The 115,343-nt window shown below is 70.7% G+C and carries 89 protein-coding genes and 1 pseudogene (2 of these 90 cut by a window edge); 52 read left to right on the top strand and 38 right to left on the bottom strand.

The window, feature by feature from the left end; all coding sequences use genetic code 11:
* From ACYSUO_RS05780 to tgmA, 4 genes are all read right to left on the bottom strand, one after another.
* On the bottom strand, positions 1-857 hold the 5' portion of the coding sequence (locus tag ACYSUO_RS05780) for a phospholipid scramblase-related protein (protein WP_461774898.1). Its footprint begins 19 nt before the window's first position; the window shows 857 of its 876 coding nt (coding positions 1-857); the start codon lies at positions 855-857; its stop codon lies off the left edge, out of view.
* A gap of 41 nt (positions 858-898) precedes the next feature.
* Positions 899-2,347 (bottom strand): carboxylesterase/lipase family protein, encoded by a 1,449-nt coding sequence (locus ACYSUO_RS05775; RefSeq protein WP_461774897.1) that lies wholly within the window; start codon positions 2,345-2,347, stop codon positions 899-901.
* A 100-nt stretch (positions 2,348-2,447) separates the two neighbouring features.
* Positions 2,448-3,470: an ATP-grasp ribosomal peptide maturase gene (gene tgmB, locus ACYSUO_RS05770; RefSeq protein ID WP_461774896.1), complete on the bottom strand. Its 1,023-nt coding sequence runs from the start codon at positions 3,468-3,470 to the stop codon at positions 2,448-2,450.
* 14 nt (positions 3,471-3,484) lie between these two features.
* Positions 3,485-3,676 carry a putative ATP-grasp-modified RiPP gene (gene tgmA / locus ACYSUO_RS05765; protein ID WP_266715696.1) on the bottom strand — a complete coding sequence of 64 codons (192 nt, stop codon included), beginning with the start codon at positions 3,674-3,676 and terminating at the stop codon, positions 3,485-3,487.
* Positions 3,677-3,983: 307 nt separating this feature from the next.
* On the opposite strand from tgmA, the gene ACYSUO_RS05760 reads away from it, so the two are divergent.
* The 3 genes from ACYSUO_RS05760 to ACYSUO_RS05750 all read left to right on the top strand — a co-directional run bounded on the left by ACYSUO_RS05760 (position 3,984) and on the right by ACYSUO_RS05750 (position 5,871).
* On the top strand, positions 3,984-4,823 hold the full coding sequence (locus tag ACYSUO_RS05760; RefSeq protein ID WP_461774895.1) for a hypothetical protein: 840 nt from the start codon (positions 3,984-3,986) through the stop codon (positions 4,821-4,823).
* Positions 4,824-4,888: 65 nt separating this feature from the next.
* Positions 4,889-5,182 (top strand): hypothetical protein, encoded by a 294-nt coding sequence (locus ACYSUO_RS05755; protein ID WP_461774894.1) that lies wholly within the window; start codon positions 4,889-4,891, stop codon positions 5,180-5,182.
* Entirely contained in the window at positions 5,179-5,871 is a 693-nt protein-coding gene (locus ACYSUO_RS05750) for a rhomboid family intramembrane serine protease (RefSeq protein ID WP_461774893.1), read from the top strand. The genes ACYSUO_RS05755 and ACYSUO_RS05750 overlap by 4 nt, the downstream gene beginning before the upstream one ends.
* Before the next feature lie 33 nt (positions 5,872-5,904).
* On the opposite strand, the gene ACYSUO_RS05745 is transcribed toward ACYSUO_RS05750, so the two are convergent.
* Positions 5,905-6,309, bottom strand: a complete 405-nt coding sequence (locus tag ACYSUO_RS05745; protein ID WP_461774892.1) for an arsenate reductase ArsC — start codon at positions 6,307-6,309, stop codon at positions 5,905-5,907.
* 106 nt (positions 6,310-6,415) lie between these two features.
* On the opposite strand from ACYSUO_RS05745, the gene ACYSUO_RS05740 reads away from it, so the two are divergent.
* From ACYSUO_RS05740 to ACYSUO_RS05725, 4 genes are all read left to right on the top strand, one after another.
* Positions 6,416-6,724: an ArsR/SmtB family transcription factor gene (locus tag ACYSUO_RS05740; RefSeq protein ID WP_327662332.1), complete on the top strand. Its 309-nt coding sequence runs from the start codon at positions 6,416-6,418 to the stop codon at positions 6,722-6,724.
* Positions 6,721-7,824, top strand: a complete 1,104-nt coding sequence (gene arsB / locus ACYSUO_RS05735) for an ACR3 family arsenite efflux transporter (RefSeq protein ID WP_461774891.1) — start codon at positions 6,721-6,723, stop codon at positions 7,822-7,824. Before ACYSUO_RS05740 ends, arsB begins: the two co-directional genes overlap by 4 nt.
* A complete protein-coding gene (locus ACYSUO_RS05730) occupies positions 7,821-8,885 on the top strand; it encodes an ArsO family NAD(P)H-dependent flavin-containing monooxygenase (RefSeq protein WP_461774890.1) in 1,065 nt (354 codons plus the stop codon). The genes arsB and ACYSUO_RS05730 overlap by 4 nt, the downstream gene beginning before the upstream one ends.
* Before the next feature lie 72 nt (positions 8,886-8,957).
* Complete coding sequence (locus ACYSUO_RS05725; RefSeq protein ID WP_461774889.1) at positions 8,958-9,782, top strand: sulfite exporter TauE/SafE family protein; 825 nt, start codon at positions 8,958-8,960, stop codon at positions 9,780-9,782.
* Between the two features lie 20 nt (positions 9,783-9,802).
* Here ACYSUO_RS05725 and ACYSUO_RS05720 read toward each other — a convergent pair whose 3' ends face one another.
* Positions 9,803-10,174 (bottom strand): ArsR/SmtB family transcription factor, encoded by a 372-nt coding sequence (locus ACYSUO_RS05720; protein WP_461774888.1) that lies wholly within the window; start codon positions 10,172-10,174, stop codon positions 9,803-9,805.
* Positions 10,175-10,298: 124 nt separating this feature from the next.
* Between ACYSUO_RS05720 and ACYSUO_RS05715 the strand changes: the two genes are divergently transcribed.
* A complete protein-coding gene (locus ACYSUO_RS05715; protein ID WP_461774887.1) occupies positions 10,299-11,804 on the top strand; it encodes an NAD(P)-binding domain-containing protein in 1,506 nt (501 codons plus the stop codon).
* 70 nt (positions 11,805-11,874) lie between these two features.
* Here the strand turns inward: ACYSUO_RS05715 and ACYSUO_RS05710 are convergent, their stop codons facing one another.
* Complete coding sequence (locus ACYSUO_RS05710; RefSeq protein WP_461774886.1) at positions 11,875-12,480, bottom strand: dihydrofolate reductase family protein; 606 nt, start codon at positions 12,478-12,480, stop codon at positions 11,875-11,877.
* A gap of 440 nt (positions 12,481-12,920) precedes the next feature.
* On the opposite strand from ACYSUO_RS05710, the gene ACYSUO_RS05705 reads away from it, so the two are divergent.
* Positions 12,921-13,676 carry an alpha/beta fold hydrolase gene (locus ACYSUO_RS05705; protein ID WP_461774885.1) on the top strand — a complete coding sequence of 252 codons (756 nt, stop codon included), beginning with the start codon at positions 12,921-12,923 and terminating at the stop codon, positions 13,674-13,676.
* A 106-nt stretch (positions 13,677-13,782) separates the two neighbouring features.
* Here the strand turns inward: ACYSUO_RS05705 and ACYSUO_RS05700 are convergent, their stop codons facing one another.
* Positions 13,783-14,256: a hypothetical protein gene (locus tag ACYSUO_RS05700; protein WP_461774884.1), complete on the bottom strand. Its 474-nt coding sequence runs from the start codon at positions 14,254-14,256 to the stop codon at positions 13,783-13,785.
* Positions 14,257-14,356: 100 nt separating this feature from the next.
* Between ACYSUO_RS05700 and ACYSUO_RS05695 the strand changes: the two genes are divergently transcribed.
* Positions 14,357-15,631, top strand: a complete 1,275-nt coding sequence (locus ACYSUO_RS05695; RefSeq protein WP_461774883.1) for an MFS transporter — start codon at positions 14,357-14,359, stop codon at positions 15,629-15,631.
* Positions 15,632-15,651: 20 nt separating this feature from the next.
* On the opposite strand, the gene ACYSUO_RS05690 is transcribed toward ACYSUO_RS05695, so the two are convergent.
* Positions 15,652-16,575 (bottom strand): FkbM family methyltransferase, encoded by a 924-nt coding sequence (locus ACYSUO_RS05690; protein WP_461774882.1) that lies wholly within the window; start codon positions 16,573-16,575, stop codon positions 15,652-15,654.
* Positions 16,576-16,792: 217 nt separating this feature from the next.
* Here ACYSUO_RS05690 and ACYSUO_RS05685 point away from each other — a divergent pair, with 217 nt between their 5' ends.
* Positions 16,793-18,586, top strand: a complete 1,794-nt coding sequence (locus tag ACYSUO_RS05685) for a glycosyltransferase family 2 protein (protein WP_461774881.1) — start codon at positions 16,793-16,795, stop codon at positions 18,584-18,586.
* Here the strand turns inward: ACYSUO_RS05685 and ACYSUO_RS05680 are convergent.
* The 3 genes from ACYSUO_RS05680 to ACYSUO_RS05670 form a co-directional block, all read right to left on the bottom strand.
* Entirely contained in the window at positions 18,558-19,397 is an 840-nt protein-coding gene (locus ACYSUO_RS05680) for a siderophore-interacting protein (RefSeq protein ID WP_461774880.1), read from the bottom strand. The genes ACYSUO_RS05685 and ACYSUO_RS05680 overlap by 29 nt on opposite strands.
* 11 nt (positions 19,398-19,408) lie before the next feature.
* Positions 19,409-20,116, bottom strand: coding sequence for a DUF2470 domain-containing protein (locus ACYSUO_RS05675; protein WP_461774879.1), 708 nt, complete (start codon positions 20,114-20,116; stop codon positions 19,409-19,411).
* 72 nt (positions 20,117-20,188) lie between these two features.
* Positions 20,189-23,026, bottom strand: coding sequence for a glycoside hydrolase family 3 C-terminal domain-containing protein (locus tag ACYSUO_RS05670; protein ID WP_461774878.1), 2,838 nt, complete (start codon positions 23,024-23,026; stop codon positions 20,189-20,191).
* Positions 23,027-23,262: 236 nt separating this feature from the next.
* Here ACYSUO_RS05670 and ACYSUO_RS05665 point away from each other — a divergent pair, with 236 nt between their 5' ends.
* From ACYSUO_RS05665 to ACYSUO_RS05645, 5 genes are read left to right on the top strand one after another with little or no spacing between them, the layout of a single operon-like run.
* Positions 23,263-24,951: an extracellular solute-binding protein gene (locus tag ACYSUO_RS05665; protein WP_461774877.1), complete on the top strand. Its 1,689-nt coding sequence runs from the start codon at positions 23,263-23,265 to the stop codon at positions 24,949-24,951.
* A complete protein-coding gene (locus tag ACYSUO_RS05660) occupies positions 24,951-25,988 on the top strand; it encodes an ABC transporter permease (protein WP_461774876.1) in 1,038 nt (345 codons plus the stop codon). The genes ACYSUO_RS05665 and ACYSUO_RS05660 overlap by 1 nt, the downstream gene beginning before the upstream one ends.
* 13 nt (positions 25,989-26,001) lie before the next feature.
* Entirely contained in the window at positions 26,002-26,955 is a 954-nt protein-coding gene (locus tag ACYSUO_RS05655; protein WP_461774875.1) for a carbohydrate ABC transporter permease, read from the top strand.
* Positions 26,952-28,982, top strand: coding sequence for a beta-galactosidase (locus tag ACYSUO_RS05650; protein WP_461774874.1), 2,031 nt, complete (start codon positions 26,952-26,954; stop codon positions 28,980-28,982). Before ACYSUO_RS05655 ends, ACYSUO_RS05650 begins: the two co-directional genes overlap by 4 nt.
* Positions 28,979-31,237, top strand: a complete 2,259-nt coding sequence (locus ACYSUO_RS05645) for a glycosyl hydrolase family 95 catalytic domain-containing protein (RefSeq protein WP_461774873.1) — start codon at positions 28,979-28,981, stop codon at positions 31,235-31,237. The genes ACYSUO_RS05650 and ACYSUO_RS05645 overlap by 4 nt, the downstream gene beginning before the upstream one ends.
* A gap of 44 nt (positions 31,238-31,281) precedes the next feature.
* Here the strand turns inward: ACYSUO_RS05645 and ACYSUO_RS05640 are convergent, their stop codons facing one another.
* Both ACYSUO_RS05640 and ACYSUO_RS05635 read right to left on the bottom strand, forming a co-directional pair.
* Entirely contained in the window at positions 31,282-32,133 is an 852-nt protein-coding gene (locus tag ACYSUO_RS05640) for an alpha/beta fold hydrolase (RefSeq protein ID WP_461775168.1), read from the bottom strand.
* A 132-nt stretch (positions 32,134-32,265) separates the two neighbouring features.
* Positions 32,266-33,282, bottom strand: a complete 1,017-nt coding sequence (locus ACYSUO_RS05635) for a LacI family DNA-binding transcriptional regulator (protein ID WP_461774872.1) — start codon at positions 33,280-33,282, stop codon at positions 32,266-32,268.
* 179 nt (positions 33,283-33,461) lie between these two features.
* Here ACYSUO_RS05635 and ACYSUO_RS05630 point away from each other — a divergent pair, with 179 nt between their 5' ends.
* The 6 genes from ACYSUO_RS05630 (at position 33,462) to ACYSUO_RS05605 (ending at position 42,282) form a co-directional block, all read left to right on the top strand.
* On the top strand, positions 33,462-35,003 hold the full coding sequence (locus ACYSUO_RS05630) for a carboxylesterase/lipase family protein (RefSeq protein ID WP_461774871.1): 1,542 nt from the start codon (positions 33,462-33,464) through the stop codon (positions 35,001-35,003).
* A gap of 37 nt (positions 35,004-35,040) precedes the next feature.
* Positions 35,041-35,733: a YoaK family protein gene (locus ACYSUO_RS05625; protein ID WP_461774870.1), complete on the top strand. Its 693-nt coding sequence runs from the start codon at positions 35,041-35,043 to the stop codon at positions 35,731-35,733.
* Positions 35,734-36,049: 316 nt separating this feature from the next.
* Complete coding sequence (locus ACYSUO_RS05620; protein WP_266715668.1) at positions 36,050-36,271, top strand: type A2 lantipeptide; 222 nt, start codon at positions 36,050-36,052, stop codon at positions 36,269-36,271.
* A gap of 152 nt (positions 36,272-36,423) precedes the next feature.
* Positions 36,424-37,221: a DUF2118 domain-containing protein gene (locus tag ACYSUO_RS05615; RefSeq protein WP_461774869.1), complete on the top strand. Its 798-nt coding sequence runs from the start codon at positions 36,424-36,426 to the stop codon at positions 37,219-37,221.
* Complete coding sequence (locus ACYSUO_RS05610; protein ID WP_461774868.1) at positions 37,218-39,449, top strand: NHLP family bacteriocin export ABC transporter peptidase/permease/ATPase subunit; 2,232 nt, start codon at positions 37,218-37,220, stop codon at positions 39,447-39,449. Before ACYSUO_RS05615 ends, ACYSUO_RS05610 begins: the two co-directional genes overlap by 4 nt.
* Position 39,450: 1 nt before the next feature.
* Entirely contained in the window at positions 39,451-42,282 is a 2,832-nt protein-coding gene (locus tag ACYSUO_RS05605; RefSeq protein WP_461774867.1) for an NHLP bacteriocin export ABC transporter permease/ATPase subunit, read from the top strand.
* A 19-nt stretch (positions 42,283-42,301) separates the two neighbouring features.
* Here ACYSUO_RS05605 and ACYSUO_RS05600 read toward each other — a convergent pair whose 3' ends face one another.
* The gene (locus ACYSUO_RS05600; protein ID WP_461774866.1) at positions 42,302-42,976 is read right to left on the bottom strand and encodes a GntR family transcriptional regulator; all 675 of its coding nucleotides are present in this window, start codon (positions 42,974-42,976) and stop codon (positions 42,302-42,304) included.
* A 174-nt stretch (positions 42,977-43,150) separates the two neighbouring features.
* Here ACYSUO_RS05600 and ACYSUO_RS05595 point away from each other — a divergent pair, with 174 nt between their 5' ends.
* The 5 genes from ACYSUO_RS05595 to ACYSUO_RS05575 all read left to right on the top strand — a co-directional run bounded on the left by ACYSUO_RS05595 (position 43,151) and on the right by ACYSUO_RS05575 (position 49,477).
* Entirely contained in the window at positions 43,151-44,485 is a 1,335-nt protein-coding gene (locus ACYSUO_RS05595) for an MFS transporter (RefSeq protein ID WP_461774865.1), read from the top strand.
* On the top strand, positions 44,482-45,660 hold the full coding sequence (locus ACYSUO_RS05590) for a maleate cis-trans isomerase family protein (RefSeq protein ID WP_461774864.1): 1,179 nt from the start codon (positions 44,482-44,484) through the stop codon (positions 45,658-45,660). Before ACYSUO_RS05595 ends, ACYSUO_RS05590 begins: the two co-directional genes overlap by 4 nt.
* 19 nt (positions 45,661-45,679) lie before the next feature.
* Entirely contained in the window at positions 45,680-46,585 is a 906-nt protein-coding gene (locus ACYSUO_RS05585; protein ID WP_461774863.1) for a polysaccharide deacetylase family protein, read from the top strand.
* A gap of 128 nt (positions 46,586-46,713) precedes the next feature.
* Entirely contained in the window at positions 46,714-48,012 is a 1,299-nt protein-coding gene (locus ACYSUO_RS05580) for a purine-cytosine permease family protein (protein WP_461774862.1), read from the top strand.
* A 25-nt stretch (positions 48,013-48,037) separates the two neighbouring features.
* Positions 48,038-49,477 (top strand): amidase, encoded by a 1,440-nt coding sequence (locus ACYSUO_RS05575; protein ID WP_461774861.1) that lies wholly within the window; start codon positions 48,038-48,040, stop codon positions 49,475-49,477.
* A gap of 47 nt (positions 49,478-49,524) precedes the next feature.
* Here ACYSUO_RS05575 and ACYSUO_RS05570 read toward each other — a convergent pair whose 3' ends face one another.
* Entirely contained in the window at positions 49,525-50,781 is a 1,257-nt protein-coding gene (locus ACYSUO_RS05570; protein ID WP_461774860.1) for a lipase family protein, read from the bottom strand.
* 321 nt (positions 50,782-51,102) lie between these two features.
* Here ACYSUO_RS05570 and ACYSUO_RS05565 point away from each other — a divergent pair, with 321 nt between their 5' ends.
* From ACYSUO_RS05565 to ACYSUO_RS05555, 3 genes are all read left to right on the top strand, one after another.
* A complete protein-coding gene (locus ACYSUO_RS05565; protein WP_461774859.1) occupies positions 51,103-53,988 on the top strand; it encodes a peroxidase family protein in 2,886 nt (961 codons plus the stop codon).
* The gene (locus ACYSUO_RS05560; RefSeq protein ID WP_461774858.1) at positions 53,981-55,396 is read left to right on the top strand and encodes a hypothetical protein; all 1,416 of its coding nucleotides are present in this window, start codon (positions 53,981-53,983) and stop codon (positions 55,394-55,396) included. Before ACYSUO_RS05565 ends, ACYSUO_RS05560 begins: the two co-directional genes overlap by 8 nt.
* 81 nt (positions 55,397-55,477) lie before the next feature.
* Positions 55,478-56,614 (top strand): serine hydrolase domain-containing protein, encoded by a 1,137-nt coding sequence (locus tag ACYSUO_RS05555; protein ID WP_461774857.1) that lies wholly within the window; start codon positions 55,478-55,480, stop codon positions 56,612-56,614.
* A gap of 12 nt (positions 56,615-56,626) precedes the next feature.
* On the opposite strand, the gene ACYSUO_RS05550 is transcribed toward ACYSUO_RS05555, so the two are convergent.
* The gene (locus ACYSUO_RS05550; protein WP_461774856.1) at positions 56,627-58,816 is read right to left on the bottom strand and encodes an MGH1-like glycoside hydrolase domain-containing protein; all 2,190 of its coding nucleotides are present in this window, start codon (positions 58,814-58,816) and stop codon (positions 56,627-56,629) included.
* Between the two features lie 137 nt (positions 58,817-58,953).
* Here ACYSUO_RS05550 and ACYSUO_RS05545 point away from each other — a divergent pair, with 137 nt between their 5' ends.
* On the top strand, positions 58,954-61,611 hold the full coding sequence (locus tag ACYSUO_RS05545; protein WP_461774855.1) for a glycoside hydrolase family 31 protein: 2,658 nt from the start codon (positions 58,954-58,956) through the stop codon (positions 61,609-61,611).
* Between the two features lie 45 nt (positions 61,612-61,656).
* Here ACYSUO_RS05545 and qcrB read toward each other — a convergent pair whose 3' ends face one another.
* Together qcrB and ACYSUO_RS05535 are read right to left on the bottom strand one after the other, a co-directional pair.
* Positions 61,657-63,315: a cytochrome bc1 complex cytochrome b subunit gene (gene qcrB / locus ACYSUO_RS05540; protein ID WP_461774854.1), complete on the bottom strand. Its 1,659-nt coding sequence runs from the start codon at positions 63,313-63,315 to the stop codon at positions 61,657-61,659.
* 96 nt (positions 63,316-63,411) lie between these two features.
* On the bottom strand, positions 63,412-64,113 hold the full coding sequence (locus tag ACYSUO_RS05535; protein ID WP_461774853.1) for a FadR/GntR family transcriptional regulator: 702 nt from the start codon (positions 64,111-64,113) through the stop codon (positions 63,412-63,414).
* Between the two features lie 149 nt (positions 64,114-64,262).
* Here ACYSUO_RS05535 and ACYSUO_RS05530 point away from each other — a divergent pair, with 149 nt between their 5' ends.
* Positions 64,263-65,492, top strand: a complete 1,230-nt coding sequence (locus ACYSUO_RS05530; RefSeq protein ID WP_461774852.1) for a CynX/NimT family MFS transporter — start codon at positions 64,263-64,265, stop codon at positions 65,490-65,492.
* A gap of 9 nt (positions 65,493-65,501) precedes the next feature.
* On the opposite strand, the gene ACYSUO_RS05525 is transcribed toward ACYSUO_RS05530, so the two are convergent.
* A complete protein-coding gene (locus ACYSUO_RS05525; RefSeq protein ID WP_461774851.1) occupies positions 65,502-66,077 on the bottom strand; it encodes a CGNR zinc finger domain-containing protein in 576 nt (191 codons plus the stop codon).
* An 84-nt stretch (positions 66,078-66,161) separates the two neighbouring features.
* On the opposite strand from ACYSUO_RS05525, the gene ACYSUO_RS05520 reads away from it, so the two are divergent.
* Both ACYSUO_RS05520 and ACYSUO_RS05515 read left to right on the top strand, forming a co-directional pair.
* Positions 66,162-67,349, top strand: a complete 1,188-nt coding sequence (locus ACYSUO_RS05520) for an epoxide hydrolase family protein (RefSeq protein WP_461774850.1) — start codon at positions 66,162-66,164, stop codon at positions 67,347-67,349.
* Between the two features lie 92 nt (positions 67,350-67,441).
* Positions 67,442-68,908: an MFS transporter gene (locus ACYSUO_RS05515; RefSeq protein ID WP_461774849.1), complete on the top strand. Its 1,467-nt coding sequence runs from the start codon at positions 67,442-67,444 to the stop codon at positions 68,906-68,908.
* Positions 68,909-68,920: 12 nt separating this feature from the next.
* Here the strand turns inward: ACYSUO_RS05515 and ACYSUO_RS05510 are convergent, their stop codons facing one another.
* Positions 68,921-69,436 (bottom strand): hypothetical protein, encoded by a 516-nt coding sequence (locus tag ACYSUO_RS05510; protein WP_461774848.1) that lies wholly within the window; start codon positions 69,434-69,436, stop codon positions 68,921-68,923.
* A 188-nt stretch (positions 69,437-69,624) separates the two neighbouring features.
* On the opposite strand from ACYSUO_RS05510, the gene ACYSUO_RS05505 reads away from it, so the two are divergent.
* Complete coding sequence (locus ACYSUO_RS05505; RefSeq protein ID WP_461774847.1) at positions 69,625-71,451, top strand: AMP-dependent synthetase/ligase; 1,827 nt, start codon at positions 69,625-69,627, stop codon at positions 71,449-71,451.
* Between the two features lie 26 nt (positions 71,452-71,477).
* Here ACYSUO_RS05505 and ACYSUO_RS05500 read toward each other — a convergent pair whose 3' ends face one another.
* The gene (locus ACYSUO_RS05500; protein WP_461774846.1) at positions 71,478-73,538 is read right to left on the bottom strand and encodes a pectinesterase family protein; all 2,061 of its coding nucleotides are present in this window, start codon (positions 73,536-73,538) and stop codon (positions 71,478-71,480) included.
* A gap of 344 nt (positions 73,539-73,882) precedes the next feature.
* Between ACYSUO_RS05500 and ACYSUO_RS05495 the strand changes: the two genes are divergently transcribed.
* Positions 73,883-76,045 carry a DEAD/DEAH box helicase gene (locus ACYSUO_RS05495; protein ID WP_461774845.1) on the top strand — a complete coding sequence of 721 codons (2,163 nt, stop codon included), beginning with the start codon at positions 73,883-73,885 and terminating at the stop codon, positions 76,043-76,045.
* 4 nt (positions 76,046-76,049) lie between these two features.
* On the opposite strand, the gene ACYSUO_RS05490 is transcribed toward ACYSUO_RS05495, so the two are convergent.
* The 7 genes from ACYSUO_RS05490 to ACYSUO_RS05460 form a co-directional block, all read right to left on the bottom strand.
* Entirely contained in the window at positions 76,050-77,120 is a 1,071-nt protein-coding gene (locus ACYSUO_RS05490; RefSeq protein WP_461774844.1) for an endo-1,4-beta-xylanase, read from the bottom strand.
* A 69-nt stretch (positions 77,121-77,189) separates the two neighbouring features.
* On the bottom strand, positions 77,190-79,430 hold the full coding sequence (locus ACYSUO_RS05485; RefSeq protein WP_461774843.1) for a glycoside hydrolase family 3 N-terminal domain-containing protein: 2,241 nt from the start codon (positions 79,428-79,430) through the stop codon (positions 77,190-77,192).
* A gap of 64 nt (positions 79,431-79,494) precedes the next feature.
* Positions 79,495-80,340, bottom strand: a complete 846-nt coding sequence (locus tag ACYSUO_RS05480) for a carbohydrate ABC transporter permease (protein ID WP_403720395.1) — start codon at positions 80,338-80,340, stop codon at positions 79,495-79,497.
* On the bottom strand, positions 80,337-81,326 hold the full coding sequence (locus ACYSUO_RS05475) for a carbohydrate ABC transporter permease (protein ID WP_461774842.1): 990 nt from the start codon (positions 81,324-81,326) through the stop codon (positions 80,337-80,339). Before ACYSUO_RS05475 ends, ACYSUO_RS05480 begins: the two co-directional genes overlap by 4 nt.
* A gap of 6 nt (positions 81,327-81,332) precedes the next feature.
* Entirely contained in the window at positions 81,333-82,631 is a 1,299-nt protein-coding gene (locus ACYSUO_RS05470) for an extracellular solute-binding protein (protein ID WP_461774841.1), read from the bottom strand.
* A 128-nt stretch (positions 82,632-82,759) separates the two neighbouring features.
* The gene (locus tag ACYSUO_RS05465) at positions 82,760-83,758 is read right to left on the bottom strand and encodes a LacI family DNA-binding transcriptional regulator (protein WP_461774840.1); all 999 of its coding nucleotides are present in this window, start codon (positions 83,756-83,758) and stop codon (positions 82,760-82,762) included.
* 190 nt (positions 83,759-83,948) lie between these two features.
* Entirely contained in the window at positions 83,949-84,947 is a 999-nt protein-coding gene (locus ACYSUO_RS05460) for an acetylxylan esterase (RefSeq protein WP_461774839.1), read from the bottom strand.
* 213 nt (positions 84,948-85,160) lie between these two features.
* Between ACYSUO_RS05460 and ACYSUO_RS05455 the strand changes: the two genes are divergently transcribed.
* Genes ACYSUO_RS05455 through ACYSUO_RS05440 form a run of 4 tightly spaced genes read left to right on the top strand, consistent with a single transcriptional unit; the run spans position 85,161 to position 89,462 of the window.
* On the top strand, positions 85,161-86,156 hold the full coding sequence (locus ACYSUO_RS05455; protein ID WP_461774838.1) for an ABC transporter permease: 996 nt from the start codon (positions 85,161-85,163) through the stop codon (positions 86,154-86,156).
* On the top strand, positions 86,153-87,067 hold the full coding sequence (locus tag ACYSUO_RS05450; RefSeq protein WP_461774837.1) for a carbohydrate ABC transporter permease: 915 nt from the start codon (positions 86,153-86,155) through the stop codon (positions 87,065-87,067). Before ACYSUO_RS05455 ends, ACYSUO_RS05450 begins: the two co-directional genes overlap by 4 nt.
* A gap of 35 nt (positions 87,068-87,102) precedes the next feature.
* On the top strand, positions 87,103-88,758 hold the full coding sequence (locus ACYSUO_RS05445; protein WP_461774836.1) for an ABC transporter substrate-binding protein: 1,656 nt from the start codon (positions 87,103-87,105) through the stop codon (positions 88,756-88,758).
* Positions 88,759-88,763: 5 nt separating this feature from the next.
* Positions 88,764-89,462: a hypothetical protein gene (locus tag ACYSUO_RS05440; RefSeq protein ID WP_461775167.1), complete on the top strand. Its 699-nt coding sequence runs from the start codon at positions 88,764-88,766 to the stop codon at positions 89,460-89,462.
* On the opposite strand, the gene ACYSUO_RS05435 is transcribed toward ACYSUO_RS05440, so the two are convergent.
* The 4 genes from ACYSUO_RS05435 to ACYSUO_RS05420 form a co-directional block, all read right to left on the bottom strand.
* Positions 89,452-89,583, bottom strand: a complete 132-nt coding sequence (locus ACYSUO_RS05435) for a hypothetical protein (protein WP_461774835.1) — start codon at positions 89,581-89,583, stop codon at positions 89,452-89,454. The genes ACYSUO_RS05440 and ACYSUO_RS05435 overlap by 11 nt on opposite strands.
* Positions 89,584-89,610: 27 nt before the next feature.
* Complete coding sequence (locus ACYSUO_RS05430; RefSeq protein ID WP_461775166.1) at positions 89,611-91,581, bottom strand: alpha-glucuronidase; 1,971 nt, start codon at positions 91,579-91,581, stop codon at positions 89,611-89,613.
* A 47-nt stretch (positions 91,582-91,628) separates the two neighbouring features.
* On the bottom strand, positions 91,629-94,763 hold the full coding sequence (locus ACYSUO_RS05425) for a glycoside hydrolase family 2 TIM barrel-domain containing protein (RefSeq protein WP_461774834.1): 3,135 nt from the start codon (positions 94,761-94,763) through the stop codon (positions 91,629-91,631).
* A gap of 279 nt (positions 94,764-95,042) precedes the next feature.
* Complete coding sequence (locus ACYSUO_RS05420; RefSeq protein WP_461774833.1) at positions 95,043-95,843, bottom strand: SDR family NAD(P)-dependent oxidoreductase; 801 nt, start codon at positions 95,841-95,843, stop codon at positions 95,043-95,045.
* Positions 95,844-96,030: 187 nt separating this feature from the next.
* On the opposite strand from ACYSUO_RS05420, the gene ACYSUO_RS05415 reads away from it, so the two are divergent.
* Positions 96,031-97,086 (top strand): lipoate--protein ligase family protein, encoded by a 1,056-nt coding sequence (locus ACYSUO_RS05415; RefSeq protein WP_461774832.1) that lies wholly within the window; start codon positions 96,031-96,033, stop codon positions 97,084-97,086.
* A 29-nt stretch (positions 97,087-97,115) separates the two neighbouring features.
* On the opposite strand, the gene ACYSUO_RS05410 is transcribed toward ACYSUO_RS05415, so the two are convergent.
* Together ACYSUO_RS05410 and ACYSUO_RS05405 are read right to left on the bottom strand one after the other, a co-directional pair.
* Positions 97,116-97,538: a PPOX class F420-dependent oxidoreductase gene (locus tag ACYSUO_RS05410; protein WP_461774831.1), complete on the bottom strand. Its 423-nt coding sequence runs from the start codon at positions 97,536-97,538 to the stop codon at positions 97,116-97,118.
* Between the two features lie 156 nt (positions 97,539-97,694).
* The gene (locus ACYSUO_RS05405) at positions 97,695-98,570 is read right to left on the bottom strand and encodes a LysR substrate-binding domain-containing protein (protein WP_461774830.1); all 876 of its coding nucleotides are present in this window, start codon (positions 98,568-98,570) and stop codon (positions 97,695-97,697) included.
* Between the two features lie 109 nt (positions 98,571-98,679).
* Here ACYSUO_RS05405 and ACYSUO_RS05400 point away from each other — a divergent pair, with 109 nt between their 5' ends.
* Complete coding sequence (locus ACYSUO_RS05400; RefSeq protein ID WP_461774829.1) at positions 98,680-99,858, top strand: L-talarate/galactarate dehydratase; 1,179 nt, start codon at positions 98,680-98,682, stop codon at positions 99,856-99,858.
* A gap of 206 nt (positions 99,859-100,064) precedes the next feature.
* A complete protein-coding gene (gene kdgD / locus ACYSUO_RS05395) occupies positions 100,065-100,979 on the top strand; it encodes a 5-dehydro-4-deoxyglucarate dehydratase (RefSeq protein WP_461774828.1) in 915 nt (304 codons plus the stop codon).
* Between the two features lie 47 nt (positions 100,980-101,026).
* On the opposite strand, the gene ACYSUO_RS05390 is transcribed toward kdgD, so the two are convergent.
* A complete protein-coding gene (locus tag ACYSUO_RS05390) occupies positions 101,027-101,767 on the bottom strand; it encodes a FadR/GntR family transcriptional regulator (protein WP_461774827.1) in 741 nt (246 codons plus the stop codon).
* Between the two features lie 83 nt (positions 101,768-101,850).
* Positions 101,851-102,618, bottom strand: a complete 768-nt coding sequence (locus ACYSUO_RS05385; RefSeq protein WP_461774826.1) for an SDR family NAD(P)-dependent oxidoreductase — start codon at positions 102,616-102,618, stop codon at positions 101,851-101,853.
* 161 nt (positions 102,619-102,779) lie between these two features.
* Between ACYSUO_RS05385 and ACYSUO_RS05380 the strand changes: the two genes are divergently transcribed.
* From ACYSUO_RS05380 to ACYSUO_RS05355, 6 genes are all read left to right on the top strand, one after another.
* Positions 102,780-104,768 (top strand): beta-galactosidase, encoded by a 1,989-nt coding sequence (locus ACYSUO_RS05380; RefSeq protein ID WP_461774825.1) that lies wholly within the window; start codon positions 102,780-102,782, stop codon positions 104,766-104,768.
* Between the two features lie 12 nt (positions 104,769-104,780).
* Positions 104,781-106,112, top strand: coding sequence for an ABC transporter substrate-binding protein (locus tag ACYSUO_RS05375; RefSeq protein WP_461774824.1), 1,332 nt, complete (start codon positions 104,781-104,783; stop codon positions 106,110-106,112).
* A 10-nt stretch (positions 106,113-106,122) separates the two neighbouring features.
* Complete coding sequence (locus ACYSUO_RS05370; RefSeq protein ID WP_461774823.1) at positions 106,123-107,109, top strand: carbohydrate ABC transporter permease; 987 nt, start codon at positions 106,123-106,125, stop codon at positions 107,107-107,109.
* The gene (locus ACYSUO_RS05365) at positions 107,106-108,005 is read left to right on the top strand and encodes a carbohydrate ABC transporter permease (protein ID WP_461774822.1); all 900 of its coding nucleotides are present in this window, start codon (positions 107,106-107,108) and stop codon (positions 108,003-108,005) included. The genes ACYSUO_RS05370 and ACYSUO_RS05365 overlap by 4 nt, the downstream gene beginning before the upstream one ends.
* A gap of 38 nt (positions 108,006-108,043) precedes the next feature.
* Positions 108,044-109,192 carry a galactonate dehydratase gene (gene dgoD, locus ACYSUO_RS05360; RefSeq protein ID WP_461774821.1) on the top strand — a complete coding sequence of 383 codons (1,149 nt, stop codon included), beginning with the start codon at positions 108,044-108,046 and terminating at the stop codon, positions 109,190-109,192.
* Positions 109,193-109,347: 155 nt separating this feature from the next.
* A complete protein-coding gene (locus ACYSUO_RS05355) occupies positions 109,348-110,823 on the top strand; it encodes an MFS transporter (RefSeq protein ID WP_461774820.1) in 1,476 nt (491 codons plus the stop codon).
* Here ACYSUO_RS05355 and ACYSUO_RS05350 read toward each other — a convergent pair.
* Positions 110,804-111,859, bottom strand: coding sequence for an Lrp/AsnC family transcriptional regulator (locus ACYSUO_RS05350; protein ID WP_461774819.1), 1,056 nt, complete (start codon positions 111,857-111,859; stop codon positions 110,804-110,806). The genes ACYSUO_RS05355 and ACYSUO_RS05350 overlap by 20 nt on opposite strands.
* Before the next feature lie 90 nt (positions 111,860-111,949).
* Here ACYSUO_RS05350 and ACYSUO_RS05345 point away from each other — a divergent pair, with 90 nt between their 5' ends.
* The 3 genes and pseudogenes from ACYSUO_RS05345 to ACYSUO_RS05335 all read left to right on the top strand — a co-directional run.
* Positions 111,950-113,191 (top strand): metal-dependent hydrolase family protein, encoded by a 1,242-nt coding sequence (locus ACYSUO_RS05345; RefSeq protein WP_461774818.1) that lies wholly within the window; start codon positions 111,950-111,952, stop codon positions 113,189-113,191.
* A pseudogene (locus ACYSUO_RS05340) lies at positions 113,188-114,750 on the top strand (AbgT family transporter); the annotation flags it as partial. The gene ACYSUO_RS05345 and the pseudogene ACYSUO_RS05340, both read left to right, overlap by 4 nt.
* Positions 114,751-114,853: 103 nt before the next feature.
* Positions 114,854-115,343, top strand: partial view of a lamin tail domain-containing protein gene (locus tag ACYSUO_RS05335; protein WP_461774817.1) — the 5' portion only. 2 nt of this gene lie beyond the right edge of the window; the window shows 490 of its 492 coding nt (coding positions 1-490); it begins with the start codon at positions 114,854-114,856; the stop codon is cut by the window's right edge — 1 of its three bases falls inside, at position 115,343.

Raw genomic sequence — 115,343 nt, 5'->3', positions numbered from 1 at the left:
TCCTGCTTAAGCGCCGTGTCCACGGTCAACGCCGTCGCAACGACCAGGCTCAACAACGGCTCCGGCAACTGAAAGTGCACCTGCAACACATAGTTGTCCGCGGTCGTGAACATCGTCTTGGCGAGCCCCTCCCACGTCTTCGTGATCCGCGCGACCTCGGTGTCCGCATGGTCGACGATCGCGAAGTTCCAGGCCCGCCAGTTCTCCGCCTTGATCGCACCGATCTGCTGACCGTTCGCCATCATCGCGAAGTTGATCTTCCCGATGGCGTTCTGCTGAACGATCTCGCCGACCGGCGTCCCGTCCGGGCGCTCGACGACGACCCGCGACTTGATGAACTTCGCGGGCCGCGTGAGCACCAGGTGCGGCTGCCCGTACGCGTCCCGGATCTCCAGCCGGTGCGTCATGAACTGGTCGACGCTGGCGACGAAGCGCAGCGCCTTCTTCATGGCGCTCTGGCCGACCTGGACGACGGAACCCAGCTGGTTGCCGTGCTGATCCATGACGCTGTACTCGTTCGTCAGCTCGATCAGCTTGGCCTTCTGGTTCACCACGAGGACCGGCTCGGTGAACAGCGTGCCGCCGCCCTGCCCGGCCCCCGCGACGCCCGCCTGCTGCTGCACCTGATGCTGCACCCCGGCGGCCCGCGCCTGCGCCTGCGCCTGATGCGGCGGCACCTGCTGCTGCGGCACCTGCCCCACGGCCGGGGCCTGCGCCGGAGCCTGAGTCGGGGCGGCCTGCGCCTGACCGGCGTGCGTGTGCCCGGTCCACTGGGTGCCGTCCCACCACCGCAGGGCCTGGGGCGCCCCCTGGGGGTCCGGGTACCAACCTGCAGGAGTGTTCGAATGCGTCGTCACCGGGGCACACTATCGCGCCATACCGGGCCTGGATCCGGCCCTCAGCGGGCCCCCTCCCACAGCTTCCGCTCGGCCGCCCGCGGGTCCGCCTCGACCCGGCAGGCGCCCGCGTCGAACACCATGGTCGCCCGCTCCCCCGCCGAGTCGTACGCCACCCAGCCCGGGTCCCCGGTCGCCGCGAACGCGACCCACGCGCCGTGCATCGCGCGGGCGAGGTCCGCCGGCGCGTCCTTACCGGCGAGCGCCGCGTAGTCCGGGTCGTCGACGCGGTCGAAGACGAAGCCCAACTCCAGGGCGTGGCAGGCGCCGAGCTCGCCGCCGAACTGCGGGGACCGCCAGGCGAACTCGTAGACGTGCGAGCCCGGCACGGACTCGGCGAGGCGCAGCGCGGGGATCCGCCAGAACCAGTCGGTGACGATGGCGTCGAGGAGTTCGCCGGGGCCCGCGTCCGGCCGGCTCGCCCGGTACCCGTCCAGGTCGGCGCCGAAGGCCGCGGCGCCCCGCTTCACCCGCTCCTCGCTGATGCTGTCGAAGCGCCCGGTCGGCACCATGTACAGGCGGTTCTCCTCGCGGTTGCTGCCGACGAGGATGTCCACCCCCGCGTCCGGCCCCGGCAGCGTGCGCTCGTCGGCGATGGGCTCGAAGACCATCCCGTTCAGCGCCGCGTCGCCCCACACCGCCGGGTCGGGCCGCCGCTTGAACTCGTCCGTCAACGCGCCCTGCGCCCCGATCAGTTCCGGCAGCGGCACCGCCGCGAACGCCTCCGCGGTGTGCGGCACACCGAGCCGCTCGGCCAGCCGCTCCCCGATGCGGCGCGCGGTGTCGGGCCGTACGAAGTGGTGGCAGGCCCCGCTCTGCAGGATCGCGCGCCGGAACAGACCGCGGGCGCGCGGCTCGACGAGCAGCCGGCCGATCGCCACCCCGCCCGCCGACTCGCCGAACACGGTCACCCGGTCCGGGTCCCCGCCGAACGCCTCGATGTTGTCGCGCACCCACTCAAGCGCGGCGATCATGTCGAGCAGGCCCCGGTTGTCGGGCGCCCCCGGCAGGTGCAGGAATCCGTCCACGCCGAGGCGGTAGTTGACGCCGACGAAGACGACTCCGTCGCGGGCGAAGGTGTCGCCGCGGTAGCCGGAGGAGTTCGCGGAGCCGTTGGAGAAGGACCCGCCGTGCAGCCACACCATGACGGGGAGGCGGGCGCCGGGGCCCGATTCGGGGGTCCAGACGTTCAGGTTGAGGCAGTCCTGCCCGTCCTTGCTGGTCTCAGGGATCAGCGCGTCGAACGGCGGGGCGTACGGGGCCTTGGGCGCGCTCTGCCCGTACGCGGTGGCGTCGCGCTCCCCGGTCCACGGCTCGGCGGGCTCGGGCGCGGCGAAGCGGCGGGGGCCGAACGGGGCGGCGGCGTACGGCACTCCGAGGAAGGCGGCGATCCCGTCCTCGGTGCGGCCGCGCAGGGTTCCCTGCCTGGTGACTGCGGTGGCGTCGGTCATACGGTGGGGCTCCCTCGGCGACGGGGCGGGCGGTCGATCAGTCGGCCACTCCTCTCGTACCCCGCCGTCCACCGTCCGTAAAGATCACCGGCGAGTCGCGTCAGCCACACTCCGCGCCGCCGAGGGCGCGCTCGTCGCCCTCGTCCTCGCCCGATACGGGCCCGAGGGGCTCGCCCGCCAGCCACTGGGCGACGGCGCGGCCGATGGGCTGCCCCGTCTCGATCTCGATGAAGCCGAACTGGCCGGACTGGTTGCACTCCAGGAACCACCAGATGCCGTCGGCGTCCTCGGCGAAGTCGAATGCCCCGTACGCCAGTTGGGCGCGGGTCAGATAGGCCCGGACCGCGTCCGCGACGCGCCGGGGCACGGGTATCGGGCGCCAAGGGCCCGCGGCAGCGTCGAACCGTACGTCGTCCACGGTCGTCTCCTCGCTGTGCCGCGCGTCCTCGGCGTCCGGCGACCCCGCCGCGCGCGCCGCGAACAGCCTGTCGCCCACACAGGTCAGGCGGATGTCCGCCGCCCTGCGCACCCGGCGCTGCAACAGCGTCGGCCCGTTCGCGACGTCCTGGTAGTCCTCGCCCGGGCGCACGCGCGTGGTCGGCACGGCGAGCCCGACGTCGTCGGGGTGCTTGCCGGAGACCGGCTTCACGATCAGGTCGGGGTAGCGCTCGGCGAACTCACGGGCGGCGCGCGGGAATGTGGTGATCAGCGTGGCGGGCACCGGTAGGCCGCAGGCGCGCGCCAGCCATAACTGCCAGGGCTTGTGGCGGGCCTGCCGGGCGGAGTCGGGGTGGTTCATCCAGCGCGCCTCGGTGCACCGCAGCATCCCGTACAGGGACTGCGAGGCCTCCTCGGTGAGCCAGGGCGACGCGGCTTCGGCGTGGGCGGCGGGCACGCCGGGGCGGCGCACCCAGATGGAGCGGAGGCCGCTCATGCTGACGACCCGGCCCCCGACCGAGAGATGGCCGTGGAACGCGCCGTGCGCGAACTCGCCCGACACCCCGACGCCGCCGGGCAGTTCGGCGGGGTCGAGCCGCAGGACGGGGATTCCATTGGCGTTCAATTCGACGACGGCCATGTCGGCCGTCACATCCTGTTCACTCGTCAGGATCAGCACGGTCATTTCCGCAGGGCCGTTCAGTCGTCGAAATGGGTTTTCGAACCCGCGGTGGAGGTGGTGGCCGCGAACTCTCGCAACACTGCGTAGTCGCGCGCCGCCACTGCGCCGTCGGCCAGCACGTTCAACTGCAGTGTTGCGTCGTACATATACGGCGCTCTGACCTCTGCCTCTCGCGTGGGGCGGGCATAGTTCAGTGCGAACGGTCGCATGAGCTCTCCTAGTTGGGGGTTCGCCAAGTCAAGCGCATGGTGACTCTCCGACGTCACACCTCCAGCCAATTTCTCGGTCTCGTTTTGAGTAAGACGCGTCACACCCTGGAGGAGTTCATTCCGCCACGCTGCGTGATGACACAACGTCAGCCAGGCAATGCCAGGCCATAGCTGGGGCTTTGTGGTTACTCCCCCTATACGGCGCCTTTACAACCCTTTACATCTCTGGGCGCGGACGTACGGCGACAATCCGCCACCCTGCGCGAACGTCCCCTGCACGCGGCGATCATGGGGCAGGGTGACCTTCATGACCCGGCACAAGAAGCGGCACAAAAGACGCTCCGCGCTGACCCTCGCCATCGCCCTGGGCGCCCTGACGCTCGGCGCGACCACGGCGTCCGCCGCGCCCACCTGGACCGAGACCGGCACCGCGCACGTGAACTCGCTGACGGGCAGCCAGGGCCTGGCCTCCCGCGCCGACGGGACGCTCGTGTACCGCGGCCTCGGCTCGGTCCCGCTGTCCCTGCGCGTCGCGGGCTGGACGCACGTGGGCGACCCGGACGTGGCGCGCGGCCTCACCTTCGACGCGTACCAGGGAAACGACAGCGCGACGAAGAAGATGTTCGCGGTGACCACGGCGGCCGGGAAGCGCACCACCTACGAACACGCCCTGGACCCGGGCGAGATGCTCAACAACTCGTTCGCTTCCGTGTCACCCGATGACCAGTGGCTGGTGTCCGGCGAATGGGGCACGCGCGACCGCCTCCAGGTCTTCCCCACGCCGGCCCTCAACCCCTCAGCGCCCCAGCCGGGCACCAACCTCCCCCAGGCCGGCCAGATATCCCTCGACAAGCCGGTCACGAACATCCAGGGCTGCGACTTCACCGACGCGACCCGTCTCCTGTGCTCGTCCGACGCCACGACCAAGGAGGTCCTCGACATCACCCTGGACCGCCCCCTGGACGGCCGACCGGTCACCGGCCACGTGACGTCCGCCTTCGCGATCCCCCAACGCAGCGTCTGCAAGGGCACGTTCGAGTCCGAGGGCATCGACTACGACGCGGCGCGTGGCACCCTGCGCGTCGAAATGGTGCCACCGGCTCCGTGCCTGGTGACGACGGCCGTGATCGCCTACAAGCAGGGGTAGCGGCGCTGCTGCGGGAGGCGGGGGCGCAGGGGCCGGTCACCGGACGACCTGTTTCCGGCAGCGGTGTGGACGCCTGGACGGGCAAGTCCGTGGGCGCCGCGTTCATGCTCGTCTTCGTCTACGCGGGTGTGACCGTGCTGCTGGCCGTCACCGCCGCGCTACTGCTGCGGGCCACGCCGTCCGCCGAACTGCCGGACGGCCGGCCCCCGTTCGCGATCCGGAACAACGGCCAACCGTGCCGTTCACCAACTGGCCCCAGGGGCCCCGCTGGTGGCTACGGTTGCTCTCACGACACCGCACGACCCGCCGACCACGACCTCCCGCGGCCGCGGTCCCACGAGAGAGCAGAGCCGGGATGAACGTGCACGACCTGACCCTGTACGCCTGCGCCGCCGCCGTGGTCGGCCCGGGCCTCAAGGTGCTCGACTCCGCCCTCGCGGCACCGGCCGGGCCGCGGAGCCGGGTGCCGTCCGTCCTGCGCGCCTGGCTCCCGCCGATACCCGTGACCGCGGCCGCCATGGTCGCGGTGATGGCGGCCTTCAACGTCGCGCAGACCATCTGGCCAAGCGTGATCGGCCACCTGGAGAGACGGCCCGACGGTGCGTGGTGGCGCGCCGGCACGGCGCTGCTGATCCAGTCCAGCGGCCGGCTGCAACTCCTGTTCAATCTGGCGGCGCTGATCGCGGTCGCTCCCGTCGCCCAGCGCGTCTTCGGCTCGGTCGGAACCCTCACGCTCTATCTGCTCCCCGGCGTGGCCGCGCAGGCGGTGAGCATGGAGGCCTGGAACCCGCACGGCGGTGGCAACTCGGTCGCCATCTGCGGACTGGTCGGCGCGCTCGCCACCGTCTGCGCCCTGCGCGGCCCGAATCCCGGACTGCGCCGCCTTGCACTGCTCGTACCGGCCGCGGGACTCGTACTCTGCGTGATGGCCAACAACCACGGCGTGGGCCTGCTCGTCGGAGCCGCCCTGGGCGCCGTCATGACGGCCCTCGACCCCGCCGGACGCCGCATCCGCCTGCCCGCCCGCCCCGAGACCGCCGCCTCCTGACACACGGGGCGCCGGTCCCGACGCTCATGCGATCTACTCCGGCGCAATCTCGGCAATCAGGTCCTCGACCATCACCTTGATCTCGTCGCGGATCGGTCGGACGGCCGCGACGCCCTGACCTGCCGGGTCCTCCAGCTGCCAGTCGAGGTAGCGCTTGCCGGGGAAGACCGGGCAGGTGTCGCCGCAGCCCATCGTGATGCAGACGTCCGACTCCTTGACCGCGTCGACGGTCAGGACCTTCGGGGTCTCGGCGGAGATGTCGATGCCGACCTCGGCCATTGCCTCGACGGCCGCCGGGTTCACCGCCTTGCCGGGGTTGGAACCGGCCGAGCGGACCTCGACACGGCCGCCGGCCAGGTGGGTCAGCCAGGCGGCGGCCATCTGGGAACGGCCGGCGTTGTGGACACAGACGAAGAGCACAGAGGGATTGTCGGTCATCAGAAGTCTCTCTTGATCTCGTGAGCGCCGCCGAACGGCGAAGTCAGGGACGACTGACATCAGTACCTGATGGCGTCAGCAGCCACTGATGTGAGAATATCAGTGCATGATGACGTCAGTCGACACTGACCTGATCCGGGTGCTGGCCGACCCGCTCAGGCTCCGGATCGTGACCCTCCTGGCCAAAGAGACGCTGTGCACCACGCACCTGGTGGAGGAGACCGGCGCCCGCCAGACGAACCTCTCCAACCACCTGAGGGTCCTGCGTGAGGCGGGCGTCGTGGACACCGAGCCGTGCGGCCGGTTCACGTACTACAAGCTCCGCCCGGACGTCATCGCCACCCTGGCCGGCCAGTTCGCCGACCTGGCCGAGTCCGCCCGTACCGCCGCCGACAACAAGAGGGCCTGTCCGTGACCCGCACCGATGTCCCCGCCCCCGCGACGACCGAGGACGCCTCGATCGTCGCGAAGCTGTCGACCCTCGACCGCTACCTCGCCGTCTGGATCCTCCTCGCGATGGGCGTCGGGCTTGGCCTGGGCCGCCTGATCCCCGGCCTCGGTGACGCCCTCTCGAAGGTCGAGATCGGCGGCATCTCCCTGCCGATCGCCATCGGCCTGCTCGTGATGATGTATCCGGTGCTCGCGAAGGTCCGCTACGACAAGCTGGACACGGTCACCGGCGACAAGAGGCTCATGGTGTCCTCACTGGTCATCAACTGGCTCGTCGGCCCCGCCGTGATGTTCGCGCTCGCCTGGATCTTCCTGCCGGACCTGCCCGAGTACCGCACCGGCCTGATCATCGTCGGCCTGGCCCGCTGCATCGCCATGGTCATCATCTGGAACGACCTGGCCTGCGGCGACCGCGAGGCCGCCGCCGTCCTGGTCGCCCTCAACTCCGTCTTCCAGGTCATCGCGTTCAGCCTGCTCGGCTGGTTCTACCTCGACCTGCTCCCGCAGTGGCTGGGCCTCGGCGACGGCCAGGGCCTCGACGTACCGGTCTGGCACGTCGCCCTGAACGTGATCGTCTTCCTCGGCATCCCGCTGGTCGCCGGCTTCCTCACCCGCCGCATCGGCGAGAAGAAGCTGGGCCGCGAGAAGTACGAGTCCAACTTCCTTCCGAAGATCGGCCCTTGGGCCCTCTACGGCCTGCTCTTCACGATCGTCATCCTCTTCGCGCTCCAGGGCGACGCCATCACCTCGCAGCCGCTGGACGTCGTCCGGATCGCCCTGCCGCTGCTGGTCTACTTCGCGGTGATGTTCTTCGGGAGCTTCCTGCTGGGCAAGGCCATCGGCCTGTCCTACGAGCGCACGACCACGCTCGCGTTCACGGCGGCGGGAAACAACTTCGAGCTGGCCATCGCGGTCGCCATCGCCACCTTCGGCGTGACCTCCGGGCAGGCGCTGGCCGGGGTCGTCGGGCCGCTGATCGAGGTGCCGGTCCTGATCGGACTCGTGTACGTGGCGCTGGCCTGGCGCAAGAAGTTCGCCCCGTCGGCGATCACGTCCTCCGTATGACCCAGAAGCAGGTCGATGTGGTGGTGATCGGCGGCGGCCAGGCCGGGCTCGCCGCCGGTTACCACCTGCGCCGCCAGAAGCTGGACTTCGTCATCCTCGACGCCCAGCCCACGCCCGGCGGCGCCTGGCAGCACACCTGGGACTCGCTCCACCTCTTCTCCCCGGCGGCGTTCTCCTCGCTGCCGGGGCGGTTGATGCCGCCGCAGCCGGGCCAGGAGTATCCCGACGCCGCCCACGTCGTCGACTATCTCGGCGACTACGAGAAGCGCTACGAGCTGCCGGTGCGGCGCCCGGTCCGCGTGACGGGCGTCCACCGCGACGGCACACACCTGCGGGTCGAGTCCGACAGCGGGAACTGGCGTGCCCGCGCCGTGATCTCCGCGACCGGAACATGGTGGCGACCCTTCCTGCCCGCGCTCCCCAGCCGCACGGACTTCGCGGGCCGCCAGCTGCACACGGTCGACTACCGCAGCCCGGACGACTTCGCCGGACAGCGCGTCGTGGTGGTCGGCGGCGGCAACTCCGGCGCCCAGATCGCCGCCGACCTCGCTGTCCGCGACGACATCGAGCTGACGTGGGTCACCCGGCGCACACCGCGCTATCTGGCCGACGACATCGACGGCCGGGCCCTGTTCGACGCAGCCACCGCCCGGCGCCGTGCCCTCGACGCCGGCCGCACGGATACGGACGGCGTCGCCTCGCTCGGCGACATCGTGGCCGTGCCACCGGTGCGCGAGGCTCGGGACGCGGGCCTGCTCAAGGCGTCACCCATGTTCGTACGGATGGAACGCGACGGCGTGGCCTGGGCCGACGGCACCCGCACCGACGCGGTCATCTGGTGCACCGGCTTCCGCCCCGCCCTCTCCCACCTCGCACCGCTCCAACTCCGGGGCACACGCGGCCACATCGCCATCGAGGGCACGCGCGCGGTCGACGATCCGCGCCTGCACCTGCTCGGCTACGGCGACTGGACAGGACCGGCCTCCGCCACCCTCATCGGGGTGGGACGTCCCGCCCGCGAGGCCGCCCGGGAGATCGCGGCTCTGTGCGCGCGGAAGTGACGTGCCCCGTCACCGTGTTTCGTGTCTTTGTCCAGTGCCGGGCCCCGGCGTGATCGCTGCAGACTGCCGGGCATGACCTCGCCGCCGGCCTCCGATCCACCCGAGCACGCGGGCCGGACGCGCTCCACGCCCCTGGTGTTCGCCACTGGGGCGGCCGTCGGTGTGCTCGGCGGGATGATCGGTCTGGGCGGTGCGGAGTTCCGACTGCCGCTCCTGATCGGCGTGTTCGGGTTCGCGGCGCTCCCGGCGGTCATCCTGAACAAGGCGATGAGCCTGGTTGTGGTCGCCGTCGCGCTGCCGGCCCGTTTGGCCGCGGTGTCCGCAACCGAGGTGGCCTCGCACTGGAGCGTCGCCGCGAATCTGCTGGCCGGAAGCCTCCTGGGAGCCTGGGCGGGAGCCGGCTGGGCGGTGCGGATGCGCAGCTCCACCCTCCACAAGGTGCTGGCGGCGCTGATGGTGCTCATGGCCGCGGCCCTGCTGGCCACCCATCTCGCCACCGTGGTGACGCTCGCGCTGCCGCTGTGGGCGCAGGTGCCCTGCGGCGTGCTGGCCGGCTTCGGGATCGGCGTGGTCGCCGCGATCATGGGTGTGGCCGGTGGCGAGCTGCTGATCCCGACGATCGTGCTGCTCTTCGGGCTGGACATCAAGACGGCGGGGAGCCTGTCCCTGCTGGTGTCGTTGCCGACCATGCTGGTCGCCTTCGCCCGCTACAGCCGGGACGGGAGTTTCGCGGTGCTGGGCGCCAACGTCCGCTTCACCGCCGTCATGGCCGCCGGTTCGATCGCCGGCGCGCTGCTCGGCGGCCTGCTCGTCGGCGTCTTCTCCGACTCGGTGCTCGTCCCCGTACTGGCGCTGCTCCTGCTCGTGTCGTCCGTCAAGCTCGTGCGGCACGACTGAGTGCGCGGTGTGTGTGCCGATCACACGGCGGAGCGCATGGTCAGCAACTGCCCCATGGCCGCCAGCACGGACGGCTCCACCCGGTAGTAGACCCAGGTACCGCGTCGCTCGGAGGTGAGCAGGCCGGCGTCCTTGAGCTTCTTCAGGTGGTGGGAGACGGTCGGCTGCGAGACGCCGACATCCGAGATGTCGCAGACGCACGCCTCCCCGCCCTCGTGCGAGGCCACCGCCGAGAACAGCCGCAGCCGCACCGGGTCACCGAGCGCCTTGAACATGCGGGCCGCGGTCTCCGCCTCCTCGACGGAGAAGGGCCGCTCGGTCAGCGGCGGGCAGCACGGCGCGGTGCCCTGGTCGGCGGGCTCGAGCAGCGGCAACACCTTCGCTTTCGACATACGTCTATGTTGACACACGTCGAAGTAGCCCGGAAGGCCGGTCTCGCGCGAGGTGCGCCGCCGAGCGGCCGGCAAGCGTGACCCGGGAGGCGGCCGCGAGTTCGGCGGCAACCCACTTCGATGAATGTCTATGTTGACGCTTGTCGAAACAGGTGCGATGGTGGCCGCGCAAGCCATCGACAGACGTCGAATTACCGAGGAGCCGACCGTGACCGCGCCGATCAACCACCTGCCTGCCACCGCCGAACTGCCCGTCGTCGTGATCGGAGCCGGCCCCATCGGTCTCGCCGCTGCTGCCCACCTCGTCGAGCAGGGCCTCGAGCCCCTCGTCCTGGAGGCCGGGCCGCAGGCAGGCGCCGCCGTGCGCGAGTGGTCGCACGTGCGCCTCTTCTCCACCTGGGGCGAGGTCGTCGACCCGGCCGCCGAGAAGCTCCTCGCCCCGACCGGCTGGGTCAAGCCGGACGCCGACACCTACCCGTCCGGCGACGACTGGGCGAACGACTACCTCCAGCCGCTCGCCGACGTCCTCGGCGACAAGGTCCGCACCGGCGCCACCGTCACCGGCGTCTCCCGCTCCGGCCGCGACCGCATCGTCGACGCCGACCGCGAGGCCCAGCCCTTCGTCGTCCACATCGCGTACGCCGACGGCCGCGAGGAGCGCGTCTTCGCCCGCGCCGTCATCGACGCCTCCGGCACCTGGGCGACACCTGCCCCGGCGGGCGGCAGCGGCCTGCCGGCCCTCGGCGAGAAGGCGGCCGCCGACCACATCGCCTACCGCGTACCCGACTTCAACGACCCGTCCGTGCGCACCCGTTACGCGGGTAAGCGCACCGCCGTCATCGGCTCGGGCGCCTCCGCCTTCACCGCCCTCGCTCACCTGGCCGACCTCGCCAAGGCCGACGACGGCACGGGCACCAAGGGCGTGTGGATCCTGCGGCGCGGCATCTCCAGCTCGACGTTCGGCGGCGGCGAGGCCGACGAGCTGCCCGCACGCGGCGCCCTCGGCCTGGCCGCGAAGGCCGCGGTCGAGGGAGGCCACGCGGACGCGGTCACCGGCTTCCGCACCGACGCCGTCGAGCGGACGCCGGACGGCCGCCTAATCCTGGTCGCCGAGGACGGCCGCCGCCTCGACCCGGTCGACGAGGTCATCGTCCTGACCGGGTTCCGCCCCGACCTGTCCTTCCTCTCCGAGATCCGCCTGCACCTCGACGAGCGCCTCGAAGCCCCGGTCGAGCTGGCCCCGCTGATCGACCCCAACCAGCACTCCTGCGGCACCGTCTACCCGCACGGACACCGCGAGCTGTCCCACCCGGAGCAGGGCGTCTACCTGGTCGGCATGAAGTCCTACGGCCGCGCGCCGACGTTCCTCGCGATGACCGGTTACGAGCAGGTCCGCTCGATCGTCGCCGCGCTCGCCGGGGACACCGACTCCGCCGACCGCGTCGAACTCACCCTCCCGGAGACGGGCGTCTGCGGCGGCGCGGGCCTCTTCGACGCACCCGAGGCCGAGCAGGGTGCGGGCGGCGGCTGCTGCGCCGCACCGGAACCGCAGCTCGTCCAACTCGGCGCCGCGGCCGCGCCGTCGACGGTCGAGGACCAGGCTTCGGCAGGCGGCTGCTGCGGCTCGTGACCAACCTGTCCGCACACGCGAGCGGAGCCGCCGCCCTCGCCCCCCCTTGCCAGGGCGTGGGGCGGCGAGGTCACGCAGGGACGTGGAGCGGGGGGTGTTCGAGTACGCGGGGCTTGTACTCGACCAGTTGGATGCGGCCGTCGAAGGTGCGGTGCTCGGTCATCTCGAGGGCGACGTCCGGATAGCCGTCGTAGATGCGTTCTTCCCCCGTGGCCCCGGTGATCACCGGGAACATCACGACCCGGAAGCGGTCGACGAGTCCGGCTCGCAGCAGGGACCGGCACAGGCTGAGGCTGCCGATCGTGCTGAGGAGCCCCGTGCCACTCGACTTCATGGCCCGGACCGCCTCGACGGCATCGTCACGGACGAGCGTGGAGTTCGCCCACTCCAGCGGCTCCTTGAGTGAGGAGGAGAACACCACCTTCGACGCTTGCGTGAGCTCGTCGACGGACGCCTCTTCCTCGGGCCTGAACTCGTCCTGGCCACTCGGAACCTCGCCTGCGGCGAAGCCCGACATCAGGCGGTAGGTGTTCGCTCCCATCAGGTAGGTGGCCTCGGGCTGCTTGCCCAGCCACGCGAGATACTCCGGGCCCTCCAGGCCCCAGAAGCCGGGCCATCCCTCGCCCGACGCATGGCCGTCGAGGGAGGTGATGAAGTCGACGAGAAGCTCCGACATGACGGTTCCCTTCCTGAGGTGTCACCAGCTTGGACCGGCCGCGAGCCACAAACTCATCGGCCACGCCGTGCCGTGGAGTGGTCAGCGGTTGGCGATGGTGAGCGCGGCCGGCGGAGTCCGCAGTGGGGGCCGCTTCTGGCGGAACGGGCGGCGCGCCCGGCGATCGTTCTCCGCTCCGGTTCACAACTGCCGCTCGGGGAAAGGATGCTGGAGCCGAGCCACGGGCTACGGCCGGGACGCACGTGCGCGTCGAGGCAGCGGCGAGGGGCGGTGCACATGGCGCAGGACACCGATGAGTGGCCCGACGGCGCGAAGGGATGCGGATTCGTCTCCCCGGAGGAGGCCGGCCCCGGGCCGGGCGCCCTCATCCGCTGCCGCGCGACCGCAGGCGGCGCCACGCGCGCTCCCCATCGCCCACCACCACGGGAGGAACCCGCCCCATGAGTATCCCGCACCGCCTGATCGGTTCCGGCGACCACAAGGTCCTCGTGCTCCACGACTGGTTCGGCACCAGCGCCGGCTGGGGATCCTTCCTGGACTACCTGGACGGCGACACCTTCAGCTACGCCTTCCTCGACTACCGAGGCTACGGCGACCGCAAGGACGTCACCGGCGCGTACACACTCGCCGAGATCGCCGACGACGCCCTCGCCCTGGCCGACGAACTCGGCTGGGAGCAGTTCTCCCTCGTCGGCCACTCCATGGGCGGCAAGGCCGTCCAGCAGGTGCTCGCCCAAGCTCCCCGGCGGGTGCGGAAGCTGGTCGGCCTCGCTCCCGTCCCCGCCGGGGCGTACCCGCTGGACAGCGACGGCGAGGCACTCTTCTACGGCGCGGCGCAGGACCGCGCCAAGCGGCACGCCATCGTGGACCTGGTCACCGGGCAACGGGCGAGCCGGGTGTGGGTCGATCTGATGGTCGACCGCTCCCTCCGGCTCTCGACCCGCGAGGCATTCGGCGGCTACGTCAAGGACTGGGTCACCGCCGACCTGACGGACCAGATCGCCGGCAACCCCGTCCCGGTCAAGGTCATCGTCGGCGAGCACGATCTCGCCCTGACCGCCGACGTGATGCGCGGAACCTGGCTCATCCACTACCCGAACGCCGAGTTGGAGGAAATCGCCAACAGCGGCCACTACCCGATGCACGAGACCCCCGTGCCACTGGCGACCTCGCTCGAGACGTTCCTGCGCACCTGAACCGAACCCGGCGGTCTCAGCCGGTCTGCCCGACGGCCGCGTCACCCCACCCCACTCGACTCGCACGCTCGCCTCACAAACGACCTTGACGGAGAAGTCCCAGTCCTCAGGCGGTCCGAGAGAGGCCGCCGGTCCAGGGACCCTCGAAGTCGGCTGCGGTGAGGGAGCCGATGACCGGGTGAGTGGTGGCCACACTGCCCGAGGGACCGTCGAAGTAGCCGCCGAAGAGTTCCAGACTGCCCAGGACAGCACCGTCGTGGGCGATGGAGCCCGCCTTCGTGTCGGGGTCGCGATAGGCACTGAAGGCGGTGCGGCCGCCGGCGGAGAGGGTGCGCAGAACATGGTCATAGGAGCCGATCGAGCTCTCGAATTCGATGGCGAGGGTCCAGCCGCCGGGCATTTCGCGGCCGAGGACGAGGGCGCCTTCGCCCTGCTGCTCTTGAAGGAAGTCATCGGGTTGTCCCACTCCCCCGGGGCAAGGAACGGGGTCGGCGACGCCCATGAGGCGCAGGGTTTCGACAAGCGGGTGGGCGGCGAGGGTTGCACACCAGCCCTCGCCGAACATCTCGTCCAGGTCCACAGTCGGAGGCCTTTCTGATCGGGTCCGCGGCCACTGTCGAATGTTTCGACTCCGTCAAACCGTGTGTGAGCAGGGTTTTTCCGGGGTTAGCGTCGGGATCATGACAGAGACGATCACGACCTCGGCGCCACCCCGGCACCCCGTCAGGCAACTGCTCGCCGCCTCCGTCGGCAATGCCGTCGAGTGGTACGACTGGTATGCGTACACCTTCCTGGCGACGTACATCGCCGATCAGGTGTTTCCGAAGGGGGCCGACAACTCGCTCGTGCCGTTGCTCTCGACCTTCGCGGTGTTCGCGGTCGGGTTCTTCATGCGGCCGGTGGGTGGGCTGTTGATGGGGGCCGTCGCCGACCGGCGTGGGCGGCGGGCCGCGTTGACGGTGACCATTCTGTTGATGGGTGGCAGCAGTCTGCTGGTCGGTATTACGCCGACGTACGCGTCGGTCGGGGTGCTCGCGCCGATCGTGCTGGTGCTGGCCCGGTTGCTTCAAGGGCTGTCCGTGGGCGGGGAGTTCGCGGCGTCGACGACGTTTCTCGTGGAGTCCGCGGGGCCCGGGCGGCGCGGGCTGTTCTCGTCGTTCCAGTATGTGTCCACGTCCATCGGGCAGTTGATCGCGTCCGGCGTCGCCGCGGTGCTCGTGGCCACGCTCGCCGAGGGGCAGATGGACGGCTGGGGGTGGCGGGTGCCGTTCCTGGCGGGGGCCGTGCTCAGCCTGGTCGGGTTCTGGATCCGGCAGGGGGCGCAGGAGACGCGGAGCGAGGCGCACGAGCGGCCGGGACTGTTCGACGCGCTGCGCCAGTACCCGCGCCAGTCGCTGCTCATCTGCGGCATCACGGCCGGCGGCACGCTCGCGTACTACACGTGGACCTCGTACCTGCCGACGTACGCCGAGCTGAACACGGACATCGACAAGTCGCAGGCGCTGACCGTGGGCACGATCTCGCTGGCGTTCTTCGCACTGTTGCAGCCGGTCGGCGGGATGCTCTCCGACCGTTTCGGCCGCAAGCCGCTGCTGCTGTTCTTCGGGCTCGGGTTCGCGCTGCTGAGCGTGCCGTTGCTGCACTCGCTGACGGGGTCCTTCGCCTCGCTGCTGTTCGCGCAGTGTGCCGGCATGGTGCTGCTCACCGGCTTCACATCGATCTCGGCCGCGGTCAACGCGGAAGTCTTCCCGGCGCGGGTCCGGGCGGCGGGCATCGGCTTCCCGTACTCGCTGACGGTGGCGCTGTTCGGCGGCACGGCGCCGTACATGGGCACGCTGTTCAAGGACCTGGGGCACAGCGGGCTCTTCCCCTGGTACGTCGCCGTGCTGTGCCTCGTGTCCTCGGTCGTGTATCTGCGGCTCCCGGAGAGCGCGCACCGGGAGCTCGACCGCTGAGCTCGATCGATGAGGGTGGCTCAGCCGCCGGGGCCCCGTCCGGCGGCTGATGTGTGTTCCCGCTCCCCCGGCTCCGGCTCGGGCGCCGCGTCCGCGCGCATCATCACGCAGTCGAACTCCTGCACCCGCCCGGTCCTCTTCTCCCGGGTCACCGGGTACATGCCGGTGACCTCGAAGCCACGAGCCTCGTACTCGGCGAGGGCCTTTTCCATGCGCGGGCTGTCCTCGTAGAGCCGCAGGAGCGCGACCTCCGACTGCAGGCCCACGAAGTCACCGACGCGCTCGCCCGCCCCGGCGAAGACCTCCAGGTCGTAGCCCTGCGTGTCCATCTTGAGATAGGGGCGGGGGTCGGTGATGCCGACGAGCGCCTGGTCCATGAGGCCGTCGAGGCGGCAGACCTGGATCTCCTCCGTGCGGCCCTTCGTGAACCGCTTGTACGTGGCGTTTCCGTATTCGCTCGGGGCCAGCAGCGAGTTCATGGTGTTCCACTCGACGTGCATGGGGCGCAGTTCGTCCGAGCGGCCGAGCCCGCAAGGGAAAATATGCCAGTCCGGGTCGCCGTCCGCGCGCTCCCGGAGTTTCTCCAGGAAGCGCGGAACGGGCTCGAAGGATACAATGCGGCCTTTGTATCCGAACTGCCTGAGCCGCTTCCCGTACTGTCCGACGTTGGCACCGACGTCGAATACGCAGTTCACGCCGTAGAGGTCCAGCATCTCGGCGACGTGGCGGCTGCAGAGATGGTCGGACGCCGCCTTCTGGAAGTCCCGTTCCGGCATGCCCGACTTCCTCTGGTCGACGACCAGATGGACGCCGCCACCGAGGTCGGTACCGGTCCACTTTCCATGACGCCGGTGCACAAGGACCGCTGCCCCGGGAGCGAGGTCGATGATCTGGGCCCCGGTCCGAGAGAGGCCGTTCAGCAGTGTCCGGTACAGAGAAGCCATGACAGACACCGTCGCAGACATGGGTCGAAACCCCGGCACCGCCCGGCCCGCGTCACCCGAAACGGCGACCCTCCGCTTTACGTGCGACATCCGGATTTCGGGGTAACCCTGGAAGTGCCACTTCGGTGAAGGATGCACACGCCACCAGGATCCGACGGCCCTGGGTCACGCGCCATCTCCTCGGAACTGGTCCGAGCACACGGATTGATACACGTACATGCCCCACATAAAAGTCACGGTCATCATTCCGACCCACAACACCGGCGAAGACGTCATGGCAGGTCTCACCGCACTGCGGAAACAGTCCATGCCCCGCACGGACTTCGAAGTCCTCTACGTCGACGACGCCTCCACGGACGACACCGTCGCATTCCTGGAAAGGGAACTGGCCGGCGAGGACAATATGCAGGTCGTCCCGATGCCGACCAATTCGGGCTGGCCTGGACGCCCCCGCAACGCGGGCATCGACCGCGCCCGGGGCGAGTACATCCACTTCGTCGACGATGACGACTGGCTCTCCCCGCAGGCGCTGGAGCGGCTCTACGCGCGCGCCAAGGACACCGACGCCGACATCGTGATCGGGCGGATGGCGGGGCACGGACGCGGCGCCCCGCGGGCCCCGTTCGCCAAGCCGCTGGAGCGGGGGTCCGTGCGCGAGAACCCGGTGCTCCTGGGCAGCATGACCGTCCACAAGCTGTTCCGCCGGCAGTTCCTCCGCGATCACGGGCTGCGCTTCGAGGAGGGCCCGGTACGGCTCGAGGACCATCTGTTCACGCTGCGCGCCTATCTGCTGGCCAAGCAGGTCAGCACCGTGCCCGACTACACGACCTACCACTGGGTGCGGCACCGCAACGGCCGGCACAACATCAGTTACACCCCCATCGAGCCCACCCCCTACATCGGCTCGGTGCGGCGCATCATCGCCCTGCTGCACGCCCCGGAGACCCGGGTGTCGGACGAGGAGCTGCGGCACCGGTTCATCGCGAACTGGTACGGCAGCAAGGCGCTGAAGCGGCTGACCGGGAAGGGGTTCCTCGGCCAGGACGAGGAGCGTCGCGCGGCCTGGCGGCAGGAGGTCGTCGACCTCGCCGCCGAGCTGCCGGCGGCCGTCGACCGCCATCTGCCGGAGCGCCTGCGCGTGCTCTCCAGCCTGTGCCGTTCCGGCGACCACGAGGGCATCCACGCGTACACCCGGTTCGCGAGCGGGGTGCGGCACCTGCCGAAGGTCGAGGAGACGGCCTGGCAGGACAAGGTGCTGCACGTCCGCACGCGTACGTCGCTGGTGCGGACCGACCCGGAGACCGGCGAGAGCATCCCGCTCCTGTTCCGCCGCGCGGTGCACGAGACACCGACCGGCGAGAAGCGCGTGCGGTGGATCTGGCAGCCGCCCGCTCCCCTCGACGAGCTGCCCGGGATCGACCCCGCGCTCGACTTCACGCAGCCGCTGAAGAAGGCCAAGGCGCAGGGCCTCGTGCATCACAAGTCAGGTGGCACCCAGCTCGTCGTGACCACCGGGACCTCCACGCTGCGCCCCACCCCGCACGAGGCGGACCCCGAGCTGTGGGAGATGCACTGGACGACGGAGTGCACCATCGATCCCGCCGGCGTCGACGAGATCTCGGGGCCGCTGGCCCCCGGCGCCTGGCAGGTGTGCCTGCGTCTGAACGTGGGCGGCTGGCTCGGCTCACCGCGCCTGTCCGGGCTGAAACTCTCCGTGCCGGGCGCCCCGCGTCCCGCACCGGCCGAACGGCGCCCGAGCGCGCCCCGCCCCCGCCCCCACCCGCTGCACGGCGTCGCGAAGGCGGCCGTGCCCGTGCTGCGCCGGGTGCTCCCCGCCGCCGCGTACCGGGTGCTGCGCGACGGGTACCGGCGCCTCATCGCGGTCGATCGGCGCCCCGCTCCGGTCTCGGCGACCCTGGAGGAGTTGCGGCGCGGCAAGCATGCGGGGGCGCAGACGCTCGGTGTCTCCAGTACCCGCAGAGTCAGTGTTTCCAGTACCCGCAGAACATGATGCGGTCCTTCGGTACCCCCTGAGCCACCCAGTGCCGGCGCAGGCCCGTGGCGAGCCCCGACTCCCCGACCGCCCAGCCGTACAACGGACCCTCGGGCAGCGGCAGTTGACGCGCGCGGGCCAGGGCCGCCGCACCGGGCACCGGCGTCGGGTACGTGGCGTCGCCCCGGTCGACCCACACGACCTCGACACCCGGCGGCGCCGTGAGTTTCTGGCGGTCCTCGGCGGTCGGCACTTCCGCGACCGCCCAGCCCGTGGTGTCGGCGGGCAGCGAGGCGAGCACACCGGCGAGCGCGGGTACGCCCGACTCGTCTGCGGCGAGGGCGACTTGGCCGATCCCCTCGGGCATGTTGAAGCCGGTGCCCTCGTCGACGAGGACGACCGCGTCGCCGGGGCCGCAGGTGCCCGCCCAGGTCGCGGCGGGGCCGGAGGCTGCCTCGTCGTCGTGGCCGTGGAGCACGAAGTCGACGTCCAGTTCCGGGCCTTGGGGACCTTCGGCGCGGTGCGCGCGGACCGTGTAGTTGCGCAGGACGGGCCGGGATTCCTTGGGGCCGCTGAGGAGTTTCAGGTAGCTGACCGTGCTCAGCCGGTCCGGGACCCGGCCGAGCGAGGCCTCCGCGTCGGGCCCCGCCGGGAGGAAGAGGCGGAACCACTGGTCGTAGCCCATCGGCCGGAAGTGCGCGATGTCGCCGCCGCCGAGGGTGACCCGGGCGAAGTGCGGCGAGAGGCGTTCGCTGCGCAGGACGTGCAGGCGCAGGGGCCGCGCCGACTCGGGCTTGACGCGGGTGGCGGTGATGTTGCCGCGCTGCATGGCGCCTCCGTTCAGCGGTGTGCGCGGGCGGCCGCGACGTCGAGGAGTTCCTGGATGCGGTGGCCCACCTCGTGGGGGCCGATCGCGTGGGTGTGGAAGGTGATGCGAACGTCCTCGTACTCATCGGCGGCGCGTTCGAGCCGCAGGACCAGACCCCTGCGGTCGAGGCGTACGGGCCGGATGTCCGCGACATCGGACAGGTCCAACCCGCCGACCATTCCCGCGAGTTGAACGAGCAGGTCCGCGTGGCCCGTGTCCAGGTGCGAGAGCAGTTCCGCCTCGACCCCGGCCAGCGGGTCGGGCGCCGCCGCGGCGAGTTCCGTCACGTCCAGGACGCGCACGGAGTCGTCCTCGGCGAAGGCGGCCCGCGCCGGACGGAACACCAGGGTGTCGGGACCCGCACCCCCGAGGCGCCCACTGAAGGCGAGTCGGGCCCGCACCCGGTCACGTACGACGACGGGGGCCACGTCCGTGAACTCGGCGTACGCGGCGAGGCCCGAGTGCGGCGCCGTGGCGAGCGCCGCGGCCAGCCGGGGGTCCGCGGGGTCGAGCAGGATGAGCCGGGACGCGGCGTCCACGGCGTAGAGCCCCACGCAGTCCAGCCGCAGCCGGGCCTCGGTCGTGGTGGTCAGGGTCAGGGTCAAGGTGTCGGCCGCGGCGAGGATCGTCCGCGCCCGCTCGGCGGGGGTGAGCTCCTGGTGCGCCACTGGGTTGACCATCTCCACTCCAAACTTAGGTAAGGCTCACCTTACTCACGTCTGGGATGTGGTGTCACCCCCGCCCCCGTGCCGTCACACACCGGCCCCCCACTGAACGAAAGTGATGCCCGCCAGGCGGACCCCACCGCCCAGCCGGACCCGCAGATCGCGCACTCCGGCCGCGGCGAAGGGGGCTTCGACGGTGACGTAGTCGTACGGTCCGTCGGTCGCGGGCACCTGGACGCGAGGGCCGTCGGCCACGTTCACGATCCCTTCTCCCGCGACATCGAGGCGCACCGCCGAGACACCATCTGCCCCGAAGTCGCAGTCCCGGTAGAGGAGTTCACCCGTCCCCGTCACGGCGTCGCCGCGTGTCTTCGTGCGGTCGACGATCTCGATGTCGCCGCGCTGCTCGTCGTACGACGCCGCCGCGAGGCCCTCGGTGCGGACGGGGCGCGGAACGGACCCGTCGCCGTCCATACGCAGGGTTTCCGCGAGGCGGATGTCCGCGCTGGAGGCGCCGACGAGCAGTTCGTACGCTCCCTCGGCGACGCTCCAGCGGCCGCGCACGACGTCCCAGTGGCCGAACTCGGCGACCGGAACGCGGAAGGTGACCCGCTCCGACGCCCCCGCGCCGAGGGTGATGCGGCGGTACCCGACGAGTTGGCGGCGCGGGCGCGGCACGATGGCGTCGACCGCGCGCAGATACAGCTGCGGCACCTCGTCGGCCGTGCGCGGGCCCGTGTTCGTGACGGTGAAGGTGACCTCCACCGTCGCATCGTCCGGGCAGGACACGAACAGCGCGTCGTAGGTGAACCGCGCGTAGGACAAGCCGTGTCCGAACGGGTAGAGCGGGGTGCCCTCGAAGTAGAGGTACGTCTGGCGCGAGCCGATGATGTCGTAGTCGAGGAGGCCGGGCAGGTCGGTGTCGGCCGCGTACCAGGTCTGCGGGAGCCGGCCCGCCGGGCTCACGTCACCGGCGAGGACGCGGGCGAGGGCGCGGCCCGCGGCCTGGCCGCCGTGCGCGGTCCACAGCAGCGCGGGCAGTTCGGCATCCGCGTCGGGGACGGCGTACGGGTACGAGGAGACCAGGGCGAGGGCCGTGCGCGGGTTGACGGCGTGGGCCGTGCGCCACAACTCGTACTGGTGCGGCGGGAGTTCGAGAGTCGCGCGGTCCTCGGTCTCGCGGCCGTTGATGTGCGGGTCGTTGCCCGCGAAGACGAGTACCACGTCCGCGTCGGCGGCCGCCCTCGCCACGGCATCGGCGCCGTGCTCCACGACGTCGACCTCGAAAACCGTGCCCTGGTCGGCAACCTTCAGGCCGTCGGCGGCGACCGACACGTACCGACCCGTCCCTGCATGCCTGAGGAGGTGACCGTTCTCATGCGGTTCGAGCGTGTACGCCTCCTGGACGACCCAGCCGCCCGGCCGCTCTGCGGAGGCCCGGACATAGCCGTCGTCGGCGACCGAGAGGTAGCGGCCGTCGGGTGCGCGCAGCGTGTGGACGCCGGATCCCCAGTCGACCAGGGCGAGTTCGGCGGCCTCCTCGGCGGACGGCGAGACGTGGAGCGGCGGCAGGTCGGTCCGGCCGGCGATCAGCGCGGGGTCGAGGGCGACGCCGGAGGCATGGGGCGCCGCCTCGTCCCGTACCTCGGGGACACATACCCACCCCTCGGCGCACCGCAGCCGCACCCGGTCCACGCCCTCCGTGTACGTGACGCGCTCCGCGCCGAAGCGTTCCCGCAGCCCGTCGAGGGGTGTCGAGCGGCGGATGAGGGTGCCGCTGTACCAGTCCGTCTTGCACTCGTCGGCGAACAGGCCGACGACCGCGATCCGGGTGTGCTCGGCGAGCGGCAGCAGGCCATCATTCTTGAGCAGCACGATCGCCTGCTCGGCGGCCTCCTGGGCGAGCGCGCGATGGGCGTCGGTGTCGAAGTCCCAGTCCTGGTCCTGATCCTGGTCGAAGGGGTCGGTGTCCGCGAACTCGCCGAGCCTGGCCCGGACTTCGAGCTGTCTGCGCACGGCCGCGTCGATGTCGGCCTCGGAGATCAGCCCCTGGTCGTACGCACGCCGCAGCCGCCCGACGATCGTCGAGGAGTCGGTGCCGTGGTCGGTGAAGCTGTCGACGCCCGCGCGCAGGGCGGCGGCGACGGCCTCCTCGTGCGTGGCGAAGTAGTGCTCGGAGTCGACGAGGTTGCTGGGCGCGCCCGCGTCGGAGCAGACGAGCAGGTCCTGATCGGTCCAGGTTCTCAACTGCTCGCGCAGGTAGGGCGATACGTGGTTGGGGCGGCCGTTGACGAGGTTGTAGGCGGGCATGACTCCGGCCACCGCGCCCGCCTCGACGGGCCGCTTGAACGCCCGGAGGTCGTACTCGTGCAGCACCCGTGGGCGCACGGAGGCGTTGGAGGTGTCCCGGTCCGTCTCGTTGTTGTGCGCGAGCCAGTGCTTGAGGACGGGGGCCGTGCGCCAGTACTCGGGGTGGTCGCCGCGCAGGCCGCGGGTGTACGCGGTGGCGATCGCGGCGGTGAGGTGGGGATCCTCCGCGTAGCCCTCCTCGTTCCTGCCCCACAGCGGGTTGCGCAGCAGGTTCACCACGGGCGCCCAGACGTTGAGGCCGACCCGGTCGTCGCGCCGGCGCATCGCGCGGGCCTCCGCGGAGACGGCCGTACCGATCCGGTGCAGCAGCTCGTCGTTCCAGGTGGCGCCGAGGCCGACCGCCTGCGGGAAGACGGTGGCCTCCCCCATCCACGCGACGCCGTGCAGCGCCTCCTGCCCGGTGCGGAACGCGGCGAGGTCGAGGCGCGGGACCGCGGGCGCGAACTGGTGCAGGAGTGCGATGCGTTCGTCGAGCGAGAGCCCGGCGAGCAGCTCGTCGACGCGCTTGCCGTCGGGGGCGGCGGAGCCGGAGCGGATTGCAGATCTTTCGGTCACGTGCGCGTCCCTTGGCCGGAGAGGAAGTCGGAGAGAGCGGTCCCGCTTCGAAGCGCTTCGATGCTCCGTACTGCGATGACCAGGTGTCAAGTGCGTTGCACGAAAAGCGCGTTCGGGAAATTGACGCACGCGTCTTGTGACCGTGGGAGCGCTCCCTTAATGTCACGGCAACATCGAAGCGCTTCGACATCTGCGCGACGCATAGTCCCCCGCGTAATCCCCGAAGGGTTGCTCCCATGACGCCGAACTCCCCCTCCACCGGCCCCGGTCGGAGAAGCTTCCTCGCCTCCACGGCGGTCGCCGCCGCGGCCGTGGCCGGCGGCGCGCCCCTGCTCACCGCGTGCGGGAGCGCCGCCGAGACGGGCGAGGGGACGACCTCCGGGAAATCGGCGAAGAAGCTGCTGCCGACGTACGCGGCGCGCAATATCGTCACGCCCGACATCGCGTCGAAGAACGGTTCCTGCGTCGGCTTCACCAGCAAGGTGGAGCTGTCGAAGCTGGAGACGTCCGTGCCGAAGAAGCTCGGCACCGGGGCCAAGGTGAAGATCATGGCCCCGTTCTGGGGGCCGCCACCGAAGGCCGACTGCGAGTACTACACCGCGCTCAACGAAGCCTCCGGTGTGCAGGTCAGCTGGCAGAACCAGGACGGCAACACCTACGGCGAGAAGATCGGCGCCGTGCTCGCGTCCAGTTCGCTGCCCGACGTGCTGATCGTGCCCGGCTGGGAGCTGTCCGGGAAGATACCCGCCGCGCTGGTCGCGAAGATGATGGACCTCGGCCCGTACGTGGCCGGCAGCAAGGTGCGCGACTACCCGAACCTCGCGGCGATCCCGGCGGACGCCTGGCGGCGCGGCATCTTCGGCGGCAAGCTGCGCGGCATCCCGTACCCGTACTCGTACCTCCCGAACATCGCGCCCTTCTACCGCAAGGACCTCTTCGACAAGAAGGGCTGGGAGCCGCCGAAGTCGGCGCAGGAGTTCTTCGACCTCGCCAAGGAGATGACCAGCAAGAAGGCGGGGGTCTACGGCTGCGACGACATGAAGTGGTCGGCCTTCAACTTCTTCGGTTCCCTCGGCGGCAGCGAGAAGGCGCTCGGCTGGAAGCTGGAGGGCGAGAAGCTCGTCAAGCGCCTGGAGACCGACGAATACCTCGAGGCCCTGGAGTGGACCCGCAAGCTGTACGCGGCCGGGGTCGTGCATCCCGAGGCCAAGGCGCAGACCGGTGACAACGGGCTCCGCTTCTCCAGCGGCAAGGTCATGATGTACAACGCCGACATCACCGCCTGGTACGGCAAGAGCGCGGAGATGCAGGGCAGCAAGGCGTTCCCGGACTTCGAGATGGCCGCGATGGACATCTTCGGGCACGACGGCGGCGACCCGAAGCTGTACGCGGGCACCCCGGCCAACGTGTGGGCGTTCGTCCGCAAGAACGCGTCCAAGGAGACCGTGAAGAACGCGCTGGCCGCCGCCAACTACGCCGCCGCGCCCGTCGGCACCAAGGAGCACATGCTCGCCTACTACGGCGAGGAGGGCACCCACTTCACGCTGAAGGACGGCGTCCCGACCAAGACCAAGAAGGGCAACGCGCAGGCGCTCAACACCTGGCAGATGCTGTCGGGCCCGGCCCCCTTCTTCGCCTATCCCGACCTGCCCGAGGTCACCAGGGGGATGGTCGAGTGGCAGCAGCGGATGGGCGAGTTCGTCACCAAGTCGCCGTTCTACGGCATGACGATCGTCGAGCCCTCGCGCTACGCCACCTTGGAGGACAAGTTCGAGCAGCTGGAGGACGACTACGTCCGCGGCAACAAGTCGCTCGGCGACGTCCAGCAGGCGATCAGCGACTGGAAGTCGCGCGGCGGCGACAAGCTGCGCGACTGGTACAAGAAGCTCCTCGACGAGAACGGACAGAACGGCGGCGCCTCCTGATGGCGCTTCAGACCCAGCGCCCGCCCCGGTCCGCCGCCACCGCCGGGTCGGGCAAGGCGGCCGGGGGCCGGGAACGCCGCCGTGCCGGGAGGAAGGCGGGCCGGGGCGACGGCGTCACCTGGCGGATCCGGCTGCGCCGCGACCGGGCGCTCATCCTCATGACCGTGCCCGTCATCGTCCTGCTGCTCGTCTTCAACTACCTGCCGCTGCTCGGCAACGTCGTCGCGTTCCAGGACTACAACCCGTACGTCTCCACCAACGGCGTCACGGCGATCCTGCACTCGCCGATGGTGGGCCTCGAACAGTTCCAGAAGATGGTCGACGACTCCGACTTCTGGAACGCGCTCCAGAACACCCTCGTCCTCTTCGTCATCCAGCTGCTGCTGTTCTTCCCGGTGCCGATCGCGCTCGCGCTGCTCATCAACAGCGTGATCAGGCCCCGGGTGCGGGCCCTGTCGCAGGCGATTCTCTACCTGCCGCACTTCTTCTCGTGGGTGCTCGTCGTCACCGTCTTCCAGCAGATGTTCGGCGGCGCGGGACTGATCGCGCAGCTGCTCCAGGACCACGGCGTCGACGGCTTCGACCTGATGACGGACGCCGGGATCTTCAAGTACCTGCTCACCGCGCAGATGGTCTGGAAGGACGCCGGCTGGGGCATCATCGTCTTCCTCGCGGCGCTCGCCTCCGTCAGCCCCGAGCTGTACGAGGCGGCGGCGATGGACGGCGCGAACCGGTGGCGCCGCATGTGGCACGTCACGCTGCCCGCGCTGCGCCCGGTGATCGCGCTGCTGCTCGTCCTGCGCGTCGGCGACGCGCTGACCGTGGGCTTCGAGCAGATCCTGCTGCAACGCAGGGCGGTGGGCGCGGGCGCCTCCGAAGTGCTCGACACATACGTGTGGAGCACCGGCATCCAGCACGGCGACTTCAGCTATGCGGCGGCGGTCGGCCTGGTGAAGGGCGTGGTCGGGATCTGTCTGGTCCTGGCGGCCAACAAGTTCGCCCATCTCCTCGGCGAACAGGGGGTCTACAAGAAGTGAAGGTGTACGAGACATGAGCGCCACCGCCGAACGTCCGCGCTCCGGCCCGAGCCCGCGTCCGCGCGCACAGTGGCAGCCGCCCGAGCGCCCGGTGTGGGAGGAGCCGCCGACCAAGGTGGGCCTCGGTGCCAAGGGACTGATCCTCGCCGTGTGCTGCCTCGCCGTGCTCGGACCGCTGTGGGTCGTGATCGTCACGAGCCTGTCGCCCCGGCACGTCATCGACTCGGCGGGCGGCCTGGTGCTGTGGCCCGAGGCGATCACCTTCGTCAACTACCAGGAGCTGCTCGGCGGCGGCCAGGTCAGCCGGGCCATGCTGGTCTCGCTCGGGGTGACGGGCGTCGGCACGGTGTTCTCGATGGGGGTGTCGGTCCTCGCCGCGTACGGCCTGTCCCGGCCGGGCTCGTTCGCGCACCGGGCGCTGCTGATGGCGCTGCTGACGACGATGTTCTTCAGCGCCGGGCTCATCCCGACGTATCTGCTGGTGCAGACCCTCGGCCTGACCGACAGCTATCTGGCACTGATCCTGCCGAGCGCGGTGAGCGTGTTCAACATCCTGGTGCTGCGCGGGTTCTTCATGAACATCTCGCCGGAGCTGACGGACAGCGCCCGCATCGACGGGGCCGGCGACCTCAGGATCCTGTGGACGATCGTGCTGCCGCTGTCCCGCGCGGTGATCGCCGTCATCTCGCTGTTCTACGCGGTGGCGTACTGGAGCGCCTGGTTCAACGCGATGATCTACATCGACGACCCGACGAAACTGCCGCTGCAGAACGTGCTGATGCAGCTCGTGCAGAAGAACTCGGCGCTGCCGACGGGCCTGAGCCAGGCGGTCAACGCGGGGGAACTCTCCGCGCTCGGGCTCCAGATGGCGATGATGGTGCTCGCCCTCGCGCCGGTCGCGGTCGCGTCCCCGTTCGTCCAGCGGCACTTCAAGAAGGGCATGCTGATCGGGGCGGTGAAGGGGTGAGGCACGCACAGTCCATCGCAGGGGGCGGACGGCTGCTGTTCGGCGGGGACCACAACCCCGAGCAGTGGCCCGAGGAGGTGTGGGCCGAGGACGTCCGGCTGATGAAGGAGGCCGGGGTCAACTCGGTCACGGTGGGCGTCTTCGCGTGGGCGAGGCTCGAACCCCGGCCGGGCGTACGGGACTTCGGCTGGCTCGACCGGCTGATGGACCTGCTGCACGCGCACGGGATCGGCGTCGTCCTCGCCACCCCGACCGCGTCCCCGCCGCCGTGGCTCGGCCGTCTGTACCCGGGGACGCTGCCGCGCGACGAGCACGGGCAGACCGTGTGGTGGGGCTCGCGCCAGCACTTCGCGCACTCCTCCACCACGTACCGTCGGCACGCCGCCGCCATCACCGAGGACCTCGCCCGGCGCTACGGCCACCACCCGGCCCTGCGTATGTGGCACATCAACAACGAGTACTGCACCTTCGACTACGGCGACGAGTCCGCACGCGCCTTCCGTGACTGGCTGCGCGCGAAGTACGACACCCTAGACGCGCTCAACACGGCCTGGGGCACGGCTTTTTGGGGCCAGCACATCGAGACGTGGGGCGATGTGATCCCGCCGCGCCGCGCCCAGTACCTGCGGGGCCCGACGCAGCTCCTCGACTTCCGCCGCTTCACCTCGGACGCGCTCCTCGCGTGCTACGTCGCCGAGCGCGATCTCGTCCGCCGCCACACGCCCGCCCACATCCCGGTGACGACCAACTTCATGCCGCTGTGGACCGGGCAGGACGCGTGGGAGTGGGCGCGGCACGAGGACGTCGTGTCCGTCGACGTGTACCCGGACCCGCGCGACCCGCTGGCCGGGCAGTACAACGCGATGCTCGCCGACATGACGCGCGGCCAGGCGGGCGGCCGACCCTGGATGGTGATGGAGCAGGCGGCGGGCGCGGTGAACTTCCGCCCGGTCAACTCCCCCAAGCCGCGCGGCCTCAACCGGCTCCTCTCGCTCCAGTCCGTGGCGCGCGGCGCCGACGCCGTCTGCTACTTCCAGTGGCGCCAGTCCCGGCAGGGCGCGGAGAAGTTCCACTCGGCGATGCTCGGCCACGCGGGCGAGTCGGGGCGGTCGTTCGCGGAGGTCAAGCAGATCGGGGCGGACCTCGACCGGCTGGGTCCCGCGGTCGCCGGCACGCGCCTCACGGCCGAGGTCGCCGTGCTGCACGACTGGCACTCCTGGTGGGCGGGCGGCCAGGACGGCAGACCGTCGGCGCACATCACGTACGAGGAGGTCGTGCGGGCCTGGCACCGGGCGCTGTGGGAGGCACACCTCACGGCCGACTTCGCGCACCCCGAACACGAGCTGTCCGCCTACAAGTTGGTGGTCGTCCCGCAGCTGTACCTGCTGACGGACGCGGCGATCGACAACCTCGTGGCATACGTGCACGGGGGCGGGACGCTCGTGTGCGGGTTCTTCACGGGGATCGCCGACGCGGACGACCGGGTGCGGCCCGGCGGCATGGACGGCCGACTGCGCGAGCTGTTCGGCATCCGCACCCTGCACGAGTGGTGGCCGCTGGAGACCGCGGAGACCGTCGACTGCGGCGGGTTCACCGGCACGCTGTGGTCGGAGGAGCTGACGGCGGCGCCCGACGCCGAGGTCACGGCGGCGTACCGAGGCGGCGAGCTCGACGGCCTGCCGGCCGCGCTGCGCCGGGGCCGCGCCCACTACCTGTCCACGCTCCCGCAACCGGAGGCCCTGCGCGCGCTGCTCGCGGACGCCGCCCTCGAAGCGGGCGTACGGCCTCCACTGACCGGCCTCCCCGCAGGGGTGGAGGCCGTACGCCGCGGGGAGTTGCTGTTTGTGCTGAACCACGGGCGGGAGGAGGTGACGGTCGCGCTCGCGGAGGGCGGGCGGGACCTGTTGACCGGGGGGCGGGTCGAGGGGTCGGTGACGCTCGGGCGGTTCGGTGTCGTCGTACTGGAGGCCGAGCCGGGCGCGGCAGCGGTTTCGGTATCGGCAGCGGAGAGCGCGGGTTCCCGGTGATTCCCGAGCACCCGCACGGCACATGGGAGACCGCGCCCGCCGATCGCTGGGAGGAAGCCTACCTCAGCGGCAACGGGGGGCACGGCGCCCTCGCCTTCGGCGATCCGGGCGACGACCGGGTCATCGTCACCCATCACAGCCTGGTCCGCCCGGACGGCGGCCAGCAGCCGGGTCCGCCCGAGCTGGCCGACGAACTCCCGCTGCTTCAGGACCAGTTGCTCGCCGGTGACGTGACGGCGGCCGAGCGGTTCACGGACGGGCGGCCGCTGCGGTGGGTGCGCGCGTTCCATCCGGCGTTCCAGGTGCGCTTCGTGCGCGACGACGGGGCGGGGCGCGGCTACCGGCGCGCGGTCGACTTCGCGACGGGGGTGGCCGAGGCGCGGTGCGGCGGATGGGGTTCGCGGGTGTTCGTGTCGCGGGCGGACGACGTCGTCGTGCAGTACGTGACCGGCGCGGGGCTCGACGGCGAGGTGGCACTCGACCCGCGCCTGAGCGGCGTCCCCGCCGGGCTCCGCATCGGCCGCGGCGTCGCCCTGACCCCGTACGGACCGACCCCATACGGACCGACCCCGCACGGGCCGACCCCGCACGGCGCCCGGCTCACCCTGCGCTGCCGCTACCCGGACAGCGACCTCGGCTTCACCGGGGTGACACTCGCGCTGGTGCGGGGCGGGCGCGCGTCGGTGGGCGGCACGGGCCTGCGCGTCGAGGGCGCGAGCGGGCTGCTGCTCCTGACGCGGGTGCGCAGACACGTCGGGGAGCTGGACGCGGAGAGCGAGGCGGGCGCGCTCGCGGACCTGATCGACCCGAGCGGCTCCACCGACGCGACGTACGACGCCCTCCTCGCCCGGCACGAGGCCCTGCACCGGCCCGCCTATGAACGTGTCACCTTCGACCTCGACGCCCCGCGCCACCAACGCGGTCTGCCGGGCGGCGAGTTGTTGGAGCGCCCGCAGAGCCCGGCCCTCCTTGAGCGGCTGTTCGCGGCCGGCCGCTACCACCTGCTCAGCTCCTCGGGCGCCCTGCCGCCCCGGCTGACCGGGCTGTGGACCGGCGAGTGGGACACGGCGTGGTCGGGCGCGTTCACCACGGACGCGAACCTGAACCTCCAGACGTCGTCGGCGGTCGCCTGCGACCTCCCCGAGACGGTCGACGCTCAAGGTGCGCTCATCCAAGCCCAGTTGGCGCACTGGCGGGACAACGCACGCCTCGTCTTCGGCGCCCGTGGCATCGTCGCGCCCGCGCACACCGACGGCGAGTCGGGACACGCGTACCACTATCAGCGCGCGTACCCGATGCACCTGTGGACGGCGGGCGCCGACTGGCTGCTCACGCCACTTCTCGAACAGGCCGAGGCCACCGGCGAGCGGCCCGCCTGGCTCGCGGCCGCCGTCACTCAACTCGCCCTTTTCTACGAGGACTTCCTCACGCGGACGGGCCCCGACGGGCGGATCGCGATCGTGCCCTCCTACTCCCCGGAGAACCGGCCCGCGAACGCGAGCTGGGGCACCGTCAACGCCACCATGGACATCGCGGCGGCCCGGCACGCGCTGCGCACCGCCGCCGCCTGGCACCCGGGCCCCGACGGCGACCGCTGGACGGCGCTGGCCGACCGGCTCCCCGACTACCGGGTCAACGACGACGGGGCGCTGGCCGAGTGGGCGTGGCCGGGCCTCGACGACAGCTACGACCACCGGCACCTCAGCCACCTGTACCCGGTGTGGCCGCACCACGACATCACCCCGTACGACACCCCGGACCTGGCGAAGGCGGCGGGGCGGGCGCTCGAACTGCGCGGCGCCGAGAACGACTCCGCGCACGGGCATCTGCACCACGCCCTGATCGCGGCCCGGCTGCGCGACGCGCCGCGCGTCGCCGACTGCCTGCGGAACGTCCTGGCCGGCGACTACTTCCACACCTCACTGATGAGTGCGCACTACCCGCGCCGCGACGTCTACGACGCGGACGCCGCGCACACCCTGCCCGCGCTGGTCACGGAGGCGCTCCTGCAGTCCACGCCCGAGCGCCTGGTCCTGCTGCCCGCGCTCCCCGCCGACTGGCGGCGGGGAGCGGTGCGGGGGCTGCGCACGCGGTTCGGGGCGCGGGTGGATCTGCGGTGGGGCGGCGGCAGGTGCACGGCGCTCGTCCGTTCCGACCGGGACGCGTACGTGGACCTGAAGACGCCCGAGGGCGACGCGGGGCGGCTGCGTCTGGAGGCGGGGATGGAGCGCGAACTCCGCTTCCGCAGCCGCTAGTTACAGCATCCGGAGCCGCTAGTTGCACCCTCCGCGGCCGGTGGTCACAGCAGTGCCGCCACCTCCGCCAGCACCCGCGCCGCCGGCTCCGGGTCGACCAGCCACTTCAGGTGCGAGCTGTCGAGGGTGCGGACCCGGTAGGGGTTGTCCGGGGTGAGCGCGTCGCCCTCGCGGATCAGCCGGTCCTGGAGGGCGGGCGTCAGGCTCGTGTCGCGCGCGAGGCGTACGTACGTCCTCGGGATGCGGCCCCACGTCGCGGCCTGCGCGCGGTCGTTCTCGGTGCCGGCGTCGAGGTTCTCGTCCGGCTGGAAGGTGTTGAGGAAGGTACGGAACTCGTCGTCGGTGCCGTCGGCGAGGAAGGCCGCCCTGAACGCGTCGAGTGCCTTCTCGTCGGCGGTGCGGAAGTTGACGCGCAGCAGCCCGAGTTCGGCCGGGTCGCCCGCCATCGCGAGGCCCAGTGAGGTCGGATCGACCTCGGCCATCTCCGGTTCGGCGTAGTAGGCGTTCACGGGGAGGTCGACCGGGCACCAGGACGACACGTAGACGATGTGGTCGATCAGGTCGGGCCGCTGGTTGGCCGCCACCGTGGCGGTGACGCCGCCGCGACTGTGCGAGACGAGGACAACCGGGCCGTTCTCCTTGGCCCGTTCCAGGACGCCGATCAGGTGCTCGACGTTGTCGGCGAGCGTGACTCCCTTGATGGCACCCGGCGTCGAGGCGAGGCCGGCCGGGTCCTGCGGTGCCTGGTACGCGACCGGGTAGGTCGCCCCGAAACCGTGTCCCGGCAGGTCGATGGCGACCGAGCGGTGTCCGAGCAGGCCGAGTTCCGCCTGGAGCGGCGCGAAGGAGAAGGAGTTGGCGAACGCTCCATGGACGAGGACGTACGTCGGGTGCACAGGCACGCTCGCTTTCTGACGCTTCAGGACTGAATGTGACGATCCTATGGACCGTATGCATCGATCCTATGCGGCGGGCGGGGCCCGTGCCGCGCTCTTTTATGCGGCGGGCGGCGCCTGTGCCGCGCTCCTTTATGCGGCGGGCGGCGCCTGTGCCGCGCTCTCCCTGATGGTCAACTCGGGGGTCAGCAGAACGACTTCCTCCGCAGTGCCGCGGCCCTCGATCTGCGCGACGACCTGCTCCACCGCGCGCCGCCCCATCTCCTGCGCGGGCACGGCGACCGAGGTGAGCGGCACCGACGCGTGCCGGGCGACCTGCTCGGGGCAGACCGCGACGACCGACACGTCCTCGGGGACCGCCCGGCCGGACTGGCGCAGCAGGGCGAGCAGCGGGTCGGTGGCGGCCTCGTTCTGCACGATGAACGCGCTGGTGCCGGGGCGCTCGTCGTAGATCCGCGACAGCGTCGCCGACACCGAGGCGTAACTGCCCTCGCAGGGGCGGTGCAGGAGCCGCAGGCCGAGTTCGGCGCTGCGCGCGCGCAGGCCGGTCAGCGTGCGCTCGGCGAATCCGGTGCGGCGCTCGTAGACGGCGGCGGCCTCGCCGATGACGGCGATCTCGCGGTGTCCGAGGCCCGCGAGGTGCTCGGCGCAGAGCGCGCCCGCGGCGGCGAAGTCCAGGTCCACGCAGTTGAGTCCGCTGGTGTCGGCCGGCAGGCCGATGAGGACGGCGGGGCGGCTGGCGGTGCGCAGCAGCGGCAGCCGCTCGTCGTCCAGCTCGACGTCCATGACGATCACGGCGTCGGCCAGTGAGCTGCCCTCGATGCGGCGCACGGCCTGGGCGCCCTCCTCGCCGGTGAGCAGCAGGATGTCGTATCCGTGGGTGCGGGCGGCGGTGGCGACCGCCGTCGCGATCTCCATGATCACGGGTACGTACATGTCGGTGCGCAGCGGCACCATCAGGGCGATGATGTTGGACTTGCTGCTGGCGAGGGCGCGGGCCCCGGCGTTGGGGTGGTAGCCGAGCCGGCGCACGCTCGTCTCGACGCGCTCGCGGGTGGCCGCGGAGATGGACCGCTTGCCGCTGAGGACGTAGCTCACGGTGCTCGCGGAGACTCCGGCGTCCTTGGCGACCTCTGCGAGCGTGACCATGTCGTTCTCCTGAAGCCGAGTGCGAGGGGGGGGTGGGGTGGGAGCGCGCCGGCGTCGGCGGGTGCCGCCCGTCGTTCGGCATGCCGACCCTATGATTTGCGCAGGGTGCCTGTCCAGAAGTCCGTCGAAGCGCTTCGACGCCCCGGTGGGCACCAGGCGAGCCACCAGGGAGGACACGTATGACCGACGCAACCCCCACCGCGCCGATACGCACCGCAGCGGGGCAGGTCCGCGGGCTCACGCAGGGAGCACTGAGCGTCTTCCGCGGCATCCCCTACGCCCAACCCCCGGTCGGGGCGCTGCACTTGGCGGCTCCGGAACCGGCGCTGCCGTGGGACGGGGTGCGGGACGCGTTCGACTTCGGGCCGCCGCCCCCGCAGTCCCTCGTGGGCGGGCTCACGGGCCGCCCGGTCCCCGAGGGCGAGGACTGGCTGACGGTCAACGTGTGGTCCCCGGACCTCGGCGCCGCGGGGTTGCCGGTGATGGTCTACATATACGGAGGGGCGTACGTCAGCGGGTCCTCGGACGGGCCGCACTACGACGGTTCCGCGCTCGCCGCCCGCGGTGCGGTCGTCGTGACCCTCAACTACCGCGTCGGCGCGGAGGGCTTCGGTGTCTTCGACGGGGCACCGGCCAACCGGGGGCTGCTCGACCAGGTGGCGGCGCTGCGCTGGGTACGGGAGAACATCGCGGCGTTCGGCGGCGACCCGGAGCAGGTCACCGTGTTCGGGGAGTCCGCGGGCGCGGGCTCGGTGGCGTCGCTGCTCGCGATGCCGTCGGCGAAGGGGCTGCTGCGCCGCGCGGTGGCGCAGAGCGTGCCGGGCACGTTCTTCACGCTCGACCTCGCGCGCGATGTCGGCGCGGCGATCGCCGAGCGGCTCGGGGTGCCGGGCGCGGGCGCCGCCGAGCTCTCCGCGGTCGCACCGAAGGCGTTGCGCGACGCCACCGACGACCTGATCCGCGCGCTGCCCTCGTACACGGACCGCTGGGGCCGCGTCGCCCACACGGCCACCCCGTTCTCACCGGTGGTCGACGGCGAGGTGCTGCCCACCACCCCGTGGGAGGCGCTCGCGGGCGGCGCCGCGCGCGACGTCGAGCTGCTCGTCGGGCACAACCGGGACGAGTACCGGCTGTTCTCCATCATGGCGGGCCGGTACGGGAAGACGACCGAGGAGGAGGCAGCAGCGACACTGCTCCGGTTCGGTCCCGGGCCCGCCGCCGAGGCCGACTACCGGGCCGCGTATCCGGCCGCGGACCCGACGCTGCTGCACGAACTCGTCATGTCCGACTGGCTGTTCCGGATGCCGTCGCTGCGCCTGGCCGAGGCCCACGCCGCGGGTGGCGGGACCGCGTACGCGTACGAGCTGTGCTGGGCGGCGCCCGGCGCGGGCGGCACGATGGGCGCCGCCCACGCGCTGGACGTGCCGCTCGTCTTCGGGGCGCTCGACTCGGACTTCGGCGGTCTCTTCCTGGGCGGTGAACTCCCGGCCGAGGCCGTGGCGTTGTCGCAGGAGATGGGCGCCGCGTGGGCCGCGTTCGCGAAGGACGGGAACCCGGGGTGGACGCCGTTCACCGCCGCCGAGCGCTCGACCCGCATCTTCGACGCCCCCTCGTACACGGCCCCGTACCCGGAGGAGGCCTCTCGCCTGCTGTGGGAGGGCTTCGACTTCGCGCCGCTGGACCTGGAGCCGGGCCTGACCGCTCCGGAGCGACGCGCCTGAGCGTTTCGGAGGCGGTTCCGCGCCTACCGTCTCAGGCATGAACAAACGCGCCCAAATGTCACTCGTGCTGCTCGCCGGGGCCTCCGGGGCCGTGGACGCCCTCGCGTTCACGGCCCTCGGCACCGTGTTCGCCGGGGTGATGACCGGGAATCTCGTCCTGCTCGGCATCTCGGCGGGCCAGGGCTCGGGGCACGACGTCGCCGCGCCGCTGTACGCGCTCGGCGGGTACGCGGTGGGGGCGGCGACAACGGCCCTCGTGTGCCGGGGCATTCGTGAGGCGCGGACGACGGAGTGGCCGGGCCGTGTCGTCGCCTGCCTCGCCGCGCAGTGCGTGCTGCTCGGCTTCGTCGCCGTGGCGGGTGGCCTGCTCGGCGGGGATCCGGCCGGGGCCTGGCGGACGGCGCTGCTCGTGGTCGCCGCCGTGGCGATGGGCGGGCAGTCCGCGGCGATGATCGCGGCGGGGGCCGGCGCCGCGCCCACCACGTATTTCACGGGGACGCTGACGACACTCGTGACCGGGGTGGCCGACGGGTCCGGGCGGAACCGGGGACAACTGTGGGTGACCGGTCGGTTGTTGGCCGTGGTCGGCGGCGCGGCCTGCGCCGTTGCGGTGCGGGAGGCCGCCGGGCCGTGGGGATTCGTGGCGCCGGTCGTCCTGAGCGCCGCCGCGGTCGCGTGCCAGAAACCTGCACACCGAATGCGCAGGGCGGTCACGGAGCTTCGCAAATAACCATTGCCTGATACAAGCATCGCACGCCATTGATGCACGCCTGTCCCCCTTTGCTGTCCGGCGACACAGGGAGTTCACATTCCTCTCCGTGAAGAATGTGAAGGACGTGCCACCCAGCTGTGAACGCCCAGGCACATGAAGGTAATTGGCCTCCCGGATCCCCTATGAAGGGACCCGGTCCGATTAGCTGCGCGACGCGTCAACATGCTTTGATCCTCCGCATCGCATGACGGCCGCAGGGATTCGCAGCCACCGATTTCCAGCGCGCCCCGCGAATTTTGAAATACCCGGACATACCCAAGAAGGGCGGCTCATTATGAGCAAGCACATCGAGACCGTTGAGATCTCCGACGCCGACCTCGACAACGTCTCCGGCGGCCTCGTCGGCGGCCTCGTCGGCCAGGTTCAGGGCACCGTCGACGGCATCGCCCCGGTTTCGGGCACCGTCTCCTCCGTCACCAACACGGTCGAGGGCCTCACCGGCCTGAACACCGGCGCCGTGACGGGCCTCGTCGGCGGCGTGACGGCCGGCCTCTGAGTCGGATCCGATCCCTCGGGATCATCGCGCCACCTCCTGACGGGTGGCGCACCCCAAGCCTCGGGACTACGTGTCCCGGGGCTTTCGGGGTGTCCGGGTAACGAGTCCATTCGGTCCGGCCCGGTATGGAAGCTAGGTAAGGGAAAGACTCCGTGCAGTTCCGCCAACAGGCCCTGTCCAAACTGCAGTCGCCGGAGGAGCTCGATCTGCCGGTGCGCCTCGCGCGGCCGCAGGGACTGCTCGTACTCGCCGTCACCGTCGTCGTGATGGTCGCCGCCTGCGTCTGGGCCGTCACCGGTTCGGTGTCCTCGACACTCAAGGCGAACGGCATCCTCACGTACGCACAGGGCAGCTACGTCCTGCAGACCCCCGTCACCGGGCAGGTCACCGGCCTGTACGTGAAGGAGGGCCAGCGGGTGCGGGCGGGCGCGCCGATCCTCAAGGTGCAGACCGCGCAGGGCAACCGGGCCGTGCGGGCCATCGACGCGGGCCGGGTCACGGCGCTCGTCGCGCGGATCGGCTCGGTCGTCACGACCGGCTCCGACGTGGCGACGGTGGAGAAGACCGGTTCGACGCGTGATCCGCTGCTCGCGATGCTGTACGTGCCCGCCACCAGCGCGGGGAACGTGGACGCGGGCGCCGACGTCGACATCAACGTGCCGCAGGCGCAGCAGTACGGCGTGCTGCGCGGCACGGTCAAGGCCGTCGGCCGCGCCGCCGAGACGAAGCGGCAGGTCACCGACTTCATCGGGGACAGCTCGCTGGCGGGCGAGTTCACGAAGGGCGGGGCCCGCGTCCCGGTCCTCGTCAAGCTCACCAAGGCGGACACCAAGTCCGGGTACGCCTGGTCCTCCGACGGCGGGCCGCCCTATCCGCTCGCCTCCATGACCCTCGCCTCCGGCTCCGTACACCTCGCCGATCAGCGCCCGATGGATTGGCTGAAGCCGTGACCACGACCTCCCTCCCGCCCGCGGGCCACCGCCCGGACCGCCGCCGCTCCCGCCCCGCTCCCCCGCCGGCCAAGCGCCGCCGGAAGGTGCGCACGCCCACGGTGCTCCAGATGGAGGCCGTCGAGTGCGGCGCCGCGGCGCTCGCGATGATCCTCGCGCACCACGGCCGGCACATCCCGCTGGAGGAGCTGCGCATCGCGTGCGGCGTCTCGCGGGACGGCTCGCGCGCCTCCAACCTCCTGAAGGCGGCCCGCAGTTACGGCATGACCGCCAAGGGCATGCAGATGGAGCCGGCCGCGCTCGCCGAGGTGCAGGGCCCGGCGATCCTGTTCTGGGAGTTCAACCACTACGTCGTCTACGACGGCATGGGCCGCCGCTTCGGGCGCCGCGGCGTGCACATCAACGACCCCGACAAGGGCCGCCGCTTCGTGCCGATGGAGGACTTCGACACGAGCTTCACGGGTGTCGTCCTGGTCCTGGAGCCGGGCGACGACTTCCGTACGGGCGGGCGCAAGCCGGGCATCATGACGGCGCTGCCCGCACGGCTTCGCGGCACCACCGGCACGATGCTCGTCGCGCTGCTCGCGAGCCTGCTGCTCGTCGGCGTGGGCGCGGCGGTGCCCGCGCTCAGCAAGACGTACATCGACCTGTTCCTCATCGGCGACCAGACCTCGCTGCTCGGCGCGCTGTTCGCGTCGATGGGCGCGATGGTGGCACTGACCGCCGTACTGACGTGGCTGCAACAGACGAACCTGCTGCGCGGCCGCATCATCTCCTCGACGCTGAGCAGCGCCCGTTTCTTCGGGCATCTGCTGCGGCTGCCCGTCACGTTCTTCTCGCAGCGCAGCCCGGCCGACCTGGTGCAGCGCCTCCAGTCCAACGACGCGGTCGCCGAGACCCTGGCCCGCGACCTGACGGCGGCGGGCGTCGACGGGATCGTGGTGCTGCTGTACGCGGCGCTGCTGTACTCCTACGACCCGCAGCTCACGGCCGTCGGCGTGGGCATCGCCCTGCTGAACGTGGTGGCGATGCGGATCGTCGTGCGGCTGCGGGCGACGGGTACGCAGAAGCTGCGCGCGGACACGGCGCGGCTCACCAACACCTCGTACACGGGCCTCCAGCTCATCGAGACGATGAAGGCGACCGGCGGCGAGAACGGCTACTTCCGGCGGTGGGCGGGCCAGCACGCGACGACCCTCGAGGAGCAGCAGAAGCTCGGGGTGCCGAGCGCGTGGCTCGGCATCGTCGCGCCGACCCTCGCGACGCTGAACAGCGCGCTGATCCTGTGGATCGGCGGCATGCGGGCCGTCGAGGGACATTTGTCGGTGGGTCTCCTTGTCGCCTTTCAGGCGCTCGTGACCCGCTTCACGGCCCCGCTGACCCGGCTGAACGGCGTCGCGGGCCGCATCCAGGACTTCGCCGCCGACGTCGCGCGCCTGAAGGACGTGGAGAACTTCCCCGTCGACCAGCTGTACGCGCGCCCGGAGCAGGTGCAGAGCACGCGCCGGCTGCGCGGCCACATCGAGCTGGACAACATCACCTTCGGCTACAGCCCGCTCGACAAGCCGCTGCTGTCCGGCTTCTCGCTGACGGTGGGACCCGGGCAGCAGGTGGCGCTCGTCGGCGGCTCCGGCAGCGGAAAGTCCACGGTCTCCCGCCTGATCTCCGGCCTTTACGCGCCGTGGGAGGGCGTCATCCGCATCGACGACCGGCGCCTGGACGACATCCCGCGCGGCGCGCTCGCGGCCTCGGTCTCCTTCGTCGACCAGGACGTCTTCCTCTTCGAGGGCACTGTCCGCGACAACGTCGCGCTGTGGGACCCCTCGATCTCCGACGAGGCCGTCGAGGAGGCGCTGCGCGACGCGTGCCTGTACGACGTGGTGGCGCGCCGCCCCGGCGGTGTGCGCGGCCGGGTCGAGCAGGACGGCCGGAACTTCTCCGGCGGGCAGCGCCAGCGCCTGGAGATCGCGCGAGCCCTGGTGCGCCGCCCCAGCATCCTCGTGCTCGACGAGGTGACCAGCGCGCTCGACGCGGAGACCGAGCAGACGGTCATGGACAACATCCGGCGGCGCGGCTGCGCCTGCGTCGTCATCGCGCACCGCCTCAGCACGGTCCGCGACAGCGACGAGATCGTGGTCCTCGACCACGGCCAGGTCGTCGAGCGCGGCCGCCACGAGCACCTGGTGCGGGCCGGCGGGCCCTACGCCGAGCTGGTCAAGGAGCACTGACATGACCGATCTGCACCAGGAGTTCACCTCCTCCGACCAAGTCGTCGCGGCCTTCGGCGGCCTCGGCGCCCCCGTCGACTGCACGGACCTGCGCAGCCTTCCGCTGGAGGGCCCGCACGTGCTGTGGCTCGTCGCGGGCGGCTCACTCGACCTGTTCGCGGTGGACGCGCAGAGCCAGGGGCACTGGCACTTCCTCGGCCGCCTGGAGCCGGGCACGCTGCTGCTCGGCCCGGTCGAGGGCACCCAGCACACGCTCGTGGGACGGCCGTTGAGCGGCTGCGCGGTGCGCCGCATCCCGCTGCGCGAACTGCCGTACGCGCCGCCGGCCTCCTATGACGCGGCCGGTTCGTACGGCTGGAGCCTGCTGGAGGAGGCCTTCGCGCTCGGCGTCGGCCGCGGGCAGCAGGTCCTGTTCGAGGCGCCGCTCGACGGACGCACCGTCGGCGCGCACGACGTACAGGGCGACTCCCTCCTCGGCGACGACGACGTGCTGTGGCCGCAACTGGCGCCCGGCAGCGTGCAGTACGGGTCCGCCTACGCGGCGGACGCGGCGGCCGATCTGCTGGTCGACACCGGCCTGTGGCAGCGCATGGTCAACCAGCAGTGGCGACTGCTCTCCACGCTCGACCGCTGGATCGAGCGCATGGAGAGCGCCCACGAGGACCGCGCCGCCGCCGGCATCAAGGCGGGCGAGGCCGTCCGCGAGCAGGCCGACCGCACGCTGCTGGCGTCCATGGGCACCAAGCGGGGCCGCCGCAGCTCCGCCGACGCGGGCGCCGACGCCACGTACGCGGCCTGCAAGATCGTCGCGGACGCGGCGGGCATCCGGCTCGTCGACCCCGACCACGTGGGCGCGGTCAGCGACCGCCTCGACCCGGTCGAACAACTCGCCACGGCCTCCCGCCTCCGCACCCGCCCCGTACGGCTCGCCGGTGACTGGTGGCGCCGCGACGCGGGCCCGCTGGTCGGCTACCGGGCCTCGTCCGGGGCCCCGGTCGCGCTGCTGTGGCGGCGCGGCGGCTACGAGACGGTGAACCCGGCCGGCGACCGGCGCACGCGCGTCGACGAGGACAACGCGGAGGACTTCGAAGAGCGGGCGATCATGCTCTACCGCCCGCTCCCCGACGGCGAGCTGACGCCGCTGCGGCTGATGCGCTTCAGCATGCAGTCGATGACGACGGACATCCGCAGGCTGCTCCTTGCGGGCCTGGTCACGGTGGTCCTCGGCGCGCTGGTGCCCGTCGCGACCGGCCAGGTCCTCGGCACGTACGTCCCGAACGCGCAGACCAGCCTCATCACGCAGGTCTCCCTCGCGGTGGTGGTCACCAGTGTCGTGACGGCGGCGTTCATGCTGCTGCAGAACCTCACGGTGCTGCGCATCGAGGGCAGAGTGGAGAGCGTGCTCCAACCGGCCGTCTGGGACAGGCTGTTGAGGCTCCCGACGCGCTTCTTCGCGTCCCGCTCGACGGGTGAGCTGGCGAGCGCCGCGATGGGCATCAGCTCGATCCGGCGGCTGCTGTCCGGGGTGGGGCCGATCGTCGTGCAGTCGACGACGGTCGGCGCGATGAACCTGGTCATGCTCCTCCTCTACAGCGTCCCGCTGGCGATGGCGGCGCTCGGCATGCTGGTCCTGGTCGCGGCCGTGTTCCTCACCCTCGGACTGCTCGAACTGCGCTGGCAGCGGCGCCTGGTGAAGCTCGGCAACAAGCTCAACAACCAGGCGTTCCAGACACTGCGCGGGCTGCCGAAGCTGCGGGTCGCGGGCGCGGAGAGCTTCGCGTACGCGGCGTGGGCGAAGGAGTTCGCGCGCACCCGGGAACTGCAGCGCAGGGCAGGACGCATCAAGAACGCGACGACGGTCCTCAACTCGGTCTATCTCCCGCTGTGCTCACTCGTGATGTTCATGCTGCTCGCGGGGCCGGCCCGCGGCTCCATGTCGGCGGCGTCCTTCCTCACCTTCAACACGTCGGTGACGATGCTCCTGACGTCGGTGACACAGCTGACCGGCGCGCTGATCTCGGCGGCCGCGGTCCTGCCCATGTTCGAGCAGATCAAGCCGGTGCTCGACGAGAAGCCGGAGGTCCGCGAGGCGGCGACGCAGCCGGGCGAGCTGACCGGCGCCCTGGAGGCGCGGAGCGTCTCCTTCCGCTACACCGACGACGGCCCGCTGGTCCTCGACGACGTGAACGTGTCCATCCAGCCGGGCGAGTTCGTGGCGGTGGTCGGCGAGAGCGGCTGCGGCAAGTCCACGCTGCTGCGCCTGCTGATCGGCTTCGACGCCCCGGCGTACGGCAGCGTCCTGTACGACGGTCAGGACCTGTCGGCGCTCGACCAGGCGGCGGTGCGGCGCCAGTGCGGCGTCGTCCTTCAGAACGCCCAGCCGCTGAGCGGGTCGATCCTCGACTGCATCTGCGGCGCCGAGTCCTTCACGCAGGAGGAGGCGATGGCGGCGGCCGAGATGGCGGGCCTCGCGGAGGACATCAAGCGGATGCCGATGGGGCTGCACACGATGATCTCCGGTGGGGGTGCGGTGTCCGGTGGGCAGCGTCAGCGGCTGATGATCGCGCAGGCGTTGATCCGGCGGCCGCGGATTCTCTTCTTCGACGAGGCGACGAGTGCGCTCGACAATGAGACGCAGCGGATCGTCATCGACAGCACGAAGGCCCTCCGGGCGTCGCGGGTGGTGATCGCGCACCGGTTGTCGACGGTCATGGATGCGGACCGGGTGATCGTGATGTCGGCGGGGCGGGTCGTGCAGCAGGGGTCGCCCGCGGAGTTGTTGGCGGATACGGGTGGGCGGTTGCACGAACTGGTGCGGCGGCAGATGGCTTGACGTCGCGGGGCTCCGCGCCTCAATCGTCGGCGGGGCTTGAGATACCCACGCCGAACAGCACCCGCATCGCCACCTCCCGGTAGTGGCGTACGTGGTGGAGGGCGCGGTCCGCCGCGAGGTCCGCGTCGCCCGTTCTGATCGCCTCGTACAGCCCCTGGTGCTCCTCCCACACCGCGTGCGGGTCGTCGACCTGTTGGAAGAGCCAGCGCATCCGGCCTTCCAGCGGTTGCAGGGTGGTGGCGAGCAGCTCGTTGCCCGCGATCTCGACAATGTGGTGGTGGAAGGCCGTGTTCGCGCGGGAGATGCGGGCCGGTTTCCCGGTGCGGGTCGCCTTCTCCGCGCTGGTCAATAGCCGCTCCAGCGCAGCCAGTTGCGGCTTCTGTGCCCGCTCCGTGGCGCGTCGCACGGCGAGCACCTCCAGGGCCTCGCGCAGGTCGAAGAGGTCGAGCACGTCCTGGAACGAGAGCTGCTTGACGACGATCTTCCGCGCGGAGACGGCCTCCAGGAAGCCCTCGCTGAGCAGCACCCGGATGGCCTCGCGCACCGGGATCCGGGACACGCCGAACTCCTCGGCGACTTCACGCTCCAACAGCCGGTCACCGGGGCGCAGTTGGCCGGAGATGATCCGGTCCCTGATGCCCTCGCAGACCTGATCGCGCAGCCAGCCCGCCTCGCCGGGTCCCGCCTGTGCCATACGCCCTCCCCCGTTTCCTCCCCGTGAATTGATGCTCACGGTATACCAACGCCTTGACGGGCGACGGCCCGATCCGCATTCTTTGGTATGCCATAGCTCGTGCACTGCACGTCACAAGCGTGCCCACCTGTCCGGACCGTGGACCTTCGGGGTCCCGTCAACAGAGGGTTTGCCATGCAGTCAGCCAATCCGCCGCAGGCCGCCGACGCGACCGCCACGGACACGAGAACCACCAAGTCCCCGCCCAGCCGCACGCGTTGGAAGGTGTTCCTGCTCCTCCTCGGCATCGTCACGCTCAACTACATCGACCGCGGCTCGGTGTCCGTGGCGCTGCCGCTGATCACCAAGGATCTGCATCTGTCGAAGGAGGTCACCGGCTTCGTCCTGAGCGCGTTCTTCTGGACGTACGCGCTGATGCAGATCCCCGGCGGATGGCTGATCGACCGGTTCGGCCCGCGCCGGATGGCGGGCGGTGCCTGCGTCGGCTGGGGTGTCGCGACCGGCGTCACGGCGGCCGCCACCGGAGTCGGCTCGCTGCTCGCGGCCCGGCTCGCGCTCGGCGCGGTCGAGGCCCCGGTGATGCCGGCCGGCGGCAAGCTCAACGCGCACTGGCTGCCCGCGAAGGAACGCGGGCGCGGCGCGGTCCTCATGGACGGCGGCGCCCCGCTCGGCTCCGCGCTCGGCGGCATCGCCATCTCCGGCCTCATCGCCTGGACGGGGAGCTGGCGGATCAGTTTCGTCGTCGCGGGCGCGGTGACCGTGGCCGTCGGCGTCCTGGCCCTGCGGTACCTGCGCGACACCCCGCGCGAGCACCCGGGCGTCAACGAGGCCGAGGCGGCGTACATCGAGCGGGCGCACGCCGCCGAGGACGCCGCCGCGCCCGGCGAGGACCGGCCCGCGAAGCTGCGCGACTACGTCAAGTACCGCTCGTTCTGGGGCATGTGCCTGGGCTGGATGGGCTTCAACGGCGTCTTCTACGGGCTGCTCACCTGGGGCCCGCTGTACCTGTCGGAGACCAAGGGCTTCGACATCAAGTCCATCGGCTGGTCCACGCTCGTCATCTTCGGCGCCGGGTTCGTCGGCGAGCTGATCGGCGGCTGGCTCGCCGACCACTGGCGCTCGCGCGGCACCGCGGCCAACACCGTGCTGCGCACGCTGATGGGGATCGCGGGCGCGGCCGTGACGGCGGGCCTGCTGGGCGTGGTCCTGGTGCCGGACGCGATGACGGCGGTCGCGCTGCTCTCCGTCGTGCTGTTCTTCCTGCGCTGGGCGGGCCTGTACTGGGCGCTGCCCTCCACGCTCGGCGGGCGCGCCAACGCGGGCGTGGTCGGCGCCGCCATGAACCTGTCGGGCAACATCGCGGGGATCGTCACGCCCATCGCGGTCGGCTTCATCGTCGGCGGCACCGGCTCCTACACGTGGGCGCTGCTGTACTTCGTCGGCGCGGCGCTGCTGTTCACCGCCGCGTCCCTGGTCATCGACTACTCGAGGAGGCTCGTCGTCCGATGAATCATCCGTTGAGCGAGAACCGCCGTCCGCTGCGCGTGGGGATGCTCACGCCGTCCTCCAACACCTGCCTCGAACCCGTGACGTACGGGCTGTTGCAGGGCGCGCCGGGGCTCGCCACCGCGCACTTCGCGCGGGTGCCGGTCACCCGGATCGCCCTCGACACGGGCAGCGACGCCCAGTTCGCCCCCGAGCCGATGCTCGCGGCGGCCCGGCAGCTCGCCGACGCCAAGGTCGATGTCCTGGTGTGGAACGGGACGTCGGGGTCCTGGCTCGGCATCGAGCGGGACCGCGCACTGGCCGCCGCACTCACCGCGGAGACCGGCATCCCGGCGACGACCTCGACGCTCGCGCTGCTCGACGCCTGCGCCGCCTACGGGGTGAGCAGGCTCGGCCTCGCCCTGCCCTACACCCGCGACGTGGCCGACGCGATCGTGTCGACGTACGCGAAGGAGGGCGTGGAGTGCGTGCTCGCGGAACCCTTCGGCGAGCACGACAACGAGGCCTTCGCCCGGATCCCGCCCGCCGACGTGGCCCGCCAGATCGAGGCGGCGGCCACCGACGGCGCGCAGGCCGTCGCCGTCGTGTGCACGAACGTGTACGGCGCCTTCGAGGCGGACCGGCTCGAACGGGCCCTGGACCTCCCGGTGTTCGACTCGGTGAGCGCGACGCTGTGGCGTGCGCTCGTCCTGGCCGGGGCGCGTCCGTCGTGGTCCGGGCACGGGCAGCTGCTGCGCGACGGCAGTCTGCGCGCACATGTTCAGAGCACTTTGGAGACGCTGCTGGCGGCGACCGGTGCCGACCGCACCACGTTCCGTGTCGACCTGCCCGAACACGGGCTGCACGTCGACCTCACCGCGGGCGAGGCCCTGGCGCCCGGCGTGCGCTCCATCCGCCGCGACGCCTCGCTCGACCAGCGCCGCCTGAACACGGTCGAGTGGCTGGAGGGAGAGCGCCGGGCGCTGGTGCAGCCGCACTTCCGCGAGGCCCCGCACCCGCCCGAGGCGCTGATCGACGTGTACGGCGTGCGCGCCCAGATGCTCTCGCCAGTCGAGAACGGCGGGGACACACTCACCGGCTGGATATCCGTCCACAGCACCCGCGAGCGCGACTGGACGGACGCCGACCGACAGGCCCTCGCCGCCGCCACCACCGAGCTCACCGCCCAACTCACCTGACCTGAGGAGCAGTTCACCCATGCCCAAGGACATCCAGATAGCCCTCGGCGTCGACGTTGACGCGGTCGCCGGCTGGCTCGGCTCCTACGGGGGCCAGGACTCCCCCAACGACATCCAGCGCGGTGTCTTCGCCGGCGAGATCGGCACCCCGCGCCTGCTCAAGCTCTTCGAGCGGTACTCCATCCGCACCTCGTGGTTCATCCCCGGCCACTCCATCGAGACGTTCCCCGAGCAGACCCGGATGGTCGTGGAGGCGGGCCACGAGATCGGCGCGCACGGCTACTCGCACGAGAACCCGATCGACATGTCGCCGCAGCAGGAGGAGGACGTCCTCGCCAAGTCGGTCGAGCTGATCGAGCAGTTCACGGGGCGCGGCCCCAAGGGCTATGTCGCGCCCTGGTGGGAGATGTCGCAGTCGACGGCCGCCCTGCTGCACAAGTACGGCTTCTCGTACGACCATTCGCAGAACTACCGGGACTTCACCCCGTTCTACGCCCGCGTCGGCGACTCCTGGACGAAGATCGACTACACGGCCGACGCCAAGGACTGGATGAAGCCGCTCGTGCACGGCCACGAGGTCGACCTCGTCGAGTTCTGCGGCAACTGGTACGTCGACGACCTCCCGCCCATGATGTTCAACAAGCACTCCCACAACAGCCACGGCTACGTATCCCCGCGCGCCCTGGAGCAGGACTGGCGCGACCAATTCGACTGGGTGCACCGTGAGTTGGACTACGCCGTCCTGCCGATCACGCTCCACCCGGACGTCTCGGGCCGCCCCAACGTCCTGCTGATGCTGGAGCGCTTCATCGAGTACGTCTCCGGGCACGAGGGCGTGTCGTTCGTGACGCTTGAGGACGCGGCCGACACCTTCCGGCGGCGCTTCCCGTTCGAGGGCACGGAGCGCCCGGCCGACATGCGCTGATCCTTTACACGGCGGCAACGGGGGGCGCGCCGGCGGAAACGCGGTGCGCCCTCCCGCGTAACAAGCGGCTTCTACCTTCACTCGCGTTTGCGGTATACCAACCGGTCCTCACCCTCACGGAGGGGCACATGACCAGCGCTGAAGAGTACGAGCACGCACCCGTTCCGCCCACCGCCCGCAAGAGCCTCCCGTCGGTGGCCGCCGTCTGGTTCGGCTTCCCGATGAACCTCGGCAACGCCGTCTTCGGCGGCGTGATCGTCTACAACCTCGGCCTCGTCGACGGCCTGCTCGCGATCCTCGTCGGCAACCTCGTCCTGTTCGGCTACGTCGGCGCCCTCAGCCACTACGCGGGCCGCACCGGCAAGAACTTCGCCCTCCAGGCCGCCGACACCTTCGGACGCCGGGGCAGGCTCGCCGCGGCCGGGTTCCTCGCCACCGTCGTGATCGGCTGGTTCAGCTTCCAGATCGGCCTCACCGGCACGACCCTCCAGGACACGCTCGGCTGGGCCCCGCTGTGGGGCGCGCTGCTCGGCTGCGCGGTCTACACGCTGCTCACCGTCGCCGGGATCCGCGCCCTCGCCCTCGTCGGCGCCGTCGCGACGCCCCTGTTCGTCGTCCTCGGCGCGATCGCCATCGGCTACGGCGCGGAACACACCTCGGCTTCCGACGCCCTCACCTACCAGGGCGTGGGCGGCACCCTCGGGTTCGGCGGGGCCGTCGCCATCGTCATCGCCGGGTTCGCCGACTCCGGCACCATGACGGCCGACTTCACCCGCTGGTCCAGGAGCGGGCGCAGCGCGGTCGCCGCCACGGCCTTCGCCTTCCCCTTCGCCAACTTCGTCGCCTACGCGCTCGGGGGCGTCGTCGTCGCGATCGGCGGCTCGGCCGATCCCGCGGCCGACGGCGGCGGCTTCCTGCCCCTGCTCACCGGGCACGGACCGCTGCTCACGGCGCTCGCGGTGCTGTTCGTCTTCGTCAACCTCGGCTCCGTCGCCTCGCACTGCCTCTACAACGGCGCCGTCGGCTGGGCCGCGCTCACCCCCGCCAAGATGCGCCCGCTCGCGCTCGGCCTCGGCGCCCTGGGCCTGCTGTTCGCACTGAGCGGTGTGTGGGGCCACTTCGTGGACTGGCTGAACCTGCTGGGCGTGTTCGTGCCCCCGATCGGCGCGGTGCTCATCACCGACCAGTACCTGCGCCGCAAGGGCCGGGCCGCCGTCGTCCGCGACTACCGGTGGGGCGCGCTCGGAGCGTGGGCGGCGGGCGCCCTGGCCGCGGGGCTCGCGCACCACCTCCTGCCCGGCTCCGTCGACCCGCTGTTCGGCATAGTGGTCGCGGCGGTCGTCCACGTGCTGGTCGAGCGTCGTACGGCGCCGCGGCTCACCCCTGCCGAGCCCGCCGTCGACGTGGCCGGCACCACCACCGTCTGAACCGGAACAACGGAAAGGCCCGCACGTGAACCCCACCGACGCCGAGGCGATCTGTCGTCTGTCCGCCACCCAGACCGCGGCACTGATCCGCTCGCGAGAGCTGTCCCCCGTCGAGGTCACGGACGCGGTGCTCGACCGGATCGACGCCGTCGACGGGGACCTCGGAGCGTTCTGCACGCCCACGCCCGACCTGGCCCGGGCCGCTGCCCGGCGGATCGCGGACGACATCGCGGCGGGCCGCGAGACCGGTCCGCTGGCCGGTGTCCCGCTCGGCGTCAAGGACCTGATCTCCACCAAGGGCATCCGTACGACCTCGGGCTCGCACGCATACGCGGACTTCGTGCCGGACGAGGACGACATCGTGGTGGAGCGCTCGGTGGCGGCGGGCGCCGTCGTCCTCGGCAAGACCAACGCCACCGAGTTCGGCTACAGCGCGACCGGGCACAACCCGCTGTTCCCGCCGACCCGCAACCCGTGGGACCTCGACCGCACCCCGGGCGGCTCCAGCGCGGGGGCGGCGGCGGCCGTCGCGGCGGGGCTCGGGCCCGTGGCGCTCGGCAGCGACGGCGGCGGCTCGGTGCGGGTGCCCGCCGCGCTGTGCGGGATCTTCGGGTTCAAGGCGTCGATGGGGCGGGTGCCGGTGTATCCGGGATGCCGCGACGAGCGCTACCCCGGCGTCTCCGGCTGGGAGTCGGTCGAGCACATCGGCCCGCTGACCCGCACCGTCGCCGACGCCGCGCTCATGCTCTCCGTGCTCGCGGGCCCCGACCCGCGCGACCGGCACTCGATCCCCTGCACGGACGTGGACTGGACCCGGCGCCGCCCGACCGGCCCGCTGCGCATCGCCTACAGCCCCGACCTCGGCCGGGTCGCCGTCGACCCCGAGGTGCGACGAGTGACGGACGAGGCGGCGCGGGTCCTCGAGAAGGACCTGGGCGCCGAGGTCGACCTGATCGACCTCCAACTCCCCGACTACAGCGCGGCGTTCGGGGCGATCGTCGCCGCCGAGACCGACCTGACGGGCATGCGGGCCATGGCCGACCGGCTCGGGCCCGCGATGTCACCTCACCTCGCGGCGCTCCTGCGCACCCCGTGGACGGCCGAGCAGTTCACCGACGCCAACCTGGTGCGCAAGGCGGTCGTGAACCGGGTCGCCCGGTTGATGGCCACGTACGACCTGATCCTCACGCCGACCACCTCCGTCGCGGCGTTCCCCGTCGGTGCGCAGGGCCCGGAGCTGATCGACGGGCGGATGGTGCCGACGGACCACTGGACGTCGTTCACCCCGCTCGCCAACCTCACGGGCCAGCCGGCGGCCTCGCTCCCGGCGGGCCGCACGCGGGGCGGACTCCCGGTCGGCGTGCAGCTGATCGGCCGGCACCTCGCGGACGGCGCGCTCCTGGACGTGTGCGCGGCCTACGAGGAGGCGGCGCCGTGGCGGGACGCGTGGCCGACGGCCGTGTGACCACCGGGCCCCGCTCCCTGATCCCGGCCTGATCCAAACGACAGGCCCTACCGCACATCCCCGTACTCGCTCAACACCCCTTCCGGAGCAAGCGCGTTGACGTAGTGCGCCGGCCCGTGGTCGTCGAAGGAGTACTTGAACGGGAGCGTCCGCGTCAGTGCCAGGCGCGCCGCGAAGAAGGCGAGGGGGGCCACGACCGCCAGGCCCGCGAGGCTGTCCATCTGGGGGTAGGGCAGGGCGGGTTCGACCCGTTCGACCCAGCCGTCCTCGCGGGCGCGGCCCGGGATCGCGGTCATGCGGCGCAGCCGTCGCAGCGGGTTCGCCCCGGTGAGGAGATCGCCGGGGAGCGCGACCGCCTCGGCCGCCGCGTCGGCAGCCGCCGTGAACACCGCGTCCACGGCCCGGCGCGGCCTGCGGAAGTGGAACTCGCGGCCGAACGGGGCGTAGGGGCCGACGGGGCGCGGCGGCAGCGCGGGCACCACGTCGCGGTCGTAGATGTAGCGCAGGAGGCGGTCGCGCAGCAGATGGGTGCCGTTGCTGTCGACCGTGTCCGCGCAGGCTTGCGCCAGGTCGGGGCCGCCGATCATCGGCTGGCCGAACGTGTAGACGGCGCGCAGGCAGCGGGCGATGTGGGCGTAGCGCGGCTCGTGGACGAGGGTGACCGCCATCAGGGCCGCCATGGCCGCGCCCAAGCTGTGCCCGGTGATGTAGAGCGCTTCGAGGCCGGGGCCGCGGGTGCCCTTCTCGTCGGGGTCGATGGACTCGCCGCGCACGGCCCGCTCCAGGGCTTGCAGGATGAGATAGCGGGTGGAGCGCATGTTGCGGTAGAAGCCGGCGTGCACCGCGTACTCGGCGCCGTCCAGGTCGACGGCGAGGGTCTCCGGGCGGACGTCGGCGTCCGTGAGGATGCTGATGATGTCCTCGGGCTGGGTGCCCCGGTAGCAGAGGATCGCGATCCGGCGGTCCTCGTCCTGGATCAGATAGGCCGCGGACGCGATGTAGAGCGCGTCGACGCGCTGTTCGAAGACGCGGCACCGGTTGCGTTCAAGGCCGAGCCGTGTCGCCATCATCGCGACGGTCTCCGCGTCGCCGCTCTGCGCGTGACCTGCGTACGCGTACGCGGCGAGGGTCGCCATCGTGTGCGGGAGCACGCCCGCCGGATCCGGATGTTCCTTGTCCTCTTGCAGCAGCCGGGGCAGTTCGGGGTGGACGGGGAAGGTGGTCCTGCCCGGCTCGACGAACGTGGCCTCCTTGAGGGGGCGCAGGTCGGCGAAGGCGGGTCCGTGCACGATCGTCTGGCGCATGGCACCTCCCGAAGCGGGGCTGTGCAGCACACCATCGGCGCACGACAGCGTCAAGGCGTCGTCGATCGGCCATGCGTGCGGCCCGCGGGTGAGGCGGGAGAGGGGTGGGCGACGCGCGGTGCGGGCCCACCCGACGGGGGCCGGGCCCTGACCCGCGCAAACCCCCTTGAACGCCGTCGAGTTCGCGCGCGCGTACATGGCGGGAACGGTCGCTGCGGCAGGTACGACGGCGCCGATACGGTCACTGACCTCCCCTCTGTGACCCGCTGTGCCCCCGCTTCAGGAACCTTCTCCACGTACCTCCGACAGGGACGGCAACCGATGGCCGAGAACGAACGTCAGGCTTCCTACAAGCCTGCGCAGTACGAGCGGTACGAGGGCGGCAGTCCCGAGGCCGAGCGCCTCGTGTTCGAACGCCTCGCGCGAGAGATCATGAAGGTTCAGGTCGCGAACCGGCGGGCCAGTGGCGCCCCCGGCTTCGAGCGTGCCTTCCACGCGAAGGCCGCGCTCGGCGTGGAGAACGCCCGCCTGCGGTTCAACGACGACCTTCCGGCCGCGCTGCGCGGCGGCTTCGCCCAGCCCGGCGCCGAGTATCCGGCGACCGTACGGCTCTCCAACGCGAGCGGCATGCGCGGCCCCGACGGGGCGCCCGACCTGCACGGGATCGCCGTGCGCGTGAAGGTGTCGGCCGAGCAGAGCCACGATCTGCTCGCGACCGGTTTCCCGGTGTCGCACGCCCGCGACGCCCGCGAGTTCGTGGCCTTCGCCAAGGCGATGGCCGGGGCCCGTAATCCGCTGCAGAAGGCGTTCGGGCTTTTCGTGAAGCTGCCGATCGCCGTCGGCCTCGGCACCGCGAACCGGATGCGCCGCAACGTCCAGGCAGCGACCCGACAGACCGTCAACAGCCTTGCCCGCGAGACCTATTGGAGCCGCGGGGCGATGCTGTGGAGCGAGGCGGGGCCGGTCCGCTTCCTGTTGCGGCCCGCCGTCGGCGGCGGCCCCGAGCCGCGCCCCGACCGCCGCGACCCGAACTTCCTGCACCGGGAGCTCGCGCGCCGGCTCGCCCGCGGCGACGTCTCCTTCGACCTGTGCGTGCAGCGCTACGTCGACGAGCGGCGCACCCCCGTCGAGGACGGCTCCGTGGAGTGGAAGGAGGCGATCACCCCGCCGATCCCCGTGGCCCGGCTGACCATACCGAGCCAGGACATCACGACGGCCGAGGCGCATTCGGCGGCCCGGCGGATCGATGAGCTCTCCTTCAACCCCTGGTACACCACGGACGGGTTCCGCCCGCTGGGCAATCTCAACCGGGCCCGCAAGGCCGCGTACCGGGCGAGCAGCGCGCAGCGGCACGGCGCCCGCTTCACCCCGCACGAGCCGCTCAGGAACCGGGTCCTCGGCGCGCCCTTCGGCTTCGCCTTCCGCATCCTGAACCGGTACGTGCCGTGGCACCGGCTGCCGGTGGACCTGAGCCTGCTCAACCTGGTGTTCCTGCGGAAGGTGCTGCGCAAGCTGAATCTGATCGACACCGATGTGCAGGAGGCGCCGCCGAAGGCCGAGCCGGTACCGGCCCCGGTCGACGAGCGGCTGCGCACGGAGCGGTCCTACGACGGCACGTACAACGACCTGTCGGAGCCGAAGATGGGTGCGGTGGGCGCCGCGTTCGGCCGCAACCTCAAGCCGGTGTACCGGCCCGACCTCTTCGACACCCCGAACCCGGTGACGGTCAGCCGCAGCCTGCTGGCGCGCGACAGCTTCGTCCCGGCGACCTCGCTGAACATCCTGGCGGCGGCCTGGATCCAGTTCCAGGTGCACGACTGGGTCAACCACCGCCGCTACAAGGAGGGCGGCAAGGCGGTCGAGGTGCCGCTGCCGCCGGGCGGCGGGACGTGGGTCAACACGCCCGGCGGGCCCGAGGAGAGCATGATGCGGTTCGCCGAGAACGAGGGCATCGAACTGCCCGGCGACAAGCCGCCGATCCTCTTCGGGAACACCGCCTCGCACTGGTGGGACGGCTCCGAGGTGTACGGCGGTGACGAGCGCACCGCGAAGCAGCTGCGTGAACCCGAGGGCGGGGCACGCCTGTTGCTGGACGGCGGGCACATCCCCATCGACAGGACCGGGATCCCGATCACCGGGTTCAAGGACAACTGGTGGATGGGGCTCAGCGCGATGCACACCCTGTTCGCGCGCGAGCACAACGCGGTGTGCGACGCGCTGCGCTCCGAGTACCCGTCGATGAGCGAGGAGCGGATCTACCACACGGCGCGGCTCGTGGTCTCCGCGCTGATCGCGAAGATCCACACGGTGGAGTGGACGCCGGCGATCCTCGCGACGAAGGCCATCGACATCGGTCTGCGCACCAACTGGGAGGGCCCGCCGAAGAGTTGGCTGAACCAGCTGGGCCTGTGGCTGCTCGAATCGCACTCCCTGACCGGCATCCCGAAGACGATGCCGGACCACCACGGCGCCCCGTACTCGCTGACCGAGGACTTCGTCACGGTCTACCGCATGCACCCGCTGATCCCCGACGACTACGAGCTGCGCGAGCACCGCTTCGGGCAGCGCCTCGAGACGCTCGGCTTCAACGACATCCAGGGCGCGGCCGCCGAGAGCCAGATCCGCAAGACGGGCCTGGCGGACACCCTCTACTCGTTCGGCATCGCACACCCCGGCGCGATCACGCTGCACAACTACCCGAAGTCGCTGACCCAGTTCCAGCGCGAGGGCGAGATCATCGACCTGTCGGTGGTCGACCTGGTGCGCACCCGCAGGCGCGGCGTGCCCCGCTACAACGACTTCCGTACGGGCCTGCACAAGGAGCGCATCCGCCGCTTCGACGACCTGACGCAGGAGCCGGAGACCCTCGCGCGTCTCAAGGAGGTGTACCGGGACGTCGACGAGATCGACACGGTCGTCGGCCTGTTCGCGGAGAACCCGCCCACCGGCTTCGGCTTCTCCGACACCGCGTTCCGCATCTTCATCCTGATGGCGACGCGGCGGCTGCAGAGCGACCGCTTCCTCACCGTCGACTACCGCCCGGAGATCTACACGCCGCTCGGCATGGACTGGGTGGAGAAGGGCGGCATGAAGTCCGTCATCCTGCGGCACTGCCCGGACCTCGCGAGCCTGCTGCCGCGCGACGCGAGCGCGTTCGCTCCGTGGCGTCCGGTGCCGCCGGCCGAGAACGGCGGCGGGCATGGCTGACACCTCCTCCGAGTACCAGGGCCGGGGCGGCTCGTCGGGTCACCGGGGTCTCGACGACCTGCTCACGCGCCCGCTCCTGAAGACGATCTGGCGCCGCCGCACCCACCGGGTCTCCCGCGGCGCGTCGGTGCCGGCCGGATCCATGAGCTACAGCTCGAAGCACGAGCCGCAGCCGCTGAGCGAGCTGGAGGAGGCGCTGCTGATCGCCGTCACCGGCTCGACGGGCCTGACGATGCCGGACCGCCCCTTCGAGGACCCGCGCGACGGCAAGCCCATCATGTCCAAGCCGAACCTGACCATGACGGGCCGCACGGCCGGCAGCCCCGACAACGCGCAGGGCACGTACTTCTTCCTGATCAACGACAGCGGTACGTACTTCCTGCGCAGGCTGCCGGCGGCGCCGCACGAGCCGTTCACCGCCGAGGCGTTGGTGGAGCGGGCCGCGCGGTCGAAGGTGAAGGTCCTCGACCACCGCCTGGACGTCGCCGAGGGCCTGCGCGACTTCCCGGCCTATCTGGACTCCAACCGCTTCCTGTCCAACCTGCCGGGGACGACCGTCCTGTTCCCGGTCGTCGATCTCTCGCACCAGTACATCAACGCCCTGATGTATCTGCTCACGCAGCCGGACGGGGCGCGCCCGACGCTTGTCGACGACCGCAATCTGTACCGTCCCGCGGGCGTCAAGAAGTGGATCGACAACGGGTTCCTCAACAAGGACCTGAAGCTGCCGCTGGGCGCGCTCGGCCCGATGCGCACGCAGATCGAGGCGGATCTGCTCCTGCAGACGGTGATGCTGACGGCGGAGGCGATGGGCCTCGGCGCCTGGATCCACGCCTCCATCAACCCGGCGATCGCCATGGGCGACCCCAAGTTCACGAAGACGTACGGGAGGATGCTCGGCTTCACCTTCGTCACGCCGCGCTGGCGCCTCGCCGACCTGTGGCGCTGGCACGTCCCGCTGCCCAAGTACGCCAATCTGCGCTCGCACCCGGTGGGCCTGGCCGATCCGGCGACCGGTGAACCGCTGATCGCCGCGGCCTGCCCGCCCACGCACGCCTCCATGTCGGACGCGGTCGACGCGATCGTCGACGCGAAGTTCGGCACCGGCGGCACGTACGGCGACAAGGACGTCTTCTCCCGCATCTACAAGGAGGACTACGGCCAGCGCTATCTCGCCGAGGCCAGCGAGTACGACGAGCGCGTCATCGAGTGCGCCCGCGACATCTGCACGTACATCCTGGCGACGCACCGCCGCTTCCCCGCGCACACGGACGCCATCCATGTGCCGGGGGTCTGGTTGCAGGCGCACCACGTGGAGGGCGAGTACTACGAGCGCTTCTTCACGAACGGGCTCACCGACGCGCACCGCGCGCACGACACGCTCTGGGACGGGGAGCCGATGAGTTGAGCCGGTCCGGGCGGTCCTCCTTAGTACGCTCGCGCTCACGCGAACACGCCACGGCACCCGTATTCATTGGAGGATCGCCCGATGACCGAGAGCACCGGCCTGACCGAGGTCCTGACCCCGCACGTGTCGAAGGGGCCCGTGCCGGGGGCCGTGGGGCTCGTGGCCCGCGGCGACCGCGTCGAGGTGGCGGCCGTCGGCCACACCGACACCGAGGGCGGGACGCCGATGGCCCGCGACTCGATCTTCCGGATCGCGTCGATCACCAAGCCGATCGTGGCGGCGGCCCTCATGACGCTCGTCGACGAGCGCCGTATCGCGCTCGACTCGCCGATCTCGCACTGGCTTCCCGAGCTCGCCGCGCCGAACGTGGTGCGCGATCCGGCGGGCCCGATCGAGGACGTGGTCCCGGCGGCCCGCCCGATCACCGTGGAGGACCTGCTCACCTTCCGGGCCGGCTGGGGACTCTCCTCCGACTTCTCGCTCCCGGCCGTGCAGCCGCTGTTCGCGCTGATGGACCCGCACCACCCGCTGCGGGTCCCCGAGCCGGACACCTGGCTGGCCTCGCTCGCCGGGGTGCCGCTGCTGCACCAGCCCGGCGACGTATGGCTCTACAACATCGGCTCGGACATCCAGGGCGTCCTGATCTCCCGCATGACGGGCAGCTCGCTCCCCGACTTCCTCGCCGAGCGGATCTTCGAGCCGCTCGGCATGGTCGACACCGGCTTCGAGGTCCCGGCCGCCAAGCACGACCGCTTCACCAGCGCCTACCTACCCACGGCCGACGGCGGCGCCGAGCTCGTCGACGCCCCGGACGGCCAGTGGAGCAGTCTGCCCGCGTTTCCCTCCGGCGCGGGCGGCCTCGCCTCCACGGCCGACGACTGGCTGGCGTTCGCCCGGATGCTGCTCGCCGGCGGCGGGTCCGTGCTCTCCGCGGACTCGGTGCGGCTGATGACCACGGACCACCTGACCGCCGAACAGCGCGCCGCGAGCGCCCTGTTCACGGAGGGCGAGGGCTGGGGCTTCGGCGGCTCCGTCGACGTCACCCGCACCAACCCGTACAACGTGCCGGGCCGCTACGGCTGGGTGGGCGGCACCGGCACCGCCGCCCACCTCACACCGTCGACCGGGACGGTGACGGTGCTGATGACGCAGCTCGCGATGAGCGGGCCGACGCCGCCGCAGATCATGCGGGACTTCTGGACGTACGCGGCGTCCTGAGCGCGTTCCGGTTCACTGCTCGCCGGACAGGATCGGCAGCAGGGACGCCGCCGACCAGCTGAAGTTCGGCGAGTTGAGCGGGGCACCGGTCAGCGGGTCGTAGTTCTCCTGGATCGGGCGGTCGCCGGTGAGCCCCTTGCTGTGGGCGAGGAGCTTGCCGGTGAGGTCGTCGGCGTCCTTGGTGTAGCCGTAGCGGCGCAGTCCGCTCAGCGCGACGTAGGCGTGGTCGAACCAGACGGGTCCGCGCCAGTAGGCCGTCGAGTCGAAGTACGGGGACGCCTTCGACACGGTCGGGAACGGCACGTGGGTGGCGAACTCGCCCGGCTCTGTAAGGCGTTGGCGCACGCGCGCGGCCTGCTCCTTGGTGGCCGCGCCGGTCCACAGCGGGACGGCGCCCTCGATGCCGCGGCCGCGGCCGGCGAGCGGCGCGCCGCCCTTCAGGGCGATGTCGTGGAACCAGCCGTCGGCCGGGTCGTAGAACTTGGCCCGCACAGCGGCGTTCGTGTCGTCCGCCTTCTTCCGCCATTTCGCGGCCTCGGCGGGGCGGCCGAGCGCGCCGGCGATGCGCGCCAAGTAGGCCTGGTCCTGGGCGAGATAGGCGTTGAGGTCGACGGACTCCTGGTCGAGCGAGTAGCCGAGCAGGGTGCCGTCGGCGGCGTGGTTGGCGACGACGGAGGTGCCGAGCTTCGCGTCGAAGCGCGGCGCGTTGTCCAGCCCACTCTCCCAGGCGGCGGCGAGGCGGCGCTCCTCGGTCGAGTCGTTGGCGGGGTCGACGGTGGCGCCGTACTCGGCGAGGCCGTCGTGGTCGTGGTCCCGGTTGCGGTACCACCAGGTCTGGTAGGCGGCGAGCTTCGGATACAGCTCGCGCAGGAAGGCCCGGTCGCCGCTCTTCTCGAACACCTCCCACACGGACCAACTCGCCATCGGTGGCTTGGAGTTGCGCTCGTTCCAGTTGCCGCCGCCGCGCGTGGGGTCGTTGTAGAAGACGGCGTCGGGGACCATGCCCGCGTCCTGCGGCCGGGTCTTCGACCCGGCGGTGATCTGCCAGTCGAACATGGACCGGATCTGCGACTCGGCGAGCTCCGGGTCGAAGCGGGCGGTGCCCACGGCCTGCTTCCAGCTGTCCCAGGCCCACAGACCTCCGGTGAACCACTTGTACGAGATGGAGGGCGTCACGCCGTCGTGCTTGATCTGCCCTGCCGCGGAACGCCAGTTGGTGACGAGGGTCTCCAGGGATTTCACGGCTGTACGGCGCCGTTCGGCGGGCACCCCGCGCGTGACCCCGGCGACGTAGCCGCGCCAGCGGGCGTCACCGGCGGTGGCGTAGGCCTGCGGGGCGGCCAGCACGGCGCGTGCCCGCCGGGCCTCGCGGGTGCGCTCGGCGTCGGTGAACGTGTACGACTCCGTCCAGTCGAAGCGGTGCGCGGCGCCGGGGGCGAGGGTGACCGGCGAGGCGGCCTCGGTCCGGTACTTGTCACCGTCGACGGTCGTGCGCACGGGGTCCTTGTGCGTGACCTCGAAGCGTTCGGTGCCGTCGGTGAGGTAGTCCCACTTCTCCCGCACCTTGGCGAAGTCGACACCGACGCCGTGCCCGGTGGGTTTCAGGGCGGGCGCGTCGTGCATGGGCGCCTTCTTCGGCCGCAGCAGACTGCCGCTCCAGTCGGCGCCGAGCGTGCGGGCCTTCGAGCCTCTGTTGTGCACCTCCGCGCGCACCAAGGCCGTCCGGTTGGTGGCGAACCGCAGCTCAAGGGTGAGGGAGAGCCCGCGCCCGAGGTCGTACGACTGGATCAGGCGCCCCGGCTTCGAGGTGAAGCGGGGCGTGCCACCGGCGGCGAGACCAAGCGTGCGTCCACCCTCGCTGAGCCGCATCCGGCTGAACGACTTGCTCAGCCACCACGGGTACTCCTGCGCGATGTAGAGCGGCCCGCTGAACCCGCCGTACGCGGCACGGTCCCCGGCCTTCGGCAGAGCGTAGGAGTGCCAGGCGCCGCGGTCCGAGAAGGTGCTGATGGGGTTGTTGTCCTCGGCATCCCCCGGCAACGCGGCCTGCGGGGTGCCGTGCAGGTCGAGGACGTCGGCGTAGTCGGGCGCGGGGCGCGGCGCGGCGGACGCGGGTGGCGCGGCGAGACCGGCTCCGCCGATGAGCAGGAGGGCGGCGAGGGCTGCGCGGGCGGGGCGGCGTGCGGGCTGATGGGCGGTCACGAGGCGGCACCTCCTGTTGACATGAACCTGCGAGAGCGGGATCTTCAACCCTGACTCTGTGCGCAATCGTGCACGCGCGCAAGGAGTTTCACGCACAAGTAAACACCGACTGGTCGTTCTGAGCGGAGACGCACCTCATGCGAAGACTGCACCAAGAACAGCCGTATCACCGGGCCCACCGAAGAGCCCGCGCCCTGGCCGCATGGACCACCGCGGCCCTCGCGGCGGCGCTCCTCACCGCCCCCGCGCACGAAGCGGGCGCGGCCACGCCGGGCAGTGGTGTGCTCGACGCCGAGCACAAGAGCGTCACCTGGCAGAGCCCCACCTACGCGTCCGGCACGGTCGACGACCCCAAGAAGTGTCCGTCGGCGGCCGAGGACCCGGACGGGAAGACCTGCGACCGCTTCGACCTCAAGGTGTCGGTCCCCGACGGGTATTGGGACGACAACCCCGAGGGCGGCGTTCCGGTCTCCATCGAGTGGGCGAAGCAGCCCAAGGACGACTTCGACATGTACGTCTACGACGACGCCGGCAAGCAGGTGGCGTCGAGCGCGGGCACCGCCGACCCGGAGGCGACCGTCATCCCGAAGGCGGACGGCACGTACCACGTGGTGGTCGTCCCGTACGACGTGCACGACAACTCCTTCGTCGGCAAGGCCTACTTGCCCGAGACGACGGACGCCGGGAACCTCACCTCCTTCAAGGGGGACGACGGCAGCTACACCATCGCCGCCGGGGACCTGAAGGCGAAGGCCGACTTCCTGAAGGGTGGTCAACTGCGGTTGCAGGCCGACCCGTCGGGCGATTTCAGCGACCCGGCAGGCGACCGGATCGTGCGCGAGCAGCCCGCCCGCGACCCGCACACGACGTCCTTCGACGCGGGCGCCTACTACGGCATCCGGTCCGCCGACGCCGTTCTGCGCGTCTACAAGAAGCCGCTGCGCTTCGGGCTCTACAAGGCCGACAACAGGACGCGGATCTGGCAGGAGGACAAGCCGCTGCGCTGGTCCACCGGCGGGATGCGGCAGAGCCTGGAGCGTGCGAAGGACGAGCAGTTCTTCGGTGGCGGTGAGCAGAACGGGAGCTTCTCCCACCGCGACAAGACGGTCCACGTCGCCAACAACACCGACTGGAACGAGGGCGGCTACCCCAACTCCCAGCCGTTCTACCTCTCTTCAGCCGGTTACGGCGCCTACCGGAACACCTTCGCCCCTGGTGTCTACGACTTCGGCCCTTCGGTCCACACAGGCCAGCAGGAACGCCGGCTGGACGCCTACTACTTCCTCGGTGACGCCAAGAAGGTCATCGGCAAGTACACGTCGCTGGTCGGCAAGCCGTTCATGCCGCCGGTCTACGGCCTCGAACCCGGCGACGCCGACTGCTATCTGCACAACGCCAACCAGGGCGAGCGCCACACCCTCGACTCCCTGAAGGTCGCCGACGGATACGTGAACAACCAGATGCCGCTCGGCTGGATGCTGGTCAACGACGGGTACGGCTGCGGGTACGAGAACCTCGCCGAGACCGCCAAGGGCCTCCAGGACCACAATGCCCAGCTCGGGCTGTGGACGCAGGACGGCATCGACAAGCTCGCCGACCAGGTGAAGGCGGGCCAGCGCGTCGCCAAGCTGGACGTCGCCTGGGTCGGCAACGGCTACGGGATGGCCCTCGACGCCTGCGACAAGGCGAAGGCCGGCATCGAGGACAACAGCGACGCCCGCGGGTTCGTCTGGATGCCGGTGTCGTGGGCGGGCGCCCAGCGGTGCGGCGTCCTGTGGTCCGGCGACCAGAAGCTGTCGTGGGACTTCGTGCGCTGGCAGATCCCGACGTACGCGGGCGCGACGATGTCCGGCATCGCCTACAACACCGGTGACATCGGCTCGATCTACTCGCACGACGCGAAGATGTACGCGCGTGATCTGCAGGCCAAGACGTTCCTGCCGGCCGTCATGACGATGGACGGCTGGGCCCGCGACATGACCACCGGCGAGAAGATCAACCAGCAGCCGTGGGTGGACGGCGAGCCGTACACCTCCATCAACCGCAAGTATCTGCAGCTGCGCGAGCGCCTGATGCCGTACCTCTACACGCTCGCCAAGCAGGCCTCGGACACCGGCGTCGGCGGCGTACGGCCGCTGTGGCTGGAGTACCCGGACGACGCCAACACCCTTGGGGCGCAAGCGAAGTACGAGTACCTCGCGGGCGACGACTTCCTCGTCGCGCCGGTCTACAAGCACTCGGACACCCGCGACGGCATCTATCTGCCGAAGGGCACGTGGACGGACTACTGGACGGGCAAGCAGTACAAGGGCCCGACCACCGTCGACGGCTACCACGCCCCGATCGACACGCTCCCGCTCTTCGTGAAGTCCGGGGCGATCGTGCCGATGTGGCCGAAGGGGACGACGTCGTGGAAGAACCGCGACAAGGGCCAACTGGGCTGGGATGTCTACGCGTCGGAGCCCGGCCACAGCGCGTACACGCTGTACGAGGACGACGGCGTGACCCGCAAGTTCAAGGACGGCGCGTCGGCCACGCAGCGGGTGACCGTCGACACCGACAAGCGAGGCTCCGTCATCAACGTCGGGGCGAGTAAGGGAAGTTACGCGGGCAAGGTGAGTGAGCGCGCGTACAGCTTTACGGTGCACGGGGGCGGGGCGCCCGAGCGTGTGACCGTGAACGGCCGCTCTCTGGCCGGGAGTTCATGGTCGTACGACGAGAAAACGCATGTGACGACGGTCCGCACGGCGGCACTGCCAACGGACAAGGCATTCACGGTGCGCTTGAGCACCTGACGGCAAGGGGGCCGGTCCACGGGTGTGGACCGGCCCCTCGCCCGCTCAGTCCACCCGCTCCGACTCGTGCCACCCCGAGTGCAGCGCCTGGTACTCCTCGGGCGTTGCCTTCGGTACGTACGTGCCGGGGCCGAACATCGCCTTGGCGAGCCGGGCCCGCACCCGCTGCCGGATGGTGAACTTCCGCTCCACCCCGTTCGCGTCGACCCGTGGCCCCAACTCGTAGGCCGTGGGCTGCTCGTGCTGGTTGAGGGTGTACAGCTCCGCCCGCGTGAGCGGCTCGTGGACCTCGATGAACTCTCCGTGCGGCAACCGCCTGATCTGCCCGGACTCGCGGCCGTGCAGCGCCTTCTCACGGTCGCGGTGCTGCAGGCCCTGGCAGATCCGTTTGGTGATGATGAACGCGAGGACGGGTGCCACGAAGCAGCTGATGCGCACGAACCAGGTGATGGCGTTGATCGACAGGTGCAGCTGCGTCGCGACGATGTCGTTGCCGCCGCCGATCAGCAGCACCGCGTACAGCGTCAGCCAGGCCACGCCGATGCCGGTCCTGACCGGCTTGTTGCGCGGGCGGTCCGCCACGTGGTGCTCGCGCTTGTCGCCCGTGATCCAGGATTCCAGGAACGGATACACCGCCATGAAGGACAGGATCACCGGGAACAGCGTGAACGGGAGGAAGACACCCAACTGCAGTGTGTGACCCCAGGCGTTGATCTCCCACGCGGGCATCACACGGATGAGCCCCTCGGAGAAGCCGAGGTACCAGTCGGGCTGCGCGCCCGTCGTGACGATATCCGTTCTGTACGGCCCGAAGGCCCACACCGGGTTGATCGTCGCCACCGCGCCGAGGACCGCGAGCACCCCGAAAACCAGGAAGAAGAAGCCGCCGGCCTTAGCCACATAGATGGGGAAGAAGGGCGCCCCGATGACCTTCTTCTCGCTGCGGCCAGGCCCCGCGAACTGGGTGTGCTTGTGGTAGAAGACCAGGATCAGATGGAGCGCCACCAGGCCCAGCATGATGCCCGGCAGCAGCAGGATGTGGATCGGATAGAGCCGGGAGATGAAGTCGTCGCCGGGGAACTCGCCGCCGAACAGAAACATCGCCAGGTACGTGCCCACGATCGGCACCGAGAGCACGGCGCCCTGCGCAAACTTGAGGCCGGTGCCGGACAGCAGGTCGTCGGGGAGCGAGTAGCCGGTCAGGCCGGTGATGATGCCGAGGAACAACAGGGTCCAGCCGAAAACCCAGTTGAGCTCGCGCGGCTTGCGGAACGCGCCCGTGAAGAAGACGCGCATCATGTGCACCATCATGCCGGCGACGAAGACGAGCGCCGCCCAGTGGTGGATCTGACGGATCAGCAGCCCGCCGCGCACCTCGAAGCTGATGCGCACCGTGGACTCGTACGCCTGCGTCATCCGGATGCCCTTGAGCGGGACGTACTCGCCGTCGTAGATGACTTCCTGGGTGCTCGGATCGAAGAAGAAGGTCAGAAAGGTGCCGGTGAGGATGAGGATGATGAAGCTGTAGAGGCAGATCTCGCCGAGCATGAAGGACCAGTGGTCCGGGAAGACCTTGCGCATCTGGGACTTGGCGAGTTGATAGATCCCGAGCCGGCCGTCCGCCCAGTCGGCGAGGCGTTCACCGGAACCCGGGGGGTCCGGGCGGCGCGCGTCGCCTCGTGTGCGTTCGCTGTCATCGCTCATACGACTCCCCCTACAAGGCCGTTGAGGCTCTCGTCAGAGTAGGGCGCGCGGAGGTGGCACCGACAGGGGGCGACGAGCAGTCAATTCCGTTGCGTGTTAACGCAATTGAGCCCCCTCCATCCGCTCCATCGCCGCCTCCACGGTCAGCGTGTGCGCCCAGGCCGCCTTGGCCGCCGCCTCCGGGTCGCTGCGCGCGATCGCGTCCGCCAGGTCGTCGTGGGCGCTCGCGCCGGGCAGCTCGGGCGTCCAGCTCGGGCGCAGCGAGGCGATGCTGTCGCGCACCGATTCGACGATGCTCTCGTACAGCTCGGTCATCAGCGGATTGCCGCTCGCGGCGACGACGGCCCGGTGGAACTCCACGTCCTTCTCGACGTACGCGGCCGGGTCCCCGCTCTCCTCGGCGCGGTGCCGGGCGAGCAGGGCGGACAGGATGCGGGCGAGGTCGGCCTCGCCGCGGTGGGCCGCGGCGGCGGGCGCCGCCTCCCGTTCGATGGCGAGGCGGACCTGGAGGATGTGCTTCAACTCGGCGCGGCGCAGGCGGCGTTGGAGCGCCGCGTTGAGGTCGCTCGCGGCGCGCACGTACGTGCCGTCGCCGCGCCGGGCCTCAAGGAGCCCGGTGTGACACAGCGCGCGGACGGCCTCGCGCACGGTGTTGCGGCCGACGCCGAACTCCTCCACGAGCTGCCCCTCCGGCGGGATGCGGTCGCCGACGGCCCACTCGCCGCGCTCGATGCGCTGCTCGATCCGGCCGATGGTGCGCTGGACCAGGGTGGCGCCGGGCTTGGCTGGTGCGGGCACGGGGTGACCTTTCTCGCTGCACGGGATACGTGGGCAAAAATATCCCATGTATGGGGGCGCTGGCCAGCCCGATATAGGGGTTCTTGCGGACTTACCAATGGTTTGCGTGCACTCCCTGAGCAGAAACATGGGATGTTACGTTGGGTCGCATGCCGCACAGTGCCCCCACATCCACCCCAACCGCCGCCGCGAAGCCGATGGCCGCCGCAACGGCGGCAGGCCCCCTCCTCGCCGCCGGCATCCTCCTCATCGCCATGAACCTCCGGCCCGGCGTCGTCTCCGTCTCGCCCGAGCTCGACACGATCCGGCACTCCACCGGGCTGAGCGGCTCACTGGCAGGGCTGCTCACCACGCTGCCGATCCTCTGTTTCGGCCTCCTCGCCCCGTTCGCGGCGAAGCTCTCGCGGCGCATCGGCATGACGCGGGCGCTCGGCGCGATGATGGCGCTGCTCACCGCGGGCATCTCGCTCCGCCTCGCACCTGGCCTGCCCGCACTGTTCGCGGGAACCGTTCTCATCGGCGCGGCGATATCCCTCTCGAACGTCCTCGTGCCGAGCGTCATCAAGCGCAACTTCGAGCGCCGCACCGGCCTGATGATGGGCCTGTACTCGGTGGCCCTGTTCTGCGGCGCCGCGCTCGCGGCCGGGGTGACCGTGCCGCTCGGGGACGCGCTCGGCCTCGGCTGGCGCGGCGCGATCGGCGTCTGGGCCGTGCTCTCCGCGCTCGCGTTCGCCCTCTGGCTGCCCCAGCTGCGCCGCTCGGACGCGCCGCCCACGACGAGCACGCAGGAGGCCAACGCCCGTACGCCACTGCGCCGTTCACCGCTCGCCTGGAAGATCACGCTCCTCATGGGCCTCCAGTCGCTCCAGTACTACGCGTGTGCCGCGTGGATCCCGGCGATGCTCACCAGCGAGGGCATGGACGGTACGCAGGCGGGGTGGATGCTGTCCGTGATGAGCCTCGCGGGCATCGCGGGTTCGCTCGCCTTCACGGCGCTCGTCGGCAGGTCGTCGAACCAGGTCGCCCTCGCCCTCACCGGCACGCTGCTCGTCCTCGGCTCCGTGCTCGGCCTGCTGGTGGTGCCGGTCGGCGGGGCGTACGCGTGGATGCTGATGCAGGGCTTCGGCTGCGGCCTGCTGATCAGCACGGCGCTCGCCGTGATCGTGCTGCGCTCCCCCGACGCCGCGCGTGCCGCGGAGATGTCCGGCATGGCGCAGAGCGTGGGCTATCTGCTCGCCGCCGCGGGCCCGTTCCTGCTCGGCGCGCTGCACGACGCGACGGGCGGCTGGACGGTGCCGCTGGTGATGCTCGCGGTGCTGTGCGTGCCGATGGGGCTCGCGGGCGTGGGCGCGGGGCGGGCCCGCCACCTGGAGGCGTGACCCCTCCGCTCAGCCCGCCGAGCCGGCGCCCTTGCGCTGGTTGGCATGAAAACGCGCCTTCTTCTGGCGATTCCCGCACGTGTTCATGTCGCACCATTTCCGGGTGCGGCTCTGACTGGTGTCGAAGAAGGCTGCCCGGCAGGTGGGCGACGCGCACAAGGCCAGCTTCCCGTCCCGTTCGCCCGAGATGACGCCGATCGCGTCGGCCGCGATCACGCTGAGGGCGTCCTCCACGCGGGAGTCCGGGCCGAGCTGCCAGCGCCGCTCTCCCTCGGGCGTCAGGACGGCCGCCGCCCGGCCCTGAGCGCTGCGGTCGTTGATGACCTGGACAGCGGACGCGGGGAGCGGGTCCCGGACCGCGGCCGCCGTCGCGGCGGCGTGGATCGCCTCCCGCAGCTCCCGGGCGAGGTCGAGCTCGGCGAGGGAGCAGGAGTCGACGGCGAGGCCGTACACCGCCAGCCAGTCGATGAGTCGCTGCGGCACGGGAATCCGCTCCACGGCGCTGCCACGACGCTCCGAGAGGGTCCCCGTGAAGCTGGTCGCGAGCACGTTGCCGAGGCGGAAGTCAGGAAATCCAGCAGGCATGGAACCACCTTAGGCGGTTGCCGCATGCTCCGGACTCCTGCTAGAACCGTCTTAGCCGGTTCCGCGATGGCCAGGAGGTCTCTCATGCCCCGCCCCACCAGCGACGTACAAGCATTTGAAGCCCGCGCGACCGACGCCGACCTCGAGGATCTGCGCGCGCGGCTGGCCGCGGCGCGGCTGCCTGAGGCCGAGACGGTCCGCGACGCCGGGCCCGGCCGGGGCCGGTGGGAACAGGGCGTCCCGCTCGCCGACCTCGTCGACGTCGTGAACCACTGGCGCACCGGGTACGACTGGCGGGCGTTCGAGGAGCGCCTGAATGCGATCGGCCAGTTCCGCACGACCATCGACGGTCTGGGCATCCACTTCCTGCACCGTCGGTCCTCGCGGGCGGACGCGACTCCCCTGCTCCTGACGCACGGCTGGCCGGACAGCGTCGCCCGCTTCACCGATGTCGTGGAGGAGCTGGCGGATCCGAAGGACACGGACGCGCCCGCGTTCCACGTCGTGGTTCCCTCGCTGCCCGGCTTCGGCTACAGCGACAGGCCGGCCACCACCGGGTGGGGAACCGAGAAGATCGCGGCCGCCTGGGTGGAGCTGATGGGAAGGCTCGGCTACGACAGGTTCCTGGCCCATGGCGGCGACTGGGGCGGCAACATCACCACGGTGCTCGCCGGTCGGTTCCCGGCGCACGTTCTCGGCATCCACACCACGTTCGCGGAAGGACTGCCCGGGGCGAGCGTGGAGGGGCTGACGCCGGCCGAGCGCCAATGGGCCGAGGAGACACGGGACTTCTGGCTGGGCACCGGCACGCGCCACCGCGCGGCGTACGCGAAGCAGCAGGCGACCCGGCCGCAGACCATCGGCTACGCGCTCGTCGACTCACCGGTCGGGCTGCTCGCCTGGATCCTCGACAAATTCGCCGAATGGACGGACACCGAGGACAGCCCGTTCGAGACGATTCCCATGGACAGGATTCTTGACGACGTCACCCTGTACTGGCTGACGCGGACCGGAGCGTCCGCGGCCCGCATCTACTACGAAAGCCACAACGCGCTGGACCCCGAACTTCGGGTCGACGTCCCGGCGGCCATCACCGCGTATCCCCGCGACGTCGAGAAGTGCCCGCGGCCGTGGGCGCAGGAGCGGTTCCGGCAGATCGTGCGGTGGAGCGAGCCCGAAAAGGGCGGACATTTCCCGGCCCTTGAGGTTCCCGAGTATTTCGTCAAGGACCTTCGAGAGGGACTCTCGGCGGTGCTGGCCGCCCGTCGGTAAACACAACTGGGTGCCGCCGAACCGTTGACCTGCCGTCACGCCTCTGCGATCTTGGCAAGCGCTTTCCCGCTGCCCAGTGTCCAGGGGGACCCATGTCGGAAACCGGCGCTCCAACACGTACAGCCACCGAAGCCAAGAGCCGCGCGCTCTTCTCGGGGCACTACACCCACCTGTGGGGCTTCCTGCTCGCGGGCTGGCTGATCAGCTACGCGGACCGCACCGTCACCGGGCCCGTCGTCGCCTGGATGATCGAGAACAAGGCGGGCTTCATCGGTGACGCCTCGAACCCGGCGACGCTCGGCGGGCTCATCGGCTCGATGTTCTTCACCGGCTACATGCTCACGCAGTACGCGGGCGGCCGGCTCGGCGACCGCTACGGCCACCGCGAGATGCTCGTCGTGTCCCTGTTGTGGGCGGGCCTGCTGACCCTGGTCTCCGGGCTGACCGGCGGGCTCATCGGCTTCGTCGTGGCGCGCGTGCTCACGGGGCTCGGCGAGGGTGTCTTCTACTCCAACGACCGTGTCCTGGTCATCAATCACACGCCCGCGGCCCGCCGCACCATCGGCCTCGGCGTCGTCCTGTCCGGCCTGTCCATCGGCCTGACCGTCGGCATCGTCGCCACCCCGCACCTGATCGACTGGGGCGGCACGCTGGGCATGGGCGGCCGCGCGTGGAGCATGCCGCTGTACGTGTTCGGGGTGGTGTCGCTGCTGGTGGCGGCGGCGACGTGGACGTTCTTCCGGGGCCGCGGGGACCGGCCGCTGCGGCTCGGCCCGCCGGCGCTGCGGCTGATCGGCTATTCGATCCCGGCGGCGGTCGCGATCACCGGACTCTTCCTGCTGGCCGACGAGTTCAGCTGGCCGGACTGGCTCACGGCGGTCGGCTCCGGCGTGCTGTTCCTGATCATGGTGACGCTCGTGATCCGCGGCATCGTGCGCACGGGACGCAGCTCCGAACTCCTCAACCGGAACGTCTGGTTGATCTACATCGGCTTCATCGCCGTGATGTGGAACCTGTGGTTCTTCTCGTTCTGGTCGGTGCAGATCGTCGCGGAGGCCGCGCACAGCAGCCTGGGCGCGGCGGCGCTCACCGCGGCGTTCAACGCGGGCGCGGGCATCATCGGCTTCCCGGTCGGCGGCTGGATCGCGGACCGGCGGGTGCGCGCGGGCAAGGGGCGCAAGCCGCTCGCCGTGACGTGCGCGGCGGTGCACACGGTGCTCGCGGTGGCGTTCGGCGTCAGCGTCCTGAACGGCGACCCGTCGCTGCTGCTGCTCGGCATGATCCTGTTCTGCTCGGGGCTGTTCTTCAACGCGCTCCAGCCGATCGTGCACAGCATCCTCGGCGACCTCGCCCCGGAGAAGGACCGCGGTTCGCTGTTCGGCCTGTTCAACCTGGTCGCGGAGATCGGCGCGGTGGCCAGCCCCGTCGTCAGCGGTGTGCTGCGCGACGCGACGGGCAGTTGGGCCGCGGGTGTGTTCACGGCGGCCGGGGTGATGGCCGTGGCGGTCGTCCTCTACGCGCTGGTGAAGGAGCGCATCCCGGAGGTCGCCGCCACGTGACCCGGTCCGGGCTCAGCAGCCCTTGCGGAGCGGCTCGATGGTGACCTTCGCCCGGTCGGCCTCCCCCTGCACCCTGCCGTAGACCGTGGAGTTGACCCGGAACCACTGGTCGTCCGCCGTGCGCTTGCCGCCCACGTCGTCGAGGCGGACGCACCAGTGCTCGGACCGCAGGACCCGCGTGTACTTCTCGGTGCCCCTGCGCACCTTGTGGCAGTCGCGGACCTTCTTCGTCGTGTAGTAGGTCTTGGTGCGGCCGTGGCTGCGCTTGGTGTGCCGGACCCTGCGGGTGTCCGTGTCGCACTTCTTCACCAGGTGCGGCCGGGTGGCGCGGGTCGTGCGGCGGGTCACGTGCCGGACCCCGTCGCGCACCCCGGTCACCTTGTCGGTGTCGTCCTGCCGCACGGTGTGGCTCCCGGTGTCCTTGCCGCCGCCGTGCCCCGAGGTGTCCTGCTGAGGACCACCCCCGCAGGCCGCGAGCGCGACCACCAGCACCATCGTCAGTCCGGCCAGGGTCGGGCGCCGCTTCACGGAGATCGCTCCTCTAGATGTACATGCCATTCGGAGCCAGCAGCCTATCCGAAGCGCCGCAGGTGACTGCCGATTCGTTATGCAACACCGGGGCGAAAAGGTCCCCTTGGATGTAGCTTGCCGTTCCGACGCATTCAGGTTGAATCGTCAACTCGGTTTGCCTACCAGAGGGAGCGATGAGCAGTCACATGCGGCAACTCGCAGTGCCCCGCCTGGCGCCTCCGTTGGAGTCGGGCGGACTTGCCGACTCGGTCTTCAGCGCCGCGCTGGAGGACCCGCAGCGCCCGCAGTTCTCGCTGCTCCGGGACGGCCGCCCGACGCAGGAGGTCAGCACCTCACGGTTCCGTGACGAGGTGATGGCCGTGGCCCGCGGCTTCCTCGCCGGCGGGGTCGGCGCGGGCGACCGGGTGATCGTGATGTCGCGCACCCGCTACGAGTGGACGCTGGTCGCGTACGCGCTGTGGAGCCTGGGCGCCACGGTGGTGCCGGTGTACCCCACGTCGTCCACCGAGCAGGTGCGGTGGATCCTCCAGGACACGGAGGCGATCGGCGTCGTCGTCGAGAACGAGCACAACGCGATCACGGTGGCCGCCGCGTACGGCGCCCGTACCGACCTGACCCGGCTGTGGGAGCTGGAGTCGGGCGGGGTCCAGGCGCTGATCGAGGCGGGCGCGGCGGTGCACCCCGACGCGGTGCACCAGTTGCGGGCCGCCGTGCACCCGCAGGACGCCGCCGTGATCTGCTACACGTCCGGCACGACCGGGCCCCCCAAGGGCTGCGTCACCACCCACCGCAATATCGCCGCCGAGGTGGACACCATCCTGGCGGGCTGGGGCGAGCTGTTCGGCCCGCCCGGTGAACAGCCCTCCACGCTGGCCTTTTTGCCGCTCTCGCACTGCTACGGCCTGGTCCAGGTGGTCACCGCGGTCCGCGGCGGCGGCAAGGTCGCGCACCAGCCGGACGCCTCGCCCGGCGCGCTGCTCCCCGCGCTCGCCGCGTTCCGGCCCACGTTCCTGTACGCGGTTCCTTACATCTTCGAGCGCGTCTTCGCCAAGGCACGTGTCAACGCCCAAGAGAGCGGCCACACCGCCCTGTTCGAGCGGGCCGTGCGCTCCGCGATCCGGTACGCGGCGGCGATGGAGCGGCACGCCGCGGGTGTGGGCGCGGGGCCGGGCCCCCGGCTGCGTCTGACGCACAAGGTCTACGACCGCCTGGTGTACTCGAAGGTGCGGGCGGTGTTCGGCGGCCGGCTGCGCAGCGTGGTGTCGGGCGGCTCGCCGCTCTCCCGCGACCTCGCCCTGTTCTTCGAGGCGTGCGGCCTCCCGGTCTACAACGGCTACGGCCTCACCGAGACGAGCTCTGCGGTCACCGCCCAGCCGCCCGGCGCGCCGCGGCCCGGCACGGTCGGCAGGCCGCTGCCCGGCAACGCCGTGTTCATAGCCGACGACGAGGAGATCTGGGTGGCCGGCGATGTCGTCTTCGCCGGCTACCACAACAATCCGAAGGCCAACGAGTCGGCGCTGCGCGACGGTTGGCTCGCCACCGGCGACCTGGGGCACCTCGACCCCGACGGATATCTGGTCATCACGGGCCGCAAGAAGGACATCATCATCACGAGCGCGGGCAAGAGCCTGTCGCCGCAGACCCTGGAACAGGAGCTGTGCGCCCATCCCCTGATCTCGGGATGCGTCGTGATCGGCGACAACAGGCCCTACGTCACCGCCCTGGTCACCCTCGACCCGGAGGCCCTCGCCAGCTGGCAGGGCCTCAAGGGCCGCGCCCTGGCCTCCCCCGAGGAGGCGGTCACCGACGAGGAGCTGCGCGGCCACATCCAGCGTGCGGTGCGGCGGGCCAACTCCCGTGTCTCGCGCGCCGAGTCGATCCGCGCGTTCCGCATCCTCCCGCACGAGTTCGGCGCGACCCAGGGCCTGCTCACCCCTTCGCTGAAGCTGCGCAGGACCGCGATCATGGAGACGTACGCGCGGGAGGTCGAGGAGCTGTACGCGGCGCGGTGAGCGCCGCCGCGTACACCTCCCACCGGTCAGGAGGCCGTCGGCGTCCAGTCCCCCAGCCAGTCCGCGACCTCCTGCTGGGCGGCCTGCGCGTCGCTCAGCTGCGGCCGGTCGGCGCTCGCCGAACCGGCCCCTTCGCCGGTGTTCTTGTACTCGGCGAACCGGTCGTCCTTCCACGAGAAGCCGCCCATGTCCGTCCACGGCTTCGCCTTGATCGCGGCGCCCAGCGTGGAGTTGCGGACGGTGGCCTGCGGGTCGAGGGAGGCGTCGCCGCCCGCGTGCCAGTTGCGGCCGAGGTGGAAGCTGCCGGCGGAGACGTCGCCGCTGATGGTGGTCCGGTTGACGAGCAGGCCCTTCTTGCCCGCCGCGGTGCTCGGCGCCATGACGTACCCGGCCGACGTGCCGTCCCACCGCTTCTTCAGGGTGATCACGGACTGGTCGATGACGGCGGTGGCGCCGCCGAAGATGAAGTCGACGTTGCCGACGACGTACGAGTTCTTCATGTAGACGCGCTTGCCCGCGCCGTCGAGCAGCAGCGTGTCCTGGTCGCCGCTGGTGATGACCGAGTCGAGGAAGACCTTGTCGGCGCTGGTGCGCAACGCGACCGCCTGCGCGGCGATGGAGGTGTCCTTGCTCTCGTCGTAGTCGTTGCTGACGCTCAGGTTGCGCAGTTGGGTGTCGGCGGCGAGGACGGTGACGGTGGCGCTGCCCGAGGTGCCGTACGTCGATCCGTCCGGCTTCTTCGTACCGGCGGCGTGGCCCTCGACGAGGACGGTGGACTTGCGGCTCGAACCGGTGCCGACGATCGTCACGTGCGGCTTGTTCGCCGGGACGGTCACCGTGCCGCGGTACGTGCCCGGCGCGACCTTGATGTCCACGCGCGCGGTGTTGTTCGCGGGCACGGCGTCGACGGCGGCCTGCACCGTCTTGTACTGGGCGCTGCCGTCGGCTGCGACGGTGAGGGTGCTCGCGGCGGCCTTCGTCTCAGCGGTCGCGCTCGCGATCCCGATCGAACTCCTCGGTCCCACACCGGACTTGAGCAGGCCCGGCACGTCCGCCGCCTTGTCCAGCGTGTAGTCGTAGAAGTCGGACGGGGTGAAGGCGGTCCCGCCGCTCTCGTTGCGCCCGCTGGTGCCGGAGAAGACGCTGCCGCGCTGCACGAGGGTGGCGGTGTCGTCCTTGATGACGGGGTTGTTGACGCCCTGGAAGTAGCTGTTCTCCAGGACCATCTTCGTCCTGCCGCGCGAGTAGTTCCCGTACGAGGACGTGATGTCGGTGCCCGCGTCGTCCTGCAGGTAGTTGTTGTAGAGGTGCGCGTGCGCGGCGTTGTCCGTGGAGGGGTTGCGCTGTTCGGTCTCGCGTATCCAGTTGTGGTGGATGGTGATGTCGGTGACGACGTTCTCGGTCCAGCCGATACCGAAGGCCTTGTTGTCGTTGCTGAGCTTGTTCCAGGAGACGGTGACGTTCGTCGAGTCCTTGCGGACGTCGATCAGCCCGTCGGCCATCCTGCGCAGGTCGTTGTGGTCGATCCACACGTGGTGCGCGCCGTCCATCTGGATGGCGTCGAAGTCGTGGTCCTTGTCGTTCCACGTCCCCTGGTAGGAGTCGCGGATCGTCAGGTTGCGGATGATGACGTTGTGCACGCCGGTGCCCAGGAAGAAGCCGCCGCCGACGATGTGCCCGGCGGTGCCGGCGCCCACGATGGTCTTGTCGGAGGCGACCTTGATCTCCTTGCCGACGGGGTCCATCTTGATCTCGCCCGCGACCACGATGACGTAGGGCTTGCTCGCGGTCGCGTACTTCTCCAGGTCGGCCAGGGTCTTCACGGTGACCGTCTCGCCACCGCGCCCGCCGTACGTGCCGTCCTGGCCCTGCGCGTCGACGGACGCGAAGCCGTCGGCGGTGTCGTCGGCCCACGCGGCGGCGGTCGCGGCGTCGGTGGTGGCGGCGCTCGCCGAATCCGCGCCGTCCGCGCCGAGGAACCCGCCGCCGTAGGCGAGGGCGGCCGCGGCGGCGACGGCGAGCGGGGCGCCTGCGAGGAGAACGGTCCGGCGTCTGCGGTGCCGGGGCTTGCTGCGGGTGTCGCTCATCAGCTGATGCACTCCGTACGTGGTGGGGGAACGCGCGCCGGGTGGCACGTGCCGGAATGCTGTCGCCGCGGGTGGTGGGAAAGGTTGCCGGGGCTTTCCATCACGGCGGCCCATGCGGCCTCTGGTGCGGCGGTGAGCCGGGCATTTGGAGCCCCTGCGGCGATTGAGCAGCGGGGTCCGGGGCAGAGCCCCGATCTTTCAGCCCCGCCGGCGATTGAGGCGCGGGGTCCGGGGCAGAGCCCCGTGACCGCAACCCCGTGAGACCGCCATGCCCTCTGTCACACCCCGATGCGAAGATGCTGGAACCGGCCGGAACCGGATCCGGCAAGAGAAGGGCGGGCCCGATGGGACGCAGTGAGCGGGAAGCCGTCGCAGACGGTTCGCGCCTCCACGCCGCCGTACGCGGCCTGCTCGACGACCACGCACGGGCCGTGCAGAACGTGCGGGACGCCCTCACACCCCTCCTCGACGAGTCCGTCGCCCGCGTCCTCGACACCATGCCCGTGGCCCGGCTCCAGGAGGCCACGGACGGCCGCGTCCGCGTCGGGCTCGTGGAACGGGACGGCCTCCGCACGGTCCGGCAGGTCCTCGACGCCGGCCCCGCCCGCCTCAACCAAATCCACGGCGTGGGCCCGCAGACCGCCACGCAGCTGCTGGCCGCCGCGGGCCGCCTCGCCGAGCGCGTACGGCAGACGGCCGCCGTGCCGCTCGACGTGGACGCGCCGGAGCCCCGGACGACCGCGCTGGTCACGGCGCTGCACGTGCTGGTGGAGGCGGGCCCCGACGCACGGCACGCCGTCGACACCGCGACCGGCATCGCCCGCCGGCTCGGGCCGCTGCTCGACGAGGCGCGGCCCGCGGCGGGCCGGCTGCGGCTGATGTTCACCGGGCGGGCCCGGCGGGCGCGCGCCCTCGACGCCGCCGAGCAGGTGCGGGCCGTCGTCGCGGAGGCCGAGCGGGCGGGCACCGGGCCGCTGTTCGCGCAGGCCTCGGTCGACCTGCTGCGCGGTCCCGCGACGGACGTGGCGGCGTGGGTCGACTTCGAGGTGCGCTCCGCCGAGTACTACAGCGTGCTCGGCGAGATCTCCGGTCTGACGCCGGACAAGGACGCCGCCGAGGGCTTTTTGCCCGCCGACATCGCGGAGCAGGTGCGGACCCAGCAGCTCGACGAGTCGCGGCTGCGGGTGTCGCTGCGCGGCTACCAGGCGTTCGGGGCCCGCTTCGCGCTCGCGCGGCGCCGCGCGCTGCTCGGCGACGAGATGGGGCTCGGCAAGACGGTCCAGGCCATCGCCGCACTGACCCACCTGGCGACCGAGGGGCAGAGCCACTTCATGGTCGTCTGCCCGGCGAGCGTCCTCGTGAACTGGACGCGGGAGATCGAGGCCCGCAGCGCGCTGCGCGTCCTGCCGGTGCATGGCTCCGACCGGGTCGAGGCCTTCGCGGACTGGAAGGGCCGGGGCGGTGTCGCCGTCACGACGTACGACGCGCTGCGCGGCCTTCCGGCGCCCGGCGGCGGCGAGGTGGGGATGCTCGTCGTCGACGAGGCGCACGCGGTGAAGAACCCGGAGACGCTGCGCTCGCAGGCGGTGGCCGAGTGGGCGGGGCGCTGCGAGCGGGTGCTGTTCATGACCGGCACCCCGATGGAGAACCGCGTCGGCGAGTTCCGCAACCTCGTGCGCGTACTGGATCCCTCGCTCGCGGACCGGCTCGACAAGGAGGACGGCCTCGCCGGTTCCGTCGCCTTCCGCACGGCGGTCGCCCCCGTCTATCTGCGGCGCAACCAGGACGACGTACTGGCCGAGCTGCCCAGCCTCCAACACACGGACGAGTGGGAGGAGTTGAGTTCCCAGGACGAGGCCGCCTACCGGGAGGCCGTCGCGTCCGGGAACTTCATGGCCATGCGCCGGGCGGCGTACGCGCACCCGGCGGAGTCCGCCAAGCTGGAGCGGCTGCGCGAGCTCGTCCGGGACGCCGCGGAGGCCGGGCTCAAGGTCGTCGTGTTCTCCAATTTCCGCGACGTGCTCGGCGCGGTGAAGAGCGCCCTCGCCACCGAACCACCCTTCGGCGGCCCGGTGTTCGGGCCGCTCACCGGCAGCGTGCCGCCCGCGCGCAGACAACTGCTCGTCGACGAGTTCGCGGACACCGATGGGCCGGCCGTCCTCGTGTCCCAGATCCAGGCCGGAGGCGTCGGGCTCAACATCCAGGCCGCCTCGGTGGTGATCCTGTGCGAGCCGCAGATCAAGCCGACCCTCGAGCACCAGGCGGTGGCGCGGGCGCACCGCATGGGTCAGGTCAGATCGGTGCGGGTGCACCGCCTCCTCGCGACCGGCGGCGTCGACGAGCGGCTGGTCAAGATACTCGCCAACAAGTCCCGGCTGTTCGACGCGTACGCCCGGCGCAGCTCCATGGCCGAGGCGACGCCCGACGCCGTCGACGTGTCCGACGCGGAGATCGCGCGCCGGATCGTCGAGGAGGAGCAGGCGCGCCTCGGCACGGCGGAGGACTGACGCGTCAGTCCTTCAGGGCCTTGCGGATCGCGTCGTACGCCGGCTTGTGCTGGAGGTTCTCGTCCCAGGGCAGGGCCGCGCCCTCGCCCTCGAAGACCGCGGGGATCCACGAGTGCCGGTCCGAGTAGCCCCACACCGTGATGCCGACGCAGCGCTTCACGGCGAGGCAGGCGTCGGTCACCTGCCCGTACCAGTCGGCCTGTTGGGCCAGCTTGGTCTGGTCGGCGGGGAGGATCATGCGGATGTCGAGCTCGGTGATGGCGACGTCGACGCCGAGGTCGGCGAAGCGCTGGATGTTCTGCCGCATCTGGTACGGGAAGCCGTACTGGAGCGCGAGGTGGGCCTGCATGCCGAAGCCGTCGATGGGCACGCGGTCGGCCTTGAGCTGCTTGATCAGCGCGTAGTACGCGTCGGACTTCGCGCCCGTGCCCTCGACGTTGTAGTCGTTGAGGTACAGCTTGACCTTGGGGTCGGCGGCGCGGGCCCAGCGCAGGGCGTCGGCGATGTAGCCGGGGCCGAGGGTCTTGTAGAAGATGTTCTCGCGGTACGTGCCGTCCTCGTTCATGATCTCGTTGGCGACGTCCCAGGCGAAGACCTTGCCGCGGTAGTGCTTGACCACCTTGGTGATGTGGTTCCTGAGGATCGAGCGGAGTTCGTCGGCGCTCCAGGTGCCGGTGGTCAGCCAGTCGGGCAGCTGGCTGTGCCACAGGAGGGTGTGGCCGCGGACCTTGAGCCCGTTGGCGCGGGCGTAGTCGACGATCTCGTCGCCCGCGGTGAAGTCGAAGACGCCGCGCTGGGGTTCGGTGGCGTACCACTTCATGCCGTTGCCGGGCGTGGTCTGGCCGAACTCGGTACCGAGGAGGTCGGCGTACGGGGCGTCGTCGAGCTCGGGGTTGTCGACGGCGGCGCCGAAGTAGCGGCCCTGCGCGCGGGCGAGGTCGTGGAGGGTGGCGGAGGCGCCGGGCTTCTTGCCGCTGTCGGGGGTGGCGGCGGCCGGGACGGTGGCGAGGCCTCCGATGAGCAGGACGGCCGTCGCGGCGGCGAGGGCGGCGGATCTGATGCGGGTCGTACGCATGGCGGATCTCCTCAACTGAACGTTTTTCACGGGTGGTTGAGTACGTCACTTCACAGGTGGTCGAGTACGTCACTTCACGCGTAGCTCGCAGCGCATCCGGCGGTCGTGGCCCACCTCGCGGACCGGGCCCGTGAGGGTGAGCGGCACCGTGTGGTGGACGTGTTCGCTGGACGCGGCGACGCGCAGTTCGAGGGCGCCGGGTTCGACGAGGCGGCGGCCGTCGGCGCCGGTGTACGCGGCGAGGTCGGCGGGGAACGTGGCGTGGACCTCTGCCGAGGCGCCGGGGTCGAGGGGGACGCGGGCGTACCCGACGAGCCGGGCCTCGGGGCGGGCGACGGTGCCGACCGGGTCGTGGAGGTAGAGCTGGACGACCTCGGTGCCGGGCCGCTCGCCCGTGTTGCGCACGGTGAGCTTCAGCGACACCTCGCCGTCGGTGCCGAACTCGGGCTCCTCGCACTGCGGGGCGTCCCAGGCGAACGTGGTGTACGAGAGGCCGTGGCCGAACGGGTAGAGCGCGGTGGGGTCGATGTTGCTGGGCCCGCCGTGCCGGCCGAGCGGCGGCGCGAGGTACGCGGCGGGCTGGCCGCCGCGGCTGCGCGGCACGCCGACGGGGAGGCGGCCGGACGGTTCGACGCGGCCGGACAGCACGCCCGCGACCGCCGCGCCGCCCTCCTGCCCGGGGAAGAAGGCCTGGACGACGGCGGCCGCCCGGTCCGCCCAGCGGCCGAGCGCGTAGGGGCGCCCGCTGAGGACGACGATGACGGTCGGCACCCCGGAGGCGAACGCCTCGTCCAGCACCTCGCCCTGCCCGTACGGCAGTTCCAGGTCCTCCGCGTCGCAGCCCTCGCCCGACGAGCCGCGCCCGAACAGGCCGGAGCGGTCCCCCACCACGGCCAGGCAGATGTCGGCGCGCGCGGGGTCGGTCACGAACTCCGCGCCCGGCAGCTCCGCGCGCAGCGCCTCCGCGAAGGTCGGGATGTCGACTCCGGTGGGCAACTCCGGGTGGTTGACGCCGACGTGGCGCGGGAACGTGTAGCAGCCGAGCATCGCGGCCTGCTCGTCGGCGAGCGGGCCGACGAGGGCGACGCGGAGGGCACCGGTCTCCGGGAGCGGCAGCAGGCCCGAGTCGTTGGCGAGGAGCACCACGGATTCCTGCGCGACCTTGGCCGCCAACTCCCGCATGTGGGGCGGGTTCAGGTCGACCGGTTCGGCCGAGGGCTCCGGCTCGCCCTCCTCCGGGTCGAGCAGTCCCAGTTCGCACTTCTGCGTGAGCACGCGCAGCGCCGCCCGGTCGAGCAGTTCCTCCGGGAGGCCCTCGCCGGTCGCGAAGCAGTGGGCGGCGGGGAGTTCGACGTCCACGCCCGCCGCGAGCGCGAGTTCGCCCGCCGCCGCCGCGGATGGGGCGACCCGGTGGGCGGATTCCAGGAACGAGATGCCGAAGTAGTCGGAGATGACCGTCCCACCGAATTGCCATTCGTTGCGCAGGAGTTGGGTGAGGAGCCCGGTGTGCGCGTGGGCGGGCAGGCCGTCGACGTCGTTGTACGCGGCCATCACGGAGCGGGCGCCGCCCTCGCGCAGCGCCATCTCGAACGGCGGCAGGACCACATCGGCCAGCTCGCGCGGCCCGAGCGGGGCGGGCGCGTGGTTGCGGGCGGCGCGCGAGGCCGAGTAGCCGGCGAAGTGCTTGAGCGTGGCGACGATCCCCGCCGCTTCGAGGCCGCGTACGTAGGCGGTGCCGATGGTGCCGACGAGGTAGGGGTCCTCGCCGATCGACTCCTCGGTGCGGCCCCAGCGTGGATCGCGTACGACGTCGAGGACCGGGGCGAGGCCTTGGTGGATGCCGACCGTGCCCATGGAGCCGCCGATCGCCCGCGCCATCTCCGTGATCAGGGCGGGGTCGAAGGTGGCGCCCCAGGCGAGCGGGGTCGGGAACACGGTGGCCTGCCAGGCCACGAAGCCGGTCAGGCACTCCTCGTGGGCGAGCGCGGGCAGCCCGAAACGGTTGCCGGCGCGGATGCGGCGTTGCAGTGCGGCGAGGCGGGCGGCGCCTTCGGTGGGGTCGACGGGGACGGTGCCGAAGGGCCGGGTGAGGTGGCCGAGACCGTACGGGAGGAGGGCGTCGAGGTCCGCGCTCTCGGCGGCGTACTCGTGCTGTCCGGGTGCCACGGCGGCCTCGGCGTCGGAGCCGATGGCGGCGCCCAGCCACACGCTGGACAATTGCGCCGTCTTCTCCTCGGCGGTCATCCGGGCGAGCAGGTCCGCCGCCCGGACGTGGGCGGGAAGGGTGGTGTCCTGCCAGGGCTGAGCCATGGATCTCCTCAAGTGCGGTGCAGATGGTGAAGGGGGTTCGGGACGTCAGCCCTTGTTCGGGACGTCAGCCCTTGGTCGCGCCCATGGTGATGCCGCCGATCAGCTGCCGTTCGGCGACCGCGTAGAAGGCGAGCGCCGGGACCATGGCGAGGACCAGGTAGGCGAAGACGCGGGCGATGTCGGCGGCGTACTGCCCCTGGAACTGCTGGACGCCGACGGGGATCGTCCACCAGGTCTCGTTGCTGAACACCAGCAGGGGCAGCAGGAAGTTGTTCCAGCTGCTGACGATGGCGAGGACGGAGACGGTGCCGAGCGCGGGGCGCGCCATCGGCAGCAGAATGCGCCAGAAGAAGCCGAAGGGCGAGCAGCCGTCGAGGGTGGCCGCCTCCTCCAGTTCGCCGGGGATCTGCCGGAAGAAGCCGCGCAGGATGACGATGGTGATGGGGAGCCCGAACGCGGCCTGCGGCAGGATCACGCCCCACGGGTTGTCGAGGAGACCGAAGGTGCGCAGCAGGACGAACAGCGGCAGGATCGCCACCGCGAACGGGAACATCAGCCCGATGGTGAAGAGCGTGAACATCAACTCCCGTCCCCGGTAGGCGAATCGGGCGAGGGAGAACGCGGCGAGGGCTGCCGTTCCCACGGTCAGGACGGTCGTCCCGACGGCGACGAGGGTGGACGAGCCGAGCATCCGCCAGAACGAGCCGGAGGCGAGGATGTCGGTGTAGTTGGACGTCACCCAGGGCGAGGGCAGGCCGAAGGGGTTGCTGGAGAGCTGGTCGGTGGACTTGAAGCCGGACACGAGCGCGTACAGCAGCGGTGTCACCATGACGATGCCGACCAGCCAGACGATCACGTACAGGGGCACTTTGCCGAAGCGGCGGCGGCCCACCGCGCTGGGGGCGGTCATCGGGTGGCTCGCATGTTCGTGAGGGCTCCTTCGGTGTCGCGGCGCAGCACGAGACGCTGGTAGGCGAGGGCGAAGACGAGGCTGATGAGGAAGAGGGCGATGCTGATCGCGCTGGCGTAGCCGATCTGGTAGCGCTTGAACCCGAACTGGAACAGGGTGATGGCCATCGTCTCGGAGGCGTGGTCCGGGCCGCCCTGGGAGGTCACCCACACCAGGTCGAACAGCTGGATCGCGCCGATGATCGACAGGAACACGCTGATCCGGATGGTGGGGGCGAGCAGCGGCACGGTCACGTGCCGGAAGCGCTGCCAGGCGCCGGCCCCGTCGATCCGGGCGGCCTCGTGCAGTTCGGGCGGGATGCCCTGGAGGCCCGCCAGGTACAGCATCATGTGGAAGCCGAAGAACTTCCAGGTCATCACGAGGAACAGGGTCGGCATGACGGTCGACTGGTCGGCGAACCACAGGCCGCCGAGCCCGTCGAGACCGACCGCGCCGAGCACGTTGTCGGCGAGCCCGTCGTCCGGCGCGAAGATCATGGAGAACAGGACGCCGGTGATCACCTCGGACAGCACGTACGGGGCGAAGAACAGCATCCGGTAGATCGCCCGGCCGCGCAGCTTCTGGTTGAGCAGCACGGCCATGGCGAGCGCGAACGGGAGCTGGACGAGGACGGAGAAGCCGACCAGGAGCAGTCCGCGCCACAGGTCGCCGAGGAACACCGGATCCTTGATGAGGCGGCTGTAGTTGGACAGTCCCGTGTAGTCCGAAGGCGAGCCGAGTCCGCCCCAGTTGAAGAGGCTGACGTACAGCGCGTACATGATCGGCGCGAGGACGAGCGCGCCGAAGAGGATCAGCGCGGGCAGGGTGAAGGAGAAGGCGGTCAGCCAGTCCTTGACGCGCCGGGCGAGCGGGCGCCGGTTGCCGGGGCCGGGCTCCGGCTCCTTCACGACGGGCTCGGCGGCGTCCTTGACGTAGGTCGAAGTCATGGTCTCTTACTGGCTCTTGGCGACCTGGGTCACCGAACGGGCCACCTGGTCGGGGGACTTGGAGCCCGCGATGAGCGCGGCGACGGAGTCGTTGATCTCCTGGCCGACGGCCGGCGGGTAGGCCTGGTCGAGGTAGAGCTGGAAGCCGGTCGACTTGCGGAGCATCTCGGAGACGGCGGTCAGGTTGGGGTCCTTGAGCGCGCTCTCGGCGTCCTTGACGACCGGGATCAGATTGGCCTTGGAGACGAGGATGCGGTCGGACTCGGCGGTCATGAAGAACTTCATGAAGTCCATGGCCTCCTTCGGCGCGCCCTTGCGGAGCGCGTAGCCGCCGCCTCCGCCGAACACGTCGGTGCCCGCGCCCTTGCCGCCCGCGACCGAGGGGAACGCGAAGAAGCCGAGGTCCTTGCCGATGCCCTTGCCCGCGTCGGCCTGCACGACGGGTGCCCACTGGCCCATGAGTTCCATGGCCGCCTTGCCGTTGCCCATGGTGGCGGCCTCGCCGTTGGGCGTGGAGTACGCGGCGCCGAGGTGCCCCTTCTGGAACGGCTTGAGGGCGACGAGTTCCTTGAGGTGCTCGCCCGCCTTGACGAAGTCGTCGCCGGTGAAGTCCTTGGCGTCGGCGGCCTTCTGCATGCCGTCGACCCCGGCGATCCGCATCGACAGGTACGACCAGAAGTACATGCCGGGCCACTTCTCCTTGCCCGCGAGGGCGATGGGGGTGATGCCCGCGGACTTCAGCTTCTTGATCGTGTCGAGGTAGTCGTCCCAGGTGGTGGGCGGTTCGCTGATGCCGGCCTTCTTGAAGAGCGCCTTGTTGTACCAGAAGCCGACGGCGCCGATGTCGAAGGGCACCGCGTAGGTCTTGCCTTCGAACTGGTAGGGCTTGACGGAGGCGGGCACCAGGGTGTCGGACCAGGACTTCATGGGCCCGGTGAGGTCCTCGACCATCCCCGCGTCGATCTGCTGCTGCAGAACGCCGCCGCCCCAGGTGTGGTAGATGTCCGGAAGCTTTCCGGAACTGGTCAGCGCGGTCATCTTGGACTTGTAGGCGTCGTTCTCCAGCGTGACGAGCTTGATCCGCACCTTCGGGTGCTCGGCCTCGAACGCCTTCGCCTGCTGGGGCCAGATGGTCTTCGACGGCTCGGTGGTCTGGATGTTCCACCACTCGATGACGGTCCGGCCCGAACTGTCCTTCCCGCTTCCGGTGTCGGAGCCGCCGCAGGCGGTGAGCGCGGCGGCGCCGAGACCGGCCGCCGTGGCGGCACCCATGAATCGACGACGGGAGAAATCGGAGGCTGACATGGCGCACCTTCCGGAAGAGATCCGAAAACTATCGGTAGATGGCCACGGAAGTTACGGACACAAATCAGGGGTGTCAACGCCCTTAGCAAAAAAGGGTCGTTGACACCCCTGACGGTGCCGTAGCGGAGTTACGCGCTCCGGGGCGCTGCCGTGCTGGCCCGCACCACGAGCTCCGTGGCGAGGTCGACGCGCGGAGCCGCGGGCTCCACGGAACGTGCCAGGTCGAGCGCGGTACGGGCGGCCAACTTGCCCATGTCGGACAGCGGTTGGCGCACCGTGGTGAGCGGCGGCGCCGACCAGCGGACTTCCGGAAGGTCGTCGAAGCCGACCACGCTCAGGTCCTCGGGCACGCGCAGCCCGCGCCGCCGCAGCGCCTCGATCGCCCCGAGCGCCATCTGATCGCTGGACGCGAAGATCGCCGTGGGCGGTTCGTCGAGGTCGAGCAGCCGCTGACAGCCGTCGAACCCGGACGCGTGGTAGAAGTCGCCGGACACGATCAGCTCGTCCTCGACCGGCACGCCCGCGACGTCGAGCGCGGCGCGGTAGCCGTCGAGCCGGGCCCGGGAGCACAGCAGCCGCGGCGGCCCCTGGATGAACCCGATGCGCCGGTGCCCGAGTTCCAGCAGATGCTCGGTGGCGGCCATCCCGCCCGCCCAGTTGGTGGCGCCGACGGTCGGCGCGTCCGTCACGGGGGAGCCCGCCGGGTCGATCACCACCAACGGCACGCGCAGCCGCCGCAGTTCGTCCCGAAGGCCGGGATCGAGCACGGAGGTCACGAGGATCACGCCGTCCGACGCGCGGGCCCGCAGATTGGTCATCCACTCCCGCGCGTCGCCCGCCCGGTCGTGGATGGCGGAGACGACCGTCCCCACCCCGGCCTCGGCGGCGGCCTCCTCGACGCCCCGGATGATCTCCACGGCCCATGGGCTGTCCAGGTCGTTGAAGACCAGGTCGAGCAGGGCCGCCCGGTCCCCGGGCGCGGGCGCCCGCCGCTGGTACCCGTGGCGGTGCAGCAGGTCCTCGACGCGGGCCCGGGTGCCGGGCGAGACGTCGGAGCGTCCGTTGACGACCCGCGAGACGGTCGGCACGGACACCCCGGCCTCCCGCGCGATCTCGGTGATCGTCACCTTGGCCGGCCCCTCAGGACTCTTCGTGGCCGCCTTGCGCCGATCGGCTTCCCCGCCCACGTTCCCCACCTCCGTCGACACACGCTTCCGAGAGATCTCCGGATGCCTTCCGGAAACCGTAGGACACGCCGTCGACCGGGTGTCGGTCAAGTCGCTTTCCGTGCGGCCCGCCGAACACCCGGTACCGAATCTACTTCGGGGACCCGTCGAGCACCGCACCCAGCCAAGCGAGTTGGCGCCGTACGTGGGCGGCCTCGCCGCCCTCGTGGCCATTGAACGGGTAGGAGTGGATCTCGCGGACCGGGTCGTGCGGGGCCAGTTCGCCGTAGCGGTTGCAGGCCGCGTGGGCACCGCTGGGCGGGCAGACCGTGTCGCGGAGCCCCACACCGAAGTGGGCGGGGGCCTGGGCACGGCGGGCGAACGAGATCCCCTCGACGTACGACAAGGTGCGGTACGCGGCCTCTTCCGCGCCCCGGTGCACGGCGAGGTAGGCGGTGATCTCGCCGTACGGTCCGGCGTCGGTGAGGTCGAGGGCGCGCCGGATGCCGCACAGCAGGGGCGCCGTGATCAGGGCCGCCGTGAGGTCGGGGACGAGTCCGGCGACCGCAAGGGCCACTCCCCCGCCCTGACTGTTACCGACGGCGGCGATCCGCCCGGGGTCGACGCCGGGCAGCGCGCGCAGCGCGTCGACCGCGCGGACGGCGTCGGTGATCAGCCGCCGGTAGTGGTACTCGTGCGGGTCGAGCAGTCCGCGCACGGCGGGTCCTGGCCCGCCCGGGGCGCTCGCGTGCGGGTCGGGGGTCGCGCCGCCGCTGCCGTACTGGTCGCCCTGTCCCCGGTTGTCCATGAGCAGGTGCGCGTACCCGGCGTTGGCCCACGTGAGGCGCTCGTGCGGGAGACCGCGGCCGCGCCCGTACCCGGCGAACTCCACTACGCCCGGCAGCAGTTCGGATGCTGCGGCGGGTCGTGCGTACCAGGCGCGCACCGGGTCGCCGGCGAATCCGCGGAAGGTGACGTCCCAGGTCTCGACGAGCTTCAGGCCGTTGTCGACGATCCGGGAGTCGAGCACCGGACCGGGGTGCCGGGCGGACGCGAGGGTCGCCTGCCAGAAGGCGTCGAAGTCGGCGGGTTCGTCGGGCGCGGGGCGGTGTCGCCGCAACGCGTCGAGGGGCAGGTCGAAGGCGGGCACAGGCACCTCACAGGGAGTGGTGGGGCCAACTCCCGTGGCAGCGCCACCCATTGACAGGGGTCGGGAGCGGCTCTAGGTTGCGGCGACGTTACCGGAACATTCTCGAAAGTTCTCGGCTACGTCTCTTCCCCTGCCCTTGCCGCCCCCTGCCCTCATCGCCTCCCGCTCTCGTTGCCCTCCGCCCTCGTTGGGCCGCGCGCCGAAAGGCCCCGTATGAGTTCCTCCACCATCACGGGCGACCCGCCCGACACCGGAGCCGCCCCCGATCCCCCCGGCGACAGACCTCGCAGGAAGCCCCCGTCGGGCCGCCGCACCTGGCGTCAATCGCTGCGCCGCGACTGGCAGTTGTATTCACTGGCCGTGCTGCCAATCGCGTTCTTCCTGGTCTTCCGCTACGTCCCGATGATCGGCAACGTGATCGCGTTCCGCCGGTTCGAGCCGGGCGGGTCGATCCTCGGCGAGGAGTGGGTGGGGCTCCGCTACGTCGAGATGTTCCTCAGCGATCCGACGTTCTGGCAGGTCTTCCGGAACACGCTGTGGCTGGGCGGCCTGACGCTCGTCTTCTGCTTCCCGATCCCGATCGTGCTCGCGCTCCTCCTCAACGAGGTGCGGCGCAACGCGCTGAAGCGGTTCGTGCAGTCGGTGTCGTATCTGCCGCACTTCCTGTCGATCGTGATCGTCGCCGGCATCACGGTGCAGATGCTCGCGACCGACGGCCCGATCAACCATGTGCTGGGCCTGCTGGGCCACGACCCGATCCGCTTCATCCAGGAGCCCGAGTGGTTCCGCACGGTCTATGTCGGCTCGGAGATCTGGCAGACGGCCGGCTGGGGCACGATCCTCTACCTCGCCGCGCTCACCACGATCGACGAGGACCTGTACGAGGCGGCCCGGATCGACGGCGCGGGCCGCTGGCGGCAGACCTGGCACGTCACCCTGCCCGGCATCCGCCCCACCATGATCACGCTGCTGATCCTCAACGTCGGCACGTTCCTGGCGGTCGGCTTCGAGAAGGTGCTGCTCCTGTACAACCCGCTGACGTACCAGACCTCCGACGTCATCTCCACCTACGTCTACCGGACCGGTGTCGAGTCGAGCAGCTTCAGCTACGCCGCCGCGATCGGCCTCTTCGAAGCGATCATCGGGCTCGTCCTGATCACCACCTCCAACCAGCTCTCGCGCCGCACAGTGGGGACCAGCCTGTGGTGAGTGTCGACCGCCCCGCGACGGGCCACCGCCCCGCGAAGACGTACCGGCCCACCAAGGGCTATCGAGCCTTCCGCGGCGCCAACGCGGTGATCCTCTCGCTCGTCGTGGCCGTGACCCTGTACCCCTTCGTCAACATCATCGCCCGCTCCTTCAGCGGCGAGCGGCAGATCCGCGCGGGCGAAGTGACCCTGTGGCCGCAGGGGTTCAACCTCACCACGTACCGACTGGTCTTCCAGGACTCGATGTTCTGGCGCAACTACGGCAACACCGTTCTGTACACGGTGGTGTCGACGGTCGTCGCGATGGTGCTCACGACCTGCTACGCCTACGTCCTCTCCAAGAGGCAGCTGCGCGGCCGCACCGCGCTCATCGGCATCGCCGTGTTCACCATGTTCTTCACCGGCGGCCTGATCCCGAACTACGTCCTGGTCACCAGCCTCGGCCTGAAGAACAGCATCTGGGCGATCGCCCTGCCCAACGCGATCAGTGTCTTCAACCTGCTCGTGATGAAGGCCTTCTTCGAAAGCCTGCCCACGGACCTGGAAGAGGCCGCGCAGATCGACGGACTGAGCACGTACGGCATCCTGCTCCGCATCGTGCTGCCGCTGTCGAAGGCGGTGGTGGCGACGATGGTGCTGTTCTACTCCGTGTCGTTCTGGAACTCCTGGTTCAGCGCGTTCCTGTATCTCGACCGGGCCGACCTGATGCCGGTCACCGTGTACCTGCGCAACATGATCATGGGCGCGACCGGCGGCGCCAACGCCGGCGCCGCCACCGACCAGCTCAGCCAGGTCGGCGCCAACATCCAGTCGGTGACCATCGTGCTCACCGCGCTGCCGATCCTCTGCGTGTACCCGTTCGTCCAGCGCTACTTCGTCAAGGGCGTCATGCTCGGCGCGGTCAAGGGCTGACGACTCCAACTCACCTTTTTCTCCTGGGAGTTCCAGTGAAGAACAGCGGTCAGCTCTCGCGGCGCCAGATACTCGGCGCCGCCGGCTTCATCGGCCTCGCGACGCTCACGGGCTGCGGCAGCGGCGACGACAACGCCGACAGCAAGGACCTGGCGAAGAAGCAGGACGGCGCCATGAAGGAGTTCAAGGCGGGCCAGCAGTTCAAGGCCACCAAGGCGCTGTCCTTCACCACGCTGCACAACAACAACCCGGTCTATCCGACCAAGGACGGCTGGCTGTTCTGGAAGGAACTCGCCAAGCGCACGAGAGTCACCCTCAAGCCCGTCGACGTGCCGCTCGCGGACTACGAGAAGAAGCGCGGCGTGCTGATCGGCTCGGGCGACGCGCCGTTCCTGATCCCGAAGACGTACCACCCCTCCGAGGTCGCGTTCGTCTCGTCGGGCGCGATCCTCCCGGTCAGCGACTACGTCAACCTGATGCCCAACTTCCGGGCCAAGGTGAAGCAGTGGAAGCTCGAGCCCGAGATCGATGCCATCCGGCAGTCCGACGGCAAGTACTACCTGCTGCCGGGCCTGCACGAGAAGGTCAAGTCCGGCTACTCGATGTCGTTGCGCACGGACATCCTCGACAAGCACGACCTCGCCCTGCCGACCACCTGGGACGAGGTGTACGACGTCCTGAAGGCGCTCAAGGAGGAGTACCCCGGCAAGTATCCGATGACCGACCGCTGGAGCACCAACACCCCGTTCCCCTGCGGCGCGTTGTTCCAATACCTCGGCCAGGCGTACGGGGTGCGGGCCGGCTGGTCGTACGACAACATCAGCTACGACGCCAAGGCGAAGAAGTTCGTCTTCACGCCGACGCAGGACGGCTACCGGGCGATGGTCGAGTACCTGCGCAAGCTGGTCGCGGAGAAGCTGCTCGACCCCGAGGCCTTCACCCAGCAGGACGACCAGGCCGTGCAGAAGCTGCTCGCCGAGAAGTCGTATCTCATGAGCGCCAACCCGCAGGAGCTGGTGCAGAACTACCGCTACAACCTGAAGAAGCAGGTCAAGGGCGCGAAGATCGAGATGATCCCGGTGCCGCTCGGCCCGGCGGGGGCGGTGGTGAACAGTGGCTCCCGCCTGGAGAACGGCGTGATGATCTCCAGCAAGGCGCTCAAGGAGGACACCTTCGTCGCGATGATGCAGTTCGTGGACTGGCTCTTCTACTCGGACGAAGGCCAGGAGTTCTGCAAGTGGGGCGTCGAGGGCGTCACGTACACGAAGTCCGGCGGCGCGTACAAGCTCAAGGACGGCATCACGCTCATGGGATCCGACCCGGACGCCCCGGAGGACCTCCAGAAGGACTTCGGCTTCTTCAACGGCGTCTTCACCTACGGCGGCAGCTGGGAACTGGTCTCCTCCAACTTCAGCGCCGACGAGCAGAAGTTCCAGGACGAGATGTCGAAGCGCAAGGAGCTGCCGATCGGCCCCGCGCACCCGCTGCAGTCCGCCGAACAGGAGCAGGCCACGCTCTGGGACACCCCGCTCAAGGACCACACCATCCAGAACACGCTGAAGTTCGTCCTCGGCAAGCGGCCGATGTCCCAATGGGGCGATTTCCTCACGGAGTTGAAGGCGAAGAACATGCAGCAGCTGGTCGACCTGCACAACAAGGCGGCCGACCGCTTCGCGAAGGAGAACGGGTGACGGCGGTGACCGGCCGGGCGGCCGCCGCCGTCGCGCGCGGTGGCTTCGGCACGGGACCGCTGTCCCGCGCCGCGGCGCTCGTCCACACCCTGCTCACCGTGGAGGCGATGCTCCTCGCGGCGGCCTCGCCCGGCCTCGCCGGGATGCTCCTGCTCGGCACCGACCCGTCGAACCTGCCGCTGATCGCCCTGTGCCTGGTGCCGCTCGGGCCCGCGCTTTCCGCCGCCCTGTACGCGCTGCACCGGCGCGGCCGCGAGCTCACGGAGCTGCGGCCCGCACGGACGTACTGGCGCGGCTGGCGGCTGAACGCGGTGCCGGTGCTGCGCCTTTGGGTGCCGCTGCTCGCCTGGCTGACGGTGATCGGCTTCTCGCTGACACACTTCCCGGCCGCCGGGGTGCCCGGCTGGTGGGCGGGGCTGCTCGTGGTGGTCGGCGTGGTGTCGCTGCTGTGGGGCGGGCATGCCCTCGTGCTCGGCTCGCTGTTCGCGTTCCGCTCCGGCGACGTCGCCCGGCTCGCCGCGTACTTCCTGCTGCACCGTCCGGCGGTGTCGCTCGCCACCGCCTCGCTGCTCGTCCTCGCCGGGGGCCTGACCGTGCTCGGCACGGAGGCCCTGCCGGTCCTGCTCGCCGCGCCCCTGCTCCTTTCCCTGCTGCACGCCTTCCGCTCGGAGATCGCCGAGGCCCAGGAGGACTTCACGGCATGAGTGGCCCGCACATCGCGACGAGGCCGGCGAACGCCACGAGAAGGGCGAGCCGCTCACGCTCGGCCCGCTGGGCGTGGCGGTGCTCCGCGTCGAGTGACGCGGAGCACCACATTGATGACACGGGCGCGGGGACGAGGGTGAGGGCTGCTCAGTGGATGAGCCGCCCCGCCCCGTCCGGCACTCCCGACTTCCGTAGGAAGTAGCTGTTGACCTGGTCCCGCCACTCGCGGGCGCAGCGCAGCTGCTCCTCGTACAGCTCGCTCACACGGGCGTGCCGGGCGGGTGTCATCAGCCCGGCGAGCGACGCCCACACCTCCTGCGCGGCCACCACTTCCTCGACGCCCTCGAAGTGCGTGTCGTAGATGTGCTGGATGACGGTCGTGCCACTGTGCAGTACGTGCCCGTAGGGCACGTGGTGGAAGAACAGGAGCAGCTCATCGGGGCAGGTGTCCGGGGTCTCGTACGTGTCCGACCAGGGCGGCGCGTACTGGCCCGCGTACCCGGTGCCGGTGGCGCGGCTGCGGTCCACCCCGACGCCGTCACGGTCGGCGAAGTGGTACGTGCCCCAGGGGCTGTACTCGTAGCCGTCGACGCTGGGCCCGTAGTGGTGGCCGGGCTGCACCATGAAGCCGACACCGAGGGGCGCGGTGTACTTCTCGTACGTCGCCCAGGACCCGGCGAGCACGGCGCGCAGCCCGTCCCGCAGCAGATCCGGATCTCCGGTCGGCTCCGGCGTGAACGTCAACTCGATCCACTCGGACAGGAGTTGTTCCGGATCGGCATCCGGGTTCCAGGCCAGCCGGCCGAAGGCGTACAGGTTGAACTGGGCGAGCGGATGCCCGGTCCAGAACGGGTCGTCGCCCGCGTTCGACACGGCCACCAGGCCGCCACCCGAGGCGAGTTCCCCGACCGTCGGCCCGCCGTCCCCGCCGGGCCGGAACCGCAGCACTTCGCTCCACATCGGCGCGAGCGCGCACACGTGCCGCTGCTGCCCGGTGTACTCCTGGGTTACCTGGAGCTCGACGGCGACACGGGTGGCGGGCAGCGCGCCGATGACCGGTGACGCGGGTTCGCGCACCTGGAAGTCCATCGGCCCGTGCTTGACCTGGAGGACCGCGTTGTCCCTGAACTGCCCGTCGAGCGGGGCGAAATGGTCGTACGCGGCGCGCGCCCGGTCCGTGCTCCGGTCGCGCCAGTCCTGGCGGTGGTCGTACACGAACGCCCGCCAGTGGACGGTGCCGCCGTGCGGGGCGAGCGCGTCGGCGAGCAGATTCGCCCCGTCGGCGTGCGAACGGCCGTAGGCGAAGGGCCCCGGCTGCCCCTCGGAGTCGGCCTTGACGACGAAGCCGCCGAAGTCGGGGATGACGTCGTACACCCGGTCCACGGCCGCCCGCCACCACGCCCGTACGCCTTCGTCGAGCGGATCGGCGGTGTCGAGGCCGCCGAGCAGCAGGGGTGCGGCGAAGCTCACGGAGAGGTGGGTACGGATGCCGTAGTGCCGCAACTCGTCGGCGATGGCGGCGACTTCACCGATCCGGTCGGTGAGCAGCCGGGCCTCCGTCGCGTGCACGTTGACGTTGTTGACGCCGATCGCGTTGACGCCACTGGCCGCGAGCAGCCGCGCGTAGGCCCGCACCCGCTCCGGCTCCGCGCGCGACTTCCCGTCCCGCCAGAACAGCGATCCGCCCGCGTACCCGCGCTCCACCTGTCCCATCACGGGGTGCACGTCGACGTTGTCCCAGTGGTCGAGCATGCGCAGGTCGAGCGCGGGGCGGTGCGTTTCGGGCGGCGCGTCGAGGAAGGCGGCCCCGCCGAGGCGGACGACGTGGAAGTACCCGTGGAGCAGGCCGGCCGGGGTGGCGGCGGTGACGGTGGCACGGCCGTCGCCCCGCTCCAGGAGGAACCCTTCGGCGCCTTGATCGCCGCCACCAGTCACCTGGAGCAGCAGCTCGTACGCCTCGCCCTCCCCGACCGCCTTGCCGCCGAACTTGGCGCAGGCGTCGGCCACTTCCGATCGAACGGTGTCCACCAATAGACCCTCGCCCCGCACGAGGACGCGTCGCGCGCCGACCCCGCGCAGCGCCTCGTCGGGCAGCCACGCGGGATCGACGCCGTGCAGGGGTGTCTCGACGCCGTACGGGGGTGTATCGACGCTGTGCGGGGGTGTCACGACTGCGCCACGTCCAGCGCGCTGATCCCCACGGCTCCTGTGACGTCCCCGGGCTTGCGGCTGGTCAGCTTCAGGCGCAGCGAGCGTCCGCGTACCGCGTCGAAGGTGATGACGGTGGGCTCGCCGGAGGCCTTGGCCCAGGCGATGTCGGCGTCGTCCACGACGGTGAACGTGTCGCCGCCACCGACCGCCACCTCGATCGCGGCGGGCAGGGAGTGGGTGGCGTCGACCGTGAAGGAGACCTCGACGCGGCCCACCTGCCGTTCCTCCGCCCAGGTCACCGAGACCCAGTCGTCCGGCCGCGCCCCCTTGAAGGCGGGCAGCAGGGCGGTGGCGGCCTTGTTGAACGCGTTGGACCACTGGGTGGCCGGGTCGCCGTCGAGCATCGCGGCGGGGAGCGTCTTGGCGGCTCCCGAGTAACTGGCGTCGGCGTGCGGGTACTTGATAGCGCCCGGGCCCGGGTCGGGAGCGAAGGGCTCGGCCGGGGTGACGGGATCCCCCGCCGGGCCGGTGACGCGCAGCGTCGCCCTGCCCTGCCGCAGCCCGTCCGCGCGCGCCGTGACGGTGAGGGAACCCGGCTCGGTGCCCGCGCGCACGATCGCGAGCGCGAGCCCGTGGAACGTGGTGCGGGTGCTGGCCTGGTAGCGCTCGGCGGACTCCTGCTGCCCGTTGTCGACGCCCGCCAAGTGGCCGCCCTTCACGCTGAATTCCAGGAGCCGCGCGGCGTCGGGGACGACGGTCCCCTTCGCGTCGACGACCTCCGCGGTGACGAAGGCGAGGGCGCGTCCGTCCGCCGCGACGGACTTCCGGTCCGCCGTCAGCCGCACGGCATGCGGGGCTCCCGCCGTGCGCAGCACATCCGTCGCCACCGTCTTGCCGCCGCGCCGCGCGACGGCCTTCAGCTCACCGGCCGCGAACGGCACCTTCCACGTCAGGTGCAGCTTGCCCGCGCTGCCGTTCGGCGAGGTGTAGCTGCCGGGGTAGGGGCCGGACGTGACGGTCTTGTCGTCGTGGGTGGCCTCCGTGGTCTCCAGGTACGGGCGGCCGTCGACGGTCTTCTTCGCGTCGAAGGAACGCACGCCCAGGGAACGGCCGTTGAGGTACAGCTCGACCTCGGCGACGTTGGCGTACGCCCACACCTCCACCTCCTCCCCGTCCTCGTACGTCGTCCAGTCCATGGGCAGCAGATGCACCATCGGCTCGTCGACCCACTGGCTGCGGAAGAGGTGGTACATGTCCTTCGGGAAGCCGGCCGTGTCGACCGCGCCGAAGAACGAGGCCTTCACCGGGAACACGTCGTACGGGGTCGGTTCGCCGATGTAGTCGATGCCGGACCACAGGAACTCGCCGGCGAAGAAGCGCCGGTCGCGGTCCTTCTTCAGGCCGTACTCGCCGCTCATGGTCCAGGAGGCGAGGTTGTTGTCGTAGGAGGAGGTGGCGCGCTTGCCAGGCGTGTAGTTCTCGCCCGTGTTGAGGTGCTGCGGCTCCTGGTACGTGCCGCGGCTCGACGTCTCGGACGAGGACTCGGACTCGAAGAGGAACAGGTGCGGGTAGCGCTTGTGCAGGGCGTCGACGGAGGCGGCGGTGTTGTAGTTCAGGCCGAGGCCGTCGAGTCCGGCGACGATCTTGTCGGCGGGTGAGCCCACGGCGGGCAGCGAGCGGTACTTGTCGGAGCCGATGACGATCGGCCGGGTGCCGTCGAGTTCCTTGACGTCGGCGATGAGACGCTCCGCCATGGCGATGCCCTGCGTCTGGGTGGAGTCGGGGATCTCGTTGCCGATGGACCACATGAGGACGGCCGGGGAGTTGCGGGCGGCGCGCACCATCTCGGCGATGTCGGCGTCGGAGTGCTCGTCGAAGAAGCGCCCGTAGTCGTAGGTGTTCTTGCCGGTGCGCCAGCAGTCGAAGGCCTCGACGAGCATGATCAGGCCGAGGTCCTCGCAGGCCTCGATGACCTCAGGCGCGGGCGGGTTGTGCGAGGTGCGCAGCGCGTTGACGCCCATGGACTTCATGATGGTCAACTGGCGCCGGACGGCGTCGGGTTGCACGGCGGCGCCGAGCGCGCCGAGGTCGTGGTGCAGGTCGACGCCCTTGATCTTCGTGTGGGTGCCGTTGAGCGAGAGGCCGTCGTCGGGGTCGAAGGTGGCGTGGCGGAGGCCGAAGCGGGTGCGGTAGGTGTCGACGGTGCGGCCGTCGACACGCAGGTCGGTGACGAGCGTGTAGCGGTTCCCCGGGGTCTCGATGGACCACAACTCCGGTTTCGTGATCCGCAGTTGTACGTGATCCGTCTTGCCGTCCTTGCCCACTCCCGCGAGGGTCGACTCGGCGCGGGCCACGCGGCGGCCCTTCGCGTCGCGGACCGTGGAGAGGGCCGTCACGTCGCGCGCGGCGCCCGAGACGTTGGCGACGGTCGTACGCACGTCGACGGTGGCGTACCCCTTCTTGAGGGTCGCGGCGAGGTCGGGTGTGGTGACGAACGTGCCCCAGCGCTCGACGTGCACCGGCTCGGTGACGACGAGGCGGGCCCTGCGGTAGATGCCACTGCCGGAGTACCAGCGGCTGCTGGGCAGCCGGTTGCGGACCTCGACGGCGAGGAGGTTGGGGGTGGCGCCGTCGACGTGCAGCAGGTCGGTGATGTCGTGGGCGAACCCGGTGTAGCCGTAGGGGTGATGGGTGACGAGCTCACCGTTCACGTAGACGTTGGCGTCCATGTAGACGCCGTCGAACTCAACGGAGATCCGCTTGCCCGCGTACGCCTTCGGCACCGTGAACGTCTTGCGGTACCAGCCGAGTCCGCCGGGCAGGAAGCCCGTGCCGCTCGTCGTGTTGTGCTCGGTGGTGGGCGTCTGCTCGATGGACCAGTCGTGCGGGACCGCGACCTTCCGCCACTTCGCGTCGTCGTAGTCGGGCCGCTCGGCGTCGGCGTACGCGCCGGTCGGGTCGGTGATGCCGTCCGGGCTGACCAGCGCGAAACGCCAGCCGTCGGCGAGTTCGACGGTGCGGCGCCCGACGCTCCCCGCGGGGCCCTCGGCGGCGCCGGCCGTGGGCGCGGCGAGCGCCGACACGACGGGGGCGACCGCGCTCGCAGCCAGCACGGATCTACGACTGACGGATCTACGACTAGCAGACATGCGGAAATCCCCTCGAAGCCAACATGACTCGCCACAATCGAACGTGAGCCAACAGATTCTTGTTGCTTCGCGTGGGGATTAGTCAATAGCCTTACCGAATAAGGTGCTTGAGAAGCCCGTGACACGTGAGACTTCCGGCCACTCCTTCGGCGTGGGGCGAGCGGCGGGGCCCATTCCCGCGTGGTGGCGAGCGGCGGGGCCAATCTGAGCCCCGCTTGTGTACGAGAGCCAGCGGGGTCCGGGGCAGAGCCCCGTGACGTGGGCACCGACGCCGGAGCCCTACGTGTCGCCGATCGTCGGGTACGGGAACTTGACCCCGGTCCCGCCGTCCACGACGAGCGTCTGCCCGGTCACGTACGAGGAGAGCGGCGAGGCCAGGAAGAGGAGGGCCGCGGCGATGTCGGCGGGCTGGGCGACGCGGCCGAGCGGCGCGTTCGCCGCGTTGGCCGCGCGCCCCTCCTCCCCGAGCAGCCCCGCGACCCGCGGCGTCCACACCACACCCGGCGCCACCGCATTGACCCGCACCCCACGCCCCCCGTACTCGACGGCAGCCGTCCGCACCAGGGACATCAGCCCCGCCTTGGCCGCCCCGTACGCACCGTGCAGCGGCGCCGCCGTGAGCCCGGACACGGACGCCACGAACACCAGCGGCCCGCCGCCCGCCGCGGCCACCGCCGCTCCCCCGTACTGAACGGCGAGCCAGGCGTGCCGAAGCACCAGGTCGAAGTGCCACGCCCACCCGTCGCCGTCGAGCGTGTCCAGGGCCTCGTAGCGGGCCATGCCGACGATGTCGACGACGCCGCCGACAGGCCCCAACTCCCTTTGCGCGTAAGCGAAGAGCGCCTGCATGTCCTGCCGCCGCGTCACGTCCGCCACGTACGGGACGCCGCCGGTCTGAGCCGCGACCGCCTCCGCCCGCTCCTTGTCGACGTCCACGCACAGCACGCGCGCGCCTGCCGAGGTGAGCGCGTGGGCGGTCTGCCGTCCGATGCCGTTGCCCGCGCCGAGCAGGACGAAGGCGCGGCGGTCGACGCGGTGCAGGGCGGCGTAGTCGGGGACGGGGGTGTCGTCGAGGTCCATGGGCGAGCTCCTCCGGTAGCCGGTCCGGTGGGCGTGCGCGGGGCGACGATGCGGGAGATCTGACGAAGTGTCAATACCGGCGGGCGTGGCGCGGGGGTCGACGCGGGGCCCGCCCGTGCCCGGGAATGTCCGGACTCCGGTTAGCGTTGTCCGCGAAGACGGACAACCTGGTGGAAGGCGGCACACCGTGCACGGCGAGTACAAGATCCCCGGCGGCAAGCTCGTCGTCGTCGACGTGGACGTGGCGGACGGCGTGCTGCGCCAGGTCCGGGTGGCGGGCGACTTCTTCCTGGAACCGGACGACGCGCTCCTCGCGATCAACGCCGCGCTCGAAGGCGCCCCGGCCGACGCCGACACCGCCACCCTCGCCGCCCGGATCGACGCGGGCCTGCCGGCCGGCACGGTCATGCTCGGCCTGACGACCGAGGGCGTCGCCACCGCCGTGCGCCGCGCGCTCGCCCAGGCCACGGACTGGCGGGACTACGACTGGCAGCTGATCCACGACGCGCCGCAGTCCCCCGTCCTGCACATGGCGCTGGACGAGGTGATGGTGGAGCAGGTCGCGCTCGGCAAGCGCCCGCCGACGCTGCGCGTGTGGGAGTGGGACCGGCCCGCGGTGATCATCGGCAGCTTCCAGTCGCTGCGCAACGAGGTGGACCCGGAGGGCGTCGAACGCCACGGGGTGACCGTCGTCCGCCGCGTCTCCGGCGGCGGCGCCATGTTCGCGGAGCCGAAGTCCACGATCACGTACTCCCTCGCGGTCCCCGAGTCCCTGGTCTCCGGCCTCTCCTTCCAGGACTCGTACGCCTACCTGGACGACTGGGTGCTCGGCGCCCTCTCCGACATGGGCATCAAGGCCTGGTACCAGCCGCTCAACGACATCGCCACGGACGTCGGCAAGGTCGCGGGCGCGGCGCAGAAGCGGGTCGCGGCCGGGCAGGGCGCGGTGCTGCACCACGTGACGATGTCGTACGACATCGACGCCGACAAGATGGTCGACGTGCTGCGCATCGGCAAGGAGAAGCTGTCCGACAAGGGCACGAAGAGCGCCAAGAAGCGCGTCGACCCGCTGCGCCGCCAGACCGGCCTGCCCCGCGAGGAGGTCATCTCCCGCATGATCGACTCGTTCCGGAGCCGGTACGGGCTGACCGAGGACAAGGTGACCGACGAGGAACTGGCCCGCGCCCGGGACCTCGTACGCACCAAGTTCGGCACGGACGAGTGGACGGCGCGGGTCCCGTAGCCCTCGGCCGGACGGCCCCGGGGCTACACCTACACCGTCGCCTGGTCGCTGTCGCGGAACTCGCCCCAGCCGTGCCAGCGGTCGATCTCCATGACCGCCGTGAACCGGGCCCGGTCACGCTCCGGGTAGGGGCCGCCCGCGTAATGGGTCGAGATCCGGTCGATGTCGGCGAGGCCCTTGTCCTCGCGGATCTCGACGGCTCGGCCGATGAGGGTGATGTGGGTGTACCAGCTGTCCTTGTCGAGGACGGTGAGGGTGAGCCGCGGGTCGCGGCGCAGGTGCCCGAGGCGGACGCGCCCCTCGTCCATGTTCAGCAGCACCCGGCCGTCCTCCCAGAGGTACCAGGTCGCCGCGGACACGGGCGACCCGTCCTTGCGGAGCGTGGCGACGGTGGCCGGGTTCGCTTGCTCGAGCATGGCGACGGCTTCAGCGGACAACGGGGGCTTGGACACGGTTCCTCCTGATACGTCGAGGGTTACTCGGTCGACCATAGTGACGTGCGCCGCCGACGGCGACGGGTGGGCAAATCCAGCCCCGCCGGCGTTTGAGGCGCGGGGTCCGGGGCAGAGCCCCGCGACGTAGGACCGGTCGACCGCAACAGCCCCCGCCTAAAGCAACCGCAGAAGCGCATGCAACGCCGGATTGTCATTCGCCTTTCGCCACACCAGATGCAACTCGACCGGCCTCGCATCCGACAGCTCCAGCGGCCGAAACGCGATACCGGGAAACCGCATCTGCGCCGCCGACTCGGGCACGAAGGCGATGCCCCACCCGGCATGGACCATGGCGAGCAGACTGTGCACCTGGCTGAGGTACTGCGTGAACCGCGGCCGCACCCGCGCCTCACGGAAGATGCTGACCAGCAGTTCGTGGAAGTACCGGGCCTCGATCGGCGAGTACATGAGCACGTCCTGCCCGTCGAACTCGCCCATCGGCAGCGGCCCTTCACCCTCGGCGAGCGGATGCGCGCTCGGCACCGCGGCGAGCAGCCCCTCGCGGGTGGTCGACCGGGTCTCCAGGTCGGGGCCCGTGCTGGAGGGGCGGATCATGCCGAGGTCGAGGGAGCCCTCGGTGAGGGCCTCCAGCTGGTCGCGGGTCACCTTCTCGCGGAGCACGATCTCCGTACCCGGCATGGAGCTCCGGGCGACGTCGAGCAGCGGGCCGAGCGCGGAGTAGGCGCTCGCCGCGGTGAAGCCGACGGCGATGGCGCCCGCCTCACCCGTGGACACCTGCCGCGCGGCGAGCGTGGCCGCCTCGGCCTGCCGCAGGATCGTGCGCGCCTCGTTGAGGAAGGCGCGGCCGGCGGGGGTGAGCCGGACGGTGCGGTTGGTGCGGTCGAGGAGCTGCACGTCCAACTCGTGCTCGAGGAGCTGGATCTGCCGGCTGAGCGGGGGCTGTGTCATCCGCAGCCGTTCGGCGGCCCGCGTGAAGTGCAGTTCCTCCGCGACGGCCACGAAGCTCGACAGCTGCGCAAGCGTGAACAACGATGCCCTCCAGGTATTGGATCATCCAAAAACTATGTTTGACGTGGATCAATCGCCGACCTTAGCGTCAACAGGAACCAACGGCTCACACCCCCAGGGATTCGCAGTGGTGACCAGCACGTCCACAGCCAGTTCAGCCGCCTCCCGTCAGGGCGAGGCGACCATCGACACCATCGCCTGGATCAAGCTCTCCTCCGTCACGCTGCCCCTCGCGACGCCGATCAGCGACGCCAAGGTGCTCACCGGTCGCCAGAAGCCGATGACCGAGGTCGCCTTCCTGTTCGCGGAGATCGAGACCACCGAGGGCCACTCCGGCATCGGCTTCGGCTACTCCAAGCGGGCCGGCGGCCCCGCCCAGTTCGCACACGCCAAGGAGATCGCCGACAACCTGATCGGCGAGGACCCGAGCGACATCGGCCGCCTGTGGACGAAGCTGGTGTGGGCCGGCGCCTCCGTCGGCCGCAGCGGCGTCGCCACGCAGGCGATCGCCGCGATCGACATCGCCCTGTGGGACCTCAAGGCCAAGCGGGCCGGGCTTCCGCTCGCCAAGCTGCTCGGCGCCCACCGCGACTCGGTGCAGTGCTACAACACCTCCGGCGGCTTCCTGCACACGCCGACCGACCAGGTCCTCGACAACGCCACCGCCTCCCTGGCCAGCGGCATCGGCGGCATCAAGATCAAGGTCGGCAATCCGGACCGCAAGGCCGACCTCGCCCGGCTGACCGCCGTACGCGAGCACATCGGCGACGACGTCCCGCTGATGGTCGACGCCAACCAGCAGTGGGACCGGCCGACCGCCCAGCGCATGGGCCGGGCCATGGAGGAGTTCGACCTCGTCTGGATCGAGGAGCCGCTCGACGCCTACGACGCGCAGGGCCACGCCGCGCTGGCCGCCTCGCTCGACACCTCCGTCGCCACCGGCGAGATGCTCGCGTCGGTCGCCGAGCACGTCGAGCTGATCAAGGCGAACGCCTGCGACGTCATCCAGCCCGACGCTCCGCGCATCGGCGGCATCACCCAGTTCCTCAAGCTGGCGACCCTCGCCGAGCACAACAACCTTCAGCTGGCCCCGCACTTCGCGATGGAGATCCACCTCCACCTCGCCGCGGCCTACCCGATCGAGCCGTGGGTGGAGCACTTCGACTGGCTGGAGCCGCTGTTCAACGAGCGCCTGGCGATCAGCGACGGCCGCATGCACCTGTCGTCCCGCCCGGGTCTCGGCATCACCCTCAGCGAGCAGGCCCGCGCCTGGACCGTCGCGACGCACGAGGTGGGCGCCCGCCCGTAACCCGCTCCTCCCCGCCCTCTGGCGCGGGCCCCGCTGACGGACAGCGCGGGGCCCGCGCCAGAGTCATGTCCGAATCACCCCCTCGATACCGACCAGGTATCACTGGATGCAAAAACAGTGTTGGACGGGCATGAGTGACGCCTCGTAATGTCGTACTCACACCACCTCTTCACCGTCCCCCAGCGTTCAGCAGGAGCAGACCACCCATGTCGTCCTTCACCCCGTCAGAGCTCGGCGCCCGCATCGGCTCGGGCCTGCTCTCCTTCCCGGTCACCCACTTCAAGGCCGAGGACCTCGCGTTCGACGAGCAGGCCTACCGCGCCAACATCGAGCGCCTGGCCGAGCACGAGGTCGGCGGTCTGTTCGCCGCGGGCGGCACCGGCGAGTTCTTCTCGCTGACCGCCGCCGAGACGGAGCAGGTGGTGACCGCGGCCGTGCAGGCGGCGCCCGAGGGCACCCCGATCCTCGCCCCGGCCGGGTACGGCACGCGGACCGCGATCGAGTACGCACAGGCGGCCGAACGCGCGGGCGCCGACGGCCTGTTGCTCTTCCCGCCGTACCTGACGGAGGCCTCGCAGGACGGCCTGGCCGAGCACGTCGAGGCGGTCTGCAAGGCCACGAACCTCGGCGTCATCGCCTACGGCCGGGCCAACGCCAAGTACAGCGCGGACACCCTGGCCCGCGTCGCCGAGTCCTGCCCGAACCTGATCGGCTACAAGGACGGCGTCGGCGACATCGACGCCATGACCCGCATCTACACCCGCCTCGGCGACCGCTTCACCTACGTCGGCGGGCTGCCCACGGCGGAGATGTTCGCGCTCCCGTACCTCGAACTCGGCGTCACCACCTACTCGTCGGCGATCTTCAACTTCCTGCCGGAGTTCGCCCTCGACTTCTACGCCGCCGTCCGCGGCCGGGACCACGCCACCGTCCTCAAGCACCTGCGCGACTTCGTGCTCCCGTACACGGAGCTCCGCAACCGCAAGGCCGGGTACGCGGTCAGTATCGTCAAGGCGGGCATGACGGCGACGGGCCACACGGCGGGGCCGGTCCGCCCGCCCCTCACGGACCTGACGGAGTCTGAACTGGCCGAGCTGAGCGCTCTGATCAAGCGGGTGTGAGGCACCTTCGCCGCCACGTCACGGGGCTCCGCCCCGAACCCCGCTGCTCAATCGCCGCAGGGGCTTGATGGTCGGATCCGCCCCAGATCCCGCGCCGCCTGGTCCAAAAGCGAACGCATCGCGGCCTCCGCCGCGTCCGCGTCCCGCGCGCGGACCGCGTCGAGGACGGCGCGGTGGCTGGGGACCGGGTCCTTGGGGTGGCGGCCCGTGCCGTGGACGAGGCGGTCGCGGTGGGCGAGGCCCGCGGCGATCACCAGGTCCATGCGTTCCAGCAGTTCGTTGTGGGAGGCCCGGAGCAGGGCGCCGTGGAAGGCGAGGTCCGCCTCGACCGCGCGGGCCGCGCCGCCCTCGCCCGACTCCCCCATCGCCTCCAACGCGGCGTCGAGGGCGGTGAGATCGGTCTCCGTGCGGCGGCTCGCCGCGAGCCGGACCGCGGCCGGCTCGACGATGCCGCGCACCTCGTCCAGGTCGCCGAGCAGCGGATTGCCCGCGCCCGCCGCGAGGCCGCCGTCCAGCGACTCGAACTGCCAGCGCAGCACGTCCGCGTCGAGCAGATGCCAGTCCGCGCGGGGCCGCACGAAGGTGCCGCGCTTCTGCCGGGCGTCGACCATGCCCTTCGCCGCGAGCACCTTCAGGGACTCCCGCAACGCGGTGAGGCTGACACCGAGTTCGTCCTGGAGCGCGCCGAGGTCGAGGGTCGCGCCCTCCCCGATCCGGCCGCTCAGCACCCGGTGCGCGATGGTCTCCACGGTCTGCCCGTGCACTCCGCGGCGCGCGTACCCCGCCATGTCCTACCTGCTGTTCTCTCGACGTCTCCGGCCCGCCAAGTATCGCCGGGGCGGCGGGAGTTCACCCCACGTTCGGCGTCCGTTCACGCCGAGGACTTCATCACGCTCCACCCGCCGTCGACCACCAGGCTCGTCCCGGTCACGTACGAGGCCTCGGGCGAGGCGAGGAACGCGATCGCCGACGCCACCTCGTCGGGACTGCCGAAGCGGCGGGCCGCTGTCCCCGCAACGCTCGCCGCCCGCTCCTCCTCGGGCACCCGGTCCCACACCCCGGTCAGGATCGGCCCCGGCAGGACCGTGTTGACCCGCACCGAGGGGCCGTATTCCACGGCGAGTTGGCTGCTGAGCGACAGCAGGCCGCCCTTGGCCGCCGCGTACGCCGGGTGGCCCGGGATGCCGTGCCGCGCGTGCACGGACGAGACCAGGACGACCGCCCCCTGCTGCTCGCGCAGGTCGTCGAGGCAGGTCCGCACGCCGAGGAACGCCGCCGTGAGCCCGATGGTCAGCTGACGGTTCCAGGACTCGGGCGAGGTCTCGTGCGCCGGGGCGACCTCGATCTTCACGGCATTGCTCACCAGCACCCCGACGGGCCTGAAGGCGTGCGCGGCGGCCAGCGCCTCCCGCCAGGCCTCCTCGCGCGCGACGTCGGCGGGCACGAACGCCGCCCGGCCACCGTCCCGTTCGATCTCCTTGGCGACCTCGGACCCGTGCCGCTCGTCGATGTCGGCGAGCACCACGGCGGCGCCCTCCGCGGCGAGCCGCCGCGCGGTGGCGGCGCCGATGCCCGCGGCGGCTCCGGTCACGATGGCGGTGCGCCCGGCGAAGCGATCGGTGGCGCGCGGGGATGTCATGGGCTGCCTCCTGGGTCCGGTGACCTGCGAACATGATCGTCAACTGTTCGGCTGGTCAAGGGGGTTGACCCCCTTGACCCTCGCTCATATATTCCGCCACGTTAATTCCTAATTAATGGATTGAACAGGGCCGTGGGGCCCGACGGATCGAGTGAGGTGCGATGCTCCACTTCGGCGCCGACTACAACCCCGAGCAGTGGCCCGAAGAGGTCTGGGCCGAGGACACCCGGCTGATGAAGGAGGCCGGGGTCACCATGGTCACGGCCGGGATCTTCTCCTGGGCCAAGGTCGAACCCCGGCCCGGTGCCTACGACTTCGACTGGTTCGACCGCGTCATGGACAACCTCGCCGACGCGGGGATCCGGGTCTGCCTGGCCACCATGACCGCGTCGCCACCCCCGTGGCTCTCGCGCCTTCACCCGGAGATCCTCCCGGAGACCGAGGACGGCCGGCGCAAGTGGCCCGGCGGCCGCCAGCACTACTGCCCCTCCAGCCCGGTCTACCGCGAGCACGCCACCCGCCTCGTCGAGCGCCTCGCGACCCGCTACGCCGACCACCCCGCTCTGGACACCTGGCACATCGGCAACGAGTACGGCTGCCACACCCGCCAGTGCTACTGCGACGTGTCCGCCGCCGACTTCCGCCGCTGGCTGCGCGAGCGCTACGGATCCGTCGACGCGCTCAACGAGGCCTGGTCCACGGCCTTCTGGTCGCAGCGCTACGACGGCTTCGACGAGGTCCTGCCGCCTCGCCTCGCCCCCACGTTCGCCAACCCGGCCCAGCAGCTGGACTACTGGCGCTTCAGCGACGACGCGCTGCGCCAGTGCTACCTCGCCGAGCAGGCCGTGCTGCGCCGCGTCACGCCGGGCGTGCCGATCACCACGAACCTGATGCCGAACCACAAGCCGGTCGACGCCTTCGCCTGGTCCGAGCACATGGACGTGATGTCGCTCGACCACTACCAGGACCCGTACGAGGACGCTCCGCACCTCACCGCCGCGTACAACTTCGACCTGATGCGCTCGGCGCGTGGCGGACAGCCGTGGCTGCTCCTGGAGCAGGCGGCCGGCGCGGTCAACTGGCGGCCCCGCAACAGCCCGAAGCAGCCCGGCCGGATGCGCCTGTGGAGCTGGCAGGCCGTCGCGCAGGGAGCCGACGCGGTCCTCTACTTCCAGTGGCGCCAGTCGCGCGGCGGCGCCGAGAAGTACCACTCGGCGATGGTCCCGCACGCCGGGACCAACACGCGGATCTTCCGCGAAGTGTCCTACCTGGGGCGCGAGTTGGCGTCCGTCCCCGAGATCGCCGGGACCCGCTCGACCGCCGACGCCGCGCTCCTCACCGACTGGAACAGCTGGTGGGCCCTCGAGCTGGACTCGCACCCCTCCACGGCGCTCAACCAGTCCGAGATCAACCTCGCCCACCACCGCGCCCTGTTCGACGCGGGTGTGCCGTGCGACATCGTCCCGCCGGACCGCGACCTCTCCTCGTACAAGCTCGTCGTCGTGCCGAACCTGTACCTGCTCAGCCAGGAGAACGCCGAGCGGCTCACGGCGTACGTCGAGGGCGGTGGACACCTCGTCGTGTCCTTCTTCTCCGGCATCGTCGACGACTGCGACCGGGTCGAACTCGGCGGGTATCCCGCCCACTTGAGGCGCCTGCTCGGCATCCGCACGGAGGAGTTCTGGCCGCTGGACGAGGACCAACACCTGACGCTGAGCGGCGAGTTGTCCGGCCGCGCCGACCTGTGGTCCGAGGCCATCGACCTGGAGGGCGCCGAAGCCGTCGCCGTCTACGAGGACGGTGAGCTCGCGGGCCGCCCCGCCGTCACCCGCCACACGTACGGCGAAGGCACCGCCTGGTACCTCGGCACCCGCCTCGAACCGACCGCGCTGCGCGCCCTGTTGGACCGGGTGCGGGCGGAGGCCGGGGTGACACCCGTACTGCCGGACCTGCCCGAGCAGGTGCAGGCCACCGTCCGCGAAGGCGCGGCCGGCCGCTTCCTGTTCCTGCTCAACCATGGCAAGAGCGAGGCCGAGGTCTCCCTGCCGACCCCCATGCGAGACCGCCTCACCGCCGAGCCGGAGCCCACCACCAGCGTGTCCCTACCGGCGTACGGCGTCGCCGTGCTCCAGGCCCAGACGTTGCACTGACAAGGAGGTCAGATGCCCCAACCACCCACCCGCCGAAAGGTCCTCACGTGGGCCGCCGCCGCAACCGCGGCCCCCGCCCTCGCGGCCTGTGGCGAATCCGCCGGCGCCGCCCGCATGACGAAGGACCACGGCCGCAAGCCGGGCCAGAAGGTCACCCTCAGGCTCTGGACCTGGGTGCCCCTGCAGAAAGCGGTCGCGCTGTGGAACAAGCGCAACCCGGACATCCAGGTCGTCGCGCAGATGGTGCCCGCCAACACCTCCGGCGGCTACCAGAAGATGCACGCCGCCGTGAAGGCCGGCAATCCGCCGGACCTCGCCCAGGTCGAGTACTACGCGCTGCCCGAGTTCATGCTGGAGGGCGGCCTGACGAACCTGAGCGAGTACGGCGCGGACAAGCTCAAGGACAGTTACGTCGACTGGCAGTGGAAGCAGGGCGTCTTCGCCGGCGGCACGTACGCGATCCCGCAGGCCTCGGGCCCCATGGGCCTCTTCTACCGCAAGGACCTCCTGGAGAAGTGGGACATCGAGGCCCCCCAAACCTGGGACGAGTACCGCGCCGCCGCGAAGAAGGCCAAGAAGCAGGGCTCGTACATCACCGCCTTTCCGCCCTCCAACGCCCAGTGGTTCGCCAGCTTCCCCTGGCAGCGCGGCGCGCACTGGGTGCGCACCGAGGGTGACACCTGGATCGTCGACCTGACATCCCCGGAGTCCCTCGAGGTCGCCGACTACTGGGACGGACTCGTCCGCGACCGCTTCGTGCTCCAGACGCAGGACGCGCAGAGCGCCTTCTACAAGGCCCTGCAGACAGGCGAGTTGGCGACCTGGCCGGGCGCGCAGTGGTACGACGCGCTGATCCGCGGCAACGCCCCGCGCACCAAGGGCAAGTGGGCGGTGTCCGAACTGCCGCAGTGGGAGGCGGGCGCGCACGCCTCCTCCAACTGGGGCGGCTCCTCCACCGCCGTCCTCCAGGGCTCCCAGCACCCGGTCGAGGCGCTGAAGGTGGCGCACTGGCTGAACACGAATCCGGACAGCATGAAGCTGCTGATCGAGGCCGGATACGGGTGGCCCGCCGCCAAGATCGACCTGCCGAAGACGCCGCTCGGCAAGTCGGACCCGTTCTTCGGCGGCCAGCGCTACAACGAGGTCTTCCAGGTCTCCGACCGCAATGTCGACACGTCCTGGCGGTACGCGCCGACCACCACGCAGTCCTTCACGCACATCCAGGACAACCTGGCGCTGGCCCTCGCGGGCAAGGGCTCGTTCGTGGACGCGCTGAAGGACGCGCAGACCAAGTTCGTCGACGACCTCAAGGCCAAGGGACTCAAGGCGAGGAGCGCACGATGAGGAGCGCACGATGACGACATCATCCGTGAAGTCCGCGCAGCCCGGCGCCGACGGCTCCGCGCGCCCGCCCGCACCCCCGAAGGCCACCGGCCGCCGCCGCACCCGCCGCGCCAGGCCCGACCGCAAGGCGTGGCTGTTCCTCGGCCCGTTCCTCGCGGTCTATCTGTTCGCGATGATCATCCCGGTGTTCTACGCGATCTACCAGAGCCTGCTGAAGGTCGAGCGTTCGGGACCGCTCGGGCTCGGCGCCCCCAAGGTCGTCTTCGGCGGCCTCGACAACTACGCCGTCGCGCTCCAGCAGGACGCCTTCCTGGAGGGCTTCGGCCGGGTACTGCTCTTCGGGATCGTGCAGGTCCCGGTGATGCTGCTGCTCTCGCTCGTCCTCGCGCTGCTGCTCGACCAGATATCCGACCGCTGGGCCGGCCTGATGCGGGCGACGTACTTCCTCCCGTACGGCATCCCCGGTGTCATCGCGACGATCCTATGGGGCTTCCTGTACGTACCCGGCATCAGCCCGATCACCGAGATGCTCGGTGACCTGGGCTTCCAGGTGGACTTCCTCGGCCCCGACAACGTGCTGTGGTCGATCGCGAACATCGTGATCTGGGAGTTCGCCGGCTACAACATGCTGATCATCGTCGCCCAGCTGAAGTCCGTCCCGCAGGAGCTGTACGAGGCGGCGAGGATCGACGGGGCGGGTCCCTGGCAGATCGCGCTGCGCCTCAAGATCCCGCTCGTCCGCCCGGCCCTCATCCTCACCTGCGTGTTCTCCATCATCGGCACGATGCAGCTGTTCGCAGAGCCGCTGGTCCTGAAGAAGATCGCGCCGGCCGTCACCCCCGACTACACGCCGAACCTCAGCGCGTACTTCGACGCCTTCTCCAACGCCAACATCTATGTGGCGGCGGCCAAGTCCGTGATCCTCGCGGTGGTCGCGATGGTCCTGTCCTTCGGCTTCCTGAGCCTCGTCACCCGCAAGCAAAGGAGCGAGCGGTGAGCGCCGTCGACGTCAAGACTCCCCCCGCCACACCCGTGACACCGGCGCGCAGGCCACGGCGCCTCACGCCGGGCCGGATCGTGCTGGTCGCGGTCCTCACGATCGCCGCGATCTACTTCCTCGTCCCCGTGTACTGGCTGATCGTCGCCACGACGAAGAACAACGACAGCCTCTACGGCTCCTTCGGCTTCTGGTTCGACAACCCGCAGCTGCTGCACAACCTGGGCAACGTCTTCGCGTACGACCGGCACATCTATCTCCAGTGGGCGCTGAACTCCCTGCTGTACGCGGGGGTGGGCGCGGTGCTCGCCACGCTGTTCTCGGCGGCGGCAGGATTCGCCCTCGCGAAGTACCAATTCCGCGGCCGCGAGGCGGTGTTCAAGTTCGTCCTCGCGGGCGTGCTGCTCCCGTCGACGGCCCTGGCGCTCCCCCTGTACCTGCTCTTCAGCAAGCTGCACCTGACGGACACGTACTGGGCGGTCCTGATCCCCAGCATCGTCTCGCCCTTCGGCGTCTACCTGTGCCGGATCTACGCGGAGGCATCCATCCCCGACTCCGTCCTGGAGGCGGCGCGGGTGGACGGCGCGGGCGAGGAGCGGATCTTCGCGACGCTGGTCCTTCGCATCATGACTCCGGCGCTGGTCACGGTCTTCCTCTTCCAGTTCGTGCACATCTGGAACAACTACTTCCTGCCGTTGGTGATGCTCTCCGACGACCGGAAGTACCCGATCACGCTCGGCCTGGTCACCTGGCAGCAGGCCGCCGACCGGGTCCCGGAGCTGACGCAGTACACCATCGGCGGCGCCTTCGTCTCCGTCATCCCGCTGGCCTTCGCGATGCTCGTCCTCCAGCGCTTCTGGCGGACGGGTCTGACCGAGGGCAGCGTCAAGGAGTAGGAACACGGACACCGCCACCCAGCAAGGGAGCAACTGGCTTGAAAATCACCCGAGTCGAGACCTTCGCCGTCCCGCCGCGCTGGCTGATGTGCCGGATCGAGACGGACGACGGTCTCGTCGGCTGGGGCGAGCCCGTGGTGGAGGGCCGCGCGGACACCGTCCGCACGGCCGTCCACGAACTCGCCGACCAGTTCCTCGTCGGCGCGGACCCACTCCGCGTAGAGGACCACTGGCAGCTGATGACCAAGGGCTCGTTCTACCGGGGCGGCCCGGTCCTCTCCAGCGCCGTCGCGGGCCTCGACCAGGCGCTGTGGGACATCGCGGGCCAGGCGTACGACGCGCCCGTGCACCAGCTCCTGGGCGGTCCCGTACGCGAGCGGGTGCGCGCCTACTGCTGGGTGGGCGGCGACGAGCCGGCCGAGCTGCGCGACCAGATCGCCGAGCAGTCGGCGGCCGGTTTCACGGCGGTGAAGATGAACGGTTCGGGCCGCACCGACCGCCTGCCGACGGTCGCCGACCTCGACGCGATGGCGTCCCGCGCCTCGGTGGCCCGCGAAGTCCTGGGCCCTGAAGGCGACTTCGCGGTCGACCTCCACGGCCGGTTCACGGTGGCGGGCGCGGTCCGCGCGGCGGCGGCCCTCGAACCGTACGGCCCGATGTTCATCGAGGAACCGGTCCTGCCCGAGTACACCCACCGCATCGGCCGGGTCGTGGAGTCGACGACGACACCGATCGCGACGGGCGAGCGCCTGTACTCCCGTACGGAGGTGCTCCCGGCGCTCCAGTCGGGGGTGGCGGTCGTCCAGCCGGACCTCTCGCACGCGGGCGGCATCTCGGAGTCCCGGCGCATCGCCTCGCTCGCCGAGACCTTCGACGCACTGGTCGCCCCGCACTGCCCACTCGGCCCGATCGCCCTGGCGGCCAGCCTCCAACTCGCCTTCTGCACCCCCAACTTCCTCATCCAGGAACAGTCCATCGGCATCCACTACAACAACGGCTCCGAACTCCTCGACTACGTGGCGGACCCCGAGGTCTTCCGCTTCCACGAGGGCCACTTCTCCCGCCCCACCCTGCCGGGCCTCGGCATCCGCATCGACGAGAAGGCGGTCCGCGCGGCGGACGGCTCGGCGGTGAGCTGGCACAACCCGGTGTGGCGGCACGGGGACGGGTCGTTCGCGGAGTGGTGATGCGCGCGGAGTGGTGACGTCCGCCACAGTCTCCGCTCACCCCTGTGACCAGCATGCGGACAAGTGGACGAATACCTTCCGGTGGCTGCCTACGATTCCGTGACACACCTGTCACCCGCAGCAGACCAGCACACCAGCACCCCCGGAAGGCCCCCGTGAGCTCCACTTCCTCCCTGCCCTCACCCACGCCGGCGGAGGCGGCGTCCGGACCCGTGCCGATCCGGTCCGCGGCCGACGTCTCCGATCTGGTCAACTCCGGCACGGCGCGCGGCAAGCACGCCCGGATGATCGTGATCATCGCGCTCGGCGGCATCTTCCTCGACGCGTACGATCTCAGCTCGCTCGCGTACGGGCTGCCGGACATCACGAAGCAGTTCGGCCTCAGCTCCACGATGGCCGGCGTGGTCACCGCGTCGATCAGTGTCGGCTCGCTGATCGGCGCGCTCGTCGGCGGCTGGCTCGTGGACCGAATAGGCCGCTACCGGGTCTTCATGGCCAACATGCTGTTCTTCGTCGTCACCGCGTTGGTGTGTGCGGTCGCGCAGGACGCGTGGACGCTGATCGGCGCCCGCTTCGTGATGGGCATCGGCGTCGGCATGGACATCCCGGTCGCCATCGCGTTCCTCGCCGAGTTCTCCCGGCTGCGCGGCAAGGGCAGCAAGGGCTCGCGCACCGCTGCCTGGTCGCCCGCCTGGTACGCGGCGACCAGCGGCTGCTACCTGGTCATCATGGCGCTGTACTTCCTGCTGCCCGACGCCCACCTGGGCTGGCTGTGGCGCTTCACCGTCGGCTTCGGCGCGATCCCCGCGCTCGTCGTCCTGCTGCTGCGCCGCCGCTACATGAACGAGTCCCCGACCTGGGCCGCCGACCAGGGCGACCTGGAGGGCGCGGCGAGCATCCTGCGGCAGTCGTACGGTGTGGAGGCCTACGTCCCGGACGACGTGCAGGGCAAGACCGAGCGCCCGCAGCGGCCCGGGCTCGCCTCCTACGCGCGGCTGTTCAAGGGCCCGTACCGCACCCGCACCATCCAGTCGGTGGCCGTCGGGCTCGCGGAGACCTTCGGCTACAACGCGGTCGCGTTCGGCCTGCCGATCATCATCGCCACGCTCATGACGCAGGGCCCGCTGACCACGATCGCGTCGTCCTTCACCCTGAACCTCGTCTTCGCGCTGACCGGCGGACTGCTCGGCATCCGCTGGGCGTCGACGAAGGGTGCCTGGCCGATGATGTCGCTCGGCTTCGCGATCCAGCTGGTCGCCATCACGGTGCTCGCGCTCATCGGACAGCCGTCGGGCACGGCCGTCGTGACGGCGGGCATCCTGATGCTCGGCGCGTTCATGTTCGCCCAGGGATTCGGCCCGGGCGCACACATCATGAGCTACGCCTCGCTGGGCTTCCCCACCTCCATGCGCGGCGTCAGCATCGGCTTCAACCAGGCGGTGCTGCGCCTCGGTTCGACGCTGACACTGTTCTTCTTCCCGATCCTCAGCACCGGCCTCGGGACCGGCGTGTACTGGGTGATTCTCGGGGCGCCCGTCCTCGGCCTGATCGCGCTGCTCGTGAAGCGCTGGGAGCCGGTGGGCTTCGACGCGGACGCCGAGGAGCGGGAGCTCAGTCTCCGGTCGACCTGAGGGGGACCGCGCCCACGCTGTGGCCGCGCCGGTCGAGGAGTCGGCCGGCGTGCTTCAGCGTGCGCAGCACCACCGCGCGCTCCGTGATGCGCAGGCCGAGGTCGGCGAGGCGGCGGTTGAGGAGGGCCTCCGTGGTGTGCACCTCGGCCAGCGTGCGCAGCCAGATGTCCAGGATGAGGTTGTGGGTGCCCGCGGTGATGCTGCACATGCGCAGACCCGGCAGGGTGCGCAGTGCCTGCACGGCGGGGTCGAGGTTCTCGGCGGGCACGGACCCGAAGTAGACGGCCGACACGGGGAATTCGGTGAGCGGGCGGGCCAGCGTGCAGCGCAGCGAGAGCCGCCCGCCCGCGGTCAGCGCGCGCAGCCTGCGCCGGACCGTGGCGGTACTCGCCCCTGTGGCCCGGGCCAGGCCCGACAGCGGCATCCGCCCGTCCGTGCCGAGCGCGTGCGCGATGCGCCGGTCGATGGGACGTATCGGCTCGTCGGGGACCGGGCTCTCGGCGTCCGCGTGCTCGGGCCGCAGCACCGCGCGCTGGCTCGGCGTGAGGCTCCGCAGCCGCCACTGCGCGCCCTCGAAGGGCACCGCCGTGATGACATGGATCCGGGTGCCGCGCACGCCGGGCAGCCGGGAGATCCGCTCCCCGGTGTACCGGGCGAGGTCGTCGAACGACGAGGCGCCCACGATGGCCAGCAGATCGCGCCCGCCGGACGTCTGCTTGAGGCTGAGCATCCGGGAGTCCGCGGCGAGCGAGGTCAGCACGTCCTCCGGCAGATGCCCGCCGGTGTCGATCTCGACCTGCGCGTACACCGACCCCTCGTCGCGGTCGAGCGCCAGATACCCGTCGACCCAGGCGGCCCCGGTCCGCGCGAGCCGCTCCCAGCGCCGGGCGGCGGTGACCGGGTCGATGTCGAGGGCCTCGCCGATGAGTGTCCACGGGGCGCGGGTGTTGACCTGAAGGGCGTGCACGAGCGCGAGATCGAGCTCGTCGATCCGGGCGCGCTCCGCCGCAGAAGGTTCTGAATGCTGCGTGCTCACGGTGGCCGAAATCCTGCACAGATAGGTGCACCAGGTCAGGTTCCTGCGATTTTACGTGTTCGTCATCGCCAAATCCGACAGTGTTCGCTCATGAGTTCCCAACAGCTTTCCTCGCTCCGCATCACCAACACCCGCCTCATCGACGGCACCGGCGCCGCGCCCGTCGAGAACGCCACGCTCGTCGTCGACGCCGAGGGCCTCATCTCCTACGCGGGGCCCGCCGCGACGGCGCCGGACGCCCGGCCAGGCGTACACACCATCGACGCCGGAGGCCGGGCCCTGCTCCCCGGCTTCATCGACACCCACGTCCACCTCGGTGTCGAGTCCGCCCGCCAGATGGTGCGCCGCTACGAGCAGGACACCACGGTCGAGGTGTTCCGCACCGCGCAGCGGCTGCGCGCCACCCTCGACGCGGGTGTCACCACGGTCCGCGACCTGGGCGGCCTGCCCGCCGGCTACCGCACGGCCGTGGCCCAGGGCCTCACCACGGGACCGCGCATCCACACGGCGGTCCGCATCCTCAGCCACACCGGCGGCCACGCCGACTTCGCCACCGAGTGCGGCTTCGACCCGAGCTCCGGGATGGGCGAGATCGCCGACACCCCGGACGAGGTGCGGCTCGCCGTCCGCAAGCTGCTGCGCGCGGGCGCCGATGTCATCAAGGTGTGTGCCACGGGCGGCATGTCGAGCCCCTACGACCACCCCGACGACGAGGGCCTGACCGAGGACGAGATCCGTACCGTCGTCGAGGAGCTGGCCCGGCACGGCGGCCGCCCGGTCGCCGCGCACGCACAGGGCACCGCGGGCATCCTCAACGCCATCCGCGGCGGCGTCACCAGCGTCGAGCACGGCTACGGCATGTCGGCGCAGGCACGTGAACTCGCGGGCGAGCGGGGCACGTTCGTCGTCCCGACGCTCTCCACGGTCTTCGACGGCATCGACAAGGCCACGATGGAGCCGTACCACTACGAGAAGAAGGTCCGCTGGTCCGGAATCACCAAGGAGAACATCTCCGCGGCGATCGCCGAAGGCGTGAAGATCGCCATGGGCACGGACGCGGCGATGGTCCCGCACGGCCGCAACCTGCGCGAGCTCACCCACCTCGTGGCCCTCGGCATGACACCGCTGCAGGCGATCACCACGGGCACCCGCTCCGCCGCCGAACTCCTCGGCCTGGACGCCGAGATCGGCACGTTGGAGGCGGGCAAGCGGGCCGACCTGGTGCTGTGCGAGGGCGATCCGCTCTCCGACATCGCGCTGCTCGCCGACCCGGCGAACGTCGTCCTCGTCGCGCAGGGCGGCACACTCCACAAGAACGGACTCGGGACATGACGACACAGGCGCCGGCGCCCGAGACGGCCCCCACGAGACGGGGGTTCATCGACAAGGCCATGTCCGGCATCGAGCGGGTGGGCAACAAGCTGCCCCACCCGGCCCTCCTCTTCCTCGGTCTGTTCGTCCTCGTGGGCGCCGCCTCCACGGCGCTCGCGGCGGCGGGCGCGACGGTGCGGATACCCGGCGAGGACAAGACGGTCGCGGTACAGGGGGTGTTCACCGGGGACGGCGTGGTCTGGCTCCTGGAGAACTTCATCCCCAACTTCACTGGCTTCCCGTCGCTCGGCACGGTGCTGCTGATGATGGCGGCGGTGGGCGTGGCGGAGCGCACCGGCCTGCTGGAGACGGTGGTCCGCGCCTCGATCTCCCGCGCCCCCGGGTGGCTCCTGCCCTACCTGGTCGCCTTCGTGGCGGCGCAGGCACACCTCATGAGCGACGTGGCGATCCTGGTGATCCCGCCGCTGGCCGCGCTGGTGTTCAAGAACGCGGGCCGCAACCCGGTCGCGGGCCTGATCGGCGGCTTCGCCTGCGTGTGCGCGGGGTACGCGGCGGGCTTCACGATCGGCGCCCTCGACGCGCTCTACACGGGCATCACCCATCAGGCCGCGCAGGTCCTCCCGCAGGGCGGGGACGCCCCGACGCACATCCTGATCAACTACTTCTACACGGCCTCCGCGAGCGTCGTCCTCGCCCTCATCGGCGGCTTCCTCATCTCGCGGGTCCTGGAGCCGCGACTGCCGCAGCCGACCGCGGACGGCTCCCAGACAGACGGAGAAGTCACCACGGGCGAAGTGACCACAGAGGTCACCGAGCTTCAACGCCGCGGCATGCTCCGCGCCGGACTCGCGGTCCTCGCCTACGCCGCCGTGGTCATCACCTGCTGGCTGCTGCCCGGCTCCCCGCTGCGCGGCGAAGGCGGGGCGCTGGTCCCCTCCCCGGTCCTGGACGGCATCGTCCCGCTGCTCTTCGTGGCGTTCCTGCTGGCCGGCGCGGTCTACGGCCGTACGGTCAAGGCGGTCACGCGCTTCGAGGACGTGCCGCGCATGATGGCCGACGCGATCACGGGCATGTCCGCGTACATCGTGCTCATCCTGGTCATCGCTCAGGTCATCGGCGTCTTCGACTGGACGAACCTGGGCACGCTGCTGGCCGTGAAGGGTGCGGCGCTGCTCGAATCGGTGGGCCTGACGGGCTACTTGGGCCTGGTGGCCTTCGTCCTGCTGGTGTGCGTACTGAACCTGTTCATCACGTCGGGCTCGGCGCTGTGGTCCTTGGTGGCCCCCGTCTTCGTACCGGCCTTCATGCTCCTGCACATGGAACCGGCGGTCACCCAGGCGGCGTTCCGCATCGGTGACTCGGCCACCCAGATGATCACGCCGCTGAACCCCTACGTCTTCCTGCTCCTGACGGTCCTCAAGCGGTACGAGCCGGAGGCCCAACTGGGCTCCCTGCTCTCGCGGTTGTCGGTGTTCGTGGTGCCGTTCCTCGTGGCGTGGCTGGCCGTGCTCGGCATCTTCTACGGCTTCGACATACCGCTGGGACCGGGGGCCTCTATCAGCACACCCCGACCTGCGCACATTTTCTACACTTTCTCGTTACTGCACACGCACATGTCATATGCTCGCGGGGCTCCACTGGAACCACTGAGGGGGGAACCTCATGCGTTACCGCTACGCCCTGCCCGCCGTCTTCGCCGCCGCCGCGCTCGCCGCGACCGTGTCTCCCGCGCAGGCCGCCGAGTACTCCTCGGCCCTGAAGATCAGGGGCGTTCAGTACGACGCCCCCGGCACCGACTCCAACCGGTGCTCGGGCGGCAACACCAAGAGCGAGTACGTGACCATCAAGAACTACTCGCGCACCGCGACGGTCAACCTCAAGGGGTACGTCGTGAAGGACGCCACGGGGAACCGCTTCAAGTTCACCGCGAGCCACTCCCTGCAGCCCGGTGACTACGTCAAGCTGCGCGGCGGCAACGGCAGCGACTCCGACGCGAACAACGTCGTCTACCGCGACAACTGCAACTTCATGTGGAACAACGACAAGGACACCATCTACCTGTACAAGCCCTCGGGCTCCCGCTCCGACGTCCACTCGTACACCAAGTCGGCGAACGACCGGGACCGCAACGGATACATAGCGTTCCACGGCT

The sequence above is a fragment of the Streptomyces sp. UC4497 genome (assembly GCF_054871485.1).
The sequence above is the reverse complement of the archived record's forward strand: the minus strand, read 5'-3'. Positions and strand labels throughout refer to the sequence as shown.

Bases quoted from the DNA above. Each gene is read 5' to 3' on its own strand.
- ACYSUO_RS05720 (WP_461774888.1), bottom strand. From the start codon at position 10,174: ATGTCGAAAGCGAAGGTGTTGCCGCTGCTCGAGCCCGCCGACCAGGGC.
- ACYSUO_RS05545 (WP_461774855.1), top strand. From the start codon at position 58,954: ATGCGAAGACTGCACCAAGAACAGCCGTATCACCGGGCCCACCGAAGA.
- ACYSUO_RS05560 (WP_461774858.1), top strand. From the start codon at position 53,981: ATGGCTGACACCTCCTCCGAGTACCAGGGCCGGGGCGGCTCGTCGGGT.
- ACYSUO_RS05530 (WP_461774852.1), top strand. From the start codon at position 64,263: ATGCCGCACAGTGCCCCCACATCCACCCCAACCGCCGCCGCGAAGCCG.
- ACYSUO_RS05485 (WP_461774843.1), bottom strand. From the start codon at position 79,430: ATGGCTCAGCCCTGGCAGGACACCACCCTTCCCGCCCACGTCCGGGCG.
- ACYSUO_RS05600 (WP_461774866.1), bottom strand. From the start codon at position 42,976: ATGGCACAGGCGGGACCCGGCGAGGCGGGCTGGCTGCGCGATCAGGTC.
- ACYSUO_RS05715 (WP_461774887.1), top strand. From the start codon at position 10,299: ATGTCTATGTTGACGCTTGTCGAAACAGGTGCGATGGTGGCCGCGCAA.
- ACYSUO_RS05505 (WP_461774847.1), top strand. From the start codon at position 69,625: ATGCGGCAACTCGCAGTGCCCCGCCTGGCGCCTCCGTTGGAGTCGGGC.
- ACYSUO_RS05520 (WP_461774850.1), top strand. From the start codon at position 66,162: ATGCCCCGCCCCACCAGCGACGTACAAGCATTTGAAGCCCGCGCGACC.
- ACYSUO_RS05475 (WP_461774842.1), bottom strand. From the start codon at position 81,326: ATGACTTCGACCTACGTCAAGGACGCCGCCGAGCCCGTCGTGAAGGAG.
- ACYSUO_RS05420 (WP_461774833.1), bottom strand. From the start codon at position 95,843: ATGGACCTCGACGACACCCCCGTCCCCGACTACGCCGCCCTGCACCGC.
- ACYSUO_RS05570 (WP_461774860.1), bottom strand. From the start codon at position 50,781: ATGCGCCAGACGATCGTGCACGGACCCGCCTTCGCCGACCTGCGCCCC.
- tgmA (WP_266715696.1), bottom strand. From the start codon at position 3,676: ATGCGACCGTTCGCACTGAACTATGCCCGCCCCACGCGAGAGGCAGAG.
- ACYSUO_RS05710 (WP_461774886.1), bottom strand. From the start codon at position 12,480: ATGTCGGAGCTTCTCGTCGACTTCATCACCTCCCTCGACGGCCATGCG.
- ACYSUO_RS05680 (WP_461774880.1), bottom strand. From the start codon at position 19,397: ATGCAGCGCGGCAACATCACCGCCACCCGCGTCAAGCCCGAGTCGGCG.
- ACYSUO_RS05690 (WP_461774882.1), bottom strand. From the start codon at position 16,575: ATGGCTTCTCTGTACCGGACACTGCTGAACGGCCTCTCTCGGACCGGG.
- ACYSUO_RS05740 (WP_327662332.1), top strand. From the start codon at position 6,416: ATGATGACGTCAGTCGACACTGACCTGATCCGGGTGCTGGCCGACCCG.
- ACYSUO_RS05705 (WP_461774885.1), top strand. From the start codon at position 12,921: ATGAGTATCCCGCACCGCCTGATCGGTTCCGGCGACCACAAGGTCCTC.
- ACYSUO_RS05630 (WP_461774871.1), top strand. From the start codon at position 33,462: ATGACCGACGCAACCCCCACCGCGCCGATACGCACCGCAGCGGGGCAG.
- ACYSUO_RS05480 (WP_403720395.1), bottom strand. From the start codon at position 80,340: ATGACCGCCCCCAGCGCGGTGGGCCGCCGCCGCTTCGGCAAAGTGCCC.
- ACYSUO_RS05655 (WP_461774875.1), top strand. From the start codon at position 26,002: ATGAGCGCCACCGCCGAACGTCCGCGCTCCGGCCCGAGCCCGCGTCCG.
- ACYSUO_RS05685 (WP_461774881.1), top strand. From the start codon at position 16,793: ATGCCCCACATAAAAGTCACGGTCATCATTCCGACCCACAACACCGGC.
- ACYSUO_RS05345 (WP_461774818.1), top strand. From the start codon at position 111,950: ATGAGTTCCCAACAGCTTTCCTCGCTCCGCATCACCAACACCCGCCTC.
- ACYSUO_RS05745 (WP_461774892.1), bottom strand. From the start codon at position 6,309: ATGACCGACAATCCCTCTGTGCTCTTCGTCTGTGTCCACAACGCCGGC.
- ACYSUO_RS05730 (WP_461774890.1), top strand. From the start codon at position 7,821: ATGACCCAGAAGCAGGTCGATGTGGTGGTGATCGGCGGCGGCCAGGCC.
- ACYSUO_RS05455 (WP_461774838.1), top strand. From the start codon at position 85,161: ATGAGTTCCTCCACCATCACGGGCGACCCGCCCGACACCGGAGCCGCC.
- ACYSUO_RS05760 (WP_461774895.1), top strand. From the start codon at position 3,984: ATGACCCGGCACAAGAAGCGGCACAAAAGACGCTCCGCGCTGACCCTC.
- ACYSUO_RS05490 (WP_461774844.1), bottom strand. From the start codon at position 77,120: ATGCGTACGACCCGCATCAGATCCGCCGCCCTCGCCGCCGCGACGGCC.
- ACYSUO_RS05580 (WP_461774862.1), top strand. From the start codon at position 46,714: ATGACCAGCGCTGAAGAGTACGAGCACGCACCCGTTCCGCCCACCGCC.
- ACYSUO_RS05525 (WP_461774851.1), bottom strand. From the start codon at position 66,077: ATGCCTGCTGGATTTCCTGACTTCCGCCTCGGCAACGTGCTCGCGACC.
- ACYSUO_RS05620 (WP_266715668.1), top strand. From the start codon at position 36,050: ATGAGCAAGCACATCGAGACCGTTGAGATCTCCGACGCCGACCTCGAC.
- ACYSUO_RS05390 (WP_461774827.1), bottom strand. From the start codon at position 101,767: ATGGCGGGGTACGCGCGCCGCGGAGTGCACGGGCAGACCGTGGAGACC.
- ACYSUO_RS05635 (WP_461774872.1), bottom strand. From the start codon at position 33,282: ATGGTCACGCTCGCAGAGGTCGCCAAGGACGCCGGAGTCTCCGCGAGC.
- ACYSUO_RS05515 (WP_461774849.1), top strand. From the start codon at position 67,442: ATGTCGGAAACCGGCGCTCCAACACGTACAGCCACCGAAGCCAAGAGC.
- ACYSUO_RS05565 (WP_461774859.1), top strand. From the start codon at position 51,103: ATGGCCGAGAACGAACGTCAGGCTTCCTACAAGCCTGCGCAGTACGAG.
- tgmB (WP_461774896.1), bottom strand. From the start codon at position 3,470: ATGACCGTGCTGATCCTGACGAGTGAACAGGATGTGACGGCCGACATG.
- ACYSUO_RS05725 (WP_461774889.1), top strand. From the start codon at position 8,958: ATGACCTCGCCGCCGGCCTCCGATCCACCCGAGCACGCGGGCCGGACG.
- ACYSUO_RS05585 (WP_461774863.1), top strand. From the start codon at position 45,680: ATGCCCAAGGACATCCAGATAGCCCTCGGCGTCGACGTTGACGCGGTC.
- ACYSUO_RS05375 (WP_461774824.1), top strand. From the start codon at position 104,781: ATGCCCCAACCACCCACCCGCCGAAAGGTCCTCACGTGGGCCGCCGCC.
- ACYSUO_RS05665 (WP_461774877.1), top strand. From the start codon at position 23,263: ATGACGCCGAACTCCCCCTCCACCGGCCCCGGTCGGAGAAGCTTCCTC.
- ACYSUO_RS05750 (WP_461774893.1), top strand. From the start codon at position 5,179: ATGAACGTGCACGACCTGACCCTGTACGCCTGCGCCGCCGCCGTGGTC.
- kdgD (WP_461774828.1), top strand. From the start codon at position 100,065: ATGTCGTCCTTCACCCCGTCAGAGCTCGGCGCCCGCATCGGCTCGGGC.
- ACYSUO_RS05595 (WP_461774865.1), top strand. From the start codon at position 43,151: ATGCAGTCAGCCAATCCGCCGCAGGCCGCCGACGCGACCGCCACGGAC.
- ACYSUO_RS05470 (WP_461774841.1), bottom strand. From the start codon at position 82,631: ATGTCAGCCTCCGATTTCTCCCGTCGTCGATTCATGGGTGCCGCCACG.
- ACYSUO_RS05555 (WP_461774857.1), top strand. From the start codon at position 55,478: ATGACCGAGAGCACCGGCCTGACCGAGGTCCTGACCCCGCACGTGTCG.
- ACYSUO_RS05605 (WP_461774867.1), top strand. From the start codon at position 39,451: ATGACCGATCTGCACCAGGAGTTCACCTCCTCCGACCAAGTCGTCGCG.
- ACYSUO_RS05495 (WP_461774845.1), top strand. From the start codon at position 73,883: ATGGGACGCAGTGAGCGGGAAGCCGTCGCAGACGGTTCGCGCCTCCAC.
- ACYSUO_RS05695 (WP_461774883.1), top strand. From the start codon at position 14,357: ATGACAGAGACGATCACGACCTCGGCGCCACCCCGGCACCCCGTCAGG.
- ACYSUO_RS05660 (WP_461774876.1), top strand. From the start codon at position 24,951: ATGGCGCTTCAGACCCAGCGCCCGCCCCGGTCCGCCGCCACCGCCGGG.
- ACYSUO_RS05370 (WP_461774823.1), top strand. From the start codon at position 106,123: ATGACGACATCATCCGTGAAGTCCGCGCAGCCCGGCGCCGACGGCTCC.
- ACYSUO_RS05590 (WP_461774864.1), top strand. From the start codon at position 44,482: ATGAATCATCCGTTGAGCGAGAACCGCCGTCCGCTGCGCGTGGGGATG.
- ACYSUO_RS05775 (WP_461774897.1), bottom strand. From the start codon at position 2,347: ATGACCGACGCCACCGCAGTCACCAGGCAGGGAACCCTGCGCGGCCGC.
- ACYSUO_RS05380 (WP_461774825.1), top strand. From the start codon at position 102,780: ATGCTCCACTTCGGCGCCGACTACAACCCCGAGCAGTGGCCCGAAGAG.
- qcrB (WP_461774854.1), bottom strand. From the start codon at position 63,315: ATGAGCGATGACAGCGAACGCACACGAGGCGACGCGCGCCGCCCGGAC.
- ACYSUO_RS05500 (WP_461774846.1), bottom strand. From the start codon at position 73,538: ATGAGCGACACCCGCAGCAAGCCCCGGCACCGCAGACGCCGGACCGTT.
- ACYSUO_RS05385 (WP_461774826.1), bottom strand. From the start codon at position 102,618: ATGACATCCCCGCGCGCCACCGATCGCTTCGCCGGGCGCACCGCCATC.
- ACYSUO_RS05425 (WP_461774834.1), bottom strand. From the start codon at position 94,763: ATGTCTGCTAGTCGTAGATCCGTCAGTCGTAGATCCGTGCTGGCTGCG.
- ACYSUO_RS05625 (WP_461774870.1), top strand. From the start codon at position 35,041: ATGAACAAACGCGCCCAAATGTCACTCGTGCTGCTCGCCGGGGCCTCC.
- ACYSUO_RS05675 (WP_461774879.1), bottom strand. From the start codon at position 20,116: ATGGTCAACCCAGTGGCGCACCAGGAGCTCACCCCCGCCGAGCGGGCG.